The sequence below is a fragment of the Pseudomonas sp. BIGb0164 genome, assembly GCF_024810135.1.
GTDB lineage: Bacteria > Pseudomonadota > Gammaproteobacteria > Pseudomonadales > Pseudomonadaceae > Aquipseudomonas.
Genome location: NZ_JANUEA010000003.1, coordinates 568,773 through 684,115 on the forward strand (window position 1 = coordinate 568,773; position 115,343 = coordinate 684,115).

The 115,343-nt window shown below is 61.0% G+C and carries 100 protein-coding genes (2 of these 100 cut by a window edge); 39 read left to right on the forward strand and 61 right to left on the reverse strand.

Annotation, left to right across the window (positions count from 1 at the left end; genetic code table 11):
• Together M2394_RS10450 and M2394_RS10455 are read left to right on the forward strand one after the other, a co-directional pair.
• Positions 1 to 857 carry the 3' portion of a histone deacetylase family protein gene (locus M2394_RS10450; protein ID WP_259172411.1) on the forward strand. The gene continues 184 nt to the left of window position 1, outside the view, so the window shows 857 of its 1,041 coding nt (coding positions 185-1,041); its start codon lies beyond the left edge, outside the window; its stop codon occupies positions 855 to 857.
• Complete coding sequence (locus M2394_RS10455; protein ID WP_259172412.1) at positions 854 to 1,945, forward strand: polyamine ABC transporter substrate-binding protein; 1,092 nt, start codon at positions 854 to 856, stop codon at positions 1,943 to 1,945. Before M2394_RS10450 ends, M2394_RS10455 begins: the two co-directional genes overlap by 4 nt.
• A 60-nt stretch (positions 1,946 to 2,005) precedes the next feature.
• On the opposite strand, the gene M2394_RS10460 is transcribed toward M2394_RS10455, so the two are convergent.
• Both M2394_RS10460 and M2394_RS10465 read right to left on the reverse strand, forming a co-directional pair.
• Positions 2,006 to 4,276, reverse strand: coding sequence for a hypothetical protein (locus M2394_RS10460; RefSeq protein WP_178920444.1), 2,271 nt, complete (start codon positions 4,274 to 4,276; stop codon positions 2,006 to 2,008).
• A 73-nt stretch (positions 4,277 to 4,349) separates the two neighbouring features.
• Positions 4,350 to 5,891 carry a PLP-dependent aminotransferase family protein gene (locus tag M2394_RS10465; protein WP_259172413.1) on the reverse strand — a complete coding sequence of 514 codons (1,542 nt, stop codon included), beginning with the start codon at positions 5,889 to 5,891 and terminating at the stop codon, positions 4,350 to 4,352.
• A gap of 87 nt (positions 5,892 to 5,978) precedes the next feature.
• On the opposite strand from M2394_RS10465, the gene M2394_RS10470 reads away from it, so the two are divergent.
• The 3 genes from M2394_RS10470 to M2394_RS10480 are packed head-to-tail and all read left to right on the forward strand — an operon-like array spanning position 5,979 to position 7,742.
• A complete protein-coding gene (locus M2394_RS10470; protein WP_259172414.1) occupies positions 5,979 to 6,617 on the forward strand; it encodes an FMN-binding negative transcriptional regulator in 639 nt (212 codons plus the stop codon).
• The gene (locus M2394_RS10475) at positions 6,614 to 7,060 is read left to right on the forward strand and encodes a GNAT family N-acetyltransferase (protein WP_178920450.1); all 447 of its coding nucleotides are present in this window, start codon (positions 6,614 to 6,616) and stop codon (positions 7,058 to 7,060) included. Before M2394_RS10470 ends, M2394_RS10475 begins: the two co-directional genes overlap by 4 nt.
• 10 nt (positions 7,061 to 7,070) lie before the next feature.
• Positions 7,071 to 7,742, forward strand: a complete 672-nt coding sequence (locus tag M2394_RS10480) for a GNAT family N-acetyltransferase (protein ID WP_259172415.1) — start codon at positions 7,071 to 7,073, stop codon at positions 7,740 to 7,742.
• A gap of 38 nt (positions 7,743 to 7,780) precedes the next feature.
• Here the strand turns inward: M2394_RS10480 and M2394_RS10485 are convergent, their stop codons facing one another.
• On the reverse strand, positions 7,781 to 8,056 hold the full coding sequence (locus M2394_RS10485; RefSeq protein WP_176994518.1) for a helix-turn-helix domain-containing protein: 276 nt from the start codon (positions 8,054 to 8,056) through the stop codon (positions 7,781 to 7,783).
• Positions 8,053 to 9,327, reverse strand: a complete 1,275-nt coding sequence (locus tag M2394_RS10490; protein WP_178920501.1) for a HipA domain-containing protein — start codon at positions 9,325 to 9,327, stop codon at positions 8,053 to 8,055. Before M2394_RS10490 ends, M2394_RS10485 begins: the two co-directional genes overlap by 4 nt.
• 289 nt (positions 9,328 to 9,616) lie before the next feature.
• Between M2394_RS10490 and M2394_RS10495 the strand changes: the two genes are divergently transcribed.
• Positions 9,617 to 12,502 (forward strand): autotransporter domain-containing protein, encoded by a 2,886-nt coding sequence (locus tag M2394_RS10495; RefSeq protein ID WP_259172416.1) that lies wholly within the window; start codon positions 9,617 to 9,619, stop codon positions 12,500 to 12,502.
• A gap of 109 nt (positions 12,503 to 12,611) precedes the next feature.
• Positions 12,612 to 13,898, forward strand: a complete 1,287-nt coding sequence (locus M2394_RS10500) for an autotransporter domain-containing protein (RefSeq protein ID WP_259172417.1) — start codon at positions 12,612 to 12,614, stop codon at positions 13,896 to 13,898.
• Positions 13,899 to 13,971: 73 nt separating this feature from the next.
• Here M2394_RS10500 and oadA read toward each other — a convergent pair whose 3' ends face one another.
• Together oadA and M2394_RS10510 are read right to left on the reverse strand one after the other, a co-directional pair.
• Complete coding sequence (oadA, locus tag M2394_RS10505) at positions 13,972 to 15,780, reverse strand: sodium-extruding oxaloacetate decarboxylase subunit alpha (protein WP_016971699.1); 1,809 nt, start codon at positions 15,778 to 15,780, stop codon at positions 13,972 to 13,974.
• Positions 15,781 to 15,791: 11 nt separating this feature from the next.
• Positions 15,792 to 17,207 (reverse strand): acetyl-CoA carboxylase biotin carboxylase subunit, encoded by a 1,416-nt coding sequence (locus M2394_RS10510; RefSeq protein WP_016971700.1) that lies wholly within the window; start codon positions 17,205 to 17,207, stop codon positions 15,792 to 15,794.
• Between the two features lie 196 nt (positions 17,208 to 17,403).
• Here M2394_RS10510 and M2394_RS10515 point away from each other — a divergent pair, with 196 nt between their 5' ends.
• Positions 17,404 to 18,378, forward strand: coding sequence for a LysR family transcriptional regulator (locus M2394_RS10515; RefSeq protein WP_178920458.1), 975 nt, complete (start codon positions 17,404 to 17,406; stop codon positions 18,376 to 18,378).
• Here M2394_RS10515 and M2394_RS10520 read toward each other — a convergent pair.
• From M2394_RS10520 to M2394_RS10530, 3 genes are all read right to left on the reverse strand, one after another.
• Positions 18,308 to 18,505: a PA3496 family putative envelope integrity protein gene (locus tag M2394_RS10520; protein ID WP_178920460.1), complete on the reverse strand. Its 198-nt coding sequence runs from the start codon at positions 18,503 to 18,505 to the stop codon at positions 18,308 to 18,310. The genes M2394_RS10515 and M2394_RS10520 overlap by 71 nt on opposite strands.
• A gap of 236 nt (positions 18,506 to 18,741) precedes the next feature.
• Complete coding sequence (hexR, locus tag M2394_RS10525; RefSeq protein WP_003177007.1) at positions 18,742 to 19,608, reverse strand: transcriptional regulator HexR; 867 nt, start codon at positions 19,606 to 19,608, stop codon at positions 18,742 to 18,744.
• 162 nt (positions 19,609 to 19,770) lie between these two features.
• Positions 19,771 to 22,644: an EAL domain-containing protein gene (locus M2394_RS10530; RefSeq protein WP_259172420.1), complete on the reverse strand. Its 2,874-nt coding sequence runs from the start codon at positions 22,642 to 22,644 to the stop codon at positions 19,771 to 19,773.
• 279 nt (positions 22,645 to 22,923) lie between these two features.
• On the opposite strand from M2394_RS10530, the gene uvrD reads away from it, so the two are divergent.
• The 3 genes from uvrD (at position 22,924) to M2394_RS10545 (ending at position 26,749) form a co-directional block, all read left to right on the forward strand.
• Positions 22,924 to 25,107, forward strand: a complete 2,184-nt coding sequence (gene uvrD / locus M2394_RS10535) for a DNA helicase II (protein ID WP_259172421.1) — start codon at positions 22,924 to 22,926, stop codon at positions 25,105 to 25,107.
• A 225-nt stretch (positions 25,108 to 25,332) separates the two neighbouring features.
• Positions 25,333 to 26,205 carry a Tim44 domain-containing protein gene (locus M2394_RS10540; protein WP_178920466.1) on the forward strand — a complete coding sequence of 291 codons (873 nt, stop codon included), beginning with the start codon at positions 25,333 to 25,335 and terminating at the stop codon, positions 26,203 to 26,205.
• Between the two features lie 136 nt (positions 26,206 to 26,341).
• The gene (locus M2394_RS10545; protein WP_010207624.1) at positions 26,342 to 26,749 is read left to right on the forward strand and encodes an SMI1/KNR4 family protein; all 408 of its coding nucleotides are present in this window, start codon (positions 26,342 to 26,344) and stop codon (positions 26,747 to 26,749) included.
• A 183-nt stretch (positions 26,750 to 26,932) separates the two neighbouring features.
• Here M2394_RS10545 and M2394_RS10550 read toward each other — a convergent pair whose 3' ends face one another.
• Entirely contained in the window at positions 26,933 to 28,696 is a 1,764-nt protein-coding gene (locus tag M2394_RS10550) for a cation:proton antiporter (protein WP_178920468.1), read from the reverse strand.
• Between the two features lie 291 nt (positions 28,697 to 28,987).
• Between M2394_RS10550 and M2394_RS10555 the strand changes: the two genes are divergently transcribed.
• Complete coding sequence (locus M2394_RS10555; RefSeq protein WP_176994526.1) at positions 28,988 to 29,473, forward strand: acyl-CoA thioesterase; 486 nt, start codon at positions 28,988 to 28,990, stop codon at positions 29,471 to 29,473.
• Positions 29,474 to 29,507: 34 nt separating this feature from the next.
• Here M2394_RS10555 and M2394_RS10560 read toward each other — a convergent pair whose 3' ends face one another.
• On the reverse strand, positions 29,508 to 30,548 hold the full coding sequence (locus M2394_RS10560) for a hypothetical protein (protein ID WP_259172422.1): 1,041 nt from the start codon (positions 30,546 to 30,548) through the stop codon (positions 29,508 to 29,510).
• A gap of 82 nt (positions 30,549 to 30,630) precedes the next feature.
• Positions 30,631 to 31,503 (reverse strand): pyridoxal kinase PdxY, encoded by an 873-nt coding sequence (gene pdxY, locus M2394_RS10565; protein WP_178920472.1) that lies wholly within the window; start codon positions 31,501 to 31,503, stop codon positions 30,631 to 30,633.
• Positions 31,504 to 31,620: 117 nt separating this feature from the next.
• On the opposite strand from pdxY, the gene M2394_RS10570 reads away from it, so the two are divergent.
• Entirely contained in the window at positions 31,621 to 32,016 is a 396-nt protein-coding gene (locus M2394_RS10570; RefSeq protein ID WP_071485283.1) for a DUF3301 domain-containing protein, read from the forward strand.
• Here the strand turns inward: M2394_RS10570 and M2394_RS10575 are convergent.
• From M2394_RS10575 to dksA, 4 genes are read right to left on the reverse strand one after another with little or no spacing between them, the layout of a single operon-like run.
• A complete protein-coding gene (locus M2394_RS10575) occupies positions 32,010 to 32,972 on the reverse strand; it encodes a GTP-binding protein (protein ID WP_259172423.1) in 963 nt (320 codons plus the stop codon). The two genes, M2394_RS10570 and M2394_RS10575, sit on opposite strands and share 7 nt — an antisense overlap.
• Positions 32,973 to 33,016: 44 nt before the next feature.
• Positions 33,017 to 33,661, reverse strand: coding sequence for a DUF1826 domain-containing protein (locus tag M2394_RS10580; protein WP_176994531.1), 645 nt, complete (start codon positions 33,659 to 33,661; stop codon positions 33,017 to 33,019).
• The gene (gene zigA / locus M2394_RS10585) at positions 33,661 to 34,869 is read right to left on the reverse strand and encodes a zinc metallochaperone GTPase ZigA (RefSeq protein WP_178920477.1); all 1,209 of its coding nucleotides are present in this window, start codon (positions 34,867 to 34,869) and stop codon (positions 33,661 to 33,663) included. Before zigA ends, M2394_RS10580 begins: the two co-directional genes overlap by 1 nt.
• A 27-nt stretch (positions 34,870 to 34,896) precedes the next feature.
• Complete coding sequence (dksA, locus tag M2394_RS10590) at positions 34,897 to 35,301, reverse strand: RNA polymerase-binding protein DksA (protein WP_178920479.1); 405 nt, start codon at positions 35,299 to 35,301, stop codon at positions 34,897 to 34,899.
• 126 nt (positions 35,302 to 35,427) lie between these two features.
• Here dksA and M2394_RS10595 point away from each other — a divergent pair, with 126 nt between their 5' ends.
• The gene (locus M2394_RS10595) at positions 35,428 to 35,796 is read left to right on the forward strand and encodes a glutamine synthetase (RefSeq protein ID WP_259172425.1); all 369 of its coding nucleotides are present in this window, start codon (positions 35,428 to 35,430) and stop codon (positions 35,794 to 35,796) included.
• Here M2394_RS10595 and M2394_RS10600 read toward each other — a convergent pair.
• Positions 35,793 to 37,004, reverse strand: coding sequence for an N-acetylmuramoyl-L-alanine amidase (locus tag M2394_RS10600; protein WP_259172426.1), 1,212 nt, complete (start codon positions 37,002 to 37,004; stop codon positions 35,793 to 35,795). The two genes, M2394_RS10595 and M2394_RS10600, sit on opposite strands and share 4 nt — an antisense overlap.
• A 128-nt stretch (positions 37,005 to 37,132) precedes the next feature.
• On the opposite strand from M2394_RS10600, the gene folE2 reads away from it, so the two are divergent.
• The 7 genes from folE2 to M2394_RS10635 are packed head-to-tail and all read left to right on the forward strand — an operon-like array spanning position 37,133 to position 42,757.
• Entirely contained in the window at positions 37,133 to 38,029 is an 897-nt protein-coding gene (folE2, locus tag M2394_RS10605; RefSeq protein WP_178920484.1) for a GTP cyclohydrolase FolE2, read from the forward strand.
• A complete protein-coding gene (locus M2394_RS10610) occupies positions 38,026 to 38,694 on the forward strand; it encodes a metal ABC transporter ATP-binding protein (protein ID WP_178920486.1) in 669 nt (222 codons plus the stop codon). The genes folE2 and M2394_RS10610 overlap by 4 nt, the downstream gene beginning before the upstream one ends.
• Positions 38,694 to 39,560 carry a metal ABC transporter permease gene (locus tag M2394_RS10615; protein ID WP_178920488.1) on the forward strand — a complete coding sequence of 289 codons (867 nt, stop codon included), beginning with the start codon at positions 38,694 to 38,696 and terminating at the stop codon, positions 39,558 to 39,560. Before M2394_RS10610 ends, M2394_RS10615 begins: the two co-directional genes overlap by 1 nt.
• Positions 39,561 to 39,571: 11 nt before the next feature.
• Positions 39,572 to 40,450, forward strand: coding sequence for a metal ABC transporter substrate-binding protein (locus M2394_RS10620; protein ID WP_178920489.1), 879 nt, complete (start codon positions 39,572 to 39,574; stop codon positions 40,448 to 40,450).
• Positions 40,447 to 40,860, forward strand: coding sequence for a phosphoribosyl-AMP cyclohydrolase (gene hisI, locus M2394_RS10625; protein ID WP_259172427.1), 414 nt, complete (start codon positions 40,447 to 40,449; stop codon positions 40,858 to 40,860). The genes M2394_RS10620 and hisI overlap by 4 nt, the downstream gene beginning before the upstream one ends.
• Entirely contained in the window at positions 40,857 to 41,417 is a 561-nt protein-coding gene (locus tag M2394_RS10630) for a DapH/DapD/GlmU-related protein (RefSeq protein ID WP_005792581.1), read from the forward strand. The genes hisI and M2394_RS10630 overlap by 4 nt, the downstream gene beginning before the upstream one ends.
• A gap of 2 nt (positions 41,418 to 41,419) precedes the next feature.
• Positions 41,420 to 42,757, forward strand: coding sequence for a dihydroorotase (locus M2394_RS10635; protein ID WP_259172428.1), 1,338 nt, complete (start codon positions 41,420 to 41,422; stop codon positions 42,755 to 42,757).
• Here M2394_RS10635 and M2394_RS10640 read toward each other — a convergent pair.
• Positions 42,754 to 43,275 carry a DUF3617 domain-containing protein gene (locus M2394_RS10640; RefSeq protein WP_178920492.1) on the reverse strand — a complete coding sequence of 174 codons (522 nt, stop codon included), beginning with the start codon at positions 43,273 to 43,275 and terminating at the stop codon, positions 42,754 to 42,756. The two genes, M2394_RS10635 and M2394_RS10640, sit on opposite strands and share 4 nt — an antisense overlap.
• A 130-nt stretch (positions 43,276 to 43,405) precedes the next feature.
• Between M2394_RS10640 and cls the strand changes: the two genes are divergently transcribed.
• Positions 43,406 to 44,845: a cardiolipin synthase gene (gene cls / locus M2394_RS10645; protein ID WP_259172429.1), complete on the forward strand. Its 1,440-nt coding sequence runs from the start codon at positions 43,406 to 43,408 to the stop codon at positions 44,843 to 44,845.
• 135 nt (positions 44,846 to 44,980) lie between these two features.
• Here cls and cfaB read toward each other — a convergent pair whose 3' ends face one another.
• The 8 genes from cfaB to hflK (M2394_RS10685) form a co-directional block, all read right to left on the reverse strand.
• Complete coding sequence (cfaB, locus tag M2394_RS10650) at positions 44,981 to 46,165, reverse strand: C17 cyclopropane fatty acid synthase CfaB (RefSeq protein ID WP_178920494.1); 1,185 nt, start codon at positions 46,163 to 46,165, stop codon at positions 44,981 to 44,983.
• Positions 46,166 to 46,252: 87 nt separating this feature from the next.
• On the reverse strand, positions 46,253 to 47,041 hold the full coding sequence (locus tag M2394_RS10655) for a DNA-binding domain-containing protein (protein ID WP_178920495.1): 789 nt from the start codon (positions 47,039 to 47,041) through the stop codon (positions 46,253 to 46,255).
• Positions 47,032 to 47,877, reverse strand: coding sequence for a DUF692 domain-containing protein (locus M2394_RS10660; protein ID WP_259172431.1), 846 nt, complete (start codon positions 47,875 to 47,877; stop codon positions 47,032 to 47,034). The genes M2394_RS10655 and M2394_RS10660 overlap by 10 nt, the downstream gene beginning before the upstream one ends.
• 67 nt (positions 47,878 to 47,944) lie before the next feature.
• Positions 47,945 to 48,199 carry a hypothetical protein gene (locus M2394_RS10665; RefSeq protein WP_176994547.1) on the reverse strand — a complete coding sequence of 85 codons (255 nt, stop codon included), beginning with the start codon at positions 48,197 to 48,199 and terminating at the stop codon, positions 47,945 to 47,947.
• A gap of 116 nt (positions 48,200 to 48,315) precedes the next feature.
• Entirely contained in the window at positions 48,316 to 50,202 is a 1,887-nt protein-coding gene (locus tag M2394_RS10670) for a cation-translocating P-type ATPase (RefSeq protein WP_259172432.1), read from the reverse strand.
• A complete protein-coding gene (hflK, locus tag M2394_RS10675; RefSeq protein ID WP_259172433.1) occupies positions 50,199 to 51,233 on the reverse strand; it encodes a protease modulator HflK in 1,035 nt (344 codons plus the stop codon). The genes M2394_RS10670 and hflK (M2394_RS10675) overlap by 4 nt, the downstream gene beginning before the upstream one ends.
• Positions 51,230 to 52,228: a protease modulator HflC gene (gene hflC / locus M2394_RS10680; protein WP_259172552.1), complete on the reverse strand. Its 999-nt coding sequence runs from the start codon at positions 52,226 to 52,228 to the stop codon at positions 51,230 to 51,232. Before hflC ends, hflK (M2394_RS10675) begins: the two co-directional genes overlap by 4 nt.
• Positions 52,229 to 52,237: 9 nt before the next feature.
• On the reverse strand, positions 52,238 to 54,163 hold the full coding sequence (hflK, locus tag M2394_RS10685; RefSeq protein WP_259172434.1) for a protease modulator HflK: 1,926 nt from the start codon (positions 54,161 to 54,163) through the stop codon (positions 52,238 to 52,240).
• Between the two features lie 320 nt (positions 54,164 to 54,483).
• Between hflK (M2394_RS10685) and M2394_RS10690 the strand changes: the two genes are divergently transcribed.
• Genes M2394_RS10690 through M2394_RS10715 form a run of 6 tightly spaced genes read left to right on the forward strand, consistent with a single transcriptional unit; the run spans position 54,484 to position 60,162 of the window.
• A complete protein-coding gene (locus tag M2394_RS10690; RefSeq protein ID WP_178924211.1) occupies positions 54,484 to 55,104 on the forward strand; it encodes a CDP-alcohol phosphatidyltransferase family protein in 621 nt (206 codons plus the stop codon).
• Between the two features lie 11 nt (positions 55,105 to 55,115).
• Entirely contained in the window at positions 55,116 to 56,864 is a 1,749-nt protein-coding gene (locus M2394_RS10695; RefSeq protein WP_259172435.1) for a bifunctional alpha/beta hydrolase/class I SAM-dependent methyltransferase, read from the forward strand.
• A 2-nt stretch (positions 56,865 to 56,866) separates the two neighbouring features.
• The gene (locus tag M2394_RS10700; protein WP_259172436.1) at positions 56,867 to 58,165 is read left to right on the forward strand and encodes a phosphatase PAP2/dual specificity phosphatase family protein; all 1,299 of its coding nucleotides are present in this window, start codon (positions 56,867 to 56,869) and stop codon (positions 58,163 to 58,165) included.
• On the forward strand, positions 58,155 to 58,598 hold the full coding sequence (locus M2394_RS10705; protein ID WP_176994554.1) for a hypothetical protein: 444 nt from the start codon (positions 58,155 to 58,157) through the stop codon (positions 58,596 to 58,598). The genes M2394_RS10700 and M2394_RS10705 overlap by 11 nt, the downstream gene beginning before the upstream one ends.
• A 9-nt stretch (positions 58,599 to 58,607) precedes the next feature.
• Entirely contained in the window at positions 58,608 to 59,228 is a 621-nt protein-coding gene (locus M2394_RS10710; protein WP_259172437.1) for a 1-acyl-sn-glycerol-3-phosphate acyltransferase, read from the forward strand.
• A gap of 1 nt (position 59,229) precedes the next feature.
• Positions 59,230 to 60,162: a phosphatidate cytidylyltransferase gene (locus M2394_RS10715; RefSeq protein ID WP_178924220.1), complete on the forward strand. Its 933-nt coding sequence runs from the start codon at positions 59,230 to 59,232 to the stop codon at positions 60,160 to 60,162.
• A 139-nt stretch (positions 60,163 to 60,301) separates the two neighbouring features.
• Here the strand turns inward: M2394_RS10715 and M2394_RS10720 are convergent, their stop codons facing one another.
• On the reverse strand, positions 60,302 to 60,775 hold the full coding sequence (locus tag M2394_RS10720) for an Lrp/AsnC family transcriptional regulator (protein WP_176994674.1): 474 nt from the start codon (positions 60,773 to 60,775) through the stop codon (positions 60,302 to 60,304).
• Between the two features lie 135 nt (positions 60,776 to 60,910).
• On the opposite strand from M2394_RS10720, the gene M2394_RS10725 reads away from it, so the two are divergent.
• From M2394_RS10725 to pbpC, 3 genes are all read left to right on the forward strand, one after another.
• Entirely contained in the window at positions 60,911 to 61,540 is a 630-nt protein-coding gene (locus M2394_RS10725) for a LysE family translocator (protein WP_259172438.1), read from the forward strand.
• 78 nt (positions 61,541 to 61,618) lie between these two features.
• Positions 61,619 to 67,429 carry an alpha-2-macroglobulin gene (locus M2394_RS10730; protein WP_259172439.1) on the forward strand — a complete coding sequence of 1,937 codons (5,811 nt, stop codon included), beginning with the start codon at positions 61,619 to 61,621 and terminating at the stop codon, positions 67,427 to 67,429.
• Complete coding sequence (gene pbpC / locus M2394_RS10735; RefSeq protein WP_259172440.1) at positions 67,410 to 69,707, forward strand: penicillin-binding protein 1C; 2,298 nt, start codon at positions 67,410 to 67,412, stop codon at positions 69,705 to 69,707. The genes M2394_RS10730 and pbpC overlap by 20 nt, the downstream gene beginning before the upstream one ends.
• Here pbpC and M2394_RS10740 read toward each other — a convergent pair whose 3' ends face one another.
• The 27 genes from M2394_RS10740 to rpmH all read right to left on the reverse strand — a co-directional run bounded on the left by M2394_RS10740 (position 69,708) and on the right by rpmH (position 96,504).
• Complete coding sequence (locus M2394_RS10740; RefSeq protein WP_259172441.1) at positions 69,708 to 70,874, reverse strand: hypothetical protein; 1,167 nt, start codon at positions 70,872 to 70,874, stop codon at positions 69,708 to 69,710.
• The gene (locus tag M2394_RS10745) at positions 70,871 to 71,452 is read right to left on the reverse strand and encodes a LemA family protein (protein WP_259172442.1); all 582 of its coding nucleotides are present in this window, start codon (positions 71,450 to 71,452) and stop codon (positions 70,871 to 70,873) included. Before M2394_RS10745 ends, M2394_RS10740 begins: the two co-directional genes overlap by 4 nt.
• A 98-nt stretch (positions 71,453 to 71,550) precedes the next feature.
• Positions 71,551 to 73,062, reverse strand: a complete 1,512-nt coding sequence (locus M2394_RS10750; RefSeq protein ID WP_259172443.1) for a class I adenylate-forming enzyme family protein — start codon at positions 73,060 to 73,062, stop codon at positions 71,551 to 71,553.
• A 211-nt stretch (positions 73,063 to 73,273) separates the two neighbouring features.
• Positions 73,274 to 74,383, reverse strand: a complete 1,110-nt coding sequence (locus tag M2394_RS10755; RefSeq protein WP_259172444.1) for an alkene reductase — start codon at positions 74,381 to 74,383, stop codon at positions 73,274 to 73,276.
• Positions 74,384 to 74,416: 33 nt separating this feature from the next.
• Positions 74,417 to 75,166 (reverse strand): SDR family NAD(P)-dependent oxidoreductase, encoded by a 750-nt coding sequence (locus tag M2394_RS10760; protein WP_259172445.1) that lies wholly within the window; start codon positions 75,164 to 75,166, stop codon positions 74,417 to 74,419.
• 137 nt (positions 75,167 to 75,303) lie between these two features.
• Complete coding sequence (locus M2394_RS10765) at positions 75,304 to 76,203, reverse strand: LysR family transcriptional regulator (RefSeq protein ID WP_178920935.1); 900 nt, start codon at positions 76,201 to 76,203, stop codon at positions 75,304 to 75,306.
• Positions 76,204 to 76,209: 6 nt separating this feature from the next.
• On the reverse strand, positions 76,210 to 78,042 hold the full coding sequence (glmS, locus tag M2394_RS10770; protein ID WP_178920934.1) for a glutamine--fructose-6-phosphate transaminase (isomerizing): 1,833 nt from the start codon (positions 78,040 to 78,042) through the stop codon (positions 76,210 to 76,212).
• A gap of 10 nt (positions 78,043 to 78,052) precedes the next feature.
• A complete protein-coding gene (locus M2394_RS10775) occupies positions 78,053 to 78,820 on the reverse strand; it encodes a DeoR/GlpR family DNA-binding transcription regulator (RefSeq protein ID WP_122716288.1) in 768 nt (255 codons plus the stop codon).
• A gap of 230 nt (positions 78,821 to 79,050) precedes the next feature.
• Positions 79,051 to 80,418, reverse strand: coding sequence for a bifunctional UDP-N-acetylglucosamine diphosphorylase/glucosamine-1-phosphate N-acetyltransferase GlmU (gene glmU, locus M2394_RS10780; RefSeq protein WP_259172446.1), 1,368 nt, complete (start codon positions 80,416 to 80,418; stop codon positions 79,051 to 79,053).
• Between the two features lie 123 nt (positions 80,419 to 80,541).
• Entirely contained in the window at positions 80,542 to 80,958 is a 417-nt protein-coding gene (locus M2394_RS10785) for a F0F1 ATP synthase subunit epsilon (RefSeq protein ID WP_178920930.1), read from the reverse strand.
• Between the two features lie 44 nt (positions 80,959 to 81,002).
• Entirely contained in the window at positions 81,003 to 82,379 is a 1,377-nt protein-coding gene (gene atpD / locus M2394_RS10790) for a F0F1 ATP synthase subunit beta (protein WP_178920928.1), read from the reverse strand.
• 27 nt (positions 82,380 to 82,406) lie between these two features.
• Entirely contained in the window at positions 82,407 to 83,267 is an 861-nt protein-coding gene (atpG, locus tag M2394_RS10795; protein WP_010207685.1) for a F0F1 ATP synthase subunit gamma, read from the reverse strand.
• A 50-nt stretch (positions 83,268 to 83,317) separates the two neighbouring features.
• Positions 83,318 to 84,862, reverse strand: a complete 1,545-nt coding sequence (gene atpA / locus M2394_RS10800; RefSeq protein WP_016970694.1) for a F0F1 ATP synthase subunit alpha — start codon at positions 84,860 to 84,862, stop codon at positions 83,318 to 83,320.
• Between the two features lie 21 nt (positions 84,863 to 84,883).
• Entirely contained in the window at positions 84,884 to 85,420 is a 537-nt protein-coding gene (locus M2394_RS10805) for a F0F1 ATP synthase subunit delta (RefSeq protein ID WP_016970693.1), read from the reverse strand.
• 12 nt (positions 85,421 to 85,432) lie between these two features.
• On the reverse strand, positions 85,433 to 85,903 hold the full coding sequence (locus M2394_RS10810) for a F0F1 ATP synthase subunit B (RefSeq protein WP_060756576.1): 471 nt from the start codon (positions 85,901 to 85,903) through the stop codon (positions 85,433 to 85,435).
• Positions 85,904 to 85,959: 56 nt separating this feature from the next.
• Positions 85,960 to 86,217 carry a F0F1 ATP synthase subunit C gene (gene atpE / locus M2394_RS10815; RefSeq protein ID WP_002555987.1) on the reverse strand — a complete coding sequence of 86 codons (258 nt, stop codon included), beginning with the start codon at positions 86,215 to 86,217 and terminating at the stop codon, positions 85,960 to 85,962.
• 133 nt (positions 86,218 to 86,350) lie between these two features.
• Positions 86,351 to 87,220: a F0F1 ATP synthase subunit A gene (atpB, locus tag M2394_RS10820; RefSeq protein WP_058424360.1), complete on the reverse strand. Its 870-nt coding sequence runs from the start codon at positions 87,218 to 87,220 to the stop codon at positions 86,351 to 86,353.
• Positions 87,221 to 87,236: 16 nt separating this feature from the next.
• Positions 87,237 to 87,644 carry a F0F1 ATP synthase subunit I gene (locus M2394_RS10825; protein WP_071485335.1) on the reverse strand — a complete coding sequence of 136 codons (408 nt, stop codon included), beginning with the start codon at positions 87,642 to 87,644 and terminating at the stop codon, positions 87,237 to 87,239.
• A gap of 148 nt (positions 87,645 to 87,792) precedes the next feature.
• Positions 87,793 to 88,665: a ParB/RepB/Spo0J family partition protein gene (locus M2394_RS10830; protein ID WP_016970690.1), complete on the reverse strand. Its 873-nt coding sequence runs from the start codon at positions 88,663 to 88,665 to the stop codon at positions 87,793 to 87,795.
• A gap of 9 nt (positions 88,666 to 88,674) precedes the next feature.
• Positions 88,675 to 89,472, reverse strand: coding sequence for a ParA family protein (locus M2394_RS10835; protein ID WP_176994571.1), 798 nt, complete (start codon positions 89,470 to 89,472; stop codon positions 88,675 to 88,677).
• Between the two features lie 18 nt (positions 89,473 to 89,490).
• Positions 89,491 to 90,135, reverse strand: coding sequence for a 16S rRNA (guanine(527)-N(7))-methyltransferase RsmG (gene rsmG / locus M2394_RS10840; RefSeq protein ID WP_090401325.1), 645 nt, complete (start codon positions 90,133 to 90,135; stop codon positions 89,491 to 89,493).
• Entirely contained in the window at positions 90,132 to 92,024 is a 1,893-nt protein-coding gene (gene mnmG / locus M2394_RS10845) for a tRNA uridine-5-carboxymethylaminomethyl(34) synthesis enzyme MnmG (RefSeq protein WP_259172449.1), read from the reverse strand. Before mnmG ends, rsmG begins: the two co-directional genes overlap by 4 nt.
• 551 nt (positions 92,025 to 92,575) lie before the next feature.
• On the reverse strand, positions 92,576 to 93,946 hold the full coding sequence (gene mnmE, locus M2394_RS10850; protein ID WP_259172450.1) for a tRNA uridine-5-carboxymethylaminomethyl(34) synthesis GTPase MnmE: 1,371 nt from the start codon (positions 93,944 to 93,946) through the stop codon (positions 92,576 to 92,578).
• 79 nt (positions 93,947 to 94,025) lie between these two features.
• Positions 94,026 to 95,708: a membrane protein insertase YidC gene (gene yidC / locus M2394_RS10855; protein WP_176994575.1), complete on the reverse strand. Its 1,683-nt coding sequence runs from the start codon at positions 95,706 to 95,708 to the stop codon at positions 94,026 to 94,028.
• Positions 95,709 to 95,710: 2 nt separating this feature from the next.
• Positions 95,711 to 95,956, reverse strand: coding sequence for a membrane protein insertion efficiency factor YidD (gene yidD / locus M2394_RS10860; RefSeq protein WP_003213574.1), 246 nt, complete (start codon positions 95,954 to 95,956; stop codon positions 95,711 to 95,713).
• Entirely contained in the window at positions 95,949 to 96,356 is a 408-nt protein-coding gene (gene rnpA / locus M2394_RS10865) for a ribonuclease P protein component (protein ID WP_020302575.1), read from the reverse strand. Before rnpA ends, yidD begins: the two co-directional genes overlap by 8 nt.
• A gap of 13 nt (positions 96,357 to 96,369) precedes the next feature.
• Complete coding sequence (rpmH, locus tag M2394_RS10870) at positions 96,370 to 96,504, reverse strand: 50S ribosomal protein L34 (RefSeq protein ID WP_003213577.1); 135 nt, start codon at positions 96,502 to 96,504, stop codon at positions 96,370 to 96,372.
• Between the two features lie 586 nt (positions 96,505 to 97,090).
• Here rpmH and dnaA point away from each other — a divergent pair.
• The 4 genes from dnaA to gyrB are packed head-to-tail and all read left to right on the forward strand — an operon-like array spanning position 97,091 to position 103,296.
• Positions 97,091 to 98,608 carry a chromosomal replication initiator protein DnaA gene (gene dnaA, locus M2394_RS10875; protein ID WP_178920920.1) on the forward strand — a complete coding sequence of 506 codons (1,518 nt, stop codon included), beginning with the start codon at positions 97,091 to 97,093 and terminating at the stop codon, positions 98,606 to 98,608.
• Positions 98,609 to 98,646: 38 nt separating this feature from the next.
• On the forward strand, positions 98,647 to 99,750 hold the full coding sequence (gene dnaN / locus M2394_RS10880) for a DNA polymerase III subunit beta (RefSeq protein WP_176994578.1): 1,104 nt from the start codon (positions 98,647 to 98,649) through the stop codon (positions 99,748 to 99,750).
• A gap of 20 nt (positions 99,751 to 99,770) precedes the next feature.
• A complete protein-coding gene (recF, locus tag M2394_RS10885) occupies positions 99,771 to 100,874 on the forward strand; it encodes a DNA replication/repair protein RecF (RefSeq protein WP_101265038.1) in 1,104 nt (367 codons plus the stop codon).
• A 4-nt stretch (positions 100,875 to 100,878) separates the two neighbouring features.
• A complete protein-coding gene (gene gyrB / locus M2394_RS10890) occupies positions 100,879 to 103,296 on the forward strand; it encodes a DNA topoisomerase (ATP-hydrolyzing) subunit B (RefSeq protein WP_176994579.1) in 2,418 nt (805 codons plus the stop codon).
• A 103-nt stretch (positions 103,297 to 103,399) separates the two neighbouring features.
• On the opposite strand, the gene M2394_RS10895 is transcribed toward gyrB, so the two are convergent.
• The gene (locus M2394_RS10895; protein WP_178920918.1) at positions 103,400 to 104,122 is read right to left on the reverse strand and encodes a response regulator transcription factor; all 723 of its coding nucleotides are present in this window, start codon (positions 104,120 to 104,122) and stop codon (positions 103,400 to 103,402) included.
• Positions 104,123 to 104,406: 284 nt separating this feature from the next.
• Between M2394_RS10895 and M2394_RS10900 the strand changes: the two genes are divergently transcribed.
• Positions 104,407 to 105,342, forward strand: a complete 936-nt coding sequence (locus M2394_RS10900) for a FecR domain-containing protein (protein WP_259172456.1) — start codon at positions 104,407 to 104,409, stop codon at positions 105,340 to 105,342.
• A gap of 3 nt (positions 105,343 to 105,345) precedes the next feature.
• Positions 105,346 to 107,625 carry a CHASE2 domain-containing protein gene (locus tag M2394_RS10905; protein ID WP_178920916.1) on the forward strand — a complete coding sequence of 760 codons (2,280 nt, stop codon included), beginning with the start codon at positions 105,346 to 105,348 and terminating at the stop codon, positions 107,623 to 107,625.
• Positions 107,626 to 107,806: 181 nt separating this feature from the next.
• On the opposite strand, the gene M2394_RS10910 is transcribed toward M2394_RS10905, so the two are convergent.
• The 4 genes from M2394_RS10910 to glyQ form a co-directional block, all read right to left on the reverse strand.
• Positions 107,807 to 108,577, reverse strand: a complete 771-nt coding sequence (locus M2394_RS10910; protein WP_176994582.1) for a 1-acyl-sn-glycerol-3-phosphate acyltransferase — start codon at positions 108,575 to 108,577, stop codon at positions 107,807 to 107,809.
• 82 nt (positions 108,578 to 108,659) lie between these two features.
• A complete protein-coding gene (gene gmhB / locus M2394_RS10915; protein WP_012721458.1) occupies positions 108,660 to 109,196 on the reverse strand; it encodes a D-glycero-beta-D-manno-heptose 1,7-bisphosphate 7-phosphatase in 537 nt (178 codons plus the stop codon).
• Positions 109,197 to 109,198: 2 nt separating this feature from the next.
• Entirely contained in the window at positions 109,199 to 111,253 is a 2,055-nt protein-coding gene (glyS, locus tag M2394_RS10920; RefSeq protein ID WP_178920912.1) for a glycine--tRNA ligase subunit beta, read from the reverse strand.
• Positions 111,250 to 112,203: a glycine--tRNA ligase subunit alpha gene (gene glyQ / locus M2394_RS10925; protein ID WP_003187265.1), complete on the reverse strand. Its 954-nt coding sequence runs from the start codon at positions 112,201 to 112,203 to the stop codon at positions 111,250 to 111,252. The genes glyS and glyQ overlap by 4 nt, the downstream gene beginning before the upstream one ends.
• 81 nt (positions 112,204 to 112,284) lie before the next feature.
• Here glyQ and M2394_RS10930 point away from each other — a divergent pair, with 81 nt between their 5' ends.
• Together M2394_RS10930 and M2394_RS10935 are read left to right on the forward strand one after the other, a co-directional pair.
• Positions 112,285 to 112,842 (forward strand): DNA-3-methyladenine glycosylase I, encoded by a 558-nt coding sequence (locus M2394_RS10930; RefSeq protein ID WP_176994585.1) that lies wholly within the window; start codon positions 112,285 to 112,287, stop codon positions 112,840 to 112,842.
• A 40-nt stretch (positions 112,843 to 112,882) separates the two neighbouring features.
• A complete protein-coding gene (locus M2394_RS10935; RefSeq protein ID WP_178920910.1) occupies positions 112,883 to 113,770 on the forward strand; it encodes a lysophospholipid acyltransferase in 888 nt (295 codons plus the stop codon).
• A 71-nt stretch (positions 113,771 to 113,841) separates the two neighbouring features.
• Here the strand turns inward: M2394_RS10935 and M2394_RS10940 are convergent, their stop codons facing one another.
• Positions 113,842 to 114,150, reverse strand: coding sequence for a tetratricopeptide repeat protein (locus M2394_RS10940; RefSeq protein WP_178920908.1), 309 nt, complete (start codon positions 114,148 to 114,150; stop codon positions 113,842 to 113,844).
• Positions 114,151 to 114,192: 42 nt separating this feature from the next.
• Positions 114,193 to 115,343, reverse strand: partial view of a Trk system potassium transporter TrkA gene (trkA, locus tag M2394_RS10945; RefSeq protein WP_259172457.1) — the 3' portion only. Its footprint extends 223 nt past the window's final position; 1,151 of the gene's 1,374 nt are visible here — the last part of the coding sequence; its start codon lies off the right edge, out of view; it ends in the stop codon at positions 114,193 to 114,195.

Genomic DNA, 115,343 nt, shown 5'->3' on the forward strand with positions numbered 1-115,343 from the left:
TCCACAGCCGCGACTACCTCGACTTCTTCAAGGGAGCCTGGGCACGCTGGACCGAGTTCGGCCAGGACGGCGACCTGCTGCCCTACACCTGGCCCGCACGCACGCTGCGCCGGGTATTGCCCACCAGCCTGCATGGCCAGTTGGGTTACTACAGCTTCGACGGCGGCGCACCGATCACGGCCGGCACCTGGCAAGCGGCCTATAGCGCGGCGCAGGTGGCGCTCACCGCACAGCGGGCGATCCAGCAAGGCGCCCACAGTGCGTTCGCCTTGTGCCGCCCGCCCGGGCACCATGCCGCCAGCGACTTGATGGGCGGTTATTGCTACCTCAACAACGCGGCGATTGCCGCCCAGGCGTTCCTCGACCAAGGCCACAAAAAGGTCGCGATCATCGACGTGGACTACCACCACGGTAATGGCACCCAGTCGATTTTCTATGACCGCAGCGATGTGCTGTTCACTTCGATCCACGGCCATCCCGAGGCGGAGTTTCCGTTTTTCCTGGGGTATGCCGATGAGTTGGGAGAAGGCGCGGGCGAGGGCTTCAATTTCAATTACCCCCTGCCGGCCGGTTCCGGTTGGGGGGCTTGGAGCGCCGCACTCGACGCCGCCTGCCAGGAGACCGAACGCTACGACGCCGACATCATCGTGGTGTCCCTGGGTGTCGACACCTTCAAGGACGACCCCATCTCCCAATTCAAGCTCGACAGCCCGGACTACCTGGCCATGGGCCAACGCATCGCGCGCCTGGGCAAGCCCACGCTGTTCGTGATGGAAGGCGGTTACGCGGTCGAAGAAATCGGCATCAACGCCGTCAATGTGCTCGAAGGTTTCGAACAACAAGGAGCCACCCGATGAAGATGCTCGCCTCCCTGGCCCTGTGCGCCGCCGTGTTGAGTGGTGCGGTGCAGGCCGAAGAAAAAACCCTCAAGGTCTACAACTGGTTCGACTACATCACCCCCAAGGCGCTGGAAGATTTCAAGGCGCAGAACCCCACGATCAAGCTGGTTTACGACATCTTCGACACCAACGAAGCCCTGGAAGCCAAGCTGCTCACCGGCAATTCCGGGTATGACGTGGTGGTGCCGTCCAACGTGTTCCTGGCCAAGCAGATCGAAGCCGGCGTGTTCCAGCCGCTCGACCGCAGCCAGTTACCCAACTGGAACCACCTCGACCCCAAGCTGATGAAACTGATCGAGGCCAATGACCCGGGCAACAAATTCGCCGTGCCCTACATGTACGGCACCATCCTCATCGGCTTCAACCCGGACAAGGTCAAGGCGGTGCTGGGACCGAACGCGCCGGTTGACAGCTGGGACCTGATTTTCAAGGAAGAGAACATCAGCAAGCTCAAGCAATGCGGCGTGGCTTTCCTCGACTCGCCGTCGGAGATCCTGCCCCTGGCCCTGCAGCACCTGGGCCTGGACCCCAACAGCAGCAACCCCAAGGACTACGTCAAGGCTGAAGCGCTGCTGATGAAGATCCGCCCCTACATCACCTACTTCCACTCCTCCAAGTACATGGCTGACATCGCCAATGGCGACATCTGCGTGGCCGTGGGCTATTCGGGCAGTTTTTCCCAAGCCGCCAACCGCGCCAAGGAAGCCAAGAACGGTGTGACCGTGGACATGCGCCTGCCCAAGGAAGGCGCGCCGATCTGGTTCGACATGCTCGCCATTCCCAAAGGCGCGCAGAACCCGCAGGACGCCTACACCTTTATCAACTACCTGTTGCAACCCCAGGTGATCGCGCCGATCAGTGACTTTGTCGGTTACCCGAACCCGAACAAGGACGCGACCGAGCAGGTTGACCCGGCCATCCGCAACAACGCCAACCTGTACCCGACCGAGGCGGCCATGGCCACCTTGTATACGTTGAAGCCCTTGGGGCGAGATGCGGAACGGGCACGGACGCGCGCGTGGACCAAGATAAAATCAGGCACTTGATCGAGCCTGTTTTCTTCTAGGCATAACCTGTGCGGGAGCGAAACACACGCTCCCGTATGGCTACACAACGTCCAGAAAAATCCGCCGACCCGACGGTGTACTGATCGGCCCGCGATAGACCTGCGTGTTGCGCCCGGCATCCCTTTGCGCCTGTTCGAAGACGCGGCCCATTCTGCGCTGGGCGGCCAGCTTCAAGTGGGCCTTGGAGGGCTGGTCGGGTGGTGTCTGAAGCAAGGGGTAATGAAAGTGGGCGTACCACAGGGGACGGTAGCCGGCCAACACGTCCACCACTTCGAACTCCTGCAGATAGTCCACCGTGCCATCGATGGTTTCTTGTACGCGGCCGTTGACCCGGCGGATACAGACGGCCTGCTGCTCAAGCAGGTACTGCACATCCCCTACGGTAGGGGTCTGGCTGAACCGGGTCAGATCGATTCGCAGGCGATGCCCCTTGATCCGTAGCTGAAGGGCCTTTGCTCGCAATTGGCTGAGCAGCGCGGCAGAGTCGGCGGTACTGAGGCGTTGGGTGAATTGCGCTAGCACGGTGGCTGCGCCGTCCAACCTGCGAGCCTCATGCTCGAACTGCTCCTCGACTTCAACAGGCGGCGTACCGGGGCGTATAGCCTCGGCTTCCAACGTGCTGGCGCGAGCCAGTGAGGCCCTCGCCGCATCAAATGCTTTACGCCCGCGAACACTCAACCCCTCCACCTCGCGCTTGAGCCGGGGCGCACGGCGAATGCCCCAGACACCTTCGGCATTGGCGACGATATCCGGCCCCACTGTTTCCGGACTATCGGGGCTGTCGACCAAGCGATGAACCGGGACGTTGATGTTGATAACGGGGCTGATACGGTTGTGCGACAACACGTTAAAGTGGTTTTCGTCCTTGTTGTAGACGAGCACGGTATTGAACAGGTGCAGGCCTTTATGGACGCCCTCACGAATCAGCTCTCCCACCCGAGACGGGCGGCGAATATCAGCCAAGCGAGACTGCTGGGCCACCGAGAGCGTCTGGCGGGCACCGGCCCAATAGGTATCCAGCCGCTTGAAGCGTGGGTGCGCCGGCACGGGCTCTGCGCCCGGTAACGCGGCGGGATAAACCAGCAGCAGGGCGACAGAACGCATGCGGCCAATCCCGTCGCGCCAGGGCGCATCAGCGTTCACGGCCAGCAACGCGTTGAGCGGGCCGTCGACCTGCGCCTGGCTGGCCTGGAACAGTTCAACAAACGGTTGCTGCAGCACGGGCCCCGACGCGGGTGGGGTCGCCACCTGCTGGAAAACCTGCGCCGAACGCGGCCGAAAAACCAACCAGGGCCCTGCCTCATCGTTCTGTGCCCCGATCAGGTAGCCCGACTCATCCATCAAGCGCCTGAAAACCATCTGCTCGCCCTGCACAAAGCGATGGGTCGCGTAGGTTCTCACCGCCGCACGCAGGCGCTGATACCCCTCAAGCGTAACGCCGGCCCTCGCCTGAAGGCTGTATTCCAACGCGACCCGACGCAGTTGCAGCGCCATGTCCTGGGTAAAGCAGGCTTCGTGCGCGCTGTCATCGGCCGGCAGCGCTGTGAGCAGGTGTGGCGCGCAGTATTTCTGGTGGGCACCGGCCATCGCCATCAGCCACTTGCTGTAGGCCAACCGGCCTTCAGGCGAGGCATCTTTGAGCCACAACGGCAATGTCTGGTGCAGCGCCTCTTCTTCAGGGTCCTGCTGGAAGAAATCACGGAACCGAGTCACCCAAGCCAGTTGCCGATCCAACGGCCCTAGGCGCGGTGGGTCATTGAGGTCAATCGCGTCGATACGTTGCAGCATCACTTCCAGTGCACACAACGCCCAACCTTCAAAAACGTCATGGTCTAGCCGGTCCGCGTTTTCCAGCACCTCGGGCGGCAGGGTGGGTGCAAACACCTCAAGGCCATTTGCCACGGAGTAGATCAGGGCGGTGTCGACACCCACGATCGCCAAGGCGAGATCGTTGTGGCGCCGCACGCCATAGGCCTCAATCGTCGGCGCTCGCTCACCGCTATCAGGCAAGGTGAGCACCGCCTGGAGCAGGCGGCGGATAGTCGGGTCTGTCTGTTTACGCAAAATTTTGCGCAACCGCTGCGCAAGTATTTGCGCCAACTGCTCCCAGCGATTGCTCGACGCGGTGTCGGGTCCGCAGAAAAAATCGATCAACTGCTCGGCGTAATACTCCAGCACGGACTCGGGGTCCTCATCGAGCTGGGTTTGTGTCACGCCGAGTGTGCCGAGGGTCGGGCGCAAGGCGAACAGTTGGCTGATGCGCAGTTGCAGCGAATCGACCGAGGGTGATGGGGAAAGTGGGTCGGGCATGATCGTCTACCTTGGGCAATACATAGGAAACCCTCACGGTATGGGTCTCGTCACCCGACAGGACGGTAGTTAATTACCCAGCCTGCCAACCCTCACGCAGACGCTTCAACGCATGCGCAATGTCCACCTCCGGTACGGCAGCAAACCCCATCACCAGGCCCGCGCGCTGGTCAGGGGGGGTGCAGGACTGTGGCAACCAGTAACTGCTCAAGCCGTTGACCTCGACACCCACCTCGCAGGCCTGGGCAAGCAGTTGCTGTTCACGCGCCAGGCTGTCCACCCGCACGGTCAAGTGCAGCCCCGCCGCCACGCTGGGCAGTTCGCCGACACCCGCCAACCCACTTGGCCAGCCTGCCAGCAACGTGTTGCGCCGGCTCAGGGCCGCACGGCGCATGCGCCGGATATGCCGCTGGAAGTGCCCGGCCGCCATGAACTCGGCCATCACAGCCTGGGTGCTGACCTCGGAGTGACGCATGTCCACGGCACGGCGCCGGGAGAACGCATCGACCAACCCCTGGGGCAACACCAGGTAGCCCAGGCGCAAGGCCGGAAACGCCACCTTGCCGAAAGTGCCGACGTAGAGCACACGCCCGCTACGGTCCAGGGCTGCCAGGGGCGATAACGGCGCACCGCTGTAGCGGTACTCGCCATCGTAGTCATCCTCGATGACCCATCCCCCCGTACGCTCGGCCCAAGCCAGTAGCTCCAGGCGCCGCGCCAGGCTCATCACCACACCCAGCGGGTACTGATGGGACGGCGTGACATACGCCACCCGGCAGTCCGCCAGGGTATTGAGCACCTGGCAGTCGATCCCTTCACTGTCCACCGGTACGCCGTGCAGGCGCCCGCCAGCCAGGGCGAACGCATGGCCCGCGGCTCGGTAGCCGGGGTTTTCCACAGCCACGCCATCGCCAGGCTCTACCAGCAACTGTGCACAAAGGCTGATGGCCTGCTGCGCGCCGCTGGTGATCACAATTTGTTCAGCGGTGCACTGCATGCCTCGTGAGCTGCGCAGGTAGGCCGCAATCAAGCCACGCAAACGGCTGTCACCTGCCGGGTCGCCATAGCAGAGCTGTTCCAAGTCAGGCTTGCGCCAGAATGCCCCGTTGAGCTTGGCCCAGACGTCGAATGGAAACAGATCGAACGCCGGGACACCGACCCGAAATGCCCGTGGCGGCCCTGCGGGAGGCAGCGACAGGTGGTTGGTTTTTATACGCGCCAAGCCCGGACTGTGGATAACTTCGCTGTCCAGATCTTCGGGCAAATCGGCCCAATTTGTGGATAAGGCTGGGGATAAGCCTGTTGAAAACCCTGTGGACAGTTTTGTGGATAATTTTTTTGTCGTCGGTAATTGAGCTACATAAGTGCCATCACCCACCCGACTTTCGATAAATCCCTCTGCATACAGCTGGTCATACGCGCGTACCACGCTGTTGCGCGAGATCGACAACGCCGCCGCCAAGTCACGGGTCGCCGGCAAACGCGTGCCGCTGACCAACCGCCCGTCCAGCACGCGCTGGCGCAGGGCTTCATATAACTGGCGAGTCAGGCCCTGGCGGCGATCCAGCTCGATACCGGCAGGGTTGAAGGACAGTGGCGGTGTGATCGGCGGCATATTGGACCTATGAAATTGGCCTTAGATGGCTCTTACAACGAACCATTAGCCTGCCTAGGATGCAGGCATTCGCCAAGGAATATTTCCATGTACACACCCCGCGCCTTTGCCCTCGACGACTTGCCCGAACTGCAGCAACTGATCCAGCACGCCCGCCTGGCGCAGTTGGTGACCTTTGGTGAGCAAGGCTTGCAAGCCAGTCATCTGCCGCTGCTGCTCAACCCCGATGAGGGCCCGAACGGCACACTGTACGGCCACCTGGCCAAGGCCAATCCGCAGTGGAAAGACTTGCAGAACGGCAGCGAAGCCCTGGTGATCTTCGCGGGCGCCGAAGCCTACGTCAGCCCAGCGTTCTACCCGGCCAAGGCCGAGCACGGCAAAGTCGTGCCCACCTGGAACTACATTGCCGTGCACGCCTACGGCAAGGCCGAGGTGTTTACCGATGCCGAACGGTTGCTCGCAGTGGTCAGTGCGTTGACCGATCGCCACGAAAATGACCGTGCCCAGCCGTGGAAAGTCAGCGACGCCCCGGCCGACTACATCGACGGCATGCTCAAGGCCATCGTCGGCTTTGCCTTGTCGGTCGAGCGCCTGATCGGCAAGCGCAAACTCAGCCAGAACCGCAGCCCGGCCGACGTTGCCGGCGTACGCGAAGGCCTGGCCGCCAGCAGCGATGTGCGTGACCAGACCCTCGCCCGCTTTATTCCCCAAGGAGTTTCAGAATGAGCCAGATCGACATCCGCCAGGTCACCGCCGCCGACTACGCCGCCTGGCTGCCGCTGTGGCAGGCGTATTTGAAGTTCTACGCGACCGAACTGCCAGACGCTGTCACCCAAAGCACCTGGCAGCGCCTGATCGACGCCCATGAGCCGACCCATTCCGCATTGGCCTGGCAGGACGGCAAGGCCGTGGGCATGGTCAATTTCATCTACCATCGCTCCAATTGGAGCATCGAGAATTCCTGCTACCTGCAGGACCTGTTGGTGGACCCGGCTCAGCGCGGCACCGGTGTGGGCCGCAAGCTGATCGAGTTCGTCTACGCCACCGCCAAGGCCGACGGCTGCTGCAAGGTGCATTGGCTGACCCACGAAACCAATGCCACGGCAATCCAGCTGTACGAACGCATCGCCGAACGCCCGGGCTTCATTCAATTTCGCAAAGGCCTCTAAGGAGCGCAGCATGTCCAATTCCCTCACCGACTGGAAAGGCGTCCCCGCCCCTACCGTGCAACGGCTCGAAGGGCGCTTTATCCGCCTGGAAAAACTCGACCCCGCGCGCCATGGCGATGACTTGTTCCAAGCCCTGCAAGGCCCCGGTGCCGACCCCAAGCTGTGGGATTACCTGCCTTACGGGCCGTTCCCCGAGCGCGCCGCGTTTGATGCCTGGCTCGACAACCATGCCCAGCACGCCGACCCGTATTTCTTCAGCGTGATCGACCGCGCCACCGGCCAGGTGCAGGGCATCCTCAGCCTGATGTCCATCGTGCCGGCCCAGGGCCGCATCGAAATCGGCCACGTCACCTTCGGTGCGCCCATGCAGCGCTCGCCAAAAAGCACCGAAGCGGTGTACCTGCTGGCCAAACATGCGTTCGAGCAGGGCTACCGTCGCCTGGAGTGGAAGTGCAACAACGGCAATGCCCGCTCCAAATATGCGGCCGAACGCCTGGGCTTCAGTTTTGAAGGCGTGTTCCGCCAGCACATGGTGGTCAAGGGCCAGAACCGCGACACCGCGTGGTATTCGATTATCGACTCGGAATGGCCCAAGGTGGGGGCGGGCTTTGAGGAATGGTTGTCGGAGGGGAATCAGAGGGGTGAAGGCCAGCTGAAAACCTTGGCCGAGTGCCGGGCCTAGCGCCTTGTACGGTTCCCACAAAAGTGGGAACCGTTCTGTCACACCTCCCGTCGTACCTTCACCACCCCCATTTTCAGCCCGAACGGCCTGAACACGGCATTCAGCGACTTCAGTGTCTGATTGCCTTCACCATGCTCAATATGCACCAAGGTGCGCACGGAGATTTTGCACATCCTGGCGAACTGGCTTTGGTGTAGCCCGGTGACTTCGGTGCGAAGACGGCGTACGGCCTCACCCAACTCAAGTGTGCCCTGCGCCAAGCCCAGCTCAACGTCTTCAATGACCTGTGCACGCTGGTCAATGGAAATACTCATCTCAACCCCCACTCAGCCAAACGCCGGTCCAGCTCACGCAGCGCGATACGAGGATGATTCAGGGTGACCTCCGGCAGGCCGCTGGCGACGAGGATGTCGGGCAAGGCTCGCAGACGCTGCGCCTCTTCACGAAGGCGTTCATAAACCAAGCCAGGGTCAACCACCGGCGAAAGCACGTTGCAAACGCCTCGCCAATCAATGTCCCCCGCAACTTCCAGTGCCCCCGGCCACTTCGTGGTACGGGTGATGCCTTCATCATCCATGACCATTGGGGCCAGGTCGTAGATAGGCGCAAGGCGCAAGCTGTCGGCCCCCCTGATAATGGAGGTATTGCGCCCATGGTTATCGGAGTTACCGAGGATTTTATTCAGCAAATCACGACGCAGGTAATCGACGACAAGATCAGTGATTTGCTCGCTCTGACCGGCGGTTTTCCAAAGACTGGCCAGCAGTTGCACAACCTTTACATGATCCATGGAACTGCCGGGCGCTGTATTGCCCGCCGCCGAATAAATCGACTCCACCGCAAAACGCTCTACGCCCTGGTCACTGACAGCGCGATCAAAGCGGTGCATCCACAAACTGGGCTTGCTGGCCTCTTCCAACGCGAGCCCTTCTGCTGCAACCGTTTCAATGCCCAGCACCTGCAATGCCTTGTAGAAGTGGTACTCGCTCCTGAGGATGTCCTGATCGCGCTGCAAGCCTTGGTTGCGGGCGAACTTGATAAACCAGTGCTGGGTAACGTGTGCATCCTCCAGGACCGCATCGGGGTACAGCAGCCCGTCATGGCTCTGAGCAAGCAGCAATTTTGGGGCTTCGCCACCCGCCCCCGTGGCGCCACCAATGGCAGCGCCCTGCTCATAAGCGTACTCAAGAAAGCGGTTATCGCGTTCAACGACCTCTTTGCGCGCAAAGCCGACGACAGGGCGATGCGCCTCTGCACGCCCAGACTCCTTGATGCGCATATGGCCGATAGGCGCGGGCGTACTGCGCGCCAGCAGGAACAGGTCCGCACTGAGGTTGTCGGGTTTTTCTGCGCCAATACGGTTCAGGAGAAAGCGTTTTGCAGCACCTGCCGGAGCAATGTCGTACAGAAACGCGGGCGCCTGATTGAGCGACTCCCGCCCCCAGGTAGGCGGTACTCGTACGCTGACCGCCGTGGAAAACAACGTCTCAATGTGGTCCAGGTGATTCTCTAGGTAGACGCTCTCGTAGGCGTAGCGACAAGGGCCGGCGAAACCGGCTTGTGGCTCGGTAAACTCCAGAATCATCGCGTCCTGCCAGACATCGGCATCGAACACCTGAAGCGTCAATTTGAATGCGGCGTCGATCTGCAATTTAATGCACCTTAAATCATCTTGAGGGCGGTCAATCTGCAATATAGTGCATAAATTCGAAAACTGCCGAGCAATTAGCGCAATATAATGCATGCGTATACCCTATATGCCCCGGACGTAAGCAATAAACTGCAGATTTACAAGCCGTCACCTCTCCGACACATTCCTGTAAACACCCTCCGCTATACAGGTCGACTCGTTTCTTATAACAAGGTCGTCCGTCATGCCCCCGTCGCCCCACCGTCTTGCGTTGGCCATCACTTTATTGGCTGGCAGCGGTTTCGCTGAAGCAGACCCCGCGCCGCCGAAGAACCTGCAAATCACTGCACCCACTACCACCGGGCAAACCCTGGGTGGCAGTGATGCGTTGACCACCTCAGCCACCGGCAGCATCACCACGTCCGGCGTGGCGGTGACCTTGAAGGACGGCACCAGCGGTGCGGGCGTGGTGATCACCAACGCAGGCAAGCTGGTGTCCAGCGGCGGTCGGGGTATCGACAGCTCGGGGACGATCACCGGCGCGCGCAACTACAGCATCTACAACCTTGCGGGCGGCGTGATCCAGGGCGCCAACGATGCGTTGCGCATCAACAGCAATTTCGCCAGCGGCACGTTGTTGATCGACAACAGTGGCACCATTCGCTCGGCCACCGGCCAAGGGCTGGACCTGGATGCGATCCGCAGCAACAACGTCGCCACCACCATTATCAACCGCGCAGGCGGGCTGATTCGCGGCGACGCCAGCGACGGCATGAAGACCGGCGCCAACGCCAGCATTACCAACTACGGTGAGATTTCCACCGGCAACACTTTCTCCCGCGACGACAAGTTCGACGGCGTCGATATCGACTCCGCCACCGGTGTGACGGTGACCAACTACGGCCTGATTTCCGGTGGCCGTCACGGCATTACCACCGACCTGGGCGCCACGCTGACCAACTACGGCACGGTGATCGGCCGTAACGGTTCGGGCTTTGGCTCCGACGGCGACGGCACGGTGATCAACCATGGCACCATCACTGGCGCATTTTCCGGGCTGCAGCCGGACGGCGACGGCGATGGCGTGGACATCGACAAGATCGCCCACATCGAAAACTACGGCATCATCCAGGGCGTCGGCGCAGGTGGCGTCGACAAGAACGGCTTTGCCAACGGCAGCGAAGGCATCGCCCTGGGGGGCGGCACGGTGTACAACGCCAAGGGCGCGCTGGTCAGCGGCGCCAACAACGCGATCCTGGTGGACGACGGCAGCGACGGCCCGGGCCTTGCCGCCACCACCCTGGAAAACCATGGCGTCATCCAGGGGCTGAATGGCTTTGGCGTGAAGTTCGTCGGCAACTTTGCCGACACCGTGATCAACGACGGCATCATCCGTGGCAGCAACGGCCTGGCCCTGGACCTGGGCGGTGGCGACGACAAACTGGTGTTGCTGGCGGGCAGCCGGTTTGTCGGCACGGTCGATGGCGGCGCGGGGTATGACCGCGTCACGATGGACGACGCCGCAGGCGGCAGCTTGGGTGACAGCCGCAACTTCGAGTGGCTGGACGTCAAGCAAGGCACCTGGACACTCACCGGCAGCGGTGATTTCAGTGACGGCGGCGAGATTTTCAGCGGCGCCACACTGATCAACCAGGGCGGTATCGCGGGCAACGTGACGGTCGACGCTGGCGGTGTGTATGCCGGCAACGGCTCGGTAGGCGGCCTGACCGTCAACGGTACGCTGCAGGCCAATACCACCCAGGGCCCTATCACCATTACCCGCGACCTGACCCTGGGCAGCCATTCGGTGTTGGCACTCAGTGGTAATTCACCGTGGCAAGGCCATTACACCTTGCTGCAAGCCGGCAACATCAACGGGCAGTTTGCGAAGGTCACCAGCGACTATGCGTTCCTGACCCCAACCCTGGATTACAGCACCACCCAAATCGGCCTGACCTACACCCGCAACGACGTCAGCTTCAACAGTTTCGCCAGCAGCGCCAACGGCAGCAGCGCCGCCAACGGCTTGGCCGGCCTGGGCAAGGATAACGCGCTGTATAACGCCTTGATCACCAGCACGAGCGCTACCGCGGGCGCGGCCATCGAGCAACTGGCCGGCAGCAGCACCGCCAACCTCACCAGCGCTACCCTCGGCGCCAGCGCCCAGGTGGGCGGCAGCATGCTCGCGGCGATGCATCAACTGGGCGGTGGCGCGGGTTTGCTGGTGGGGCTCGATAGCCGTGACACTCCTGTACTCGCGGCCACCGGTGTGCCCGCCGAGGCGCGCAACCTCAACGACCCGAACGCTCGCGGCCGCCTGTGGCTGCAAGGCATCGGCAGCTACGGCAAGCTGGACGGCGAGCACGGCAACAGCGGGCTGACCCAACGTACCAAAGGCAGTGTGCTGGGCGCCGACTGGGCAGTGGACAGCGACTGGCGCCTGGGTGTGCTGGGTGGCTATTCCAAGACCGACCTGGACACCGCCGGCGTCGACGGCAGCGTCGACAGCTGGCACGCCGGCGTCTACGCCCTGCGCCAGAGTGGCCCCTTGGCCTTGCGCCTGGGCGCGGCCTACAGCGGGCACCAGGGTGATAGCAAACGCACGGTGGCCTTCAACGGGTTCAGCGACAAACCCAAAGGCGATTACGACGCCAACAGCCAACAAGCCTTCGCCGAACTGGGTTACGCCATGGGCAGCGGCCGTCTGAGCGCCGAACCGTTCGCCAACCTCGGCTACCAGCGTTACCACCGTGACAGCTACAACGAAAAAGGCGGCGCCGCCGCGCTGCATGTCGACGGCCAGACCCAGGACAACGTCAACAGCACCCTGGGCCTGCGCCTGGCGCATCTGAGCCAGTTGGAAAACGGCATCAGCTTCACTCCGAGGGTCAGCGCAGGCTGGAAGCACACCTACGGCGATGTCGACAGCAACACGCGCCAAGCCTTCCTCGCGGGCGGCACCGCGTTCAATGTCGAAGGCAGCGCCCTGGACCGCGACAGCCTGCTGCTGGAAGCGGGCCTGGACGTCGGTTTGTCAGCCCGCCACACCCTGGGCCTGGGCTACAACGGCGAGATTGGCAGCAACAGCCGCAACCACGCGGTGATCGGGCAATGGCAGATGAGTTTTTAATCGCTGCGCACGAAAGACGACTCCTGCAAAACAGGGGTCGATGACCTGACAGTTATCCCCCCGTCACCTCGCTAGATTCCCGACCTCATTCAACAGAGGTCGGGAATTCATGCCCCATATACCCCGTAGATCAGCGTTCATCATCAGCCTTGTGGCTGCTGGCGGTTTTCAACTCGCGCATGCCCGTGGTGATATCGAATACAGACCGTACTCGATTCAACCGTATGACGCGCTTGATGAGTGGTTCTACACGCCTGAAGAACCAGCGGCCCTACTAGACAATTACCTCGCCCGGCAGGCGACTACCCCCAATGGCTTGCAAGTCGCCAAGGTGCTCGACCCTGCGCTGATTCGCCTGCTGGAGTCAGGCCAACTGACCTCCGAACAGCTCAAAGCCCTGCAAAAGTTGGACGATGCGCTCAAAAGACAACCGGGTGGCTATGGCGCGGCCCTGGAGCAACTGGCGGGCAGTCAACATGCCAACCTGGCTGCAGCCACCCAGAACACCACACAACAACTCAGCCACCGCTTGCTCACCACTTTGCGCGAATTGCCGACTGACGAAGACGGCCACTTCTGGGTAAAAAACCTCGGCAATGAGGGCAGCCTCGACGGCCAACGCGGCAGCGCCGGTCTTAACCTGGACACCCAAGGCCTGCTGTTGGGTACGGATTGGGCGCTGGACCACGCCTGGCGGGTCGGCGTGCTGGGCGCAAAATCCACTCATCGCCTGGACGCCAGGCGCTTTGCCGCCGAGCTGGACAGCTGGCACCTGGGCGCCTATGCCGTACGCCAGGACGGCCCCCTGGCCCTGCGCCTGGGAGCGATCTACAGCAACCATGGCGGGAAGAATAAACGCACGATCGATATCCAGGGTTACAAGAACTCGCTCAACGGCAACTACGACGCCACAAGCCAGACGGCTTTCGCCGAATTCGGCTATCAGCTGGGCCGTGGGGACTCCAGCCTTGAACCGTTTGCCGGCCTTGGCTACCAGCGCTATCAACGTGACGGCTTCCAGGAGCATGGCGGGCTGACGGCGCTGAATGTCCGCGCGCAAACCCAGCAGGACGTCAACAGCACCCTCGGCCTGCGCCTGGCGAAGTCGTACAGGTTCGATAACCAGATGATCCTCACGCCGCACCTGAGCAGCGGTTGGAAACACCTGTATGGCGATGTGGACAGTCGGGTGCGCCAGTCCTTCCGATATGGCGGCGGCGCCATTGACGACTTCACCATCCAAGGCACATCCCTGGACCGCAACAGCCTCAACCTGCAGGCGGGGTTGGACCTGGCCTTGACGAACAACCATAGCGTCGGCCTGGCCTACGCCAGCGAGTCCGGCACCCACAGCAGCAGCCAAAGCCTGACCGGACAGTGGCGGATTCGGTTCTGACCCTCAAATCCCAGGCAAAAAAAAGGGGGGCACCTGCCCCCCCGAGGATTAAGCGGTAGTGTCGAAGGCTGGATCAGCCTTCGATTTCAATCAGGATTTCACCCGGGTTGACCCGGTCGCCCTTGGCCACATGAACGGCGGTGACCTTGCCGGCGATGGCCGCCTGCACTTCAGTCTCCATCTTCATGGCTTCGGTGATCAGCACGGCCTGGCCGGCCTTGACTACGTCGCCTTCCTTGACCAGCACGTCGACGATGTTGCCCGGCATCGCCGTGCTGACGTGACCCGGCGCAGTGGCGTGCTTGCGCTTGCTGCCGCCGCTGCTGACGAACTCGTTGAGCGGCTCGAACACCACTTCTTCGGGCATGCCGTCGATGGACAGGTAGAAGTGACGCTTGCCTTCGGCCTTCACGCCAACACCGGTGATGTCCACGCGGTAGCTTTCACCGTGCACGTCGATGACGAACTCGGTCGGCACGCCTTCGCCACCCGGGCGAGCCACGCCACCGGCTTCAGGGATCGGCAACAGCACTTCTGGCGCGAGGGTGCCCGCGTCGCGTTCTTCGAGGAACTTACGGCCGATGTCCGGGAACATGGCGTAGGTCAGCACGTCTTCTTCGGACTTGGCCAACGCGCCGATTTCGCCGCGCAGCTTGGTCATTTCCGGCTTGAGCAAATCAGCCGGGCGCACGTCGATCACTTCTTCGCTGCCGATGGCCTGGCGCCGCAGTTTCTCGTTCACGGTGCCCGGCGCCTTGCCGTAGCCGCCTTGCAGGTACAGCTTCACTTCGTTAGTGATGGTCTTGTAGCGCTCGCCGGCCAGCACGTTGAAGAACGCCTGGGTGCCGACGATCTGCGAGGTCGGGGTCACCAGCGGCGGGAAGCCGAGGTCTTCACGCACACGCGGGATCTCGGCCAGCACTTCGCTCATGCGGTTCAGTGCGCCCTGCTCTTTGAGCTGGTTGGCCAGGTTGGAGATCATGCCGCCCGGCACCTGGTTGACTTGCACACGGGTGTCGACGGCGGTGAATTCGCTTTCGAACTGGTGGTACTTCTTGCGCACGGCGTAGAAGTACAAACCGATTTCCTGCAGCAGCTCCAGGTCGAGGCCGGTGTCGAATTCGCTGCCTTTGAGGGCGGCGACCATCGACTCGGTGCCCGGGTGGCTGGTGCCCCAGGCGAAGCTGGAGATGGCGGTGTCGATGTGGTCGGCACCGTTTTCAATAGCCTTGAGCTGGCACATCGCGGCCAGGCCGGCGGTGTCGTGGGAGTGGATGAAGATCGGCAGGGTCTGCTCGGCTTTCAGCGCCTTGACCAGCTCACCTGTGGCATACGGGGTCAGCAGGCCGGCCATGTCCTTGATCGCGATGGAGTCGCAGCCCATGGATTCCAGCTGCTTGGCCTGGGCCACGAAGGCTTCGACGGTGTGCACCGGGCTGGTGGTGTAGGCGATGGTGCCCTGGGCATGTTTGCCGGCCGCTTTCACGGCTTCGATGGCCACGCGCAGGTTACGCACATCGTTCATGGCGTCGAAGATGCGGAACACGTCGATGCCATTCACGGCAGCCTTGGCGACGAAAGCTTTGACCACGTCGTCGCTGTAGTGGCGGTAGCCCAGCAGGTTCTGCCCACGCAGCAGCATTTGCAGGCGGGTATTGGGCAACGCCGCGCGCAGTTTGCGCAGGCGTTCCCACGGGTCTTCTTTCAAGAAGCGCACACAGGCGTCGAAGGTCGCGCCGCCCCAGACTTCCAGGGACCAGTAGCCGACTTTGTCGAGCTTGTCGCAGATCGGCAGCATGTCGTCGGTGCGCATGCGGGTCGCGAGCAACGATTGGTGGGCGTCGCGCAGGATGGTGTCGGTTACGAAGATTTTCTTGCTCATTATTCTTTTCCTCACAGGCCTGCGTGGGCGGCGATGGCGGCGGCGATGGCCAGGGCCAGCTCTTCGGGTTTGCGCTTGATCGAGTAGTTGGTCAGCTCAGGATGGCTTTCCACAAAGCTTGTATTGAACTGGCCGCTGCGGAATTCCGGGTTGCGCAGGATTTCCTGGTAGTAGGCGGCGGTGGTCTTCACACCTTGCAGGCGCATGTCGTCCAGGGCACGCAGGCCACGGTCCATGGCTTCTTCCCAGGTCAACGCCCACACCACCAGTTTCAGGCACATGGAGTCGTAGAACGGCGGGATGGTGTAGCCGGTGTAAATCGCTGTGTCGGTCCGCACGCCAGGACCGCCGGGGGCGTAATAGCGGGTGATCTTGCCGAAGCTCGGCAGGAAGTTGTTCTTCGGGTCTTCAGCGTTGATACGGAACTGCAACGCGAACCCCCGGTGCTGGATGTCTTCCTGCTTGACCGACAGCGGCAGCCCCGACGCAATGCGAATCTGCTCACGCACGATGTCGATGCCGGTGATTTCCTCGGTGATGGTGTGTTCCACCTGCACCCGGGTGTTCATCTCCATGAAGTACACCTCGCCCTCGGCGAGCAGGAACTCCACGGTGCCGGCATTCTCGTAGCCCACGGCCTTCGCCGCGCGCACCGACAGGTCGCCGATGTAGGCGCGCTGTTCGGGGGTCAGCTGAGGGCTAGGGGCGATTTCGATAAGCTTCTGGTTACGACGCTGGATCGAGCAATCGCGCTCGAACAGGTGCACCACGTTGCCAAAGCTGTCACCAAGGATCTGCGCCTCGATGTGCTTGGGGTTGACGATGCATTTTTCCAGGAACACTTCCGCCGAACCGAAGGCCTTGGTGGCTTCGGAAATCACGCGGGGGAAGGCTTGTTCGAGTTCTTCGCGGCTGTTGCAACGACGGATACCGCGCCCGCCGCCACCGGAGGTGGCCTTGAGCATTACCGGGTAACCAATGCGGTCGCCTTCGGTCAGGGCTTCATGGATATCGGCGACGTTGCCTTCGGTGCCGGGGGTGACCGGTACGCCGGCCTTGATCATGCTGCGGCGCGCTTCAGTCTTGTCGCCCATGCGGCGGATGACTTCGGCGGACGGACCAATGAACTTGATCCCACGTTCGGCACAGATGTCTGCCAGTTCGGCGTTTTCCGACAGAAAACCATAGCCCGGGTGCAACGCGTCACAGCCGGTTTCCACGGCCAGGTTCACCAGCTTGCGCGGGTTCAGGTAGCCGGCCAGGGGCTCGGCACCAATGCTGTGGGCTTCGTCGGCACGTTTGACGTGCAACGCATGGCGGTCGGCGTCGGAAAAGACCGCGACCGAGCGAATGCCCATCTCGGCGCAGGCACGCACGATTCGTACGGCAATTTCACCACGGTTGGCGATCAGGATCTTTTTTATCACTTGGAAATTCCCTTGAGCCGATTGCTGCGTTCTTCAACCCGCTAGACCCGGGTCGGCGCGTGACTAAATGTTTCATGACAGTCGCGAGACACACACTAAGCCGCGCAAGGGATTAACAAAAATCAATAATTATTGGGTCGTGCATAAGTAAAGACTTATAGTTGTCCGGACGGCTCAGGGCAAGAGGACAAAAATAATGCGTAAGTCATTGATGCGTATGACATTGCGTCAATTGCAGATCTTTAACGAAGTGTGCGATTTGCGCTCCTACAGCCGTGCCGCCGAGGAAATGTCCCTCACACAACCGGCCGTCAGCCTACAAATTCGCCAGCTGGAAGAGCTGATCGGCCAGCCGTTGTTCGACTACGTTGGCAAAAAGCTCTACATGACCGAAGCCGCCGAAGCGCTGCAGCGGGCCAGCCGCGATATCTTCGGGCGCCTGGAAAACCTCGATATGCAGCTCTCGGACATGCAGGGTTCGCTGCAAGGCCAGTTGAAGCTGGCGATTGAGTCCAGTGCCAAGTACTTCGTGCCGCACTTGTTCGCCGCCTTCAAGCGCCAGCACCCGGAGGTGCAATTGCACCTGACCGTGGTCAACCGCGCACAGGTGATTCGCAGGCTGTCGGACAACCGTGACGACCTGGTGATCATGTCGATGGTGCCCCAGGACATGGGCCTGGAATTCCTGCCCTTCCTCAACAACCCGATTGTCGCCGTGGCGCCACCGGACCATCCCTTGAGCCTGCAAGGTCCGTTGCGCCTGCAGGACCTGGAACCCTACACGCTGCTGCTGCGCGAGCCGGGCTCCGGTACGCGACTGGCGTGCGAGGAGTACTTCAAGGAGAAACGCGTGCACTTCACCCAGACGGTGGAAGTGGCCTCGGCAGAGGCGCAGCGCGAATGTGTCTGTGCGGGCTTGGGTGTAGCCCTGCTGACGCGTCATGCGGTCAACATGGAGCTGGCCACCGGCGGGCTCAAGGAGCTGCCGGTGGAAGAACTGCCGCTGTACCGCAGTTGGTGCCTGGTGCAAGCCAAGGCCAAGCGTTTGTCACCGGTGGCCCATGCGTTCCTGGGCTTTATCCGCAGCGAACGGGCGCAGATCAGCGTGCTGGCTGAGCGTTTCGCTGGGCAGCCACGGGTGCCTGCCAATGGAGTTCCGGGTAGTCAGTGATGCTCTGGAGCAGTTGGCGCTCTTCACAACGGTCTTCGATTGCGCGACGGAACGCCATGCGGCGCTGGTCTTCCTGCTGACGACGGGTCTTTACGGCGCTGTTGCTGTCTTCGTAGGGACGTGCCATTTGGAATCTCCCAATGCGAGTACGGGGAGTTCAGGATGGGCTTGGGGAGTTACGGTTTAGCGGCGCGGGGATGACAGGACGATGAATCTTCTGGAAATACAGGCGATCAAAATGTGGGAGCGGGCTTGCTCGCGAATGCGGTGGTTCAGTTACAACATCTTTGACTGGCACGCCGCCTTCGCGAGCAAGCCCGCTCCCACACAAGCCCTACCCCACATTGCTGTGCGTGCGACCTATCAGTCGTCGAGGGCTTTGACGGACTTGGGCGACAACCGCAGGCTGCGCAAGCTGCGTTTCACGCTCTTGAGGTGGTTGACCAGGCTCGGCCCGCGCGCCATGGCCACGCCCATGGCCAGCACGTCGATCACCACCAGGTGGGCGATGCGCGAGGTCAGCGGCGTGTAGATTTCGGTGTCTTCGTGCACGTCGATCGCCAGGTTGACCGTGGACAGCTCCGCCAACGGCGTCTGGCTCGGGCACAGGGTGATCAGCGAAGCGCCGCTCTCACGCACCAGGTTGGCGGTGATCAGCAAATCCTTGGAACGACCGGACTGCGAAATGCAGATCGCCACGTCGGTGGGCTTCAAGGTCACCGCCGACATCGCCTGCATGTGCGGGTCGCTGTAGGCCGCTGCGGTGAGCAGCAAGCGGAAGAACTTGTGCTGGGCGTCGGCCGCCACGGCGCCGGAAGCGCCGAAGCCATAGAACTCGACCCGCTGGGCCTGGGACATGGCGGTCACGGCCTTTTGCAGCTCCACCGGGTCGAGCTTCTCGCGCACTTCCATGAGGGTGTGCAACGTGGTGTCGAAGATCTTCAGGCTGTAGTCGGCGACGGAGTCGTCTTCATGGATCGCAAACTGCCCGAAGCTCGCGCCGGCAGCCAGGCTCTGGGCCAGCTTGAGTTTCAGGTCTTGGAACCCGGAGCAGCCGATGGCGCGACAGAAGCGCACGATGGTCGGCTCACTGATGCCCACGCTATGGGCCAGGTCGGCCATGGAACTGTGCATCACGGCCGCAGGGTCAAGCAGCACGTGATCGGCAACCTTGAGTTCCGATTTGCGTAACAGGTGGCGCGACTGGGCGATATGTTGCAACAGGTTCAAAGGGCAGGACTCTTGTTATTGGCAGACGCCAGGGATGTAGCAAGCTTGTAGTTATACTACAAGAATTGCCGTTTTGCCCGCCCGATGCATCACTAAATCGCCCTGCTGCCCTCTGATTCAAAGGGCACAGGCTTTGTAGCCACAGGGGCGCGCCCCGCGCCCCTAAGGACAATCTGCATTTTTACGTAACAAATCTGCCAACCCTTGCGCCTGCATCGGCCGGCTGATCAGGTAGCCCTGCACTTCATCGCAGCGCTCTGCGCGAAGGAAATCCAGTTGCTGCTGATCTTCCACACCTTCGGCCACCACCTTGAGCGCCAGCCCATGGGCCATGGCGATGATTGCCCGGGTGATCGCGGCGTCTTCGCGGCCCTGGCCGAGCCCACGTATAAAGGTCTGGTCGATCTTCACGTAGTCCACCGGGATGCGCTTGAGGTAACTGAGGGACGAATAGCCCGTGCCGAAGTCATCGATCGCCAGCTTCACGCCCAGGTCGCGCAGTTGCTGGAAGGTGGCGATGATGTGCTCAACGCTGTCGAGCAACTGGCTTTCGGTCAGTTCCAGCTCCAGGTATTGCGGATCGAGGCCGGTTTCTTCGAGCACCTGGCGTACCAGGCTCACCAGCTTGCCCTGGCGCAATTGATGCACCGACAGGTTCACCGACACCCGGATCGGCGCCAGCCCCTGGCGTTGCCACTCGCACGCCTGCCAGCAGGCCTGGCGCAACACGAACTCGCCCAGCGGCACGATCAGGCCGGTCTCTTCGGCCAGGCCGATGAAATCGCCCGGCGGCACCATGCCCCACTGCGGGTGCTCCCAGCGAATCAGCGCTTCGGCGGCATTCAGCTTGCCGGTGGCCAGGCACAGCTTGGGTTGGTAGAACACCGTGAGCTGGCGTTCGTCAATGGCCTTGCGCAGGTGGTTCTCCAGCTGCAGGCGCTCCAGGGTGCTGGCTTGCAGGCTGTCGGTGTAGAACTGGAAGTTATTGCCGCCCAAGTGCTTGGCATGCTGCATGGCCATGTTCGATTGGCTGACCAACGCAGAAATTTCCCGCGCGTTATCCGGCAGCAAGCTAACGCCCATGGACGCACTGACCACCAGCTCATGCCCTTCCACCGTCACCGGCACCCGCAGCTTGGCCAGCAGCCGTGTGGCCACCCGCGCCAGGCTCGACAGGTTGCCATAGGCGTCAAACAACACCGCGAATTCATCACCGGAAAGGCGCGCAATGGTGTCGGCTTCCGGCAAGGAATTGATCAGGCGACGGGACATCTTCTGCAGTAATTGGTCGGCCACTTCATGGCCAAGGCTGTCGTTGAGCAGCTTGAAGCGGTCCAGGTTGATGTGCAGCAACGCCAGGCTGCGCCCGCCCTGACGCACCCGCGCATGGGCTTCGCGCAAGCGCTCGCGAAACAGCGAGCGGTTGGCCAGGCCGGTCAGTTCGTCATAGTGGGTGAGGTAGCGCATGCGCTCTTCAGATTCACGACGGGCCGACAGATCGGCGAAGAAGCCCACGATATGACTGACTTTTCCGCGAACATCGCGCACGACATTCAACTGCAGCCACTGCGGGTACAACTCGCCGTTCTTGCGCGTTTCCACCAACTCCCCTTGCCAGGTGCCATGGCTGAGCAATGCCTGGCGGATCACCGGGAAATGGCGGCGCGCATCACGACTGCTGGGCAGTTCCACCACGTTGCGACCGATCATGTCGTCGGTATCAAAGCCGGTGACGCGGCTGAAGGCCTGGTTCACGGCGATCAGCACGTAATTCGGGTCGAGGATCACGATGCCTTCGCTGGCGGCCTCGAACACCGTCGAGGCCAGGCGCTGCTGTTCTTCCAGGGCCTTGTCGGCGCTGATATCGCGGCGCGTGCCCAGCATGCGCGTGACTCGTCCGCTGGGCGCACGCTCCACGGCGCGGCCACGGTCTTCGATCCATACCCAATGGCCATCGCCATGGCGCACGCGGTATTCGACCTGGTAGTCCTCGCTGCGCCCCTTGAGGTGCTCCACCAGCGCACGCTTGAGCAGTGGCAAGTCTTCGGGGTGCAGGCGCGGCTTGAGGTGACTGAGCATCGCCGTGACGTACTCGGGCTCCAGGCCAAACAGCTCCTTGAGCTGGGTGTGATGGACTTCGTCGGTTTGCAGGTTCCAGTCCCACAGGCCCAGCTCGCTGGCTTGCAGCGCCATGGCCAGGCGCGCCTCACTCTTGTTCAGGGCCAGGCTGGCGGCGTCCAGTTCCTGGCTGCGTTGCGCCACGCGGTCTTGCAGGCCGATTTGTGCTTCACGCAGTTCCTGCTCGACCTGGCGACGCTGCTCGACTTCGCGTACCAGTTCCTGGTTCAACTGCTCGCTGCGTTGCTGCGCCTGCTGCAGGTGCTCGATCAGCGCCTGGTTCTGGAAGCGGCGCAACAACCCGCGCTGGATCAGGCGATTGACCTGCCACGCCACCACACTCAAGGAGGCCAGCAGGATCAGGCCGAGCACGCCCCAACCTTGCTGCTGCGGGGCGCCGTTCCAGAACAGGTAAAGGATGGCCGGCACCAGGCACGGCACGGCAAAGGACAGGAATGCGGGCAGGCTCACGGCGTAGGCCACGCTGGCCGAGAGCGTCGCGGCACCGATCAGGCCGAACACCCAGGCCTGTTGCATGAAGCTGTCCACCGGCACCAACGCGATGGCTGCCGTGGCCAGGGTCAGGCCGCTGACCGCCGAACCGAGCATGAACATGCGCCGCCATATGGGCTGGGCCTGGCGGCTGGGCATGGCCGAGTCAAAGGCCGCCACCTGGATCACGCGCATGGCCACCAGGGCGAGCAGCCACACCAGCCAGATGCTGTCGAGCAGGTATTGCTTGGGGTTCCACAATAACCAGGCGCAGACCAGGCCGTTGACCAGCATCAACAAGGTCGGCAGCAGCGAACCCTGATACAGCAGGCGCGTGCGTTCGACCGCCATCTCTGTGGCGTAGTGTTTGCGGATGACCTGCGCGGGCGCCGCCGAGGGGCCGAACAGGTCGGTGCTGAGGGTCATAGGCAGTGTTCTTATAATGGTGAGCCCGAAACGTCGACGGAGCATACACAAGCACGCGCTTGGGCCAAACTGCTCCAAGTCATAAAAACCGCACGATAAACCGTCGCAAACCTTGGGGCCAGACAGCTTGAGCGAGACACTGCGCGGGCTGTGGCCCATGACCGACCGGTCATCACCCCCGATAGAATGTTTCAGCCGCCCCGTTCGCCCTTGAAGTTTTCCATCGACCACCCGGCATTGGGATTTGCCCCACTCCCCCCGGGGCCATAGAATGCGCCGATGCGCGATGATCTCTCCCTTTTGCTGAACTCCCTCAACGATGCCCAACGCCAGGCCGTAGCAGCCCCCGTTGGCCGTCAGTTGGTCCTGGCCGGTGCTGGCTCCGGTAAAACCCGCGTGCTGGTGCACCGTATCGCCTGGTTGATCCAGGTCGAAAACGCGTCCCCGCACTCCATCCTGTCGGTGACCTTCACCAACAAGGCCGCTGCCGAGATGCGCCACCGCATCGAGCAGTTGATGGGCATCAGCCCGGCCGGCATGTGGGTGGGCACCTTCCACGGCCTGGCGCATCGCCTGCTGCGAGCGCACTGGCAGGAAGCGGGCCTGGCCCAGACCTTCCAGATTCTCGACAGCGACGACCAGCAACGCCTGGTCAAGCGCGTGATCCGTGAGCTGGGCCTGGACGAACAGCGCTGGCCAGCGCGCCAGGCGCAATGGTTCATCAACGGCCAGAAAGACGAAGGCCTGCGCCCGCAACATATCCAGGCCAGCGGCGATCTGTTCCTGGCGACCATGCGCAGCATTTATGAGGCGTACGAAGCTGCCTGCGTGCGCGCCGGTGTGATCGACTTCTCCGAGCTGCTGCTGCGCGCCCTCGACCTGTGGCGCGACAACCCGGGTTTGCTGGCGCACTACCAGAAACGCTTCCGCCACATTCTGGTGGACGAGTTCCAGGACACCAACGCCGTGCAGTACGCCTGGTTGCGCCTGCTGGCCAAGGGCGGCGACAGCCTGATGGTGGTGGGCGACGACGACCAGTCGATCTACGGCTGGCGTGGCGCGAAAATCGAGAACATCTACCAATATTCCGAAGATTTCCCGGACGCCGAGACCATTCGCCTGGAGCAGAACTACCGCTCCACCGCCGGCATCCTCAAGGCTGCCAACGCCTTGATCGCCAACAACACCGGGCGCCTGGGCAAGGAGCTGTGGACCGACGGCGGCGAAGGCGAGGCGATCAACCTGTACGCTGCCTTCAACGAGCACGATGAAGCGCGCTATGTGGTGGAAACCATCGAGAGCGCCCTGAAAACCGGCCTGGCACGCAGCGACATCGCAATCCTGTACCGCTCCAACGCCCAGTCGCGGGTGCTGGAAGAAGCCCTGCTGCGTGAGCGCATTCCGTACCGCATCTATGGCGGCCAGCGCTTCTTCGAACGCGCTGAAATCAAGAACGCCATGGCCTACCTGCGGTTGCTGGAAGGCCGTGGCAACGATGCGGCGCTGGAACGGGTGATCAACATCCCGGCGCGCGGCATCGGTGAAAAGACCGTTGAAGCGATCCGCGACCACGCACGCCATGCCAATGTATCGATGTGGGAATCCATGCGTTTGCTCATCGCCAATAAAGGCCTGACCGGCCGTGCAGCGGGTGCGTTGGGTGTATTTGTCGAGTTGATCGAGAACCTGGCGGCCAAGTGCGCGGAAATGCCCCTGCACCTGATGACCCAGACGGTGATCGAACAGTCCGGCCTGATCGCCTATCACGAAGCGGAAAAAGGCGAGAAAGGCCAGGCTCGGGTAGAAAACCTTGAGGAACTGGTCAGCGCCGCCCGCGCGTTCGAGAACACCGAGGAAGACGAAGAGCTGACGCCGCTCGCCGCGTTCCTCGGCCATGCATCGCTGGAGGCCGGTGATACCCAGGCCGACGAGCATGAAGACAGCATCCAGCTGATGACCTTGCACAGTGCCAAGGGCCTGGAGTTTCCGTATGTGTTCCTGGTGGGCATGGAAGAAGGCCTGTTCCCCCACAAGATGAGCCTGGAAGAGCCCGGCCGCCTTGAGGAAGAACGCCGCCTGGCCTATGTGGGCATTACCCGCGCCATGCAGAACCTGGTGATGACCTACGCCGAGACCCGACGCCTGTACGGCAGCGAGACCTACAACAAGGTGTCGCGCTTCGTACGTGAAGTGCCGAAGGGGCTGATCCAGGAAGTGCGTTTGTCCAACAGCGTCAGCCGTCCGTTCGGCGGTGGCCAGCAGCAGAGCGCCAGTACTCTGTTCGCCGGTTCCGAGATTCCGGAGACCCAGTTCAGCCTCGGCCAGCAGGTCAAGCATGCGATCTTCGGCGAAGGGGTCATCCTCAACTTCGAAGGCGCCGGCGCCCAGGCGCGGGTGCAGGTGAATTTCGCCGAAGGCAGCAAGTGGCTGATGATGGGTTACGCGAAGCTCGAAGCCATTTGACCCCCCCGTTTTAGGAGCCCGGCGATTCGACAAGCCGGGCTCCTACAATGTGAAGAATTGTGAGCCTCCCTTGTTTTCCGGCGTTGCGGGCCAATATCTGTAACTAGTCCTACAGACCCTTCGGAATCGGTCTTACGCAAAAGCCCGAAACACTATGCCGCTAGCCACTGTCACTGCACCTGTGCAACATGGCGCGCGTGCAATCCACAAATGGGAATTCCCTTTATGAAACGTTTTCTTAGCATCGCCATGGCGTTGTGCATCGGCCTGACGATGAGCCTCGACGCCAACGCCAAACGCTTCGGTGGCGGCAAAAGCATGGGCTCGGCGCCGACTCACCAGACCAGCCAAATGGCTCCATCCGCCGGTGGCATGGGCGGTGCAGCCGCAACCGCAGGCGCAGCCGGTGCTGCTGGCGCCGCTGCCAAGGCCGGCGGTGCTTCGCGCTGGTTGGGCCCTCTGGCCGGTATCGCGGCCGGTGGCCTGCTCGCTTCCATGTTCATGGGCGGCGGCTTCCAGGGCATGCAGATCTTCGACATCCTGATCATGGCGGTCATCGCCTTTGTGATCTTCCGCTTTATCGCCGCCCGTCGCCGCAAGCAGCAGGAGCATCTGGCTCCAGCCGGCGCGCCGATGCAGCGTGAAGTGTTCGAGCAAAAGCCTGCCATGGGCTCGATCTTCGGTGGTTCTGCAGCGCCTGCTGCAGCCCGCCCGGTGATCAACGCTCCGGCCTGGTTCAACGAAGAACGTTTCGTCGAAGCGGCCCGCAACCACTTCCAGTCCCTGCAACAGCACTGGGACGCCAACGAAATGGACAAGATCGCCGAGTTCGTGACCCCGCAACTGCTGGAGTTCCTCAAGCGCGAACGCGCCGACCTGGGCGACGGCTTCCAGTCGACCTACATCGACGACCTGCGCGTACAGCTCGAAGGTGTGGATGATCGCGCCGACAAGACCATCGCCACCCTGACCTTCAGCGGTGTGTCGAAGACCTCGCGTTTCGACCAAGGCGAAGTGTTCAGCGAAAGCTGGAACATGGAGCGCGCCCAAGGCGACAACCAGCCTTGGCTGGTCGCCGGTATCCGCCAGAACGGCTGATACCCGCACGCTTGAGCAAGCGGTAATAAAAACCCCGGACATGTTCCGGGGTTTTCTATTTCACGGTTGCACTTATAGCGAGCTACTGTATAAAACGCCCCTATGAACCGCGCCATCTAGCAAGAGGATCCCGGCCGTGGAAGAAATCATCGAACAATTGCGTGAAGCCAACGAACCGGTCCCGGTTCCTCTGGAACTGCCTGACGAAGACCTGCTGGTGGAAATCGAGGAACAACTGTTCATCGACATCCCCTTTGTCTTCCGTGAATTCCTGCTGACCGTCAGCGACGTGGTGTACGGCAGCCTGGAGCCGGTGACCGTCACCGACCCGCAATCCCACACCTACCTGCCGGACGTTGCCGCCAACGCCTGGGACGCCGGTGTCGACCGCAGCCTGATCCCGATCTGCCAGGATGGCGATGACTACTACTGCGTCGAAGAAGACGGCACCGTGGTGCTGTGGTCTGGCGAAGAAGAAATCGTCACCGAGGAAACCTGGGAATCGGTGTGGCACTGGGCGCGGGACGTCTGGCTGGAAAGCTGAGCCAAACACTAGCGCCAACCCCTGTGGCGAGGGAGCTTGCTCCCGCTGGGCTGCGAAGCAGCCCCAATCCAAACGACGCGTTCTTTCAGATGCAGTGATGCGAAGGTTTTGGGGCTGCTGTGCAGCCCAACGCGAGCAAGCTCGCTCGCCACAAAAAGCTCACTTGCCACCCCGTAAAAGCGATCAATGTTCTGGGGTGTCCTTATGGTTATCCAGCGTCTCCAGCAAGGCGACCTGCATCCGCGTATGCACACGGATGAACCAGCGCCAGAGCACCGCCGCCACCGCCGCCGTGACCACGGCAATCAGCACCAGCAGCTTGTTGGTCGGCAGGATACTGGCTGACAACGCAGCCAATAGCAGGAAGATCACCAGCAGCGACAGGAGGGGGATCAGTTCCGCGATCACCCGCCGCACACGCTGGGTATGCCGCCCGGCCATTTCCGGCTTCACGCTCATCTCCGCCAGCAGCATCGATAGCGCCTTGAGCTTGCGGTACGCGGCAATCAGGAACGGCAGCGACAACAGCAACGCACCGCCCCAGATCAGCGCCTTCTGCCAGCTCGGATCGCTGATCCAGCCCTCCAGATACCCACCAATACGCGTCGCGAAAAAGCTGCCGGCGAAGAAGATCGCCACCACCAACGCCAGGTTCACCCCCACTTGCAGGATGATCTTGCGGATCATCGAGGCCAGCATCGCGCCCTCGCCTTGGGGCTGAATACTGCGTAGCCATTCGCCATACAGGCCGAATACCCGGCTCATGCGCTTGGGCATCACCGCCGCGATCTTCAATGACAAGGGGTCTGCACCGCGAATCAGGTACGGCGTCAGCAGTGTGGTAATCGCCGAAACCGCCACGGCGACCGGGTAAAGAAAATCACTGGTCACCTGAAGCGTCATGCCAAGCGCGGCGATGATGAAGGAAAACTCGCCAATCTGTGACAGCCCCATACCCACTCGCAGTGAGGTACGGCCGTCGTTGCCAGCGATAAACGCCCCCAACCCGCAGGACAACATCTTGCCGAGCACCACCGCCACCGTGATCACCGCAATCGGCCAGGCGTATTGCAGCAGGATCTGTGGGTCGATCATCAAGCCAATGGCGACAAAGAAGATGGCACTGAACATGTCGCGAACCGGCTCGATCAAGCGCTCGATCTTAATCAACTGACGGGATTCGGCCATGATCGCACCGATCAGGAACGCGCCCAGCACCATGCTGTATTCCAGCTTCACCACCAACAGGCAGAAACCGAAACACAGGCCCAGCACGGTGATCAGTAACATCTCATTGCTTTCGAACTTGGCCACGTAAGCCAAGAGGCGCGGCACCAGCAGAATGCCGATGACCAGGGCGACGATCATGAACAGCGAGAGCTTGCCGACCGTGGAGAACACCTCGCCGGAGCTGACCGTGCCACTGACGGCAATGCTCGACAGCAAGGCGATGATGCCGATGCCGAGGATATCTTCCACAATCAGCACGCCGAAAATCAGCTGGGCGAAGCGCTGGTTCTTCATCTTCAGGTCGTTGAGCGCCTTGACGATGATGGTGGTGGAGGAGATCGCCAGGATCGCGCCGAGGAACAGTGAATCCATGGTGTTCCAGTCGAACCAGCGGCCAATCTCGTAGCCGATCCAGATCATCAGGATGATTTCCAGGAACGCCGCGATAAACGCCGTGGCGCCCACCTTGAACAGCTTGCGCAGACTGAACTCCAGGCCCAGGCAGAACATCAGGAAAATTACGCCCAGTTCGGCCAGGGTCTTGATGGTGTCTTCGTCATGGATCAGGCCGAACGGCGGGGTGTGGGGACCGATGATGAAGCCGGCGACGATGTAGCCCAGCACCACCGGCTGCTTGAGGCGGTGGAACAGGATGGTGACCACCCCTGCCACCAGCATGATCACGGCCAAGTCCTGGATAAAGCTGATGGCGTGCATGGCGAGGGGCTCCTTGAGGGTACTGGCGCTTTTCCCACTTCCGCGCGCGCCTCTGAACGGTCGCAGTGCGCGGAAGGAAAAGTCGGCCTAAATCGTAAGAAATGCCCTGAGACGGGCTTTTGAAGGTTAACACCGCGACTTCCGACAGAAAGCCGGTGCAATATATGGAAACAGAACGGTGCAGGCGTGACGGCGAGCCGCCCGCCGGCGTCCGGTTATGGATAGCTCTGCAAAGATTCCAGCACCCGCAGAGGTGCCCCCCAACCAATGCCTACAACCCGTGAGTGTGCTATGGAACCCGGAAACGCCCAGCTGTCGATGACGGTACTGATGACCCCTGATATGGCCAACTTCTCAGGCAATGTCCACGGCGGCACCTTGCTTAAGTACCTCGACGAAGTGGCCTACGCCTGCGCCAGCCGTTATGCCGGTCGCTATGTGGTGACGCTGTCGGTAGATCAGGTGATTTTTCGCGAGCCGATCCATGTCGGCGAACTGGTGACCTTCCTGGCGTCGGTCAACTACACCGGCAACACCTCGATGGAGGTGGGCATCAAGGTGGTGACCGAGAACATCCGCGAACGCTCGGTGCGCCACACCAACAGCTGCTTCTTCACCATGGTGGCCGTGGACGACCAGCGCAAACCTGCCGCCGTCCCGCCCCTGCAACCGCAGAACAGTGAAGACAAGCGCCGTTTCGTACAGGCCCAGCAGCGTCGGCAGATTCGCCAGGAATTGGAGAAGCGTTACCAGGAAATAAAGGACGACGCGCCGTAAGCCTGTGCGCAGGGGCCCGCCCCTGCGCCCGCCCTCAATAGCGCCAGCACTTGTCGTAGTGTGCGCACACGTCGAAGCGCTGGTCCAATTGGGCCATGCGCTCCATGTGAAGGTTGAGGGTCTCGACCATCATCGACTTGTCGGTGTCCTGGTAGTAGCGCTCCATGAATTTGTCGTTCGCTTTGACGCGCTCGCTGACAGCGCGGTCCGTGGGGCTCATCCACTGTTCCAGCACAGCGTCTTCGGTGCCACTCAGGCGAAGCCGGTACACCTGCTCGTAAAGCGCCAGCGTGCGCGCCTTGCGGCCGGCCATTTCCTGACTGAACAGGACATAGTTCTGACGGTATTGCGTCCAATAGGCTTCAGGCGGGGTAAAGGTGCCCAGCTGCGCCTTGCGCTTGGCGATCACACCGTCGATCTCATCCAGGGATGATTGCAGGCGCCCCTGAGTGTCGGGCTCCATCAGGGTGATCAGTTGCAGGTTGGTGGACGTGATCGTGTTGATCAGTGCCGCGCGCTTGGGGGTTTCTGGGATCGACTTGCCGAATATCGGGCTTTGGCCCGTGCATGCGTTCATCCCTTTATCAAAAATAGGCAGCGGAATGCGCTGGTCCTTGCCGTCAAAACGGGTCAGGCGCTGCAGCAGCGTGGTGCAACTGCCGCCTAGCATATCGAAGGTCACTTCATACTCTTGCCCCGCCTTGGGCGTAAAGCTCACGGCCTTGCCGCAGACGTAACTGCCGCCGTTGGTGTTGATCATCAACATGACGTCCTTGCCCGGCTCCAGCTTGACCTCCAACAGGCCCCTGGCCTTGGCGGGCGGCGGGACGATCATGTCGACACGCCGCTTGGTATCGACCAGCAGGAAGTTGTTGAGCATGCCAGTGTTGCGGCCCTGGCAGTGCTGGGCGTCGTAAATATCGAGAGTGCTGTTCGAGGTGTTGGAGACAAAGCGCAACTTGGCGGCATCGGGTGCCGTCGAGTCGGTGTAGGCACCGTTGACGCTGCAACCGGTGAGCAATGACGTCAGGGCCAGGGCGGTGAGAGCCCGTGGCGATGGGAATACGGCTGGCATCGGTCTTCCTTGATTAGCACTGGGGACAAAGAGGCGGCCGATACTACCGGACGCCCTTTGCCTGGCTCAATCAGGAATACTCCTACAGCTCGATGGGCGTTGCTTCAAAGCGTACGCGGGGGTGGGCAATACGGTCCTGGGCGCGTACCAGCTCCAGTTCGTAACTGGCGCACGCCTGGGTTTCCAGTAGCACTTCATGCACGGCGGCTGCGGTGAACTCGAAGGCGGCCAACAGGCTGTCGCCCAGCAGCACCCGCGCCAGGAACAGCCCCGAGGTCAGGTCGCCCACGCCCACCGGTTGGCGCGGGAACGCCAACAGCGGCCGACGCAAATGCCAACTGCCTTCGGCGGTCACCAGCAACATCTCAAAACCTTCGGGCAACTTGCCTGGGTAATCCAGGTGCTTGACCAGCACCGCTTTGGGCCCGCGTGCCAGCAACGCCTTGGCCATGGCCAGGCAATCGAACAGCGATTGCGGCTTGCGACCGGCAAAGCTGTCGAGTTCCAGCTGGTTGGGGCACAGGAAATCGGCCATGGCCGCCGCTTCGTCCAGCAGGAAATCGCTGACCTCCTGGGGCACGATGCAGCCTTTTTCCGGATGGCCCATCACCGGGTCGCACAGGTACAGCGCCTTGGGGTTGATCGCCTTGATGCGCGCCACGCCACTGAGGATCGCCCGCCCCTGGTCCGCACTGCCCAGGTAGCCGGACAGTACGGCGTCGCAGTTGCCCAGCTCGCCGATGGCTGCAATGCCTTCGACCAGCGCCGGAATTTGCTGCGGCGCCAGCACTTCGCCCGCCCACTGGCCATACTGGGTGTGGTTGGAGAATTGCACCGTATTCAGTGGCCAGACGTTCACCCCGACCCGTTGCATAGGGAATACGGCAGCGCTGTTTCCGGCGTGGCCAAAGACCACATGAGACTGGATCGCAAGCAGATGAGGTGTGCGTTTCATGCGGGAGATTTCCGTAAAGCCATTGAAATTCTGGCCGCGCAGTATGCGACTAAACGCAGCCTGTACGACAGACCGGCGACACAGTTAAGCTGCTCTCACTTTGTTGGAGTTTTTCGCATGCTGACCCTGGGAAACATCTTCGTGTTGATGCTGCTGGCGACCGGCGCCGCCTGGGTATGGCACAACCACGGCCTGCGTGAGCGGGCGTTGGAGCGGGTCAAGCAGCATTGCGCCAAGCTCGACATCGAGCTGCTGGACGGTGCCGTGGCGCTCAAGCGCATCGGTTTTGTAAAGGATGCCAACGGTCGGCGGCGCCTGGCACGCATTTACAATTTCGAGTTCACCGTGACCGGCGAAACCCGCCATCCCGGGACCATCACACAATTCGGCGCCCACAGTGCGCAAATCGAACTGGCGCCCTACCCGTTTGAAATCAAGACACCGTTGCCCAGCGCCGAAGTCATCGAGCTGAGCCAGTGGCGCCAGGACCACGCCACCAAGAACCGTCACTGACGGCAGGCGGCCAGCGCGGCCTGTAGCGCCGCCACGTCCTGTGGTGCGCTGAAGATCAATTCGATACGTGAATCACGCCGCCACTCGCTGGGCTGCCAGGCGATCGGGCTGTTATCCACAGCGTTGGCGCTGAGCCAGCCCTCCACGCTGTGGATAACCAGTTTGGCGCGGCGCCACTCAAGGCTGACAAGCCAGTCGTTCACCTGCTGGCTATCGAACTGCTGGCTCGGGTGCCAACGCCAGCCGATGCTCCAGCCGCCTTCTTGGGCCTGGCTCAGGCAGATGGGCTGGGCAGGGTCGCTCCAGATGGCCGGCAATTGGGCCAAGCCCTGAGGTGCATCGAAGTTATCCACAGCCGCGCTGGCCTTGGTATGCAGGCCGGGCAAGTGCTCCAGCGGCAATTGCGCCTGGCGGGTCCAATACAGTGGTTTGTCGGGTAGTTGCCGTTCAATGGCCAGGCGTTGGTCGCCATCCAGCGATTCATCCTTGTTCAACACCAGCAGGCCAGCACTGGCCAGCGCTTCACGCTGCGACGCCAGCAAGGGCTTGCCCGCCGCCAGCGCCTGGGCATCCAGCACCAGCACGCAGGGCTGAACCGCCAGCACGTTTTGCCACGGTGCTTCGCGCAGTTGCTTGAGCAGCTGTGCCGGATGGCCCAGGCCCGAGGGCTCGATAAACAGTCGGTCCGGCTTGGCCTTACGTAAGAGGCGTCCCAGGCCTACCTGGAACGGCGCACCATTCACACAGCACAGGCAGCCACCTGCCACTTCGCCCAAGGCGATGCCGTCGTCATCCTGGGTAAGCAAGGCCGCATCCAGGCCGATCTGCCCGAACTCGTTGATCAACACCGCCCAGCGCTCGTTGGCCGGGCGTTGGGCGAGCAGGTGCTTGATCAGGCTGGTCTTGCCGGCGCCCAAAGGCCCGGCAATCACGTGGGTGGGAATGTTCTGCAACATGGAAGGTGTCATTCAGGCCGTGTAGAGCGTTTGATCCTACGCGGTTATGCCAGCCAATCCAGTGTCAGGATCAAGCGACGCTCATCGGCCTTCAGCGCCGGCGAGCGATGGATCAAGCCATGGCCTTCGTTGCCATGCCATTTGGTGCCCTTGAGCAAGGCCACTTCGCCGCAGTGGATCTGTTCGATACGGTCAGTGGGCTCAGCGTCGGGCTGGCTGAGCTGGCGACGGTCCATCACCCCTTCGCGCAACCACTGGCTGCCGATGCCGGCATAGGTGGTGATCAGCCGCACCGGCACATGGTCAACGTGAAAACGCGGGCACATGGCCTTGTCCAGCAACCGCAGGCGCACGCCAATGCGCTTGGCGCCGAGCAAACAGGCGAAGGCACTGACCAACCAGGAGACATCGGCGATGAAGCCTTCGTAGCCTTCAAGATCGCGGCAACTGGACGCCAGACCTTGCAGGTTCGGCACCGCGTCCTCGTTGTTGAGCTCAATCACCAGGGACTCGGCCAAAGGCTCGTTCAACGCCACCAGCAACGCCCCGAATTCGGCGATATGCAGGGGCAACTGGCGCTGCCACACGGCCAGGTTGACGCCGTCTTCCAGAATATCGGAAAGGGCCAGCGGCGTTTCGCCGTGGCTCTGGCGGATCACGGGGCGCAGGGGAATAACCGGGGCAAGCATCAGGCGGCTGCCTCTTCATACCAAGGGCCAAAAGGGTCCGCCAGCAAGCGCCAGCCTTCGACGCCCAGCGCCATTTCTTCATCGTTGAGCAGGCAGGCATCCAGCTCTGCGCGCATCTGGTCGAAGTCGATGTTCTGCCCGATGAATACCAGTTCCTGGCGGCAGTCACCGGTGCTCAGCTGCCAGTTGCCCATGATGGCCGCGATGCTTTCTTCGTCCTGGGGCCACTGGCTTTTCGGCACAAAACGCCACCAACGCCCGGCAAAACCATGGCGCATCAAGCCCCCGGCCTGGGACCAACTGCCCGCGTCCTGATGCTTGCTGGCCAACCAGAAAAAGCCCTTGGAGCGCAGCAATTTGCCGTTCACCCACGGGCGGTCGATAAAGTCGAAGAAGCGCTGCGGATGGAACGGGCGGCGCGCGCGGTAGGCGGTGGACGCGATGCCATACTCTTCGGTTTCCGGCACGTGCTCACCGCGCAATTCCTGAAGCCAGCCTGGGGCCTGGGCGGCGCGCTCGAAGTCGAACCGGCCGGTGTTGAGGATCTTGTTCAGCGGCACTTCGCCCATGACCATCGGGATGATTTCCGCTTGGGCATTCAGGCGTTCAAGGATCGCCATCAGCTCTTCACGTTCGCGGCTGCTGATGAGGTCGATCTTGCTGATCAGGATGACGTCAGCAAATTCGATCTGCTCGATCAGCAGGTCGGTGATGGAGCGCTCGTCGTCTTCACCGAGGGTTTCACCCCGTGAGGCCAGGCTTTCGGCAGCCTGGTAGTCGAGCAGGAAGTTCATGCCGTCGACCACGGTGACCATGGTGTCCAAGCGCGCGATGTCGGCCAGGCTCTGCTCGTTCTCGTCGCGAAAGGTGAATGTCTCGGCCACGGGCAAAGGCTCGGAGATGCCGGTGGATTCGATCAGCAGGTAATCGAACCGACCTTCCTTGGCGAGTTTTCCGACTTCTTCCAGCAAGTCTTCGCGCAAGGTGCAGCAGATGCAGCCGTTGCTCATCTCCACCAGCTTTTCTTCGGCGCGGTTGAGGGTGACGTCGCGCTGTACTTCGCTGCCGTCGATGTTGATTTCGCTCATGTCGTTGACGATCACCGCCACCCGCAGGCTCTCGCGGTTGCGCAGGACATAGTTGAGCAGCGTGCTTTTGCCGGCGCCGAGAAAGCCGGATAACACGGTAACGGGAAGGCGGTTGGTCATCAGGTGGTCCTCATCAGGGGTGGCCGGTCAAATCGCCCGTTTGTGGCGTTCGCGCAGCTCTTCACGTTCTTTGGCTTCGATACACAGGGTGGCGGTAGGACGCAGCAGCAAGCGTTGCAGGCCGATGGGCTCGCCGGTTTCACGGCACCAGCCATATTCGCCGCGGGCCAGCAGTTCGAGGGCGTCGTCGATCTTGTCCAGCAGCTTCTTTTCCCGCTCAAGCAGGCGCAGTTGCCACTGGCGCTGTTCTTCGGCGCTGCCTACGTCAGCCGGGTCGCTGTTGGTTTCTTGCTCACGCAGGACGAGGAACTCGGCGTCGATACGCACTTGCAGCTCATTGCGCTGGGCCAACAGCAGCTCTCGGAAGAAGCCTTGCTGGGCTTCATTCATGTAGTCGGCGGCGGGTTGGGCCAGGAGGTCTTGTTCAGTCATGGGGAGCGGTTCACGGGTCAGGCTGTCTTTTGATGTTATAGTATAACAATACAAATAAGCCAATCCCCCTTGCTCGTCTCGACGAAGGGCGCAATGCTTGACCACCCTCTGTCCCTGAGAACCCCTATGAAATACCTGGTGTGCGCCCTGTTACTGGCAGCGGCAGGATCGGCCTGCGCCCAGCCACCGAGCCTGTTGGCCAACTGCACGCGCAGCGCCAACCTGCTGGCGTGTGTGGACCCATTGGGGAATGCCTACAGCGTGGCGACGGCGGGCAGCACCACGTACTTGCGGGGGTTTGAGGTGATCGGCAAACGCTATTGGGCACAGACCAACAGCCGCTATGGGCAGTTGACGTTCTTTACCGGGCTGGCCTCCGATGGTGAGGCGTGGGTGGGCTACACGCGCCGCGTGGGATGGACCACCCTCAACCGGTTCTCCAGTTCAGGGGGCGCCAGCGCCAAGTTCACGTGCAGCCGTATCACCGGCTGTTAGACCTCGCCGTTCTTCTGCTCCTGAACCCAGGCCATGTAGCTGTTCATCGGCGGGTTCTTCTGGAAGTAACTTTTCAGACCTTCGAACAGGCCATCGGCTACAGCTTGCTGATGACGCGCCGTCACCAGGCGCTGGGCGTCCTGGGTATTGGAGATAAACCCGGTTTCCACCAGGATCGACGGCACATCCGGTGACTTGAGCACCGCAAAACCAGCCTGTTCCACGCGCTTCTGGTGCAGCGTGGTGATGTTTTGCAGGCTACCCAGTACCGAACTGCCCAATTGCAGGCTGGAGGCGATGGTAGCGTTCATCGACATGTCGAGAATCACGCCGGCCAACATCGGGTCCTTGTCTTTCAAGTTGAGCAAGGTGGTGGCGCCCAGCAAGTCCGCGCCGTTTTCGCGCTGCGCCATGAACCGCGCGGTAGCAGACGTCGCGCCGCCTTCTGACAGCGCATACACCGAGGCGCCCGACGCCGTGAGCCGTGGTGCGGCATCGGCGTGTACCGAAATGAACATATCCGCCTTGTGCTGACGCGCGATGTCCACGCGCTTGCGCAGCGGCACGAAGAAGTCGTCGTTGCGCACCAGCTTCACGTCAAAGCCCTTCTCGCGCTTCAAACGCTTGGCCAGCAACTGGGCGATCGACAACACCACATCTTTTTCGCGCTGGCCTTTGGAGCCGATGGCGCCGGGGTCTTTGCCGCCGTGGCCAGGGTCAACCACCACGATGATGTCGCGCTTGGGATGGGCTTTATCGACGGGAGCGGCCAACGGCGCCGGTTCAGCAGCGATCTGGCGCGGGGCGTGGGTGGCACTGGTCAGGTCCAGCACCAGGCGGTGACCTTGGCCGTCCTGAGGCGGCAACAAGAAGCTATTGAGCTGCATCGGCGTGGCCAGGTCCAGCACGATCCGCGTGTCACCCTTGCCAAAATGACCTGAGCGGATCGAGGTGATCCCACTGTTCTTCAACGTCAGCTGAGAAAAATCACCGGTGAGCCCGGCGCCGCTCAAATCGATGATCAAGCGTTCAGGCGATGTCAGGGAAAAAGTCTTGTATTGCACCGGGCCGCTGAGGTCGAACACCAGCCGAAGCTTGTCGTCCGAACGCCACAGGCGTGCATTACGGATCTGCGTGGCGTAGGCCCCCAACGGCAACGTGAACAGGGGACTGACCAGCAGCAGGTTAAGAAGCTGACGTCTGTGCATGACATATACCGCAAATAAAGGAGCGTCCCTGCTCGATATGACTGAAGAAAGGCTGGAGCAGAAAAATCATCGTCGACTCAATAGTTATAATATAACATGTCTTTTTATTTCCAACGATGGACCTGCTCATGAACGCGCTGACTCTGCCGGATATCGCCGCGCAGGCTTCACGCCAAGCCTTGCCACTCGATTGGGTGGGCATGTGCGGCATTGCCCTGCCGATCCTCATCGACGGCCAACGTCTGACGGCCACTGCCGATGCCGGCGTAAGCCTGGACGACGGCGAGGCCCGTGGCATTCATATGTCACGCCTGTACCTGGCCCTGGAAATGCTCGACCAACAGCCCCTTACGCCTGCGCTTCTGCATACTCTACTTGAGCGCTTTCTTGAGAGTCATGAAGGTTTATCTAAGAACGCCTACCTGCGTATCCACACCGATTTGCTGCTCAAACGGCCTGCGCTGGTCAGCCCGCTGGCCGGCTGGAAAGGCTACCCGGTGAGCATCGAGGCGCGCCTGGAAAACCAGATGTTCCACGTGGAACTAAAAATTGACGTTACTTACTCGTCAACCTGCCCTTGCTCCGCTGCGCTGGCCAGGCAGTTGATTCAGCAGCAATTTCTCGAAGACTTCGCCAACACGCCGCTGCAACACGAGGACGTACTGACCTGGCTCGGCAGCGCCAACGGCATCGTCGCCACCCCTCACAGCCAGCGCAGCAGCGCGCAGCTTTCCATCCAGTTGGACGAAACCCTGCCGGGCCTGCCCCTGACCGACCTGATCGACAACGTCGAGGCCGCCCTCGGCACCGCCGTGCAAACCGCAGTAAAACGTGCGGACGAACAAGCCTTCGCCCTGGCCAACGGGCAGAACTTGATGTTCTGCGAAGACGCCGCCCGCCGCCTGAACCTCGCCTTGAAACGCTCGGATGCCGTCAAAGCCTTCCACCTGAAAGTGATCCACGCCGAAAGCCTGCACGCGCACGATGCCGTGGCTGAAAGCCGCTGGACGAGACACTCTGCATGATCACCTGCACCGCTTTGCGCTGGGGCGCTCCTGGCCAACCGCTGACACCCGCCATTGATCTCACCCTGGAAAAAGGCAGCCTCACCGGCGTGATCGGCGCCAACGGCACTGGCAAAAGCAGCCTGCTCAAAGTCATCGCTGGCTTGCAAAAGCCACTGGCGGGGAAAGTCACCGTGGATGTTCCACGCCGTGGTGGCTTGTCGTTCCTGCCCCAGCAACAACACCTTGATCGCCAGTTCCCTATCAGCCTGCAAGAGCTGGTGGCCGCTGGCTTCTGGGGTACCAGGCTGACCCCGGAGCAGCGCAGCCAACGCCTGCACGCGGTGCTGGAAGACTGGTGCCTCAGCGGCCTTGAGCACCGCCCATTAATGGCGTTATCGGGTGGCGAACTGCAACGCGCCCTGCTCGCCCGCATGAGCCTGGCCGACGCGCCGGTGTTGCTGCTGGATGAGCCCCACGCCGCTCTCGATGAAGAAGGCCAGGCCCTGTGCTGGAAACACGTGCACGCCTGGCACGACCAAGGCCGCACTGTGGTGATCGTGTGCCACGACCTGGCGTCCGTACGCCATCACACCCAGCAAGTGGTGCAAATCAAAAGCACCGGCTGCGTGTTCGGGCCGAGTAAAGAACTGATCCGCCCGCAACCACACATGCAGGTGGCCTGATGCACTTCGCCGCCCACCTGTGGATGCCATTCTTCGATTTCGTCTTTATGCGCCGCGCCCTGATCGGCGGCCTGGTGCTGGCCTGCAGTACCGCGCCGCTGGGTGTGTTCCTGATCCTGCGCCGCATGAGCCTGATCGGTGACGCCGTGGCCCACGGCATCCTGCCCGGTGCCGCGCTGGGCTTCTGGTTCGCCGGGCTCAGCTTGCCTGCCCTGACCATCGGCGGCCTCGGTGCCGGCCTGGGCATGGCCGGGCTCTCGGCGTGGATCACCCGCCGCACCGGCCTGCGTGAAGACGCCAGCCTCGCCGCCATCTACCCCATTTCCCTGGCGGCCGGCGTGCTCATCCTTGGCATCGCCGGCAAACGCCTGGACCTGCTTCACCTGCTGTTCGGCTCCGCCCTGGCCGTGGACGAAACCACCCTCACCGGCATGTTGTGGGTCTCCGGGTTCAGCCTGATCGCCATGGCGGTGATCTACAAACCGCTGCTGCTGGACACCCTCGACCCGCTGTTCCTGCAGACCGTCAGCCGCCTGGGCCCGCTGGCCCACGGGTTGTTCCTCACCCTGGTGGTGCTGAATCTGGTGATCGGTTTTCAAGCCATCGGCGCCTTGATGGTGGTGGGTTTGATGATGTTGCCGGCCATTGCTTCACGCTTCTGGAGCCGGCGCCTGCCGGTGTTGATCGCGGTATCGGCGGTGCTGGGATGCCTGTCGGTGTGCTTCGGTTTGTTGCTGTCGTTCTACTACTCACTGCCCAGCGGCCCGGCCATCGTGCTGGTGGCTGGCATTGGGTACCTGCTGTCTGTGGTTTTCGGTCCGGTGCACGGCTTGCTGCGCCGCCCGCCCTCTCTTACATCCCAATGAGGTGTTTCCCGATGCGCGCTTTACTCGTGCTGTTCAGTCTGCTGCTGCCACTGTCGATGGCCCAGGCCGCCGACAAACTCCAGGTGGTTACCAGCTTCAGTATTCTCGATGACATCACTCACCAGATCGGTGGCGATCACATCCAGATCAGCAATATGGTCGGCCCGGACTCCGACGCCCACACCTACGAACCGACCCCGGACGATGCCAAGGCGCTGCTCAAGGCCAAGGTCATCATCAAGAATGGCCTGGGCTTCGAGCCCTGGCTGGATCGTCTGGTGACCAGCACCGAGACCAAGGCCACAGTCGTCACCGCCAGCAAGGGCGTGATCTCCCACACCATGGAAGAAGACGGCGAGACCATTCCGGACCCGCACGCCTGGCACAACCTGGCCAACGCCGAAATTTACGTAAACAACATCACCAAGGCCTTGGTGGCCGCCGACCCGGCCAACAAAGCTGACTACCTGCGCAACAGCCAAGCCTACCTGAAAGAAATCTACCGCCTGCTGGCCGAAGCCAAAACCAAGTTCGGCGCACTGCCACCGGGCAACCGTCGCATCGTCACTTCCCATGACGCGTTCGGCTACCTAGGCCAGGCCTACGGCATTCAGTTCCTCGCGCCACAGGGCTTGTCCACCGAGCGTGAACCGTCGGCCGCCGAAGTCGCTGCGCTGATCACCCAGATCCGCAAAGACAAGGTCAAGGCCGTGTTCATGGAAAACATCAAGGACGCGCGCCTGCTCAAGCAGATTGCTGACGAAAGCGGCGCGCAGATCGGCGGCACGCTGTACTCCGACGCCCTCGCCGCCGAAGGCCCGGCCAGCACCTTCACCGGGTTGTTCGAATACAACCTCAACACCCTGTGCGCGGCCCTGAGCAAGCCATGACCTTGAGCATGCTCGACCTGGAAGAGGCTGCCCTGGGCAGCCGCTTTCCGCTCGAACCGGTGCTCGACGCCCTGCCGTGGAACAGCGATGGCCTGATTGCCGCCATCGCCCAGCAACACGGCAGCGGTGAGGTGTTGATGCTGGCCTGGATGAACCGCCAGGCCCTCACCGAAACCCTGGCCACCGGACAGGTCTGTTACTGGTCCCGTTCACGCCAGCATTTGTGGCGCAAAGGCGAGAGCTCCGGCCATTGGCAACAGTTGGTCGAAGCGCGGCTCGATTGCGACGGCGACGCGGTGTTGCTGATCGTCAACCAACTCGGCCCGGCCTGTCACACGGGCCGCCCGACCTGCTTCTACAACGCCATCGACGGCGACCACGTTCACATCATCACGGAGCCTGTTGCATGATCCGCAAGAACCCTTCCGGCGACCTGCCGGTGATTGCCGAGTCGGCCTACGTCGACAAGACCGCGATCATCTGCGGCAAGGTCATCATCGGCGAGAATGTCTTCGTCGGCCCCTACGCCGTCATCCGCGCCGACGAAGTCGACGCCAGCGGCGCGATGGACCCGATCACCATCGGCGCCAACTCCAACATCCAGGACGGCGTGGTCATCCACTCCAAATCCGGCGCGGCGGTGACCATCGGCGAATTCACCTCTATCGCGCACCGCTCCATCGTCCATGGCCCCTGCACGGTCGGTGATCGTGTCTTCATCGGGTTCAACAGCGTGCTGTTCAATTGCGCCGTGGGCGATGGCTGCGTGGTGCGCCACAACTCGGTGGTCGACGGCCGCGACTTGCCTGCCGCCTTCTACGTACCGTCCACCACCCGCATTGGGCCCAACACGGACCTGTCGCAATTCCCGCCGGTGAGTGTCAGCGCCTCGGAGTTTTCCGAAGACGTGGCACGCACCAACGTCGATTTGGTACGCGGCTACAAAGCCCTGCAAAACGAGTTCTGACCATGAGCCGCCTGCTGATCCGCAACGCCCGCCTGGTGAACGAAGGCCTGGAATTCGACGCCGATGTGCTGGTTGCCAATGGCCGAATCGAGAAGATTGCCAGCAGCCTCGAAGGCTACAACGAGCCGGTGGAAATCGACGCCCGGGGCCAGTGGCTGTTGCCGGGCATGATCGATGACCAGGTGCACTTTCGTGAACCCGGCGCGCCGGACAAAGGCAGCTTCTACAGCGAATCCCGCGCGGCCGTGGCCGGTGGCATCACCAGCTTCATGGACATGCCCAACACCAGCCCGGCCACCCTGAACCTGGAAGCGCTGGCCGATAAGAAGCGCCGCGCCGCCCTGCATTCGGTGGCCAACTATGGCTTCCACTTCGGGGTGAGCAACGACAACCTCGACACCGTCGCCGCCCTCGACCCACGGGAAGTGGCCGGCGTCAAAGTGTTCATGGGCGCGTCCACCGGCAACATGCTGGTGGACGATCCACGAATCCTGGAGCGCCTGTTTGCCGAAGTGCCGACCATTTTGTTGGCCCACTGCGAACACACGCCGAGCATCCTGGCCAACGAGCAGCGCCTGCGCGAACGCTTTGGCGATCACATCCCCGCCGTCGCCCACCCGCTGATCCGCGATGCCCAAGCCTGTTATCGCTCGTCGTCCTTTGCCGTGGAATTGGCCCAGCGCCACGGCACGCGCCTGCACGTGTTGCACCTGACCACTGCCCGTGAACTGGCGCTGTTCGAGGACAAACCGCTGGCCGAGAAGCGCATCACCGCCGAGGTGTGCCTGCACCATCTGCTGTTCGACGACCACGACTATCACCGCCTCGGCCACCAGATCAAATGCAACCCGGCGATCAAGACCCGTGCCGACCGCGACGCCCTGCGCCAGGCCTTATTGACAGATCGTCTGGACGTGATCGGCAGTGACCACGCGCCGCATACCTGGGCGCAGAAACAGTTGGGTTATCGCGAAGCGCCGTCCGGGCTGCCACTGGTGCAGCACGCGTTGCCGGCGTTGTTGGAACTGGTGGCCGACGGGCACCTGCCACTGACCACGCTGGTGGCGAAGACCAGCCATCGCGTGGCTGATCTGTTCGCCATTCCTGACCGTGGTTATTTGCGTGAAGGGTATTGGGCCGACCTGGTGCTGATCCAGCCCGAGCCCCAAGGCAAACCCGTCAGCAGCCAGCCGATCCTGGCGCGCTGCGGCTGGACGCCTTTTGCCGAGCGCAGCTTCCGGCACAGCGTCAGCACCACGCTGGTGTCAGGCCACCTGGCGTGGCACAACGGCCAGGTGGTCGACAGTTGCCAGGGCTTGCCCCTGCATTTTCTGCGTTAAGCGCGGGGCTTGACCGTACCGCAATCGTTGCCCAGCCATTGGGCATGGCTGTCGAGGCTGCCCTTCTGCTGGATGCCGGTGGCATTGAAGGTGCCGTTGACGGTGGTGGTGAATTCTTTCTGGCTCTGGAAAGTCGCGACGCCAGTACCCTGTGCTTTCGGGCAACTGAAGCGGAATTTCCACTGGTTGCCGGTCTTGTCGGTCACTTCCTGCTTGCAGCCCGATTGCGGGTCGGTCAGGGGGATCGAGTCCGAGGCGACCTGAGCTGGCGTGAGGCACACCTGCACGCCTTTACCGGCCATGGTGATGCCCTGTTTTTCCAGCATGGCGCGCTGTTCAGGGGTCATCTGTTGCTTGAGCTGGCCGAGGATCAGAGAAAGATCCGGCAGGTCCTGGTTGTCCACTTTCATGTTGCTGGTAGTCAATTCCCACAAGCCCGGCGCCAGCATCTGCGCCTGCGCCGCCACAGGCAGCGACAAACAGGTAACCATGGCTAAACAGAGCAAACGAGCATTCATCGGGTAACTCCTGGGTAATGTTGGGCGTTAGACGCCGCAAAGCGGCCAGTGTTGCACGGCAAATAAAATAGCGACATTCACAGCCGTTCATGGTCTGTTAGGCACTGGACTGTCAGGAGTCATGTCGTTCATGGATTTTTTTGGCCCGCACCTGCTCGCCTACTTCATCGCCACGCTGCACTTTCTCGGGACCCTTGCCGCGATCCACGCGGTGTTGACCGTCAGGACTGCCCAAGGCTCGATCGCCTGGGCCTTGTCGCTGATGTTCATGCCCTACCTGACGCTGATCCCCTACCTGATCTTCGGCCGCAGCACCTTCGACGCCTACATCCAGGCCCGCCGCCAGGCCAACCAGGAAATGCACACCGCCATCACCGAATTGAACTGGCGCCCCTGGGTCGAAGAAGCCCTCGCTGCTCGCAACTCCAGCGCCTACGCGTCCCTGCGCGCCATGCCCAAGCTGGGGCGCATGCCGTGCCTGGCTAACAATGAAGTGCGCTTACTGATCAATGGCGAGGCCACCTTCAGCGCAATCTTCGAGGCGATCCGCAACGCCAAGACCGCCGTGCTGTTTCAGTTCTTCATCATTCACGACGACGAGCTCGGCCGCCAACTGCACGCGCTGCTCAAGGCAAAAGCCGCCGAAGGCGTCGCCATTTACGTGCTCTACGACCGTATCGGCAGCCATGCCCTGCCCCACCGTTATGTGCAGTCACTGCGCGATGCCGGCGTGCAGGTCAAGGCATTCGCCACACGCAGCGGCTGGCTCAATCGGTTTCAGGTCAATTTCCGCAACCACCGCAAGATCGTGGTGGTGGACGGCATCACCGGATTTGTCGGCGGGCATAACGTGGGTGACGAGTACCTGGGTAAAAAACCGCCACTGGCGCCCTGGCGCGATACCCACGTGCAGGTGACCGGCCCGGTGGTCGCGTGTTTGCAGGAGTCGTTTGCCGAAGACTGGTTCTGGGCCGCGCGGGAGCTGCCGCCGCTTATCCTGCCGGACGCTTACCCCGAAGACGGCGTGCTCTGCCAACTGCTCGCCAGCGGCCCGGCCGACCCGTATGAAACCTGCTCGCTGTTTTTTGTCGAGGCCATTCATGCGGCAACTGAACGGGTGTGGATCACCAGCCCGTATTTCATTCCCGATGAAGCGGTCTTCTCCGCCCTGCGCCTGGCGGTATTGCGCGGCGTTGACGTGCGCCTGCTGCTGCCGTCGCGGCCCGACCACCGCATCGTCTACGCCGCCTCCAGCCTCTACGCGATCGAAGCCGTGCGCGCCGGGGTGCGGGTGTTCCGCTACACGCCAGGGTTTCTGCATCAGAAGGTGGTACTGGTCGACAGCGAAATCAGCGCCATCGGCAGTGCGAACATGGACAACCGTTCATTCCGGCTGAATTTCGAAGTGATGTTGCTGACGGTGGACGAAGCCTTCGCCAGCCAAGTGGAACAGATGCTGTTGGATGACTTCGCCCTGGCCCATGAAGTCAGCCAGGAAGAAAGCCGTCAGACACGTCGCCTGCAACAGCTGGGCATGCGGGTGGCCCGCTTGATCTCACCCATTCTCTAGCTGGCAACACCAAATCAATGTGGGAGCTGGCTTGCCTGCGATGGCGGTGTATCAGTCGACTTATCCGGTCCTGATACACCGCCATCGCAGGCAAGCCAGCTCCCACAGTTTTTGGATCTCCGGTGTTGCAGTCAATCAGCGATAGATATCTTCCCGCGTCCACGGCAAATCATGGCTGCCATCGGCGTGAGGCTTCACCGCCAATATCTGGTGCAGGTTGATCCAGCCCCGGGCAAACGCATAGGCGCAACCGGCCAGGTACAGCCGCCAGATGCGCAACGCCTGCTCCGGCACCATCTTGGCTGCCGCTTCCAGGTTATCTTCCAGGCGCTCGCTCCAATGGTCCAGCGTGCGCGCGTAGTGCAGGCGCAGGCTTTCAACGTCCACCACTTCCAGCCCGACTTCGCTGATTTCCGCGGTCATCATCGCCAGGTGCGGCAGCTCGCCATTGGGGAACACGTAACGCTCAATAAACTCACCGGCGCCCCGCCCTACCGGGCGGCCATCGGTGTGCTTGGCGGTAATGCCATGGTTCATCACCAGGCCACCTTCACGTACCGCGCCGAACAGCACCTTGCAGTACTCCGCCAGATTGGCGTGGCCCACGTGTTCGAACATGCCCACGCTGACCACTTTGTCGAAACGTCCGTCTTGCGGCAGGTCGCGATAGTCGAGCAGTTGCAGGTCGACCTGGTCTTCCAGGCCTTCGGCTTTCACCCGCTCACGGGCCAACGCCAACTGCTCTTTGCTCAAGGTGATACCAAACACTTTGACCCCGAACTCCCGCGCCGCAAACCGCGCCAGCCCGCCCCAACCACAGCCGACGTCGAGCAGATACTCGCCCGGCTGCAAGCGCAACTTGCGGCACAGGTGGCGGAATTTGTCTTGTTGGGCCTGGTCGATGGATTCGCTGCCGGTTTCGAAATAACCGCAGGAGTACGCCATGTCCTGATCCAGCCAAAGCTGGTAGAACTCGTTGGACAGGTCGTAATGGTAGGAAATAGCCGCTGCGTCAGTGGCCTTGTCGTGGATCGAGCGCACCGGACGACTCCCCTCGTCGTCTTCGATCAGGGCGTGACTCAATTCGTCACACACCCGGATGACCTCGGCGATGGAGCCTTCCAGCTCCAGTTTGCCCTCGACGAAGGCTTCGCCCAATGAATCGAGCGTGGGATGGGTCAGCTTGGTCACGACCGTGGGGTCCTTCACCACGATAGTCACACTGGGCTCGGGGCCCAAGTTGAATTCATGGCCGTCCCAGAGTCGAAGACGCAGCGGTAGCTGAAGATTCTGTAAGGCCGGTGGAAGTTGCGCGAGCATGAGTAGTCCCCCCTTGTTTCAGACGTCTGGAGTGAGGGTAGACCATCCGAAGACAAAGTAGGAGGCTATCGATTTGATAGCGTTCCTCTATGGGGCTCGGCGCTCGAGCAAACCGTCTTGGATCCACTGTTTCAGCCACGTCACCGCTTGCAGTGGCGCACCCTCTGCATAAGTGACTAGCAACTGCTCGCACAGTTCTGAAAAATTCCAGCCAGTGGTCACCATCCCGGCCAGCGCACAGGCCTCGGCGGGTTCCAGGCTGCGGTAATGGCACACATTCTGGTGGCGCCACACCAGGCAAATCTGCGCCAGTTCCAGGGCCTGACTGTTGGGGAAGTCCGACTCATCCTTGCTGGCACGCCAGATCGCCACACTGTTGAAATGACACAGCATCTGCTGCACCGATGGCGCCAAGGTCACTTGCAGGCCTGGCCACTCTTCAGGCGCCAGTTGCGCCATGTCATTGAGGGTCAGCGGCTCGCCCTGCGGCGCATCGAACGCCAGGGTGAAGGCCCATTCCAATCGCGCCAGCTCAGCCAATGGCGCGCTTTGTTCGGCCACCAGGTGCTCCACGATAAACGCCGGGAAACGCTCGCCCAGCCAGCGCAGGCTGTAATGGGCAGACGGATAACGACGCACATAAGCGTGGGTCAACAGCGCAAACTCGTCATCCCCCAGCCAATACCAGATGGCGCCGAAGTCATGCCGCAACACTTCCTGCAACCGCGACACGTAGGCGTTGTGATAAATCGCCAGGCCCGTGTCCACATCCAGTGTCGGCCCACCCAACAACGTGGCGGCAAACCCGCTGTTGGCGACGCAAGTCTCGGATAACAGATGCTGTTCGAAAGCCAGCTGCCAATCGGTCAGGCGCATAAAGACCTCCTGGCCAACGCCGAAGCGCCCAGCTCACGGGCCTTGCCCAGCTCGGTGAGCAGCTCTTCGAACGGTGGGAAATGGTCGTCGCGCTCCAACAAGGTCGAGACCGGCCCCAGGTGCTCCAACGTCTGCTGGTACAACGCCCACACCGGATCGCACACCGGGTGGTCATGGGTATCGACGACATAGTCGCCATAGTCCATATGCCCAGCCAGGTGCAGTTGGCGGATGCTTTCAGGCGGCAAGTTGCGGATGAACGTCCAGGCATCGAACCCATGGTTGCGCGAGCTGACGTACACGTTGTTGACGTCCAGCAGCAGCTGGCAGCCCGTCAGGTGAGCCAGGGCGTTGAGGAATTCCCACTCGGTGAATTCATCGGCCTTGGAGCGCACGTAGCTGGAGACATTTTCCAGTACCAACGGGCGCTGCAACACGTCTTGCACTTGGCGCACGCGGCCAGCCACGTGGTACAGGCTTTCTTCGGTATAAGGCAGGGGCAGCAGGTCATGCAATTGATGGGCGCTACCGCGGCTCCAGCACAGGTGATCGGACACCCACGCCGGTTGGATGCGCTCGGCGAGCTGTTTGAGCTGTTTCAGGTAATCAGTATCAAGGGCATGGGGTCCGCCGATAGACAGGGACACGCCATGCATCACCAGGGGATAGCGCTCGGCTATCGCGTCCAGGTAGTACAAGGCCTTGCCGCCCTGCACCAGATAATTCTCGGAGATCACTTCGAACCAATCCACGGCCGGCGACTGTTCAAGGATCTGCTGGTAGTACTCACTGCGTAGACCCAGGCCATAACCCAGGCTCGGAAGAGAAGCGGACATCATTCACTCCTGGGCAAAGTGTCCGCAGCGGTGGGGGGCATCCGCTGCGGGAGCACTCGGTTGCCGGTTATTCGCCGACGGTACCGCCAGCCTTGGTGCAAGCATCAGCGCTGGCTTGAACTTTGAAGCCTTGGCCTTTGCAAGAACCCTGGCCTTTGCAAGCGTGGTCCTTGGTTTTGCAGTCGTTCTGGCCTTTGCAGGCGTTGATGCCGTAGCAGTGCACAGACATGTCAGCGGCTTGAGCCTGGGTGACAACACCAGCAAACATGGTAGCGGCGGCCATTGCGAGGGCGGCACCAGCAGCAGCGGATTTGAAGTTCATTTTTGTATCCTCATGATCGGTAGGGGTGTCGGTCTGAACGGATTGTTCAGTCTCGACATACCACTAGAGTGAGGTCCCTCATCGGCGTTACAGCCGTGTGCAAATATTTCTGAAAATTATTCGTCGAGCTTCAAAAGCGGTTCCTGGAAGCGTAGCAAACGCCCGGCGTTGCCCAATACCAGCAGGGTACTGAGGTTGTGCAGCACCGCTGCGATCATGGCGCCCGCCGCCCCCAACCAGCCAAATGCAGCAAATACCACGATGGCCAGCGTCCAGCCCAGGCCGATGATCACGTTGACCTGCAGCGTCTGCCGGCACTGACGACTCAAGCGCACGCAGGTGCCCAGGCGACGCAAGTCACTGCCGATCAGCACCACGTCTGCCGACGCCAGGGCGATATCCGCCCCGCCCGCCCCCATCGCCACACCCACCACCCCGGCTTTGAGCGCCAGGGAATCGTTGATCCCATCGCCCACCACCATCGGGCGGAAGCCGTTGCCGATCTCACCCAGCACCCGGTTGAGCTTGTCTTCCGGCAACGCCTGCGCCTCGACGTCGCTGATGCCCACGTCCAGCGCCAGATTGTCGGCCACGCTCTGGCGGTCGCCCGTCAGCAGCAATTGCCGGCCCAGGCCCAACTCCCGCAATTCTTGCAGGGCTTGGCGGGCTTCCGGCTTGACGCTGTCCGCGAGCAGCAACCAGGCGAGGAACTGCCCGTCCAGCGCCAGCCCGGCAATCGGGCCATCGTGATTCGGCACCGCAGTGGTGACGATGCCCAACTGCTCAAACAACTCCGGGCGCCCCAACGCCGCTTCGCCTTGCTCGGTCTGCGCCACCACGCCGAGGCCCTGGCGTTCGCGAATATCCGTGAGCACCAACAACTGCTCCTGGGTCGCCAGCCCTGCCAACGCCCGGCTGACCGGGTGACTGCTGGCCGAACCCAGGCTCGCAGCCAGATTCAGCAGCACCTGGCGATCCGGCGCGCGCGTCTCGATCGATTGCAGGCGCAGGGTGCCGTAAGTCAGGGTGCCAGTCTTGTCGACCACCAGGGAGGTCAGGTCGGCCAGTTCTTCGAGGAACGCCGAGCTGCGGATCAGAATCCCATGACGCGCCGCCACCGCAATCCCGGCAATCGCCGTGGCCGGCGCGGACAGCACCAACGCACACGGGCACGCAGCGACCAACACCGCCAACATTGCCTGCGCGTCGTTGGTCACAAACCAGGTCACCGCCGCCAGCAGCAACACCAGCACCATGTAGCTGCCGGCATAACGCTCCAGCAGCCGCGTGATCGGCGGCTTGGAACGTTCGGCGTTCTGCATCAGTGCGATGACTTTGCCCAGGGTCGACTCATTGCCGGTGCGGGTCACCTGCAGGCGCAGCAAGCCATCCAGGTTGATCGCCCCGCCAAACACCTGCACGCCGACGCTGGCTTCCAGCGGCACCGACTCGCCGGTGATCGGCGCCGTGTCCAGGCTCGCCTGGCCGGACAGCACCACACCGTCGGCGGGCACGCGGTCGCCGGCACGCACTTCGACGATATCCCCAGTGTTCAGTGTGCCGTTGTCCACCTCGACAATGCTGCCGTCGGCCTGCACCAAGCGCGCATGGCTGCGGGTCAGCTTGCCCAATGCGTGGATCGCTTCCTGGGACCCGATCACACTGCGCTCTTCCAGCACATGGCCGAAGATCATGATGATGGGCAGCAATGCGGCGGTGAGCAGGTCGCCAGTGGCCCACGCGCCCATCATCGCCAAGGCGATCAACTGGTCGGTGATGCCATGCAGGCTCGGGTAACGCAGGCTGTACCAGGCCGAACGCATCACCGGCACGGCCACCAGCAACGAGGCCACGCCCAGCAACAATTGGCTGACGCCCGTCTGGTCCGGTGCCAGCCAGCGCCACACCAGCCCCAGCACCAGCAAACCCAGGGCCAGCATGGCCAAGGTCAATTGCCGGGCAGCACTGCGCTGCTCGGCGGAAGTCAGCATGGGTGCGCTCATTGTTCGGCTCCCTGAATGATCAAGCGGGAGTCGTCTTTAGGATCGACCGTGGTCACCGAGCCGGCCTGGCCGAGAATCTTCGGCAAGCGCTCGCGGTACAGGCGCAACAGCAAGCCCGGGTCTTTGACCTGGGCAAGGCTGGCGACTGTGGCAGTTTGCGCCTGAGCATTGGCCAGGCGCTCGCTGGCCTGGGCATGGGCCACCTGCACCAGGCGGTCGGCTTGCTGGTTGGCGGTCTGGGTGAGTTTTTCGGCGTCGGTGCGTGCATTGGCCACGGCTTTGTCAGCTTGTTGGCTGGCGGTCAGCACCGCGTTGAAGGCATTCACCGCCGGGCCCGGCAGGCTCGATTGCACGTCGACGCGGGTCACCTCGATGCCGAGCCCAAGCCCCGTCGAGGCCAATTCAGCCAAGCGCTTATTGATGCCTTGTACCAAGTCACCGCGCAGCCGCTCACGGCGCTCGGCGGCGCCATTGTCGGTGCCGATCAGTTCGGGGCGCGCCACCAGAATAGTGTCCAGGTCACGGGCCGCCGTCAGGGCCACGGCGCTGCGGGTCACCAGGCGATCCAGCGCTGGCAACACATGCTCGCCCTGCAGCACAAACGCGTAGGGCTCGGTGACTTTGTAGAACACCCGCACATCCAGCTGCACCACACCGGCGTCACCGGTCAGCAGGTAACCGGAGCCGGCCAGGGCGTCGCTCAACGGCGTGGCAAAACTCGCCACGCGGTCGGCCTGGATCGCCGTGTCGGAACGCAGCAGGTTTTCGACCCGGCGCTCAATCACTCGGTCGGCGGCCGGCAGCAACACAACCTGCTCGAACGGTTGCGGCCAGGCCAGTAACAGGCCGGCATTCTGAATCCGGTCCAGGGCGCCGAAGTGCAGCACCACGGCGCGGTTCTGCGGGTCGATCTGGCGCACATTGGAAAATGCCCAGGCCAACGCCGCCAACACGGTCACCGCGTACAGCGCCAGGAAGGTCAGGCGCCCGGCCTGGATCCACGGGCTGTCCGGGCTGTCACGCTCGGTCATGGCTGGACGTCCTTCGGCCCGTCCACCAAGGCGCGGAACGGCGCGGCATCGGTGCGCAGGATGATCTTGGTGCCCGGCGTCACCACCGTGCCCAACGTATCCAGGGAGCGCAGCAGGTTGTACAGCTGCGGGTTACCGGCGTAGGCACGCCCATAAATTTGCGCCGCTTCGACCCGCGATTGCGCCTCGATATCGGCGGCTTTCACCGTGGCATCGGCTTGCACAATGCGCGCATCACGCTCGGCAGCCGAACGGATCTGCGCCGCTTCACGCTTGCCCACGGCGGTGCGCTCGGTGGCGATGGTTTCACGCTCGGCGCGCATGCGGTCGACGGTGGCGGTGAGCGTCACCGACGGCAAGGTCAGCCGCTCGATGCCCACTTGCGCCACACGCACGCCATAGGTGGTGAGCAATTGTTGATCAATCTGCTGGCGCAATTGCGCTTCGAAATCAGCGATGCGCACCTGGCTGGCGTCGGTGTTGATCAGGCTGGACAGGTCAAAGCTGGCGGCGGTGGTTTCCAGCGCCGAGCCGACGAAGGTGCGAATCTGCCGCGCCGCTTCATCCGGCTGGTTCTGCACCGCGCGCATGAAGCGCTGCACGTTGTCGGCGTCGCCCTGCACCTGCCACGCCACGTAAGCCTGCACGATGATGCGCAGGCCATCGCGGGTGCCCACGTCCTGCAAACCGCTGGAGGTGGTGCGCAGGCGCAGGTCCACCGGGATCGCCGCCTCGAACGGCGCCGGCCAGCGCCAGCCCAGGCCCGGTTCCAGCAACACACGGGATGGGTTGCCGAAGCGGGTGATCACTGTGGCCTCGCCGGAACGCACTTGCACCAGGCTGGCCGCTGCCAGGGCAAACAACACCAGCAGCACCGCCCACGCCATGCGTCGCCAAGGGAACGGGCCGCCCGCCGGTTCGTCACCATGATGATGGTGGTGGTGATGGCCATGATGGTGATGATGACCGTGATCGTGAGAATGAGCGCTCAACAGACAGACTCCTTATTGAACGGCTTTATGCGGCACCGAAGGGTCGGCCGGCAAAGTAAAAGAACGCAGATCGATCGTCGGCGCGCCGTCGGCACCCAGGCGATGATCCAGGATAAGCAGCTTGGCGTGGGCCAGGCCTTGGCTGAGCTGGCCGAGGTATTGCTCCAGCACGAACGCCTGGCCCGCCGTCGCGTAGGCCTTTTGTTCGGCGGCAAAACGCAGGTCCGCCGCTCTGGCGCCGGCGCTCACTTCGCGCGCGGTGGCCTGGGCCTCATCGCGTACGGTGCTGGCTTGCAGCAGGGCCTGGTTGGTCTGCTCGCTGGCCGCGCCACGTTCGCGGGAAATCAGCGCCTGGGCGCCAATCTGCGCCGCTTGCACCCCGTGATAGGCATTGGCGGCACCCGCCGGCGGGTGAATCGCTTCCACCACCGTGGCGAGAATTTCGACACCACTGTCGAGTTTCTGCAGGTCGGCCTGCACGGCGCGGCCTATTTCATCAGCAAGGCTGGTGCGCTGTTCACCGAGCAATTCATCGAGGGTGCGTGAGGCAAAATCGTGGACGAGGATGCGGCTGGCGGTGCTGCGGATCAGGGTCGGCACATCCGCGCTGTTGTAGGTGGCGGCGAGTGCAGCCCGGTCAGTCAGGCCGATGCGGTAGACGAACCGCACGTCCATGTTGACGATCTGGAAGCCTTGTTTGTCGCCGCTGCTGCTGGCGATGACCTGGGATTTGTCATTCACATGACTGGCGTCCCACAAACGGTTGGCGATCAGCGGAGCCGGGCCTTCGGCGGGTGCCAGTTCCGGGGTGGAGGCTTCGCTGACGCTGGTCGCCAGCTCATGCACCACGCCGTTTTCCACAGCCAATACGCGGCCCAACGGCCACGGCAACCCGGCGTGCAGGCCGGGGCCGAACACTTCCACAGGTTTGCCGAAGCGCTCATAGATCCCACGGCCTTGCAGTGGCACTTCATGCACGCCGGTCAACGCCCAGCCCACCGCCAGCACCACCAGCAGCACCGGCAGAAACGCCCGGCGCATGTAGGTAAACGCCCAAATCTGGCGCAGATCGATACCAAAGCGGTTGTGCAGTTCGTGCTGCAAGGCCAGCAAGGGCTGCGGCGGCCAGCGCAGCAGCCCGGCGATAAAACTCTGCGCCATCAGGCGCGGTTCAAGGCGTGGCTGGTGTGGGCTGAACAGCGACAGCACGGCCCGCAGCAAAAACTCCACGGCCACCAGCCCCGGCAGCAGGCCGACCAGCACGGCCAGGCGCAGCGGCCACACAGACGCCGCACCGGCAAACAGCAAACACAGCGCACTGACCACCAGGCAAACAATCGCTACCCGGCTCAATTGCGCCAGTGGCGAAGCTTCCGGCCATTGGGCCACGGATTCCTGAGCCAGGCGGCGCTCGAACACCAGCAGGCCAAACGCCAAGGCCAACGCCAGCGCGGCACCGATGCTCGCCGATTGGCCGACGGGCGCAGCGGGCAAGGTCAGGTTCCAGAATTCGATAAGGCTGACGAGCGCCAGCAACGACCAACCCGCCAGCCACAGCACCGGCGCACCAATCTGGGCCAGCAGGCCATTGCGCAAACGCCCGACAAGGCGCGAATACCCCGCCACGTCATCGACGGGCGGCTCAATCAGTGATTCGGCGGGTTCCTCCAGCACCTGGGCACGCCAATCGGCCACCCACCACGCCGATTGCAACCCGGCCACCAGCACCAGCAGCGCCGACGAACAGGTGATCAGCACCACCGGCCAGATCGACAGCGGGGCAAACAGGGCGACAAACAGCGCCAGTATCCAACCGGCCACGGCCAGGGTTGTCAGGCTGATGCCGGCTTGGCGCAATCGACGGGCGTGAAACACCCCCTGTTGAAAACGCGGAAGGCCTTCCACCGAAGCGCCGTCAGCTTCCAGATCCACTTGCATCCACTCAACGCCCGTTAACACACAATTAGTTACGATATAACACGGAGCGTGAAATTTTTGTCCTATGAATGCAGGTTTTGAACCCACCGCAGTTCCCCTGTGAGAGCGGGCTTGCTCGCGAATGCGGTGGGTCAGCCACCCCTGTTGTGACTGTCCCACCGCATTCGCGAGCAAGCCCGCTCCCACATTTGTTCCCCAGCGTCTGCAAGACCGTGACTAAACCCCCATAAACACGAGCCATCACTGGTGCAGGCCGTGATTAATCGGCACACTCCGAAACAGTTTTTCGCGGGTCCACGGACAAGGAAGCGTCACCCCCCATGATTTCGATCTATCAACTCAAGCCGCGTTTTCAAAACCTGCTGCGCCCGCTTGTGCAGCGTCTCTACGACAATGGCACCACGGCCAACCAGATCACCGTGCTGGCTGGCGTCGTGTCCTTGTTGGTCGGCGCATTGATCGCCGCGTTTGCCCAACACCTCTGGCTGTTTGCGCTGATTCCGCTGTGGATGATCCTGCGCATGGCCCTCAATGCCATCGACGGCATGCTCGCCCGGGAATTCGGCCAGCAGTCGCGACTGGGTGCCTACCTCAATGAGCTGTGTGACGTGATCGCCGACAGCGCGCTGATCCTGCCATTTGCGCTGATCCCCGGTGTCAGCCTCATTCCCGTGCTGCTGGTGGCGCTGCTGGCGGTGTTCAGCGAATACGCCGGTGTACTCGGGCCGATGGTCGGCGCGTCACGCCGTTACGACGGGCCCATGGGCAAGAGCGACCGGGCGTTCGTACTCGGCGTGCTGGCCACCGGCGTCGCCCTGGGCTGGCTGGGTGCCGGCTGGGTCAACACGGTGATGTGGCTGGTCGCCGCCCTGCTCGCCTACACCTTGGTCAACCGTGTGCGCCAAGGCCTCAAAGAAGAACACACCTCTCCGATTGCATAAGGATTTTTGCGATGCGCGAACAGCAAGAGCACACCTTCAGTACCCATGATGGCGTCGAGCTTTTCTACCGCCACTGGCCGGCCACGGACGTCACCGGGCCACGCCAGGCGATCCTGCTGTTCCATCGCGGCCACGAGCATTCGGGGCGCATTGCGCACCTGGTGGATGAACTGAACCTGCCGCAATTCGACTTCTTTGCCTGGGATGCCCGTGGTCACGGCCAGTCGCCCGGGGAGCGCGGCGACAGCCCAAGCTTCGCCACCAGTGCCCGCGACGTGCAGACCTTCTGTGACCACATCGGCACCACCTACGGCATCGCGGCAGAAAACCTCGCGGTCATCGCCCAGAGCGTCGGCGCCGTGATCGCAGCCACCTGGGTGCACGATTACGCACCGAAGATCCGCGCGCTGGTGCTCGCCTCCCCGGCCTTCAAGGTCAAGCTGTACGTGCCCTTCGCCCGCCCGGGCCTGGCGCTGATGCGCAAGTTTCGCGGCAATTTCTTCGTCAATAGCTACGTCAAGGCCAAGTTCCTCAGCCATGACCCGGAGCGTGTAGCCTCCTACGACAGCGACCCGCTGATCACCAAGGCCATCTCGGTGAGTGTGCTGCTGGGCCTGTATGAAGCGGCAGACCGTGTTGTAGCCGATGCCCAGGCGATCCAGGTGCCGACCCAAGTGCTGGTGTCTGGCTCCGACTTCGTGGTGCACCGCAAACCCCAGCAGCAGTTTTTCGACCGCCTCGGCAGCCTGAAAAAAGAGCTGCACATTCTCCCGGGCTTCTTCCACGACACCCTCGGCGAACGCGACCGGGCCACCGCCGTGAGCAGCGCCAGGCGCTTTATCCTGCAGAACTTCAGCTACCCGCTGGACCGCGCGTCCTTGCTGGATGCCGACAAGCTAGGCGCCACCTGCGCCGAATCCGAAGCCCTCGCCGCGCCACTGCCGCGCAATTCCCTGCGCGACCTGTACTGGCGCCTCACCCGCGCCAGCATGGGCCTGGGCAAAAGCCTGTCGGACGGCGTGAAGCTGGGCTTCGATACCGGTTTCGACTCGGGCAGCACCCTGGATTACGTGTACCGCAACACCCCCACCGGCAAGGGCGGGCTGGGGCGGATGATCGACACCAACTACCTCAACTCCATCGGCTGGCGTGGCATTCGCCAGCGCAAGTTGAACGTCGAGGAGCTGCTGCGCCTGGCCATGGCCAAGTTGCGCGATGAACGCCGTGAAGTACGCATCGTCGATATCGCCGCCGGCCATGGGCGTTACATCCTCGAAGCCTTGCAGGGCGTTTCGCCGCTGCCGGAATCGATCCTGCTGCGCGACTACAGCGACATCAACGTGCGTGACGGTAGCGCGCTGATCCGCGAAAAAGGCCTGGGGGATATCGCGCAGTTCGTCAAAGGTGACGCGTTTGATCGCGCCGACCTCGCGGCACTGGACCCCAAGCCGACGCTGGCGGTGGTGTCCGGGCTGTATGAATTGTTCGCCGATAACGCCATGGTCGGCGGCTCCCTGGCTGGCCTGGCTGAGGCCGTAGAACCGGGTGGCTATCTGGTCTACACCGGCCAGCCCTGGCACCCGCAACTGGAACTGATCGCCCGCGCCTTGACCAGCCACCGCCAGGGCCAGGCCTGGGTGATGCGCCGTCGCAGCCAGGCGGAAATGGACCAGCTGGTAGAAGCTGCCGGCTTCCGCAAGATCACCCAACGCGTGGATGAGTGGGGCATTTTCACCGTGTCCCTGGCGCAGAAGATCTGAGCATGCGCGAACCCGGCCTGTTGAAGCCCGCCGTCCTGTGGCTGCTGGTGTTGGCACCGCTGTTTTTCAGCACCTACGGCTTTGCCACGTGGGTCACCAGCCAGCGCAGCGACGTCGGCACCCTGGTGTTCGACTGGGAAACCCACATGCCCTTCTGGGCATGGACCATCGTGCCCTACTGGTCCATCGACCTGCTCTACGGCTTTTCCCTGCTGCTGCCCAACACCCGCCATGAACTCAAGCAACATGCGCTGCGCCTGCTGACTGCCCAGGTGATCGCCGTCAGTTGCTTCCTGATCTGGCCGCTGCGTTTCACCTTCGAGCGGCCAGAGCTGGACGGTGTGTTCGGCTGGCTGTTTGCGGTGCTGGCAGGGTTCGATAAGCCGTTCAACCAGGCGCCGTCGCTGCATATCGCACTGCTGGTGATCCTGTGGGTGATGTACCAGCGCCATACCCAAGGGCTCTGGCGCTGGCTGGTGCATGGCTGGTTCGCCTTGATCGGGATTTCGGTGCTGACCACTTATCAACATCACTTTATCGACTTACCCACAGGCGCTCTCGCTGGCTGGATTTGCGTGTGGTTATGGCCGGTGGAGCATCCCAGCCCATTGTTGAATGTGCGACTGACACGGGACGTACAACGCTGGAAAATCGGTGCGCGCTACGGCCTGGGGGCGGTGCTCCTGGTGATGTTGGCCTGGGTGCTGCGCGGCGCCTGGCTGTGGATACTGTGGCCGGTGGTTTCCCTGGCGTTGATCAAGGCCAACTACTTCGTGCTCGGTGCTTCAGGCTTCCAGAAGCGCGCCGATGGCCGACTCACGCCCGCCGCACGTTGGCTGTACGCGCCCTACTTGGCGGCGGCGTGGGTCAATTCACGTGTGTGGACGCGCAAGCATCCACAACCGGACCTGATTGTGGATAACGTCTGGCTCGGGCGCATTCCGACAACGAATGAGCAAGAGCCTTTCAAGGCGATCGTCGACCTGTGCGCCGAATTACCGATTAATCCACAGGGCCGCGCCTACCAATCGATTCCCGTACTGGACCTGGTGGCGCCTACGCCCGCCGAATGCCTGCAGGCCGCGCAAGCCATCGAACGCCTGCGATCGCACGGCCCGCTGCTGGTGTGCTGCGCCCTCGGCTATTCGCGCAGTGCCACTGCCGTGGCCGCCTGGCTGATGCTCACCGGTCGCACCAGCACGGTGGACGAGGCACTGGCTATTATTCGTACAGCGCGGACCCACGTAGTCCTGCACCCCGCTCACCGCGAAGCTTTGGAGGGTTTGCCCCATGCCCGCTGATATGGAACTCCAGGTGGTCGCCAGCCTGTTGCGCCGTGGCCGCTCCCTGGATCAGTTATCCACAGGCCTGACGCTGCTCGGCTTTCTGTTTGGTCTTGCGCAACTGTTATTGGCAAGTATCTCGACCCTCTGCCTGCTGCTCGCCCTGTGGATGATCATCCTGGGACTGCTGCAAAAGTATTGGGCGCTGCGCGTGGCCTTCGACGCCGACCTGTTCGCCCTGCTGGCCCGCGACACCGCACGCACCCCGGACCTCGACCAGGCGCTGGTGGACCTTGGCCTGCAATCGGCCAAGCGCGTCGGCCGGCCCTGGAGCGAACGCCGTCGCGGCGCCCTCAAACTGTTGCGCAAACAAGCCTGGCTGCTCGGTGCGCAAGCGCTGCTGACCCTGGGCGTGGTCCTCGCCAGCCCTTGGCTGCCTTTCGCCGGATAAGGAATCCCCATGTTCGAACCCGTGGTCGCCACGCTGATTACTTCCATGGCCCGCACCGTCACGGGCGCCCGCAGCCTGTGGCTTGGTTGCGCGCCGGTGCCGGTGCAACGCATCTACTTCGCCAACCACAGCAGCCATGGCGACTTTGTGCTGTTGTGGGCCTCGCTGCCGCAAAACCTGCGCAAATTCACGCGCCCGGTGGCCGGCAGCGATTACTGGAACAAAAGTGCCCTGCGCCGCTACATCATCAACCGCGTGTTCAATGGCGTGCTGATCGACCGTGAACGCAAGGACACTGTGGATAACCCGCTGCAGCCCATGCTCAACGCCCTTGAGGCTGGCGATTCGCTGATCATCTTTCCCGAGGGCACACGCAACCTGGAAGACGGTTTGCTGCCGTTCAAGAGCGGGCTTTATCACCTGGCAAAAAGTTACCCACAGGCCGAATTGATCCCGGTGTGGATTGCCAACCTCAACCGCGTCATGCCCAAGGGTCGCGTGTTGCCGCTGCCCCTGCTGTGCACCACCAGTTTCGGCAAGCCGCTGCAATTGGAAGAAGACGAAGACAAAGCCGCCTTTCTCGCCCGCACCCGCGACGCGCTGCTCGCCCTTGCCCCGGAGCACGTCTGACATGCCTAGCCAAACCCTGATGTTGTTCGGCGGTATCGGCGCGATCCTGGTGCTCGCCTCGCTGATCGGCCTGATCCTCAAGCTGCGTACCCGTGGCACACCGAATGCGGTGATCGACAACCTCAACGCCCGCATCAATGCCTGGTGGGTGATGGTGGTGGTGATCGGCATCGCCTTCTGGCTCGGCACCGGCGCAGTGATCCTGCTGTTCTACGCCGTGTCGTTCTACGCCCTGCGTGAATTCCTCACGCTCACCCCCACGCGCCGCAGCGATTACCCGGCGCTGGTGGCCGCGTTCTACCTGGCCCTGCCGCTGCAATACCTGCTGATCTATTCGGATTGGTACGGGCTGTTCTCGATCTTCATCCCGGTGTACGTGTTCCTGCTGCTGCCGATCCTCGCGTCACTGGGTGGCGACAGCACGCACTTCCTGGAGCGCGCCTCGAAAGTGCAGTGGGGCCTGATGATCGCGGTGTTCTGCGTGTCGTTCGTACCGGCTCTGCTGACCCTCGACATCCCGGGCTACGAAGGCCGCAACCTGTTGCTGATCGCTTACCTGGTGATCGTGGTACAGCTCTCGGACGTGCTGCAGTACGTGTGCGGCAAGCTGTTCGGCAAGCACAAGATCGCGCCCAACCTGTCGCCGTCCAAGACCGTGGAAGGTTTTGTCGGCGGCATCCTGCTCTCCTCGCTGATCGGTGCGGCGCTGTGGTGGACCACACCCTTCAACCCGTGGCAGTCGTTTTTGATCGCGCTGTTGATCAACTTGTTGGGGTTTGCGGGCGGCATCGTGATGTCGGCGATCAAGCGCGATCGCGGCGTGAAAGATTGGGGGCATATGATCGAAGGGCACGGCGGCATGCTGGATCGGTTGGACTCCGTGTGCTTCGCGGCGCCCATCTTCTTCCACCTCGTGCGCTATTGGTGGACGTGACCCCAACCTCAAGAACAGTGAAGATCAAACTGTGGGAGCGGGCTTGCTCGCGAAGGCGGTGGGTCAGCTGGCAAATTCAGCGGCTGACACGCCGCCTTCGCGAGCAAGCCCGCTCCCACAATGGGTTTGTGGTGGGCCGTTAGGTTGGTAGATGGCCCAACGGCAACGCTCCCGGAGTCTTTACGGTCTGGATCGCGAAGTTGCTGCGGATATCCCTCACCCCCGGCAGCTTCAACAGGCTGCCGGTGACAAACCGTTCATACCCGCGCAAATCCGGCACCACCACCTGCAACAGAAAGTCCGACTCCCCCGACACCAGGAACGCCGAGATCACCTCGGGCAGTGCCGTCACCGCCTCACGAAAGGCATTGGCCTCGGTGTCGTTATGCCGCTCTACCTTCACGCCCACAAACACCATCATGCCCAGGCCCACTTCATCGCGATCCAGCGTGGCCTGGTAGCCGCGAATGACCCCGGCTTCTTCGAGCAGGCGCACGCGGCGCAGGCAAGGTGATGCAGACAGGCCAATCTCGTCGGCCAGTTGCACGTTGCTCAGGCGACCATCCCGTTGCAGGGCTTCGAGTATCTTGCGGTCAAAAGCATCGAGTTTCAGATTTGGCATAAGTGAATGGTCTTTGTAGTTGTTAGTGGTGGATAGTGCCAAGACTAGCCGATTTATCAGCTGACTACGCAACCACCTGCCCCGCCCTTCGGCCCTAGAATTTGCCAACATTCAAGGGGGTGAAACATGACGGAGCTCTGGTTGTTTTTGGTGGCCCTTTCGGTGGCGTATCTGCTGCCGGGGCCGGACATGATCCTGCTGCTGCAAACCGGCGCCCGCCAGGGCAAGACCTTGGCGCTGACCACGGCGATTGGCCTGGGGGTTGCCCGGGCGTGCCACGTGGCGTTGGCCGGCATGGGCTTGGCGACCCTGTTCAAGGTGGCACCGTGGACGTTTGACGTGGTGCGCCTGGGCGGCGCGGCCTACCTGTTGTGGTTGGGTGTGCAATGCCTGCGCGCGAATATGTTACCCAGCCTCGACCCGACACATGCCATCACACAGGGCCACGCCTGGCGCGAAGCCTTCCATCGCGGCCTGCTGACCAACCTGCTCAACCCCAAGGCGCTGCTGTTCTGTTCGGTGCTGCTGCCGCAGTTCATCAACCCGCAGGCCGGCCCGGTGGCGGCGCAGTTCGCGTTGCTGGGTGTGATCCTGGTGGCGGTCGGTTTCGCCTTCGACTGCTGCTACGCCCTGGCCGGTGCGCGCATCGGCCGATGGCTGGCGCGCAATCGTTCGGCGCAGCGGGTGCAGCAATGGTTGTTCGGCAGTCTTTTGATCGGTTTTGCGGTACGCCTCACCTTTGTGCAACACGCCTGAGCGGTCCGGCGTATCCACGTCATCTTTTGTATCAAAGACGCGTGTAAGATACGCCGCACTTAGCCAGGGATGCTCACCATGTTCGATTCGTTGAAAGCGATCAGCCGCCGTATAACCAGTGCGTTACTGACTGTGGTGGGGGCCGTCTTTGGCGAATGGCATCCGCCGTTCTGGCTGCGCGCTATCGGCCGGGGCCTGGCGAACCTGGGCCACAAGGCCCGCGCCTATCCGCGCCAAGCCGGTGCTGGTGTGCTGGGCCTGGCGTTGCTGGCCGGCGCCGGGTTCTATGGCTGGCAGTGGTATTCCCACCTGCCGCAGCCCCACACCGTGGGTTACTCGCTGCACAAGCCGAACCTGACCGACTACACCCAGCAGCCACCGGTTGTGGATAACTTGCAGGTGCGCTTTGCCGAATCCGTGGCCCCGCTGGCCGCCATTGGCAAGCCGGTCACAGAAGGCATCACCCTCAAACCACCCGTGGCGGGCGCCTGGCGCTGGTCCGATGACCGCACCCTGCAATTCGTGCCGGAAAAAGACTGGCCGGTAGACGCCCATTACACCTTGGACCTGGCCAAGAAAAAGCTGCTGGCCGACGGTGTATTGCTCAGCCAGTACAGCAGCCAGTTTTCCACCCAACCGTTCCGCGCCACCCTGGCGCAAAACGAGCTGTACCAAGACCCGTCCAACCCGACGCTGAAACAACTGGTGGCGACCTTCCATTTTTCCCACCCGGTGGATGAAGACAACCTGCGCAAACGCGTGTCGGTGACCCTCGGCAAAGGCCTGGCCTACCGCGACGCCCAGTTGCCCAACCGCCCGGAAGTCACCTTCGACGACACCAGGCTCAACGCCTACGTCCGCTCCGCCGCCCTGGCGACGCCGTTGGAAAGCACGCCGGTGAGCGCCAAGCTCGATGAAGGCATCAAGGCCCGTGACGGCGGCAACGCCAGCACCGCGCCGCTGGTCTCGGAAGTCACCGTGCCCGGCCGCTATCGCCTGACCTTCACCGGCGCCGAAGTGAGTTTTGTCGACAACGAACGTGGTGAGCCGGAACCGGTGCTGATGTTCAGCAGCTCCAGCGCCGTCGCCGACGAAACCATTGCCGGTAAGGTGCAGGCCTGGCTGCTGCCGGAAAAAGCCCAGGACGACACGCGCCCCTATAACAGCACCGACATCGACGACGCCCTGCTGGCCCGCAGCACCAAGGTCACCCTGACCCACGTGCCCAGCGTCGAACCGCTGAACACCCTGCACGCCTTCAAGTTCAAGGCCCCGGCCGGTCGCGCCATTTACGTGCGCGTGCCTGCCAACCTGGAAGCCATCGGCGGCTACCTGGCGAAAAACCCTACGGCGTCGCTGATCAGCATGCCGGCGTACCCACGCACCCTGCAGTTCCTGTCTGACGGCGCACTGCTCAGCCTAAACGGCGAAAAACGCCTGGGCTTCATGGCCCGTGGCGTGCCCGGCGCCCACGTGGAAATCGCCCGCCTGCTGCCCAACCAGTTGCAGCACCTGGTGGACCAGAGCAGCGGCAGCTTTGCCCGGCCGAACTTTGGCAACGAATACTTCGACCGCATGGTTGAGCGTCAGTCGCTGGACATTCCCCTGTCGTCCAACGACCCGGCAAAAACCGTCTACGACAATGTGGACCTCAGCCATTACCTCACCGCCAACGGCGGGCGGCGCGGCATTTTTGTGCTCAAGCTCAGCCCGCAGGATGACCCGGCAACCCGCACCTTCGAGTACGACCGCAGCAGCACCAGCGACCTGCGCTTCATCGTGGTGACGGACCTCGGCATCATCGCCAAGCGCTCCAGTGACGGCAGCCATGACGTGTATGTGCAATCCATTGGCAACGGTTCGCCGGTGTCTGACGCCCAAGTCGACATCATTGGCCGCAACGGCTTGCCCGTGAGCAGCGGCCGCACCGACGCCGAAGGCCACGCGCATTTCGCCAAGCTGGATGAACTGCGCCGTGAGAAAACGCCGCTGATGTATGTGGTCACACGGGGCAATGACCAGTCGTTCCTGCCGATTGCCCGCCAGTCCCAACAGTTGGATTTGTCGCGCTTCGACGTAGGTGGTCTGGAAGAGGACGGTGCGATTGATCGCCTCAGCGCCTACCTGTTCACCGACCGTGGCCTGTATCGGCCGGGCGAGACCGCGCACCTGGGCATGATCGTGCGCAGCGGCAACTGGAAAGGCGCCCTGCAAGGCCTGCCAGTCGAGCTGCAAATCACCGACCCACGGGGCCTGGAAGTGATTCGCCAGCCCCTGAAACTGTCGGCCAGCGGCTTTGAAACCTTTGATTTCCCCAGCAATGAAGTCGCCCCGGCCGGTGAATACACCGCGACCTTGCAGTTGATCGGCCAGAAGCAGACCCGCACCGACCTGGGCAGTGTCAGCTTCAAGGTGCGTGACTTCGAGCCGGACCGCATGAAGGTCAGCCTGAGCCTGCACGACACGCCGGTACTGGGCTGGATTCCACCGGACCAGGTGGTGGCCAAGGTCACCGCCATGCACCTGTTCGGCGCCCCGGCATCCGGCCGGCGTGTCACCGCCAAGATGTCCCTGAGCCCAACGCTCGCGGCGTTCGACCGCTACCCGGAATACCGCTTCCGCCTGAACAACGCCCTGGAGGACGCCAGCACCGAAGACCTGGCCGAAACCACCGTGGATGACAACGGCCAGGCCACGCTCGATCTCAACCTGCAACGCTTCGCCAACAGCACCTATCGCCTGCAGGTGATGACCCAGGTGTTCGAAGCCGAAGGCGGTCGTAACGTGGCGGCGCAAAACGCCTTGCTGGTGTCGTCCGCGCCTTACCTGGTCGGTGTGAAAAGCCAGGATTCGCTGTCGTACGTCGCCAAGGATGCGCCGCGCCAGGTGCAATGGCTGGCGGTCGCGCCAGACCTTACACCGGTAGCGGTAGACGGCCTGACCACTGAAGTGGTGGAGCACCGTTACGTGTCGGTGCTGGTGAAGCAGTCCAACGGCACCTACAAATACGAGTCGCGCATCAAGAACATCAGCCAACCGGCCTCACCGCTGGTGATGACCAAAGACGGCGCCAAGCAGGCCCTGAACACCGGTACGCCGGGGGATTTCACCCTGCAACTCAAGGACGCCAACGGCAACCTGCTTAACCAGATCGACTACAGCGTGGCCGGGCGCGGCAACACTTCGCGCTCCCTGGAGCGCAACGCTGAACTGCAACTGCGCCTGGATAAACGCAGCTATGCCACCGGTGATGAGATCGCCATCAGCATCCGCGCGCCGTACACCGGCGCGGGCTTGATCACCATCGAGCGCGACAAGGTCTACACCCAGCAGTGGTTCAAGGCTGACAGCACCAACAGCGTGCAGCACATCCGCGTGCCTGCGGGGCTTGAGGGCAATGCCTACGTCAACGTGCAGTTTGTGCGGGACATGGGCTCGGCCGAGGTGTACATGAGCCCGCTGTCCTATGGCGTGGTGCCGTTCAGCATCAACCTGGATGCGCGGCGCATGGCGCTGAAGGTCGAAGGCCCGGCGAAGATCGAGCCGGGGCAGGCCCTGGACATCAAGGTCACCGCCGACCGCCCGGGCCGCGCCGTGGTGTACGCGGTGGACGAAGGCATCCTGCAAGTGGCGCGCTACCAGACGCCGGACCCGCTGGGTTTCTTCTTCCAGAAACGCGCGCTGGAGGTGGGCACCAGTCAGATCCTTGACCTGATCCTGCCGGAATTCAGCCGCCTGCTCAGTGGGGCGGCACCTGGTGGTGATACAGAAGGCGCCCTGGCCAACCACCTCAACCCGTTCAAGCGTAAACACCAGCCGCCTGTGGCGTGGTGGTCCGGTTTGGTGGACCTGCCGGCCGGTGAAACCGTGCTGCACTACCAGGTGCCGGACAGCTTCAACGGCAAGCTGCACCTGTTTGCAGTGGCGGTGGATAACGACAGCGTCGGCGTCAGCGACGCCAACACCGAGGTACGCGGACCGATCGTGATCACCCCGAACGTGCCAGCGTTCGTGGCGCCGGGCGATGTGTTCAACGTAAGCGCCGGGGTGTTCAGCAACCTCGACGCCGCGGCGGATGTGAAGTTTGAACTGCAGACCAGCGACGGCCTGAACGTGCAAGGCGACAAGGGCAGCACGCTGTCGCTGCAACCGCGCAAGGAAGGCACGGCCGAGTTCAAGATCAAGGTCGGCGAAACCCTGGGTTCGGCGGACCTGCGCTTTGTCGCCGTGCTGCCGGATGGCAAGCGAATCCAGGTGGCGGAAACCACCTCGATCCGCCCACTGAGCGAGCATCGCGTGGCCTTGAGCCTGGGCCGTTTCGACAGCGCCAGCAAAGAGCTCAAGCCCACCCGCGAGCTGTTCAGCCAACTGCGCGACGTGCAAGTGGGCGTGGCCGCGTCGCCGCTGGTATGGGCCAACGGCCTCAAGCATTACCTGGACGACTACGGCTATGCCTGCACCGAGCAATTGGTGTCCAAGGCCATGCCGGCGCTGATCTGGGGCGGCAACGCGCCGGAAGCCGAACAGGCGTTCACAGGCGCGGTGCGCATGTTGCGCCAGCGTCAGAACGGCGCCGGTGGTTTCGGTCTGTGGGCCGCCAACCCGGATGTAGCGCCTTACGCCAGCCTGTACGCGACTGACTTCCTGATCGAAGCCAAGGAACGTGGGCTGCCGGTGCCAGAAGATCTGCTGGTGCGTTCCAATGCGTACCTGACCGACCTGGCCAATGGCCCGAGCGAAGGCCTGTCGGAATTGCGCAACCGCGCTTACGCCAGTTATCTGCTGAGTCGTCAGGGGATTCTGGTGAGCGGTGCGTTGAGTGATATCCGCGAGCGTTACGAGAGCTACTTCAAGGACACCTGGCAGAACGACTTGGGCGCCGCGTACCTGGCCGCCAGCTACAAGCTGCTCAAGCAGGATCGCCAGGCCGATACGCTGTTCCGCAAAATCCCGTGGCGCTCCCTTGTGGATAAGTGGGACAGCGACGGTCTGTACTACGACCCGTTGGTGCACGACGCAGAACACCTGCACCTGCTGGCACGTCACTTCCCGGAGATGATCGACGACGTGCCGACGGCGCTGCTGGACAAGCTCGGCAAACGCCTCAACGAACAGCGTTACAACTCGCTGTCGGCTGCGCTGTTGCTGCGTGCCCTGGACAACTACGGCCAACGTGCGCAAAGCGACATGACCCTCAAGGCCACCGCGTGGCTGAGTGACAAACAACAGCAATTGCTGGAAATGGCTGGCCAGCCACCCCGCGCTGCCGTGCCGAGCGCCACGCAGAAACTGGTGATGGAGAAAACCGACGGCCCGGCCGCGTTCTACATGCTCAGCGAAGCCGGCTTCGACAAGGGTGCCAAGCTCAAGTCGATCACCAATGGCCTGGAAATCATCCACGAATACCTCGACCTCAAGGGCGACCCGGTGAGTAAAGTCGCCGTCGGCGATGAGTTCCTGGTGCGCCTGCGCCTGCGGGCCACCGACCGCGACCAAGTGCAGCAAGTGGCTGTGGTCGACCTGCTGCCGGGCGGGGTCGAGCCTGTGTATAACCTGCCACCGGAGCCGGAAGCCGCGAGCACCGAGGAAAGTGAAGGCGACGATGCCGAGTACGTGGAAACCGGCGAAGACAGCCAAGAGGCGGATGCCTGGCAAGCGCCGATCGGCGAAACCGAGCTGAGCAACTGGCAACCGGACTACGTCGACGTACGTGATGACCGCGTGGTGTTGTACGGCACCGCGCTGCGTGATGTAGGTACTTTCGTGTATCGCGTGCGCGCCACCAACGCCGGGACCTTCAATACGCCACCGGCTTATGCCGAAGGCATGTACGAAACCACCCTGCAAGGGCGCGGCAAAGTAGGCCAGCTTGAAATTACCAAGCCTTAAACGCCTGGCGCCGCTGTGTACGGCGGTGGTGGTGCTGGCGGGGTTGCGGCTTTGGCCGCACGCCCCGCTGGAGCAGGCCGTGACCTCATCACGGGTGGTGCTGGCCGACGACGGTTCACTGCTGCGCATGACACTGGCGGACGACGGGCAATACCGCTTGTGGCTACCTCTGGAGCGGATGTCACCTTCATTGGTCGAAGCCTTGTTGCTCAAGGAAGACCGTAATTTCTACTGGCACCCGGGGGTCAACCCTCCGGCATTGCTGCGGGCGGCCATGGCCACTTACAGCGGTGGCCAGCGCCAGGGCGGCTCGACCTTGAGCATGCAATTGGCACGACGCCTGTGGGACCTCAACACCCGCCAGGTACCGGGCAAGCTGCAGCAGATGGCCCTGGCGCTGTGGCTGGAAGCGCGCTACAGCAAGCACGACATCCTTGAGGCCTACCTGAACCTGGCGCCCATGGGCGGCAATATCGAAGGCGCCGAGGCCGCCAGCCGCATCTATTTTGGCAAGTCGGCGGCGCAGCTTTCGTTGTCCGAGGCGCTCGCGCTGGCGGTGATTCCCCAACAACCCGGACGGCGTGCGCGCTTCGGGCCATCGCTGCAAAACGCCAGGCTGCGCTTGATGGCCGACTGGCGCGCCACTTATCCACAGGACCCGCGCAACGACAGCTTGCTGGACTTGCCCCTGGAAGCGCGCAACCGCCAGCAGATCCCGTTCCTGGCGCCGCACCTGAGTGAACAACTGCTGGCGTCCCAGCCGGGCAACGAACTCAACAGCACGCTCAACTTGCCACTGCAGCAATTGCTGGAACGCCTGATTACAGGCTTTATCGCCGAGCGGCGCAGCACCGGTGTGGAAAACGCCACAGCCATCCTGATCGACAGCCGCGACCAAAGCGTCAAGGCACTGGTGGGTTCGGCGGACTACTTATCCACAGGCATCCACGGCCAGGTCAACGGTGTACTGTCGCGGCGCTCGCCCGGGTCGACGCTCAAGCCGTTCCTGTACGGGCTGGCGCTGGATCAGGGGGTGATTCACCCCATGAGCATCCTCAAGGACCTGCCGAGTAACTTCGGCTACTTCCAACCGGAAAATTTCGACGGCAGTTTTGTCGGCCCATTGACGGCGCGGGATGCGTTGATCCGCAGCCGCAATATCCCGGCCGTGTGGCTGGCCAGCCAGGTGAAATCACCTTCGCTGTACGGGCTGTTGCAACGCGCCGGCATCAAGGGCCTGCGCGACGAAAGCCATTACGGCCTGGCCCTGGCGCTCGGCGGCGGCGAGATGACCCCGGAAGAGCTGGCCCGTCTGTACGTGATGCTGGCCGGCGACGGGCATTTACGCCCGTTGCGCTATTTGCAGGAACAACCTCAATCCACCGGCCCGCAACTGCTCACGCCCCAAGCGGCATTCATGGTGCGTGACATGTTGCGCCGCAACCCACGCCCCGACGGGTTGCCGAGCCACCATTGGCGCACCGCCTGGAAAACCGGCACCTCCTGGGGTTTTCACGATGCGTGGAGTGCCGGCCTGGTCGGCCCTTACGTGCTGGTGGTGTGGGTGGGCAACTTCGATGGCCGGCCGAACCCGGCATTTATCGGGGCCAAGACCGCCGCGCCGTTGTTCTTCCGCATCGCCGACGCGTTGCCCCTGGCGTTGCCCAACGTGGTGATCAAACCCGACAAGCCGCCCGTGGGGCTGGTGCGCATCGACGTCTGCGCCGCATCCGGCGAGCTGCCCAACCGCTGGTGCCCGCAAACCCGCAAGACCTGGTACATCCCCGGTGTGTCGCCGATTCGTGTATCCAACCTGCATCGCCCGGTGCTGATCGACACCCGCACCGGCAAGGCGGCGTGCCCGCCCTTTGATGCGCAATACACCCGAGAAGAAGTCTTCGAATTCTGGCCCAGCGACGTGCAACGCCTGTACCGCGCAGCCGGCCTGCCTCGGCGCACACCACCCACCGTGATGAAAAACTGCCAGCCCAATCGCATCAGTGACACGAGCGAAGCGCCGCAGATCCGCTCGCCACTGACGCAGGTGAGCTACCAGTTACGCCTGTCCCAACCCCAGGAAAGCATCCCGCTGAACGCCAACGCCGCCAGCGATGCGGTGACGCTGTACTGGTTCGCCGACCAGACCCTGATCGCCCAGGGCCCGCCGCAAGCCCTGCTGAACTGGCGGCCGGGCAAGTCGGGGGAGTATCGGTTGCGGGTCACCGATGATCAGGGGCGCAGCACCAGCCGGGGGCTGAAAGTGGAGTTCGTGCCCTGATCAGGCGTCTTCGTCGCTGAAACTGCCTTTGCTCACGCGTTTGGCAAAATGTTGATACGCCACGCCCATCTTACGTTGCTCAAACAGCGAGAACGCCAGGGTGCCGAGCAAGATCAGCATCCAGATCAAAAATTGCTTCAACGCATCCACATGGGCGACAAACAGCAGCAAGGCCACCACTCCGCCGATGACCGCTCCCAACCCTGCCCACGCGCCGAGTACACGTCCCACGGCCAGGCGTATCCCTTTGGGCAGCAACAACCGGGTCCAGATCAACACCATGAAAATCGTCAGCATGAAGCCGAACGCCGCCATGAACGGAATCGGAAAACCACCTTCGCGGTACAGCCAGGCGAGCAACTGATACACCGGACCCTGTCCGGCCATCTGTGGATAAGTGTCGGGCCCCGGTAAATGCAGTTGCGCAAAATGGGCCGGGGTCAGGGCCATCACGCCGACGCCGAGCAACCCGACTATCGCACCATAGAAGCCACCGGCGCGCCATAACGGCGCCAGCACGCGGCGGTTTTCCACATCGACGGTCAACGCCACACCAAACACGGCTTTCGGGTCTTTGCCCCGTGCGATCACTGTATGGCCATCGCGCTCACAGGCGTCGCCGATCAGCATCACGTCCAGATCCTGCACCAGCAGAAGTTCGCCCTGGCGACGGGAACTGCCCAGCAACGCGTATTCGTCAGGCGATTTATTGCCAAACAGGTCAATGCCCTCGGCAATCACCGCCACCTCACCGCTGGCGTCCTTCAGGCGGAAATCATTGCAGCGCGCCTCGCCAGACACTCGGCTCCAGCTCCAATCGCCGTCTTTGTCTTGGGTGCCTTCTTCGACAATCCATACATACCCCACGCACGGTTTGCCATTGACCGGCGACAGCTGGGTCTTGTCCGCAATGACCTTGCCGCGCACCTCCACCAGGCCCATGGCCAGCGAGCGTATCTGGCTGGTGGCCAGGCGCTGTTCGGTTTTGTAGAAGTTGGGGCCAAAGCTGACCAGCAGGCCGATCAGGATGAGCATCGGAAAAAACAGCGCGATCAGGATATTCGGCGCGAACACCATCAAGGCGATAAAACCGGCGAGGAACACCAGGCCCAGCGCGGTTTTCCACTTCGGCTTTTTCACCACAACGCCCGCCTGAGTGGTTTTCATGCCCCCGGCACCTCAAGCTTCACGCCTTCGTAACGGGTTTCTTCAGCGCTGATGGCCAGCAGCGGGATGCGCTGATAGCTGAGCATCTGCGCAAAGAACAGGTCGGGGAACACCGCAATGGCGATGTTGTAGAGGTTGACCGACTCATTGAAAAACTCGCGGCGGTCGGCAATGCGCTCCTCCACGGCCGAGATGGCTTGCTGCAACTCGACCATGTTGGGACCGGAGATCAACGTCGGGTAACCCTCCGCCACCGCAATCACCGACTTGAGCGCCGCATTCAACTGGTTGGACGCATCGACCTTGTCGTTGAGGCTGCTGGCATTCAGGTACTGCTGGCGCGCATCGCTGAGCCGGGTGAACAGCGCGTGCTCGTGATTCATGGCGGTCTGCACCACACGCATCAGGTCCGGGATCTGATCGGCTCGCTGCTTGAGCAGCACATCGATGTTGGCAAAGGCTTTATCCACATCGTTACGCCGCATCACCAGGCCGTTGTAGACCCCCACCATCCAGCCCACCAGGCCGACGACAATGATCAGCACAACGATGCCGGCAATTAGCAGTTCAATATTCATGGTGAGCGCGTCCCTGGGTGAGTTATCCACAGGGGGCATTCTAGGGTTAAAGCCGGACCGTGCGCTCGGCAGTAGCCCACAGATTCGACAAGAGGTCGTTAATTGGATTGGGCCATTCGCACCACCTCATTTCGGTCCACCTTGCCCAGCGCATTACGCGGGATGGTTTGGCTCAACACGATGCGCTGGGGCAATTTGAACGGCGCCAGACGCGTGCGCAACCAGGCGAGAATCTCATCCGCCGTGGTGTCGGCAGCGTCCTGTTCCAGCTTGACCAGCACCACCACGCGCTGCCCGGCGTTGCAATCCGGCGCGCCGGCAACGGCGGCGTCGGCGATTGCCGGGTGCAGGATCAGTTGGTTTTCCACTTCCACCGGGGAGATCTTGTCGGTGAAGCAGACGATCTGGTCTTTGCAGCGCCCCACAAAACGAAACTCGCCGTTGGGTTCTTGCTGCATCAAATCGCCGGATGAAAACCAGCCATCACGGCTGTGGCTGATGATGTCGCCGGGGCCGGTCCAGTAGCCGAGGCTCAGGTTGGGGCCGCACATCTGCAATTCGCCCACCTCGCCCGGTGCCACGGCCACGCCGTTGGCGTCAACCAGGCGGGCGCGCCCGGGCACGGCGGTGAGGGTGTCCCAGGCCGAACCGAAGGCCATGCTGCCCAGGCATTCCGTCAGGCCATAGGTGTTGTTCAGTTGCAGGTCAAAGGTGTCCTGGAAGGTCTCGGCCACCCTCGGCCGGCAGGCGTCGCCGCCAATCCCGCAGACCTTCAACGCGCTGAGATTCCGTGGGCGCCTGCGCTGGGCGTCCACCAGCGGCGGGCAGATAAACGGCGCGACAAACAGCATCGAGCCGCCCTCTTGCTCGATGGCGTCGAGCAGTTTGTCGGCATCGAAGCGGCTGAACATGACTTCCTGGCAGCCCTTGATGATCGTCGCCAGCAACACGAACGAGCCAGACACATGGGCCACCGGGGTGCTGCCGAGGGTGCACGAATCCAGATCCAACTGCCACGCGCCCAAGGCGCCGACCACGTGGGCAATCGCGCGCTGGTTGTAGGCCACCAACTTGGGCATGCCGGTGGTGCCGGAGGTTGCCAACAGCAAGCAGGTTGAGTCGATATCAACGGGCACTGCCGCCGTTTGCGGACTGCCTTCGCCCAGCAGCGCGTGCCAGTTCGTGCTGCTGAAGGTGCGCGTGCGTTCGATAGCCGCGTCGTCTATCTGGGCGATGACGGGTTGCAAATCCGCTTCGTGGATAAACAGCCGAGGCCGCAGCCAGCCCAGAAACTCCTCCAGCTCCCGCGCGGTGAATTCGGTCTTGAGCGGCACCATGATTGCGCCGCTCATCATCGCGGCAAACAGGAACACCGCATACAGCGGCGAAGTGCGCACCAGCATGACGATCCGATCGCCCGGCTCGACACCCTCACGCTTGAACCCATTGCTCAGACGCACCACCTCACCGGCCAGGCGGTGATAGGACCACACGTCACCGTCGGCAATCAGGGCAATGGCATTGGGCCGTTCGGCCGCGTGCTGGAACAGGGCCTGCAGCGGGGCTTGCGAGGCGGACAGGGCTTCAAGGGGTTCGAAACAGGTCAGCATGATGGTCTTCCAGGGGTGGCTTGGCGCGTTCTCCCCAAGGGAACACCTGGAAGGGCCGGTTTATTTCGTGAAGGTTCGTTTACGCATAATCGAACACTCACATCCTTGTGGCGAGGGAGCTTGCTCCCGCTGGGGCGCGAAGCGGCCCCCGCTCTTTTGGGGACTGTTACGCAGTCCAGCGGGAGCAAGCGCCTTCGCCACAAAGACAGCGTCAGGCGACGACTTCGCCGAGGAAGCTGTAATCGACGTAACCCTCACCACGGCCGCCGTAGAAGGTGTTGCGGTCGTAATCATTAAGAGGCGCACCGCTGCGCAGGCGCTCCGGCAGGTCGGGGTTGGAGATGAAGAGCCGGCCGAACGCGACCAGGTCGGCATCGCCCGCCGCGAGGATTTCCTCGGCGGTGTCCCGGGAAAATCCGCCAGCCGCCAGGATCGGCCCCTTGAAGATACCGCGCAGGCTTTTGGAGGCCACGGCAGGGACGTTCAACTCGACGTCTTCGTAACCGCGAATGCGCGGTTCAATGACGTGCAGATAGGCCAGGCCGAAGCGGTTGAGTGCCTCGGCCAGGTAGCCGAAGGTCGCGGCCGGGTTGCTGTCGGACATGGTGCCGAACTGGCCGCTCGGAGAAATGCGCACCGCCACGCGGTTACCACCCCACACCGAGACCAGTGCCTCGACGACTTCGAGCATGAACCGCGCGCGGTTCTCGATCGGGCCGCCGTAAGCGTCGTCGCGGTGGTTGGAGCCGTCCTGCAGGAACTGGTCCGGCAGGTAACCGTTGGCGCCATGCAGTTCTACACCGTCAAAGCCTGCAGCCTTGGCGCGTTCTGCCCCACGGCGGAATTCTTCGATGACGCCTGGGATCTCTTCGAGACGGAGCGCACGGGGCACCACCTGATCCACCTCGGCGATGCTGTCACCGTCGCGGATCACCGATTTTTCTTCACCGCGAATCGCCGAAGGGGCGACGGGCTGCGCACCGTCCAGGTTGCCTGGGTGCGCCTGGCGGCCGCCGTGCCAGATTTGCAGGTAGATGCTGGCGCCCTTGGCGTGCACGGCGTCGGTCACACGCTTCCAGCCGGCCACTTGCGCATCGGTGTAGATGCCGGGCGCGAGCGCATAGGCGATGCCCATGGGCGACACACTGGTGGCTTCGGCGATCAGCAACCCGCCTTGGGTGGCGCGCTGGGTGTAGTACTCGACCATCAAGTCGCCGGGTACATCGCCGGTTTCGGTGCGCAGGCGGGTAAGCGGTGCAAGCACGACGCGGTGTGCCAGGTTGAGGGTGCCGACTTGGGTAGCGCTGAATAGCTTGGTCATGATGAGTTCCGTGTTTTTGAGTGGATGCGGTGACTAGACCTGGGCGATGCCGCCATCGACAAACAGGTCGATACCGGCCACGAAGCTGCTGTCTTCAGAGGCGAGAAAGAGGGCAACCGACGCCACCTCTTCAGGCCGGCCAAGGCGACCGAGCGGAGTGGCTTGCGCGAATTGAACGCGCAGGGCGTCAGCCTCTTCGGGCGTGGACACCTGGCTGTCCATGATCGGTGTATCGATGGCGCCCGGGCTGAGGGTGTTGACCCGGATGCCGCGGTCTTTCAGCTCCATCGTCCAGGTGCGTGCGAACGAACGGACCGCCGCCTTGCTGGCGCTGTAGGTGCCGTAGGTGGGGTAGCCTTTGACCCCGGCAATCGAGCCGGTGAGGATGACGCTGGCGCCATCGCGCAGCAGCGGCAACGCTTTCTGCACGGTGAGCGCGAGGCCGCGCACGTTGACGTCGAAGGTCTTGTCGTAGTGTTCGGTGGAAAACGCTTCCAGGGGGCGAAGCTCCACCACACCCGCGTTGGCAAACAGTACATCCAGCTTGCCCTTCGCCTGCTCGACCGTCGCGTAGAGCCGGTCGAGGTCGCGGGGTTCGGACGCGTCGCCCTGCACCGCCGTGATGTCGCCACCAATCAGGGTGACGGCGTTGTCCAGTTCGGCTTGCCGGCGGCCGAAGATGAAAACGCTGGCGCCTTCATCGACGAAACGCTTGGCTGTTGCCAGCCCGATACCGCTGTTACCGCCCGTGATGACGGCGACCTTGCCTTGTAGCCTGGCCATGCAGTGCTCCACCTGTTGAGTGCCCGTGGGTTACGGACCAAGGACTCAACGGTACTGACGGAGGTGCATGCCTTGTAGAGGGTGACCAAGCATGAAGGTTATTCCAGATCAGAATAGCTTGGCCTTGAGCAAGAGGATCAGGTCGGCGGGGATGCCGTTGCCATCCGCGATTCCACGAACGCAACAAAAGCCCGCGCCTTGGCGCTGGCCTGACGACCCGTGGGAAACACGGCCCACAGGTCGATCGAGGGCAGTGTCCAGTCTTGCAGCACGGGTTTCACGGTTCCGGCCTGTAGCTCGGGTGCGAACATCCATTCGGAGGAGATAGTGAGGCCCAGCCCCGCCAGCACCGCTTCACGAATACCTTCAGCCGCACTGATGCGCAGCCGCCCGCGAACGGTCACAGTGGTTTTTTCCGAACCTTGCTGAAACGCCCACACCGCGCCACCGCCCCGTTGGTCGTAGACGACGGCTTGATGGGACGCCACATCCGCAGGTACCTGCGGCTCGCCAGCGCTTTCGAAATAGGCCGGTGTGCCGAGCACCAGGCGGCGAGACTGGGCGATTTTCCTGGCGGTCAAACCGGAGTCGACCAGGTCGCCCATTCTCAGCGCCACGTCGATGCCGGCTTCGATGAGATCGACGTTGCGATCATCCAGCACCACCTCGACCTCCAGCGACGGGTGCTCCGCGAGGAACAGCCCCAGGTGCGGCACGATGTGCAGCCGTGCAAAGGTCACGGCGGCGCAAATCCGCAAACGGCCGGTGAGCGCCATCGCGGCTCCCCGCGCGGCCATGTCCGCCTCGTCAGCCTCTTCGATCGAACGCTTGGCGTGTTCGTAGAAGTTTTGTCCGGCTTCGGTGGGCGTCAGGCCGTGGGTAGAACGCAGCAGCAGGCGCACGCCCAGCCGCTCTTCCAGCTGGGCGATGGCTTTTGAAATCGCTGGCTGCCCCACGTGAAGCTGGCGTGCCGCACCGGAAAACGAACCGGTTTCGATGACGCGTACCAGGGCTTCCATGGCAGCCAGTCGATTCATGACGGTTTACTCCACGGTCACCGACTTCGCCAGGTTGCGCGGCTGGTCGACGTCGGTGCCCTTGAGCACGGCAACGTAGTACGACAGCAACTGCAGCGGGATGGTGTAGAGGATCGGCGACAGGGTGTCGTGGATGTGCGGCATGTTGATGACGTGGGTGCCTTCACCGTTGGTCATGCCGGCTTTTTCGTCAGCGAAGACGATCAATTGGCCGCCACGGGCGCGCACTTCCTGCAGGTTCGACTTGAGCTTCTCCAGCAGTTCGTTGTTGGGCGCAACAGTCACCACCGGCATGTCGTCATCCACCAGGGCCAGCGGGCCGTGTTTCAGCTCGCCGGCCGGGTAGGCTTCGGCGTGGATGTACGAAATTTCCTTGAGCTTGAGCGACCCCTCCATCGCCACCGGGTATTGCGCGCCACGGCCGAGGAACAGGGTGTGGTTCTTGTCGGCGAACAGCTCGGCGACTTTTTCCACGGTGCTGTCCATGGCCAAGGCTTCGCCCAGGCGGGTGGGCAGGCGGCGCAGTTCTTCCACCAGCGTGGCTTCGACGCCCTCGGCGAGGGTGCCGCGCACTTGGCCCAGGGACAAGGTCAGCAACAGCAGGCCGACCAACTGGGTGGTGAAGGCCTTGGTGGACGCTACGCCGATTTCGCGACCGGCCTGGGTGAGCAGGGTCAGGTCGGATTCACGCACCAGGGAGCTGATGCTGACGTTGCAGATCGCCAGGCTACCGAGGAAACCCAACTCCTTGGCGTTACGCAGTGCAGCCAAGGTGTCGGCGGTTTCGCCGGACTGGGAGATGGTCACGAACAGGGTATCGGGCTGCACCACCACCTTGCGATAGCGGAACTCACTGGCGACTTCGACCTGGCACGGGATACCGGCCAGTTCTTCCAGCCAGTAACGGGCAACCATACCGGCGTGGTAGCTGGTGCCGCAGGCGACGATCTGCACATTGCGCACTTTGGCGAACAGCTCGGCGGCTTGCGGGCCGAAGGCGTTGACCAGTACTTGATTCTGGCTCAGGCGACCTTCAAGGGTGCGTTGCACCACGGACGGTTGCTCGTGGATTTCCTTGAGCATGAAGTGGCGGAACTCGCCTTTATCGGCAGCCTCGGCACCGTCGCGGTATTGCACCGCTTCGCGCTCGACGGAATTGCCGTTGACGTCCCAGATCTGCACGCTTTCACGGCGGATGTCGGCAATATCGCCTTCTTCCAGGTACATGAAGCGGTCAGTGACCTGGCGCAGGGCCAGTTGGTCGGAGGCGAGGAAGTTTTCCCCCAGGCCCAGGCCGATCACCAGCGGGCTGCCACTGCGGGCGGCAACCACACGGTCGGGTTGGCTGGCGGACACAACGGCCAAGCCGTAGGCACCGTGCAGTTCCTTCACGGTGGCTTTCAGGGCCACGGTCAGGTCGCCCAGGGTCTTGAGCTTGTGGTTCAGCAGGTGCGCGATGACTTCGGTGTCGGTGTCCGAGGTGAACGCGTAGCCCAGGCCCTTGAGTTGTTCACGCAGCACTTCGTGGTTTTCGATGATGCCGTTGTGCACCACGGCCAGGTCGCCGGAGAAATGCGGGTGGGCGTTACGCTCGCAGGGCGCACCGTGGGTGGCCCAACGGGTGTGGGCGATGCCCAAACGACCTACCAGCGGCTCGCCGGCCAGGGCCTGCTCCAACTCGCTGACCTTGCCCGGGCGACGCATGCGCTCAAGCTTGCCGGCATTGGTGAAGACCGCCACGCCGGCGCTGTCGTAGCCGCGGTATTCCAGGCGCTTGAGGCCTTCGAGCAAGATGGCGGTGACGTTGCGTTCAGCGACTGCGCCTACAATTCCACACATGGTGTTTCTCCTAGATGATTGCCGCGCATATCAGCGTAATGCCGCGGGCTTGGATCTGGTCGCGGGCCTCAAGCGGCAGGCGATCATCGGTGATAAGGGTATGGACGCTGCTCCAGGGCAGTTCCAGGTTGGGAATCTTGCGGCCGATCTTGTCGGATTCGACCATCACCACCACTTCACGGGCGACCTCGGCCATCACACGGCTCAGGCCCAACAGTTCGTTGAAGGTGGTGGTACCGCGCTGCAGATCGATGCCGTCGGCGCCGATGAACAGTTGATCAAAGTCGTAGGAACGCAGTACCTGCTCGGCAACCTGACCCTGGAACGAGTCCGAATGCGGGTCCCAGGTGCCACCGGTCATCAACAGCACCGGTTCGTGCTCCAGCTCACTCAAGGCGCTGGCCACATGCAGGGAGTTGGTCATCACCACCAGGCCGGGCTGGTGGCCCAGCTCCGGGATCATGGCGGCGGTGGTGCTGCCGCTGTCGATGATGATGCGGGCGTGCTCGCGCAGGCGCATCACGGCGGCACGCGCGATGGCGCGCTTGTACACCGAGATGGGCTGGGCGGCGTCACCCACCAGTTCCTGGGGCATGGTGATGGCACCGCCGTAGCGGCGCAGCAATAGGCCATTGCTTTCGAGGGCGGCCAGGTCCTTGCGGATGGTGACTTCCGAGGTTTCGAAACGCTTGGCCAATTCGTCCACGCTGACTTCGCCCTGTTCATTGAGCAAAGTCAGAATGTTGTGGCGCCGTTGGGGTGTATTTCGTTTCGACATGGTGATGATAAGTTTCGTTTCGAAAGATAACGAAGGCAATAAAAACCTATTGGCGAAAGATCGTCAAGCGGGGGCGTTGAAAATTTTTGGGAAATCACAAACCAAATGTGGGAGCTGGCTTGCCTGCGATAGCGGAGTGTCAGGCGACACCCATTTTGGATGTCAGACCGCTATCGCAGGCAAGCTAGCTCCCACAGGGAACCTCACTAGGCCATAGAGCTGTGGATAACTCAGCTCTTCTTGATTTTGACCGGGCGTTTCCACCCGTCGATGTTGCGCTGGCGGGCACGGGCGACAGCCAGCTGAGACTTATCCACATCCTGATTGATCGTCGAACCCGCTGCGGTATTCGAGCCATCACCAATGGTGACAGGTGCAATCAGGGAGTTGTTGGAACCGATGAATACGTCTTCACCGATAGTTGTCTGGTATTTGTTGGCGCCATCGTAGTTGCAGGTAATTGCACCCGCACCAATGTTGCTGCGAGCGCCGATGACTGCGTCACCGAGGTAGGCTAGGTGGCCAGCCTTTGCGTCGTCGCCCATACGCGCGTTTTTCAATTCAACGAAGTTACCCACATGTGCCCTGGCCCCCATCACTGTGCCAGGACGTAGACGCGCAAACGGGCCGGCATCGCTGCCCTCGCCCATGATCGCGCCGTCAAGGTGGCTGTTGGCCTTGACCACCACGCCTTTGCGCAGAGTACTGTCCTTGATCACGCAGTTCGGGCCGATCACTACGTCGTCTTCGATGATCACGCGGCCTTCTAGGATCACGTTGATATCGATCAGCACGTCACGGCCGACGGTGACTTCGCCGCGTACATCAAAGCGAGCCGGGTCGCGCAGGGTTACGCCCTGGGCCATCAGGCGGCGGCCTTCACGGAGCTGGTAGTGACGCTCAAGCTCTGCCAGCTGCTTGCGGTCGTTGGCGCCCTGCACTTCCATCGGGTCGTGGGGCTGTTCCGTGGCAACCAGCAGGCCATCACTCACGGCCATCTCGATGACGTCAGTGAGGTAGTACTCGCCCTGGGCGTTGTTGTTGGACAGGCGGCTCATCCAGTCGGCGAGCTTGTTGGCAGGCACCGCCATAATGCCGGTGTTGCCTTCGGTGATGGCGCGCTGGGCTTCGCTGGCATCTTTGTGCTCGACGATTGCAGCAACCTTTCCGCTTGCGTCACGCACAATGCGACCGTAGCCGGTGGGGTCATCCAGCTCTACGGTGAGCAGGCCCATTTGGCCAGGCACCACGTGCTTGAGCAGGCGCTGCAGGGTGTCGACTTCGATCAGCGGCACGTCGCCGTAGAGGATCAGCACGGTGTCGGCGGTGATAAATGGCACGGCTTGCGCGGTGGCGTGGCCGGTGCCGAGTTGCTGGTCTTGCAATACGAAATTCAGGTCATCGGCCGCCAGGCGTTCACGCACCACATCGGCACCGTGGCCGATCACCACGTGGATGCGTTGTGGATCAAGTTGCCGGGCGCTGTGGATAACGTGGCCCAGCATGGAATTGCCGGCAACCGGGTGCAGCACCTTGGGCAGGGCCGAACGCATGCGGGTGCCCTGGCCTGCGGCGAGAATGACGATTTCAAGAGACATGAATGGCTACCAATCCTGGGCGGTCCGGCTTCAGACCAGAGAAGTGTTTTGCTGAAAAAGAAAAAGGGTAGCCGAGGCTACCCTTTTTAATCAATCGCGCTTGAAGCATGACGGCGTGGCCGCTTACTTCTTGCGGATCTGCTGGAGCGTGCGCAGCTGGGCTGCAGCCTCGGCCAGACGTACAGCAGCAGCGCTGTAGTCGAAGTCCGCACCCTTTTCGTTCAGGGCCTTCTCAGCAGCCTTGACGGCTTCCTGAGCGGAGGCTTCATCCAGGTCGCCAGCACGTTGCACGGTGTCGGCAAGTACCTTGACCATGTTCGGCTGAACCTCGAGGAAACCACCGGAGATGTAAAACACCTCCTTGTCCCCGCCTTGCTTGGTCAGAGTGATCGGACCTGGCTTCAAGCTGGTGATCAGCGGTGCGTGGCCCATGGCAATACCAAGGTCACCCAATTCGCCGTGTGCAATCACCATCTCTACCAGACCGGAGAAAATTTCCCCTTCCGCGCTGACGATATCGCAATGGACTGTCATAGCCATCTGATTGCCTCAACCTGATGAGCGCCCGTTTCCGGGCGCTTGGATTACAGTTTCTTGGCTTTCTCGATCGCTTCTTCGATGCCGCCGACCATGTAGAACGCTTGTTCTGGCAGGTGGTCGTAGTCACCGTTGAGGATGCCTTTGAAGCCAGCAATGGTGTCTTTCAGGGAAACGTATTTACCCGAGGCACCGGTGAAGACTTCAGCCACGAAGAACGGCTGCGACAAGAAACGCTGGATCTTACGAGCACGGTTTACCAACTGCTTGTCGGCTTCCGACAGCTCGTCCATACCCAGGATCGCAATGATGTCCTTCAGTTCTTTGTAACGCTGCAGCACGTACTGAACGCCGCGAGCGGTGTCGTAGTGCTCCTGGCCGATCACGTTCGGATCCAGCTGGCGCGAAGTCGAGTCGAGTGGATCGACCGCTGGGTAGATACCCAGGGAAGCGATGTCACGGGACAGTACGACGGTGGCGTCCAAGTGGGCGAAGGTGGTCGCAGGCGACGGGTCAGTCAAGTCATCCGCAGGTACGTATACCGCTTGGATCGAGGTGATCGAACCTTCTTTGGTCGAAGTGATACGTTCTTGCAGAACGCCCATCTCTTCGGCCAGGGTCGGCTGGTAACCTACTGCCGAAGGCATACGGCCCAGCAGTGCGGATACTTCAGTACCGGCCAAGGTGTAACGGTAGATGTTGTCGACGAACAGCAGAACGTCGTTACCTTCGTCACGGAACTTCTCGGCCATGGTCAGGCCAGTCAGTGCTACGCGCAGACGGTTTCCCGGCGGTTCGTTCATCTGACCGTAAACCAGTGCCACTTTGTCCAGAACGTTGGAGTCCTTCATCTCGTGGTAGAAGTCGTTACCCTCACGAGTACGCTCACCCACACCGGCGAACACGGAATAACCGCTGTGCTCGATGGCGATGTTACGGATCAGTTCCATCATGTTTACGGTCTTGCCTACACCGGCACCACCGAACAGACCCACTTTACCGCCTTTGGCGAACGGGCAAACCAGGTCGATAACCTTGATGCCGGTTTCCAGCAGGTCGTTGCCGCCAGCTTGCTCGGCGAACGACGGTGCAGCGCGGTGGATGCCCCAACGCTCGTCGGTGGCAATCGGGCCAGCTTCGTCGATCGGGTTGCCCAGTACGTCCATGATCCGGCCCAGGGTCGCTTTACCGACCGGTACGGAGATGGCTGCGCCAGAGTCGACAACGTCCAGACCGCGCTTCAAGCCTTCGGTGGAACCCATCGCAATGGTACGAACTACGCCGTCGCCCAGCTGCTGCTGAACTTCCAGGGTAGTTTCCGCGCCTTGTACTTTCAGCGCGTTGTAGATGCTCGGTACGCTGTCGCGTGGAAATTCCACGTCGATAACGGCGCCGATGATTTGAACGATACGTCCGCTACTCATAGCTGGATCCTCTGAATATTTGAACCGTTAAACCGCGGCAGCGCCGCCGACGATTTCCGAGATCTCTTGGGTGATCGCAGCCTGACGCGCCTTGTTGTAGATCAGCTGCAAATCGCTGATCAGATCACCGGCGTTATCGGTAGCGTTTTTCATCGCGATCATCCGCGCCGCTTGTTCAGCTGCGTTGTTCTCGACCACCGCCTGGTACACCTGCGACTCCACGTAGCGCACCATCAAGCCGTCAAGCAGCTCTTTGGCGTCTGGTTCGTAGAGGTAGTCCCAGTGGTGCTTGAGTTCCTGATCCGGAGTCGCCACCAGTGGAATCAATTGCTCCACGGTTGGCTGCTGGGTCATGGTGTTGATGAACTTGTTGGATACCACGGACAGGCGGTCAATCCGGCCTTCCAGGTACGCATCCAGCATCACCTTCACACTGCCGATCAAATCATTGATCGACGGCTCTTCACCCAGGTGGCTGATAGCTGCAACGACGTTACCGCCGAAGTTGCGGAAAAAGGCCGCACCCTTGCTACCAACAACACACAGATCGATCTCGACGCCCTTTTCGCGGTTTACCGCCATGTCCTTGACCAGGGCCTTGAACAGGTTGGTATTCAAACCACCGCACAAACCACGGTCACTGCTCACTACCACATAACCCACACGCTTAACTTCGCGGTCGATCATGAACGGGTGGCGGTATTCCGGGTTGGCGTTGGCCAAATGCCCAATTACCTGGCGGATACGCTCCGCATAAGGACGGCTAGCAGCCATGCGCATTTGTGCCTTGCGCATTTTGCTGACCGCCACTTTTTCCATGGCGCTGGTAATTTTTTGCGTGCTTTTGATGCTCGCAATCTTACTGCGAATCTCTTTTGCGCCTGCCATGTAACACCTATCAGGTTAGCAAGCGGGAGCCTTGCGGCTCCCGCTGCGGCTTACCAGGTTTGGGTGGCCTTGAACTTCTCGATACCGGCTTTCATGCCAGCGTCGATTTCGTCATTGAAGTCACCCTTCACGTTGATCTTGGCCAACAAGTCGGCGTGATCGCGGTTGAAGTAAGCAATCAGCGCTTGTTCGAAGCTGCCGACCTTGGTGATTTCGACGTCAGTCAGGAACCCACGCTCAGCGGCATACAGCGACAACGCCATGTCAGCGATCGACATTGGGGCGTATTGCTTCTGCTTCATCAGCTCGGTAACGCGCTGACCATGCTCAAGTTGCTTACGGGTCGCTTCGTCCAGATCAGAAGCGAACTGGGCAAATGCCGCCAGTTCACGGTACTGAGCCAGAGCGGTACGGATACCACCGGAGAGCTTCTTGATGATCTTGGTCTGAGCGGCACCGCCCACACGGGATACCGAAACACCGGCGTTCACTGCAGGGCGGATGCCCGAGTTGAACATGGCCGATTCCAGGAAGATCTGACCGTCGGTGATGGAAATCACGTTGGTCGGAACGAACGCGGAAACGTCGCCAGCCTGGGTTTCGATGATCGGCAGTGCGGTCAGGGAACCGGTTTTGCCGGTCACTGCGCCGTTGGTGAACTTCTCTACGTACTCTTCCGAAACGCGGGATGCGCGCTCCAGCAGACGGGAGTGGAGATAGAACACGTCGCCTGGGTAAGCTTCACGGCCTGGTGGACGGCGCAGCAGCAGGGAAATCTGGCGGTAAGCCACTGCTTGCTTGGACAGATCGTCATAAACGATCAGCGCGTCTTCACCGCGGTCGCGGAAGTATTCGCCCATGGTGCAACCGGAGTACGGTGCCAGGAATTGCAGCGCAGGAGATTCCGAAGCACTGGCAGCCACGATGATCGTGTTGGCCAGGGCGCCGTTTTCTTCCAGCTTGCGAACCACGTTGGCGATGGTCGATTGTTTCTGACCGATGGCTACGTAGACGCAGAAAATGCCGCTGTCTTTCTGGTTGATGATCGCGTCGATCGCCAGAGCGGTCTTACCGATCTGACGGTCACCGATGATCAGCTCACGCTGGCCACGGCCGACTGGGATCATGGCATCGACAGCCTTGTAGCCAGTCTGTACAGGCTGGTCTACCGACTTACGCCAGATCACGCCTGGAGCAACTTTCTCGACCGCGTCGGTCTCGGTGTTGCCCAGTGGACCTTTACCGTCAACAGGGTTACCCAGTGCGTCGACAACGCGACCCAGCAGTTCCTTACCAACAGGAACTTCCAGGATGCGGCCAGTGCACTTGGCGCTCATGCCTTCAGCCAGACTGGTGTACGCGCCCAATACAACGGCACCTACGGAGTCTTGCTCCAGGTTGAGGGCCATACCGTAGACGCCGCCCGGAAACTCGATCATCTCGCCGTACATGACGTCGGCCAGACCGTGAATCCGCACGATGCCGTCAGATACGCTGACGACAGTGCCTTCGTTACGGGCTTGGGAGGTCACATCGAGCTTGTCGATGCGGCCCTTGATAATTTCACTTATTTCGGAAGGATTGAGTTGCTGCATTGCTCTGCTGCCCCTTCAAACTCAAGATTTCAATGCTTCGGCAAGTTTCGCGATTTTGCCGCGAATCGAGCCATCGATAACCAGGTCGCCGGCACGGATAACAACACCACCGATCAGTGATGCGTCCTCCGAAGCTTGCAGGCGCACTTCCCGATTGAGTCGTGCACTGAGAACCTTGGCGAGTTTGTCTTGCTGTTCTTGGTTCAATGCAAAAGCACTGGTCACTTCAACGTCTACCGACTTCTCTTCTTCGGCCTTGTACAGGTCGAACAGAGCGGCGATCTCCGGCAACAGCGGGAGACGGTCGTTTTCGGCAACGACATTGATGAAGTTCTGTGCCTTCACATCAAACTTGTCGCCGCACACTTCAATAAAAGTGGCGGCCTTGTCTGCGCTCGTCAGGCGCGGGGCCTTGAGCACGCGCTGCATGGTGTCGTCTTGCGACACCGCTGCTGCCAGGCCGAGCATGGCTGACCAAGAGGCCAGCTGCTGGTGGGCCTGGGCGTGCTCGAAGGCTGCCTTGGCGTAAGGTCGGGCCAACGTGGTCAGTTCTGCCATGATCGCCCTCGCTTAAATTTCAGCAGCCAGTTTGTTAACCAGCTCCGCGTGCGCGTTTTGATCGATTGTGGCACCGAGGATCTTCTCAGCACCGCCGACCGCCAGAGCACCCAGTTGGGCACGCAGCGCGTCTTTGACGCCGTTCAGTTCCTGTTCGATCTCGGCATGAGCCGAAGCCTTCACACGGTCAGCTTCGACGCGGGCTTTTTCAACAGCCTCTTCGACGATCTGGTTACCGCGTTTCTTGGCTTGCTCAATGATTTCAGCTGCCTGTGCCTTAGCTTCGCGCAGTTGATGACCCGCTTTCTCTTGGGCCAACTCCAGGTCGCGAGCTGCACGGGTGGCAGCGTCCAAACCGTCCGCGATCTTCTTCTGACGTTCGTGCAAAGCCGCGATGACCGGAGGCCACACGAACTTCATGCAAAACACTACAAAAATGAAGAACGCAACGGATTGGCCAATCAGGGTTGCATTAATGTTCACGCCAACACCTCGCTCATTCGTTGTCCATCACCCCAATCACTCGAAAAGTCGAGTGATTAGCCAGCGAGTTGACCAACGAAGGGGTTCGCGAAGGTGAAGAACAGAGCGATACCAACGCCGATCATGGTCACGGCGTCGAGCAGGCCGGCGACGATGAACATTTTAACTTGCAGCATTGGGACCATTTCTGGCTGACGCGCTGCGCCTTCCAGGAATTTGCCGCCCAGCAGGCCGAAACCAATGGCAGTACCCAGGGCGCCCAGGCCGATCAACAGTGCAACAGCGATAGCGGTTAGACCAACTACAGTTTCCATCTTTCCTCCCGACTTTTACGTCGTATGGTTTAGGTTTTTTAGATTTTAAAGCGGTAAAACAAATCGTTTCATAGCCCTGTTGGGCCACCTTCCCGTTTCACCGGGAAGGACATCAGACTAGTCGAGACTGGTCTTAATGGTTCTCTTCGTGCGCCATCGACAGGTAGACGATGGTCAGCATCATGAAGATGAAGGCCTGCAGGGTGATGATCAGGATGTGGAACACAGCCCACGCCCACTGCAGAACTACGCCCAGGCCGCTAAGCCAGAGCAGGCCGCTGCCGAACATCACAGCGATCAGGATGAACACCAGCTCGCCGGCATACATGTTGCCGAACAGTCGCAGGGCCAGGGAGATCGGCTTGGCGACCAGGGTCACGAACTCCAGCAGGAAGTTCACCGGAATCAGCAGGGCTTGAACGAAGATGTTCTTGCTGCCGAACGGGTGCAGGGTCAGTTCGCCGATGAAGCCGCCGATGCCCTTGACCTTGATGCTGTAGAAAATGATCAACGCGAACACCGACAGGGCCATGCCCAGGGTGGCGTTAGGGTCCGTGGTGGAAACCGCACGGAATGGAATGTGGTGATCGCCGGAGATCAGGATGGCCAGCTGAGGAATCCAGTCGACCGGTACCAGGTCGACGGCGTTCATCAGGAACACCCAGACGAAGATGGTCAGTGCCAGCGGTGCAATCACCGGGCTACGGCCATGGAAGCTGTCTTTCACGCTGCCATCGACGAATTCGACCAATACTTCAACGAAGTTCTGCAAAGCACCTGGCTGACCGGAAGTCGCCTTCTTTGCCGCCATGCGGAAAATCAGGACGAAGATCAGACCCAATGCGACCGACCAGCCCAGAGTATCCAGGTGGAAAGCCCAGAAACCCATTTCTTTGGCTTCTGCTGCGGAGTGGGCAAAGCCCCAGCCGCCATTGGGTAGCTGACCGAAGGTCAGGTTCTGCAAGTGGTGCTGGATATAGCCCGAAGCGGTTGTTTCTGCCATGGTTGCCTCAAACGCCCTAAGGTCTCGAAAGTCTTGTTTTCATTAGCAGGGGAGCGAACCAGCTGACCAGTTGGGTCAACACGAAGACGCCGAATACAGCCAGCGGCGCCAATGGCTTCACACCTGCAAAGGTCAGTGCAAACAGCACTGCCGTCAAAATCAGTTTCCCCGCCTCGCCGGCATAAAAGGACCGGACGATAGCCTGGGCTGCTCGGGCGCCGGAAAACCGAAAGGCCCTGTGAGCAAAATACATATTGGGCAGCAAGGCTATCAGGCCTCCGCAGAGTCCTGAATATCCGGCAACGACTCCATGCCAATACCAAAGCGCCAATGCGGCGATCAGCAAAATGACAAATTGAGCCAATAAAACCGGAAAAACGGCCAAGCGATGGAACGGCAACGTGTTTGGCGTGCGGGTTTCCATCACTCTTGCTCCTCAATGGTCGGCTGCCGGAAATCAATAACTTGGCATAATTTGTGCCGACAAAATGCGCGCAGAGTATAGGGGCGGTTCAGCCCCTATTCAACTGTCGGGTAGTGTTTTCCGATCGCGCGCTACATAAGCAAATGTTTCAGCGGATGTGGGCAAGGACGCCCTGAAGCTCATCGAGTGAGTTATATCCGATCACCAATTGCCCTTTGCCTTTCTTGCCATGGCGAATTTGCACCGCAGAGCCCAGGCGCTCGGCCAGGCGCTGCTCGAGGCGCGCGATATCCGGATCAGGTTTGGCTGTTTCGACCGGTGCAGGTTTGCCGCTGAGCCACTGGCGAACCAGGGCTTCGGTCTGACGAACGGTGAGCCCCCGTGCGACAACGTGTCGCGCCCCTTCAACCTGTTGATTTTCGGGCAAACCGAGCAAAGCACGGGCGTGGCCCATTTCCAGGTCGCCGTGGGACAACATGGTCTTGATGACTTCCGGCAGAGCGATCAGGCGCAGCAGGTTGGACACCGTCACGCGGGATTTACCCACCGCCTCGGCCACTTGCTGCTGAGTCAGCTGGAATTCCTGCTGCAGACGCTGCAACGCAATCGCTTCTTCGATCGGGTTGAGGTCTTCGCGCTGGATGTTCTCGATCAATGCCATAGCGATGGCGGTTTCATCCGGCACGTCGCGCACCATGGCCGGGATGGTTTCCTTGCCGGCCTGCTGGCTGGCGCGCCAGCGGCGTTCACCGGCGATGATCTCGAAGCGCCCACCACCGATTGGGCGTACCACGATTGGCTGCATCACGCCCTGGGCCTTGATCGAATTGGCCAGTTCCTCCAGCGCCTGGGGGTCCATGTCTCGGCGTGGCTGATATTTGCCACGCTGGATCAGGTCCAGGGGCAGGTGCTGCAACTCGCGCTCGTCGGCCTGTACCGCTTGTTCTTCAAGCGACGTGACGGTCGGACCACTCAGCAGTGCATCCAGTCCACGTCCGAGACCTCGTTTCTTGACGGCCATGGGGATTCCTTAAGTTGGCTGGGCAGCAGCGGTGCGTGAGTTGCGGCGTTGACGACGAACCATCTCGCCGGCAAGGGCCAGGTAGGCCAGTGCGCCACGGGATTGTTTGTCATACGCCAGCGCCGGCATGCCGTAACTGGGCGCTTCGGCCAAACGGATGTTGCGTGGGATCACCGTGTCGTACAACTGGTCGCCAAAGTGTTCCTTGAGCTGCGCCGACACATCGTTCATCAGGCTCAGGCGCGGATCGAACATGGTGCGCAAAAGACCTTCGATCTGCAGGTTCGGGTTGAGCAACTCGGCGATACGCTTGATGTTATCCACAAGGTCGCTCAGACCTTCCAGTGCGTAGTACTCGCACTGCATGGGGATAATCACCCCATCGGCGGCCACCAATGCATTAAGCGTGAGCATCGACAGCGACGGCGGGCAGTCGATCAAAATGTAATCGTAATTCTCGCGGATCGGCGCCAAAGCGCTGCGCAGACGGCTTTCTTTCATCTGCATTTCCAGCAGCACCACTTCCGCCGCGGTCAAGTCGCGGTTGGCCGGCAGCAGTTGATAACCACCGTGTTCGGAGAAGTGCATGGCCTGGGCCAGGTCGCACTCGCCAATCAGCAAGTCGTAGACCGAGTTTTCCAGGCCGTGTTTATCCACACCGCTACCCATGGTGGCGTTGCCCTGTGGATCAAGATCGATCAACAGCACCCGGCGCTTGGTAGCGACCAGGGATGCTGCGAGGTTGATACAGGTGGTGGTTTTGCCCACGCCACCTTTCTGGTTCGCTATCGCGAATACCTTAGCCATTCTTGCTTGTGTTCCCAATCATGCCGTGCGGCGCAGTATCAGCAGATGGCGTTGGCCTTGGCAACCGGGTACGGCCAAGGCGTGTTCGCTATCGAGGTGGAAGTCTGCCGGCAATGCTAACAGCTCATCGCTTGGATGGACGCCCTTCATTGCCAGCCAGCGGGTGTCGCGGTCGCCCAGGTGGCGAGTCCAGTTGCTGAAGTTCTCCATGCTGCTGAACGCCCGGGAAACAATTCCGTTGAAAGGCTGTTCAGGCGTGAAGGCTTCGACGCGACTGTGGATAACTTGCAGGTTATCCAGCTTGAGTTCGAGTTTGACCTGGGTCAGGAAGCGGGTTTTCTTGCCGTTGCTGTCCAGGCAAGTCACTTGGGACTCGGGAAACAGGATCGCCAGTGGAATACCCGGCATGCCGCCGCCACTGCCCACGTCGAGCCAGCGGCCGTTTTCGATGAATGGCATCACGCTCAAACTGTCGAGCAAGTGGCGGGACACCATTTCGTCCGGATCACGCACGGCAGTCAGGTTGTAAGCCTTGTTCCACTTGATCAACAGGGCCAGGTAACCCAGCAGCAGTTCGTGCTGGGCTGCAGTCAGGTCAACGCCCAACTGGCGCGCACCTGTGGATAACTCTTCGGCGTGTTGCGAGGTGACCAACGAACTCAAGCGCTTTGCTCCAACTGACGGCCCGCGCCGCGTTTTTTCAAATGAATCATCAATAGCGAAATGGCTGCCGGGGTGACGCCGGGAATACGTGAAGCCTGGCCCAGTGTCTCTGGACGAGTTATCCCCAGCTTGCTTTGAATCTCTTTCGACAACCCGGAAATCCCGGTGTAGTCGATATCCGCAGGCAGCTTGGTGTCTTCACTGGCGCGCAGACGAGCAATCTCATCCTGTTGGCGATCAATGTAACCGGCGTATTTGGTCTTGATTTCGACCTGTTCCGCGACCTGTGGATCTTGCGCGCCATTGCCTGTCACTTCGACCAGACCAGCGTAGTCGATTTCCGGACGAGACAGCAGGTTCAGCAAGTTGTATTCGTGAGTCAGCGGCGTGCCGAATTTTTCGGCGATCGCATCGCCCTGCTCCGTACCGGGGCGAACCCAGGTGCTTTTCAAGCGTTGCTCTTCCAGCTCGATGCTTTCGCGCTTTTTGCAGAAGGCAGCCCAACGCACGTCGTCGACCAAGCCCAACTCGCGACCTTTTTCGGTCAAACGCAGGTCGGCGTTGTCTTCGCGCAGGATCAGACGGTATTCCGCCCGCGAAGTGAACATCCGATACGGTTCCTGGGTACCCAGAGTAATCAGGTCGTCGACCAACACGCCGATGTACGCTTCATCGCGACGCGGGCACCAGCTGTCTTTGCCCTGGGCGCGCAATGCTGCGTTGGTCCCGGCCAGCAAACCTTGGGCGCCGGCTTCTTCGTAACCGGTGGTGCCGTTGATTTGCCCAGCGAAGAACAGGCCGCCGATCACTTTGGTTTCCAGGCTGTACTTCAGGTCACGCGGGTCGAAGTAGTCGTATTCGATGGCATAGCCCGGGCGCACGATGTGGGCATTTTCCATACCGCGAATCGACTGCACGATCTGGATTTGCACGTCAAACGGCAAGGAAGTGGAAATCCCGTTCGGGTACAGCTCGTGGGTGGTCAAGCCTTCGGGCTCGATGAAGACCTGGTGGCTTTGCTTGTCGGCAAAGCGGTGGATCTTGTCTTCAATCGACGGACAATAGCGTGGACCAATACCTTCGATCACCCCGGAATACATCGGCGAACGGTCGAGGTTCGCAGCAATGATTTCGTGGGTGCGGGCGTTGGTGTGGGTAATCCAGCAGCTGACTTGTTTCGGATGCTGCTCTTTGGACCCCATGAACGACATCACGGGGATAGGCGTATCACCGGCTTGCTCGGTCATTACCGAGAAATCCACAGAACGCCCGTCAATACGCGGCGGGGTCCCGGTTTTCAGGCGGCCGACACGCAGCGGCAATTCACGCAGGCGTTTTGCCAGGGCAATCGAGGGCGGATCACCAGCGCGGCCGCCGGAATAGTTCTGCATGCCGATGTGGATAAGTCCGCCGAGGAACGTACCGGTGGTCAATACCACGGATTCCGCGAAGAAACGCAGGCCCATCTGGGTCACAACACCGCGCACCTGATCCTGTTCGACGATCAGGTCATCGGCGGCCTGTTGAAATATCCACAGGTTCGGCTGGTTTTCCAGGGTTTCGCGGACCGCGGCCTTGTACAGGATACGGTCGGCTTGAGCCCGAGTCGCGCGCACGGCCGGGCCTTTGCGGCTGTTCAGCACGCGAAATTGAATACCACCCTTGTCGGTAGCCATGGCCATCACGCCGCCGAGGGCGTCGATTTCTTTGACCAAATGGCTTTTGCCGATCCCACCAATGGCGGGGTTGCAACTCATCGCACCGAGGGTTTCCACGTTATGCGTCAGCAACAGGGTTTTTACGCCCATGCGTGCTGACGCCAGTGCTGCCTCGGTACCGGCATGACCGCCGCCGATGACGATCACTTCAAAACGGGAAGGGAAATCCACCACGCACCTCGTGCCTGCTTATGTAGGTAATCAGGAATTGTTTGTTGAAAGGGTTTTAGAGCTTTGGCGGCAAGTATAGGGACTTAGCCCTTCCTAAAGAACCCTTTGCACAAAATTTAACCAGCTGTGGATGAATCACAGACAATAGAAATTAAAAGAGAGAAATTTATTAAATCTTTGTTTTTATGTTTATTTCTACTGACCTACATTTCTGTGGATAGATTTACACAGCCCTTTATTTACGTGGTGTACAGCGATTCAAAAGTCTGTGGTCATGTGCCAATGAGGCCCTTGGATAAGTGCTCTAAGCCTGTGGATGAAAGAGGTGGTTATCCACAGTCGGGTTTTTACTCAGGTTTCAGGCCCTGTTATCAACTGGGCACAGAGGCGGTTATTCACAGGGCTTAATCCACAGAAATTCACTTCCTGGGCCAAATGGCGTCCACGCGAATGCCTCCAAAGTCTTGGTGACGGAAGGAAAATTCGGGAGGTGTCGGGCGAAAGGGGGAGAACAGACAGGCACGAATGGCCTGTCTGTGGATAACGAAAGGTTATTTACCGATGCAAAAGCTGGAAAAGATTCGTCCGAGCAAGTCATCAGAGCTGAATGCCCCGGTGATTTCCCCCAACAGTTGCTGTGCTTGACGCAGATCCTCGGCCAACAGCTCTCCAGCACCTGCCAGGGTCAGCTGCGCCCGACCGTGCTCCAACGCCGCGCTGGCGTGTCGCAGGGCTTCCAGGTGCCTACGGCGTGCACTGAAGCTGCTCTCCGAGGTCTGCTCGTATCCCATGCAGGCCTTGAGGTGCTCACGGAGCAATTCCAGGCCTTCGCCGGCCGCCTTGGCACTCAAGCTGATGGTGACATGCCCGTCCGCACTGGTTTCCATCGCGATGGCTTCACCGGTCAGGTCCGCCTTGTTGCGGATCAAGGTGACTTTGGCCGGGTCCGGCCTTTGCTCAAGAAATTCCGGCCACAATGCAAAGGGATCTACAGCCTCAGGCGCCGTGGCATCCACCACCAACAGCACGCGATCCGCTTCACCGATTGCCTTGAGCGCACGCTCCACACCAATTTTTTCCACCTGGTCATCGGTATCGCGCAAGCCGGCCGTGTCGACCACGTGCAGTGGCATGCCATCAATGTGGATATGTTCACGCAGGACGTCCCGTGTGGTGCCGGCAATCTCGGTAACGATCGCCGCTTCACGGCCCGCCAACGCGTTCAGCAGGCTGGATTTGCCCGCATTCGGCCTGCCGGCAATTACTACCGTCATGCCGTCACGCAACAGCGCTCCTTGGCCCGCTTCACGCAGGACGGTGGATAACTCGTCGCGAACCTTGTCCAGCATCGCCAGAACGTGACCATCGGCAAGAAAGTCGATTTCTTCTTCAGGGAAATCAATGGCCGCTTCCACATAGATGCGCAGGCTGATCAGTTGCTCGGTCAGGTTATGCACACGCAGGGAAAACGCGCCCTGCAGCGAGCGCAACGCATTGCGCGCTGCCTGTGAAGAACTGGCCTCGATCAAGTCGGCAATTGCTTCGGCCTGGGCCAGATCAAGCTTGTCATTCAGGAACGCCCGCTCGCTGAATTCCCCGGGCCGTGCCAGGCGGCAACCCAATTGCAGGCAGCGCTGCAGCAGCATATCCAGCACCACCGGGCCGCCATGGCCCTGCAGTTCCAGGACATCTTCACCGGTAAACGAGTTCGGCCCCGGGAAATACAGGGCCAGGCCCTCGTCTAATACGCTTTTGTCAGCATCCAGGAAAGGGCCGTAATGGGCATAGCGCGGCTTCAGCTCGCGGCCACTGATGGCCTGGGCCGCCACGCCTGCAAGCGGCCCGGAAATTCGAACGATACCGACACCGCCGCGACCTTGAGCGGTAGCGACAGCAGCGATGGTTTCACGAGGAGCGCTCATCAGCAGGTTCCAGAACAAAAGTGACGGAAAGCAAAACGCCCCACTAGGGGGCGTCTTGAGTGGTTATCCACAGAGTAATTTACGCCGCAGCTTTTTTGGTAGCCGCTTCGATTTTACGTGTGATGTACCACTGTTGAGAGATCGACAACACGTTGTTGACCACCCAGTACAGCACCAGACCAGCAGGGAACCACAGGAAGAAGAAGGTGAAGATGATTGGCATCATTTTCATGACCTTGGCCTGCATCGGATCCGGTGGAGTCGGGTTCAGTCGCTGCTGGATGAACATGGTCGCGCCCATGATGATCGGCAGGATAAAGAACGGGTCTTTGATCGACAGGTCAGTTATCCACAGCATGAACGGAGCCTGGCGCATTTCTACGCTTTCCAGGAGTACCCAGTACAGCGAGAGGAACACCGGCATCTGTACGAGAATCGGCAAGCAACCGCCCAACGGGTTGATCTTCTCTTTCTTGTACAGCTCCATCATGGCCTGGGACATTTTCTGCCGGTCATCACCATGTTGTTCTTTCAGAGCCGCCAGTTTCGGAGCCACGGCACGCATGCGCGCCATCGACTTGTAGCTGGCTGCCGACAGCGGGAAGAAGATCCCTTTGATCAGCATGGTCAGGAAGATGATCGAGAAGCCCCAGTTACCCACAATGCTGTGGATATGTTGCAGCAACCAGAAGATCGGCTGGGCAATGAACCACAGGATGCCGTAGTCCACAGTCAGTTCCAGGCCTGGGGACAACTCCTTGAGTACTGCCTGGCTTTTCGGGCCGGCGTACAGGGTAGCGCTGGTTTCAGCCTTGGCGCCTGGTGCCACGGTCAACGCCGGGCCAGTAAAACCAATGATGTAGTTGCCTTGGCTGTCTTTGCGGGTTTGCACCAGATTGGCTTCACCCTTGTTCGGGATCCAAGCGGTCACGAAGTAGTGTTGCAACCAGGCAACCCAGCCACCTTGCACGGTTTCTTTCAGCGCGCCCTTGTCGATATCTTTCATCGACACTTTTTTGTACGGCTCGCTACTTGTCCACAGGGCGGCGCCCAAGTAAGTCGCGGTGCCGGTGGCAGTGCTGGAAGAAGGATCGGCGCTGTTGTCACGCTTCAATTGGGCAAACAGGTTGCCGGTCCATGCCTTGTCGCTTTCGTTGTCGATCAGGTAAGTGACCTTCAAGTCGTACAAACCACGGGTGAAGCTGAAACGCTTGATGTAATTGACGCCGTCGAGGCTGAATTTCAGGTCGACGTTCAACTGGTTCTGGCCATCAGCCAGTTGGTAAGTCTTCTGTTCGGTCGAATAAACCGGACGACCGGTCGCACGTGCATCCGGACCGTTGGTGCCGGTCAGGCCACTTTGTGCCAGATAAATACGTTCGCCACCGTTATCGAACAGTTGGAACGGAACATCCGGGTGATCCTGACGACGTGGATACAGCGGCAGCTTCAGCTGGGCGATATCACCACCTTGTGGGTCGATTGCCAGGTCGAGCACATCCGTTTTTACGTGGATGAGGTCTTTATTGGTGATAACCGGCGTTTCAACTGGGGTGCTGGTATCGGCATTCGCGCTGGGTACATCGGCACTGGCGGAAGCATTGTTACCCAACGGGGTGTCCGGAATAGCCGGCGCAGCCTGATTGGTAGCAACATTCTGAGTCGGCAGGGCAGCCTGGCCATAGTCCTGGTTCCAATTAAGAACCATGACGTAGGACACGATTGCCAGGGCGACGATCAGGATCGTGCGTTTAATATCCATGATTACTCGGCCATCGAAGAAGAACGGGAGGTAGGGATAGGTGGAACCGGGTCATAACCACCGGGATTCCACGGATGACAGCGACCTAAACGACGAAAGGTCAGCCAGCCACCGCGCAGAAGACCATGATTTTCTATGGCCTCTAACGCGTAGCAAGAACAACTGGGGTAGAAACGACAGTGGTTGGCCATCAGAGGACTAATGGCGTAGCGATAAAACTGGATCGGAACGAGGGCCAGTTTACGCATCAAGGCTGTCTACCCCTACAGTTTCGGTGCTGACTGCTGGTGCTGGCTTGTGGGTACGCGCCAAACGTTTCCAGAGCTTGCCGAAATGCTGAATCAATTCGGGGTTTTCTACATCCCCCAAGCCTTTGCGCGCGACGATAACAATATCCCAACCAACCAGAGTGTCCTGGTGGAGGCGAAACGATTCGCGCATCAGACGCTTGAGGCGATTGCGCTCAACGGAGAGCTTTACGCTCTTCTTGCCAATCACCAACCCGAGACGGGGGTGATCAAGATCGTTGTTACGCGCAAGGAGCAGGAGATTTTTCCCCGGAACCTTGCCGGTGGGGGAGTCAAAGACTGCCTTGAAGTGCCGGGGGGTTAGCAGACGCTTTTCCCGACTGAAGTCCTGACTCACCACCAGTACCGGATTATCAAACTGCCAGACGCGCACGACCTTTGGCGCGGCGACGCGACAGGACTGCACGGCCGTTCTTGGTAGCCATGCGAGCACGGAAACCGTGGGTACGGGCGCGTTTGATGGTGCTTGGTTGGAAAGTACGTTTCATGGCGTTGTTACCTGGTTCGTCCACAACGGGCCGGAATGGCCCCCGTTTTAAGAGACCGGCGATTCTAGAGAAAGCAAGCCTCTAGGTCAATTTCCAACCAGCTTTTCCTTTAATTAGATCTCTAACGGTCAGGAAGCTCTTTTCTGTGTGCCTGCCTTTCATGTGCTTGGGCATAGATATAAAAATAAAGAAGGAAGTTATTTAAAGCTTTTCTGTAAAGCTTATAAAAGCTAGAGAACAGATCGTCTGTGGATAACTGCATTGAGGCTAGATTCTACGTGCTGTACAGAGAATGACAACTACGGGGGAAAACGGTGCTCTCCCTGTGCTGCGCTGTCGGATAAGCTGTGGGTGAAACAGGTTGTTATCCACAGGCCAGTTACCCACAGACTTTCGACCCCACTTGTACAACGAGCTCAGGCGCGCTTATCCACAGAGCTTATGCACAGACCATTGGTCGTATTTTTTGTGGTTAAGGCATTGATTTTGGGTGTGCTGTGAGCAACCTACATGTGGATAAGTGGGCGTCTCGCCGCTACAATGGCGGCTGTTTTTGCCTCACCGGCTTTCAACTTAGGGGATATCCGTGTCAGTGGAACTTTGGCAGCAGTGCGTGGAGCTTTTGCGCGATGAGCTGCCTGCCCAGCAATTCAACACCTGGATCCGTCCGCTACAGGTCGAAGCCGAAGGCGACGAGTTGCGTGTCTACGCGCCGAATCGTTTTGTTCTCGACTGGGTCAACGAGAAGTACCTGAGCCGCGTTCTCGAATTGCTCGACGAACATGGCAACGGACTCGCGCCTGCGCTTTCCTTATTAATAGGCAGCAAACGTAGTTCCGCACCTCGCGCCGCACCCAATGCACCGCTGGCTGCTGCTGCATCGCAAGCCCAGGTAGCGACCGCTCCGGTTGCCACCCCGCCTGCCCCGGCACCTGCGGCGTCAAAATCTGCTGCGCAGAAGAATGCTCCAGAGCACGAAGAGCCGTCCCGCGACAGCTTTGACCCGATGGCCGGCGCCAGCTCACAACAGGCCCCGGTGCGTGCCGAACAACGCACTGTCCAAGTCGAAGGCGCGCTCAAGCACACCAGCTATCTGAATCGCACCTTTACCTTTGAGAATTTCGTCGAAGGTAAATCCAACCAGTTGGCCCGCGCGGCTGCCTGGCAAGTCGCCGACAACCCCAAGCACGGTTACAACCCGCTCTTCCTTTATGGCGGCGTAGGCTTGGGTAAGACGCACTTGATGCACGCTGTGGGTAACCACCTATTAAAGAAGAACCCGAATGCCAAGGTCGTGTACCTGCACTCGGAGCGCTTCGTGGCTGACATGGTCAAGGCCTTGCAGCTCAACGCAATCAACGAGTTCAAGCGGTTCTACCGCTCCGTTGATGCCTTGCTGATCGATGACATTCAATTCTTTGCGCGCAAGGAACGTTCCCAGGAAGAGTTCTTCCATACCTTCAACGCCCTGCTCGAAGGTGGCCAGCAGGTCATCTTGACCAGTGACCGGTACCCGAAGGAAATCGAAGGCCTGGAAGAACGCTTGAAATCCCGTTTCGGTTGGGGCCTGACCGTTGCGGTCGAGCCGCCAGAATTGGAAACCCGCGTTGCGATCCTGATGAAGAAGGCCGACCAGGCCAAAGTCGATCTGCCACACGATGCGGCATTCTTCATTGCCCAACGCATTCGCTCCAACGTGCGTGAACTGGAAGGCGCGCTCAAGCGCGTCATCGCTCACTCGCACTTCATGGGCCGCGACATCACCATCGAGCTGATTCGCGAATCCCTGAAAGACTTGTTGGCGCTGCAAGACAAGCTGGTGAGTGTGGATAACATCCAGCGCACCGTGGCCGAATACTACAAGATCAAGATTTCCGACCTGCTGTCCAAGCGCCGCTCGCGCTCGGTCGCACGTCCTCGTCAGGTGGCCATGGCACTCTCCAAAGAGCTGACCAACCACAGCCTGCCGGAAATCGGTGATGTGTTTGGCGGTCGCGATCACACCACGGTCTTGCACGCGTGCCGCAAGATCAACGAACTTAAGGAATCCGACGCGGATATTCGCGAGGACTACAAGAACCTGCTGCGTACACTGACTACTTGATGACACCAGCGCAGCTTATTAAGGCAAGGGACTAGACCATGCATTTCACCATTCAACGCGAAGCCCTGTTGAAACCCCTGCAACTGGTCGCAGGCGTCGTCGAGCGCCGACAGACCTTGCCGGTGCTCTCCAACGTATTGCTGGTGGTCGAAGGCCAGCAACTGTCCCTGACCGGTACCGACTTGGAAGTCGAGCTGGTCGGTCGTGTACAGCTGGAAGAACCCGCCGAACCTGGCGAGATCACCGTACCGGCGCGCAAGCTGATGGATATCTGCAAGAGCTTGCCGAACGATGCGCTGATCGACATCAAGGTCGATGAAGCCAAATTGGTCGTCAAGGCCGGTCGCAGCCGCTTCACCTTGTCCACGCTGCCAGCCAACGATTTCCCGACGGTGGAAGAAGGCCCAGGCTCGCTGACGTGCAGCCTGGAGCAAAGCAAGCTGCGTCGTTTGATCGAACGCACCAGCTTCGCGATGGCCCAGCAGGACGTGCGTTACTACCTCAATGGCATGCTGCTGGAAGTGTCCGAAGGCATTATCCGCGCTGTGGCTACAGACGGCCACCGCCTGGCGATGTGCTCGATGCGCGCTGACATTGGTCAGCCTGACCGCCACCAGGTCATCGTGCCGCGTAAAGGTATCCTGGAGCTGGCTCGCTTGCTCACTGAACCAGAAGGCATTGTCAGCATCGTGCTGGGCCAGCACCACATCCGCGCAACCACCGGCGAGTTCACCTTCACTTCCAAGCTGGTCGACGGCAAGTTCCCGGACTACGAGCGCGTTCTGCCTAAAGGCGGTGACAAGCTGGTACTCGGTGATCGCCAAGCCCTGCGTGAAGCGTTCAGCCGTACTGCGATCCTGTCGAACGAGAAGTACCGAGGTATCCGCCTGCAACTGGCCAATGGTCAGTTGAAAATCCAGGCCAACAACCCGGAGCAGGAAGAAGCGGAAGAAGAAGTGGGCGTCGACTACAACGGCGGTTCACTGGAAATCGGCTTCAACGTGAGCTACTTGCTCGACGTGCTGGGTGTGATGACCACCGAACAGGTTCGCCTCATTTTGTCCGACTCCAACAGCAGTGCCCTGGTGCAAGAATCTGATAACGACGACTCGGCTTACGTTGTCATGCCGATGCGCCTGTAATCATGCCCAGCAGAAGCTAGATGTCCCTCAGTCGCGTCTCGGTCACCGCGGTGCGCAATTTGCACCCGGTGACCTTCTCCCCCTCCCCCCGCATCAACATCCTCCACGGTGCCAACGGCAGTGGCAAAACCAGCGTGCTGGAAGCCATTCACCTGCTGGGGCTTGCTCGTTCCTTTCGCAGTGCTCGCCTGTTACCGGTGATTCAGTACGAACAATTGGCGTGCACAGTGTTTGGCCAGGTTGAACTGGCTGAAGGTGGGCACAGCGCCCTGGGGATATCCCGTGATCGTGGCGGGGAGTTTCAGATTCGTATCGATGGTCAAAACGCGCGCAGTGCGGCGCAGTTGGCAGAAATCCTGCCTTTGCAATTGATCAACCCCGACAGCTTCCGGTTGTTGGAAGGCGCCCCAAAAATCCGCAGACAATTCCTCGATTGGGGAGTGTTCCACGTGGAACCGCGTTTCATGGCCACTTGGCAGCGCCTGCAGAAGGCCCTGCGGCAGCGGAACTCATGGCTGCGGCATGGTACACTTGACGCCGCTTCGCAAGCGGCCTGGGACCGGGAACTGTGCCTGGCCAGCGATGAAATAGATGAATACCGACGCGCCTATATCAAAGCCTTGAAACCAGTCTTTGAGCAGACCTTGAGTGAGCTATTGGATCTCGAGGGGCTGACGCTGAGCTACTACCGTGGTTGGGACAAAGAGCGTGAACTGAGTGCGGTGCTCGCCACGTCCCTGCAACGGGATCAGCAAATTGGCCACACCCAGGCCGGACCCCAACGGGCTGACTTGCGCCTTAGACTAGGCGCACACAATGCCGCGGATATCTTGTCCCGTGGCCAGCAGAAGTTGGTGGTGTGTGCACTGCGTATTGCCCAGGGCCACCTGGTTAGCCAGGCTCGGCGCGGTCAATGTATTTATCTGGTGGATGACTTGCCGTCAGAACTCGACGAGCAACACCGCCGTGCGTTATGCCGCTTGTTGGAAGACTTACGCTGCCAGGTGTTTATCACCTGTGTAGACCACGAATTATTGAGGGAAGGCTGGCAGACGGAAACGCCAGTCGCTTTGTTCCACGTGGAACAGGGCCGTATCACCCAGACCCACGACCATCGGGAGTGAAGGCATGAGCGAAGAAAACACGTACGACTCGACCAGCATTAAAGTGCTGAAAGGTTTGGATGCCGTACGCAAACGTCCCGGTATGTACATCGGCGACACCGATGATGGTAGCGGTCTGCACCACATGGTGTTCGAGGTGGTCGATAACTCGATCGACGAAGCTCTGGCCGGTTACTGCGACGATATCAGCATCATCATCCACCCGGACGAGTCCATCACCGTGCGTGACAACGGTCGTGGCATTCCGGTAGACGTGCACAAAGAAGAAGGCGTTTCGGCGGCAGAGGTCATCATGACCGTGCTCCACGCCGGCGGTAAGTTCGACGATAACTCCTATAAAGTTTCCGGTGGTTTGCACGGTGTAGGTGTTTCGGTAGTAAACGCCCTCTCCGAAGAACTGGTGTTGACTGTTCGCCGCAGCGGCAAGATCTGGGAACAGACCTACGTGCACGGTGTGCCCCAAGCACCGATGGCCATCGTGGGCGACAGTGAAACCACCGGTACCCAGATTCACTTCAAGGCCTCCAGCGAGACCTTTAAGAATATCCATTTCAGCTGGGACATCCTGGCCAAGCGTATTCGTGAGCTGTCCTTCCTGAACTCCGGTGTGGGTATCGTCCTTAAAGACGAGCGCAGCGGTAAGGAAGAGCTGTTCAAGTACGAAGGTGGCCTGCGTGCGTTCGTTGAATACCTGAACACCAACAAGACTGCGGTCAACCAGGTATTCCACTTCAACATCCAGCGTGAAGACGGCATCGGCGTTGAAATCGCTCTGCAGTGGAACGACAGCTTCAACGAGAACCTGTTGTGCTTCACCAACAACATTCCGCAGCGCGATGGCGGTACTCACCTGGTGGGTTTCCGTTCCGCTCTGACGCGTAACCTGAACACTTACATCGAAGCCGAAGGCCTGGCCAAGAAGCATAAAGTTGCCACCACCGGTGACGATGCCCGCGAAGGCCTGACCGCGATTATCTCGGTTAAAGTACCGGACCCCAAGTTCAGCTCCCAGACCAAAGACAAGCTGGTGTCTTCCGAAGTGAAGACCGCAGTGGAACAAGAGATGGGCAAGTACTTCTCTGACTTCCTGCTGGAGAACCCGAACGAAGCCAAGCTGGTTGTCGGCAAGATGATCGATGCGGCACGTGCTCGTGAGGCGGCGCGTAAAGCCCGTGAGATGACCCGCCGTAAAGGTGCGCTGGATATCGCTGGCCTGCCGGGCAAATTGGCCGACTGCCAGGAGAAGGACCCTGCCCTCTCCGAACTGTACCTGGTGGAAGGTGACTCTGCTGGCGGTTCCGCCAAGCAGGGTCGTAACCGTCGCACCCAGGCCATCCTGCCGTTGAAGGGTAAGATCCTCAACGTCGAGAAAGCGCGCTTCGACAAGATGATTTCCTCCCAGGAGGTTGGCACCTTGATCACGGCGTTGGGTTGCGGTATCGGCCGCGAAGAGTACAACATCGACAAGCTGCGCTATCACAACATCATCATCATGACCGATGCTGACGTCGACGGTTCGCACATTCGTACCCTGCTGCTGACCTTCTTCTTCCGTCAGTTGCCGGAGCTGATCGAACGCGGCTACATCTACATCGCCCAGCCGCCGCTGTACAAAGTCAAAAAGGGTAAGCAAGAGCAATACATCAAAGACGACGACGCCATGGAAGAGTACATGACGCAGTCGGCCCTGGAAGATGCCAGCTTGCACCTGAACGATGAAGCCCCGGGGATTTCCGGTGAGGCGCTGGAGCGCTTGGTTAACGACTTCCGCATGGTGATGAAGACCCTCAAGCGTCTGTCGCGCCTGTATCCGCAGGAGCTGACCGAGCACTTCATCTACCTGCCGGCCGTCAGCCTCGAACAGTTGGGCGATCATGCAGCAATGCAGGATTGGCTGGCCCAGTACGAAGTACGCCTGCGCACCGTAGAGAAGTCTGGCCTGGTGTACAAAGCCAGCCTGCGTGAAGACCGTGAACGTAACGTATGGCTGCCAGAGGTCGAACTGATCTCCCACGGCCTGTCGAACTACGTCACCTTCAACCGCGACTTCTTTGGTAGCAACGACTACAAAACCGTGGTGACCCTGGGCGCGCAACTGAGCACCCTGCTGGACGACGGCGCTTACATCCAACGTGGCGAACGCAAGAAGCAGGTCAAAGAATTCAAGGAAGCTCTTGACTGGCTGATGGCCGAAAGCACCAAGCGCCACACCATCCAGCGATACAAAGGTCTGGGTGAAATGAACCCGGATCAACTGTGGGAAACCACCATGGACCCAAGTCAGCGTCGCATGCTGCGCGTGACCATCGAAGACGCCATTGGCGCAGACCAGATCTTCAACACCCTGATGGGTGATGCGGTCGAACCTCGCCGTGACTTCATCGAAAGCAACGCATTGGCGGTTTCCAACCTGGACTTCTGATCAGACGAACCGGCAAAACAAAAAGGCCAACGCTTAGCGTTGGCCTTTTTTATTGGTCGTTTGAATGAGCATTTTTGAAATGCTCCACGTGGAACATCCCCGTTTACCCAGGAGTCGTCGCAGAAACGCTTTCCAATCGATACCCGTAGCCGTAGATGGTCAGCAGTTGCCATCCGCGATCTGCGGTGAGCCCCAGCTTGTTCCGCAGGCGGTAAATATGAGTGTCCAGCGGCCGTGAAGAGACCATTTCTTCATGGGTCCAAAACCGTTCATACAAGTATTCCCGAGACAGCGGCCGAGCCAAGTTGGCAAACAAGCAGCTAGCGAGTCGATACTCTCGCTCGGTCAGGTTGATCGGTTTGCCCGCACGGGTAACGGTCAACTCGGCATCATCAAAGGTCAGGTCATTGAAGCTCTGCACTTCATGAGTGTTGGTTTTTTGCAGGCCGTGGCGGCGCAAAACGGCCGAGACCCGGGCCTTCAATTCATTGGGACGGAAGGGCTTGCTGACGTAGTCATCGGCGCCGCTGTTCAATGCGGTGACGATATCGCTCTCGGCATCACGGCTCGTCAGCATGATCACCGCAGGGGGCGATTCCATGTGTTCGCGAGTCCAGCGCAAGAGAGCAATCCCGGTGATATCGGGCAACTGCCAATCGAGTATCAGCAGGTCAAATGTTTCCCGGCGCAGTTGGCGGAGCAGGTCTTCACCGCGTTCAAAAAAATGCAGGGACCAAGGCTGTTCCGTGGTGCTGGGGATTTGTCGCAGTGTCTGTTCAACCCGACGCAATTCAGCGGGCTCGTCATCCAGTATTGCGACACGCATGGGTGGGTCCTTTCTACGAAAAAATACGGCGGCCAACTTCGGGCTAGGCTGCTCAATTACCGGCCTTTGAATCTGAAGAATTGTGGTCAGACTCAACGGTCCTATGAATCCCTCGGTAGGCTGATATCAAAGAGCCCTTAACCTACTGAAAGATTTCAAAACCGATGTAGGAAAGATACCGGCTCCCGCCCCTGAGGAAAAGGATCAGCCGACACATGCGCTGCCGTCATCCTGTGCGCGTTGGTGTCAGATGCCTTCTGGAACCCATAACCTTGATGAGCACCATGACTTCTTCCCTTAACCGAGTGCGCTATGTCCTCCCCTCATTGCTGGGTTTGGTGGTGGGGGCGGCCAGTGCTTCTGCTTTGGTGCGCCCCCCCTATGTTGATGACCAATGGTTGTGTCGAGCTCAGCCGTTACCGGCCGTTGTGCAGCACCTGACAGGAGAAGCCTGGAAGCTGGACACCAAGGGACAGTTACGCCTATTGCAGGAGGGCATGACGATTGATGAGAAAGAAGGTGTGAAAACCTCGGCGTCGGCGTTCGTTAGCCTGTTGCTGGGCGATGGATCCCGGGTGGTGCTCCCGTCCAGTTCGCAGGTGCGTTTGCATATGGTCGAGAAGCAATCGATTCCCCAGGTCATCCTGGAACAAGGCCAGGCCGAGGCCTATGTGATCAAGCGGCCCAGTGACCATGACCGGTTTCAGATCGTGACGCCCGTTGGTGTGCTGGGTGTGCGCGGTACGCACTTTCGGGTGCGGGACGATGGCGAGCAATCGGTGCTTGAGGTGCTGGATGGGCAGGTAGCGGCCAACCGAGACATCCGGAAAAAACCTAATGAAGACGAAGTAAAAGTCGGCGCACGCCAAGGCCTGCTGTTTAAGAAACAGGGTGATTTGAACGCCGTGACGCTCCTGCCCGCGCCCAAGTTAGTGGGTCAGGACGGTCAAAAAGGCGATGCACCAGTGTGGACGCTGTACGTGCGGCCCTTACCCGGCGCCCAGCGCTATCGCGCCCAAGTCGCCACCGACCAAGCCTTTATGAACATCAAGCAGGAAAACTTTTCCAGCGAGCCAAAAATGAGCTTCACTGGGCTCAAAGCATCGTTCTATCACGTGCGATTGTCGGCTTACGACGAACACGGCCTGGAGGGAATAACCGGGGTTTATGACATCTTCTACTATCCGCCCGCAACGCAGGCCAAGGCCTCTGGTGGCTAATCCATGATGCTCTGGCGCAAGGCCGAGAAACGCCAACCCACCCACGCCCAACGCCTGTTCCACGGTCTGGTCCGTGAGTGGCTGTGGATAGGTTTGCTGCTCTTGCCTATCACTGCTTACTTGTCGCTCAGCCCAGGACTGGCGCTGAACAACCCGCTGTATGACAGCCTGCGCCGCCTCACCCCGCTGCCGGTAGACCCGCGCATTCTGCTGGTCACCATTGATGACAAGAGCTTGAAAGACCTCGGCCGATGGCCTTGGCCGCGCAGCCTGCACGCAGACCTGATTGACCGCCTGAGTGCTGCACAGCCGGCAGCCATCCTGTTCGATGTGATCTTCAGCGAACCCGGTGAGCCGGCCAACGATCGGCGCCTTGCCCAATCAGTGTGCGAGGCCGGTAACGTGTTGCTGCCCCTATTGCGCGAAGACGCCACCCGCTACAGCCAACCCAGCGCACAAATACTGCCGCTGCTCAAATGTGCCAAGGGCGTAGGGCATATCAATGTCGAGGCCGACAGTGACGGCGTGGTTCGCAACCTGTACATGCGTGAAGGCCCGCCTGATGACACCACGCCGCAACTGGCGTGGATGGCGTACACACTGAGTGGCCAGGCGGACGAGATGCCAGGTGAGGCGCTGGAGCCGGTCAGTGCGCACTGGCACCGTGAACACGCCATACGTATTCCGTTCATTGGTGCCCACACGCACTTTCCGAGTGTGTCCTACGCCAGCGTCTTACGGGGTGAGGTGCCTGCTGAGCAACTGCGTGACCGGCTGATTCTGGTGGGTGCCACGGCGTCTGGCATGGGCGATCGTTTTGTCACCCCGCTATCCTCTACCGTCGGTACCACGGCTGGGGTAGAGATCCAGGCCAACGTCCTTAACGGACTGCTTCAAGGCCGAAGCATCGTCGATCTTCCTGGTTGGCTGGCTGCGTTGATGGCGACTTCGGTGGTGGCGTTGCTGCTGGGCTTGTTGCTCTACCGGCCCCGCTACGCCCTGTGGATGACCTTGGGCTGCATGGCTGCCGCATTGCTGGGCTCTTTGGCCTTGCTGCGCCTGGGCCATTGGTGGTCGCCTGCGGCGTGCCTGATTGGCCTGCTACTCAGTTACCTGATCTGGAACTGGCGCCGTCTCAGCGTGATCCTTGCCTACTTCGGGTGGGAACTGGCCCGGCTCGACAATGAGCCCAAAGTGCTTCCAGAACGCCGCCGAGCGCCCGCCAGCAAGGGCGATGTACTGCAGGCGCGTATCTTTGCCCTGGAGCAAGCCGTGAGTCGTACGCGGGACACCCGGCGCTTCATGGCCGATGGCCTCGAATGCTTGCCGGTAGCCACGCTGATTACCGACCCTCAGGGCAACATCCTGCTGGCCAACCGCATTGCCCGCGACGTATTTGGCCATGACCTGATCACCGCAAACCTGCTCGAAGAACTGGCCGACCTGGGCTACCCGCCGCTGCACAATGGCGTGCGCCCTGCCCTGTCCGCGCTGGAGTTGGTCGAGTTCCGGGACATCCACCAACGCAGCCTGCGCATGGAACTGGCCCCCATGTTGCCGGCCGACGGTGACGTCGCCCTGGGCTGGCTGCTGAGCCTCACAGACCTGAGCAAAGAACGTAACGCCCAGCAGCATCGGGAAACCATGCTGCGTTTCCTGTCCCACGACCTGCGTGCGCCCCACTCCGCGATTCTTGCGCTGCTGGATGTGCACAACGGCGAGTCCCCGGTGTTCGCCCAGATCGAGCAACAAGTGCGACGTGCCTTGAGCCTCACCGAATCTTTCGTACAGTTGGCGAAGGCCGAGGCTGACGGTTACCAGTTCCAGCCAACCCTGTTCGCCATGTTGGTGATGGATGCCTTCGACCAGGTGGCGGTCATCGCGCAGCTCAAGGGTATTCATTTGGTCCACGACCTGGATGAGGCCGACGAGGGCATGATCCTGGCCGACCAATCGCTGCTGACCCGGGCGTTGTTCAACGTGCTGGAGAATGCGATCAAGTATTCAGCATCCGGCACCACTGTCCGCTTGAGCCACGCCAGCGAGCAGGGCTGGTTGGAGTGCCGCATCAGCGACCAGGGGCCGGGGATTGCGCCAGCGGATCTACCGGAGCTGTTCAGCCAATACCGACGCTTCGATTCGGCCCAGGGCAGCGAGGGGCTTGGGTTGGGCCTGACCATGGTCAAGGCCGTGCTGGAACGTCATGGCGGACGCATTCAGTGCAAAAGTGAGCTGGGCAAAGGCACGACATTCAGCCTGCAACTGCCCTTGCTGGATGACTGAAAAACGTACTTTTCTGCTGTGCATAAAAAACCGGTCACAAGGACCGGTTTTTTAATGCTGAAAAAACTTATGCACGTTTTTCGCGATTTTATGAGGTTGAGAAATATGTAAGTAAATCAGCCTGTTATGAATCAAAAAAGCCAATTCGCCAACAAACCGTACACAGGTTATCCACAGATCCTCAAACCGCCGGCGTCTCGACCACAACCGGCTCCGGCGGCAACGATCCCATGGCCCGTTGCTGGGCTTCATTCCACGCCTGGGCACGGTCATTCAGTGCCGCAATGGCGCGCGGGCCTTCACCTTCGGCGTACATCGGCTCGCCGATTACCACCGTGATGGTGCCCTCGCGTTTGGCCCAACCGGTCTTTGGCCAGAACTTGCCAGCGTTGTGCGCAATCGGCAGCACCGGCAGGTTGGCGTTGACTGCCAGAGCAGTACCGCCGCGTGAGAACTTGCCTACGGTGCCGTAGGGAACGCGCGTACCTTCCGGGAAGATCAGTACCCAAACGTTGTCCTTGAGCAGCTCATCGCCCTTCTTGGCCACGTGCTTGAGAGCAGCCTTGGGGTTGTCACGGTCAATGGCGATCGGCCGCAGCATGGCCATGGCCCAGCCGAAGAACGGCACATACAGCAGCTCACGCTTGAGCACCTGGCTCAGGGGTGAGAAATAGGCCGAGAGAAAGAACGTCTCCCAGGTGCTCTGGTGGTTCGACAGAATCACGCAGGGCTGGTCCGGCACGTTTTCGGCCCCCTTGACCTCGAAACGGATGTTCAGGAACACCTTGGTCAGCCACAACGCGCAGCGGCACCAATAGACGTTGATAAAGCGATAGCGCGCCTTGAACGGCAGGAAGGGCGCAATAAAAAAGCTCAGGGTGCACCAGAGGAACGAACTGGTGCCCAGCAGCAGGTAAAAGAAAAAGGTTCTGATGGCCTGCAAGATCGACATGGCGGCATTTACCGTTGCGGGACACGGCCCGCCTGTTAAAAGCGCACTCCCGAACAGTCCTTGGTCAGGAAGTCGAGGGCGGCTAGTTGTTGATAAGTTCTGCGGCAACCGCCGCCAGATCGTCAAAAATCAAGGTGCCTACCGGCAGGTTTTTCGCCTGGGTCTTTTCGCCTTTCCCGGTCTTAACCAAAACTGGCTGAGAGTCGACGGCTTTGGCCGCCTCCAGGTCACCGAGGCTGTCCCCGACGAACCATATCCCAGCCAGTGGCACCTTGTAATGTTCTGCAATGGTTTTCAACATGCCAGGCTTGGGTTTGCGGCAATCGCAGCCCTCGTCCGGCCCGTGGGGGCAGTACACGACCAGCCCCACCTCACCGCCCTGCTCGGCCACTAACGTGCGCAAGCGCGCATGCATGGCGTCCAGGGTGGCGATGTCGTAGTAACCACGGGCGATGCCGGACTGGTTGGTGGCGATGGCCACCGTCCAGCCGGCTTTGCTCAACTGCGCGATGGCCTCGATCGAGCCGGGCAGTGGGATCCACTCCGCCACCGACTTGATGTAAGCGTCGGAGTCGTAATTGATCACCCCGTCCCGATCGAGAATCAGCAGTTTCAACATGGTCAGCTCAGCGTCGAAATGTCAGCGATGTTGACGAACAAGCCGCGCAAGCGCGCCAGCATGGCGTAGCGGTTTTTCCGCACACCGGCATCGTCGGCGTTGATCATCACGGCTTCGAAGAACGCATCCACCGGCTCACGCAAGGTGGCCAGGCGTGCCAAGGCTTCGGCGTAGTTGCGTTCGGCGATCAGCGGTTTCACCGCGTTTTCTGCCTTGGCGATGGCCGAGTTCAGCGAGAACTCCTTGGCATCGGCAAACAGGCCAGGGTCGACTTCGGCGTTGCCCAGGCCTTCGGCCTTGCTCAGCAGGTTCGACACGCGCTTGTTCACAGCGGCCAGGGCATCGGCTTCCGGCAGTTTGCGGAAGGCCTGTACGGCTTGTACGCGTTGGTCGAAGTCCAGCGCCGAACCCGGCTGCAGGGCACGTACCGACAGGTACACCGACACGTCCACGCCTTCGTCTTCATAACGCGCACGCAGGCGGTCGAACACGAATTCCAGCACCTGCTCGGCCAGGCCGGCTTGCTTGACCTTGTTGCCGAACTGGCCAACAGCGAACACCACGGCCTGGGTCAGGTCGAGGTCCAGCTTCTTGTCGATCAGGATGCGCAGCACACCCAGGGCGGCACGGCGCAGGGCATACGGGTCTTTGCTGCCGGTTGGCAACATACCGATACCGAAGATACCCACCAGCGTATCCAGCTTGTCAGCGATCGCCACCGCTGCACCGGTCAAGGTGCTTGGCAGTTCAGCGCCAGCACCACGCGGCATGTACTGCTCGTTCAGCGCCAGGGCCACATCGTCGGGCTCGCCGTCGTTGAGGGCGTAGTAGTAGCCGGCAACGCCTTGCATCTCCGGGAACTCGCCGACCATCTCGGTGGCCAGGTCGCACTTGGACAGCAGGCCTGCACGCGCAGCCCATGCAGCGTCACCGCCAATGCGTGGCGCAATATAGGCGGCCAGCTTGGAAACACGTACGGCCTTGTCGTAGACGCTGCCGAGTTTTTCCTGGAATACCACGTTCTGCAGGCGCAGGTTGAAGTCTTCCAGCTTCTGCTTCTTGTCTTGCTTGAAGAAGAACTCGGCATCAGTCAGGCGCGGGCGCACGACTTTCTCGTTACCGGCGATGATCTGCTGCGGGTCCTTGCTCTCGATGTTGGCCACGGTGATGAAGCGCGGCAGCAACTTGCCATCCACGTCCAGCAGGCAGAAATACTTCTGGTTGTCCTGCATGGTGGTGATCAGGGCTTCTTGCGGCACGTCGAGGAAACGTTCTTCGAACGAGCACACCAGCGGCACCGGCCATTCAACCAGCGCGGTCACTTCATCCAGCAGGTTTGGCGGCACGATGGCGGTGCCTTCCTGCAGGCGGGCCAGCTCTTCGGTCCGCTTGCTGATCAGCTCGCGACGCTCGTTGGCGTCGGCCAGCACGTAGGCAGCACGCAGGTCGGCGGCGTAGTTGGCCGGCGAAGTGATGCGTACAGCTTGCGGGTGGTGGAAGCGGTGACCACGAGAATCACGACCGGCTTTCTGGGCGAGAATGGTGCAGTCGATGACCTGGTCACCGAGCAACATCACCAGCCACTGGGTCGGACGCACGAATTCTTCTTTGCGCGCACCCCAGCGCATGCGCTTGGGGATAGGCAGGTCGTTCAACGAGTCTTCAACGATGGTCGGCAGCAGGCTCGCGGTCGGCTTGCCGGTGATGACCTGGCTGAACCGCAGTTTCGGGCCGCTCTGGTCGATCTCGCTCAGCTCGACGCCACACTTCTTGGCGAAACCCAGTGCCGCTTGAGTCGGGTTGCCTTCGGCGTCGAAAGCGGCCTGGCGTGGTGGGCCGTCGAGGTTGATGCTGCGGTCCGGTTGCTGGGTTTCCAGCGCGGTCAGCAACACCGCCAGGCGACGTGGCGCGGCGTAGACTTTTTTCGCTTCGAATTTGAGGCCAGCGGTTTGCAGGCCTTTTTCGATACCGGCCAGGAACGCGTCGGCCAGGGTGTTCAGTGCCTTGGGTGGCAGCTCTTCGGTGCCCAGTTCAACCAGGAAATCTTGAGCACTCATTGTGCAGCCTCCAGCTTAGCCAACACTTCATCACGCAGGTCCGGGGTAGCCATCGGGAAGCCCAGCTTGGCGCGAGCCAGCAGGTAGGCTTGGGCGACGGAACGCGCCAGGGTGCGCACACGCAGGATGTATTGCTGGCGCGCGGTTACCGAGATGGCACGGCGGGCGTCCAGCAGGTTGAAGGTATGGGAGGCCTTCAACACCATTTCATAGCTTGGCAACGGCAGCGGCTGGTCCAGTTCGATCAGGCGCTTGGCTTCGCTTTCATAGAAGTCGAACAGTTCGAACAGCTTGTCGACGTTGGCGTGTTCGAAGTTGTAGGTGGACTGCTCCACTTCGTTCTGGTGGAACACGTCGCCGTAGGTGACCTTGCCGAACGGGCCATCTGCCCACACCAGGTCGTAGACCGAGTCCACGCCCTGCAGGTACATGGCCAGGCGTTCCAGGCCGTAGGTGATTTCGCCGGTCACCGGGTAGCACTCGATGCCGCCCGCTTGCTGGAAGTAGGTGAACTGAGTCACTTCCATGCCGTTGAGCCAGACTTCCCAGCCCAGGCCCCAGGCGCCCAGGGTCGGCGATTCCCAGTTGTCTTCAACAAAACGGATATCGTGGACCAGAGGGTCCAGGCCCACATGCTTGAGCGAGCCCAGGTACAGTTCCTGGAAGTTGTCCGGGTTCGGCTTCAACACCACCTGGAACTGGTAGTAGTGCTGCAGACGGTTCGGGTTTTCACCGTAGCGGCCGTCAGTCGGGCGACGACTGGGCTGCACATAAGCGGCGTTCCAGGTTTCCGGGCCGATGGCCCGCAGGAATGTTGCGGTGTGGAAAGTGCCGGCGCCTACTTCCATATCGTAGGGCTGAAGTACCACACAACCTTGCTCGGCCCAGTATTGCTGGAGGGCGAGGATCAAGTCTTGGAAGGTACGCACGGCTGGCGTAGGCTGGCTCACGAAATTCACCTGTTACTTGGGCTGCGATTTAAAGAGCGGGAGTATACCCGATTCGGCCGCGCCACCATCCCCTGGAGCCTTATGCCACGCTGCTTTTGGTGTTCTGAAGATCCGCTGTATATGGCTTATCACGATCAGGAGTGGGGAACGCCGCTGCGCGACGCACAGGGCTTGTTCGAGTTGCTTTTGCTCGAAGGGTTCCAGGCGGGCCTTTCCTGGATCACCGTTTTACGCAAACGCGAGCATTATCGAAAGGTCTTGTTTGGTTTTGATGCGCAGCGCCTGGCGCGCTTGACCGATGACGAGATCGAAGCGCTGATGCAGGACCCGGGTATCGTGCGCAATCGCCTGAAGCTCAACGCCACCCGTCGCAATGCCGCGGCCTGGCTGGCGCTGGAGGACCCGGTAGGGTTGCTCTGGTCCTTCGTTGGCGGCAAGCCCAAGGTCAATCATTTCAAGGATCGCAGCGAAGTCCCGGCGATCACCCCCGAGGCCGAAGCCATGAGCCGCGCCTTGAAAAAAGCCGGCTTCACCTTCGTCGGCCCGACCATTTGCTATGCCTTCATGCAGGCCTCCGGCATGGTCATGGACCACACCCTGGACTGTGACCGTTACGCGGACCTGGCCAACGCCGGTTAGAATGCTGGCTTTGCGCACCACACACGATCAGGAGTGACCTGTGGAAAAGTTTAAAGGCGCCTTGCTGGTAGGCGCTCTCCGGTTGTTTGCCCTGCTGCCCTGGCGCGCTGTCCAGGCGGTCGGCACGGCGATTGGCTGGATCATGTGGAAAACCCCCAACCGTTCCCGCGACACGGTACGGATCAACCTCTCCAAGTGCTTCCCGGACATGGACCCGGCCGCCCGCGAACGCCTCGTCGGCCAAAGCCTGATGGACATCGGCAAGTCCCTGACCGAAAGCGCCTGTGCCTGGATCTGGCCGGCCCAGCGCTCCATCGACCTGGTGCGTGAAGTCGAAGGCCTGGACGTGCTGCACGAAGCCCTGGCCTCTGGCAAAGGCGTGGTTGGCATCACCAGCCACCTGGGCAACTGGGAAGTGCTGAACCACTTTTATTGCAGCCAGTGCAAACCGATCATTTTCTACCGTCCGCCCAAGCTCAAGGCGGTGGACGAATTGCTGCGCAAGCAGCGCGTGCAGTTGGGCAACCGCGTGGCGGCCTCCACCAAGGAGGGCATCCTCAGCGTGATCAAGGAAGTGCGCAAAGGTGGTCAGGTGGGCATTCCCGCCGACCCGGAACCGGCTGAATCGGCCGGGATCTTCGTACCGTTCTTCGCCACCCAGGCACTCACCAGCAAGTTCGTGCCGAACATGCTGGCGGGCCACAAGGCTGTTGGCGTGTTCCTGCACGCGCTGCGGCTGCCGGACGGTTCGGGTTACAAAGTGATTTTGGAAGCAGCGCCGGAAGACATGTACAGCACCGACACCGCCACGTCCTGTGCGGCGATGAGCAAGGTGGTGGAACGGTATGTCGGCGCCTACCCAAGCCAGTACATGTGGAGCATGAAGCGCTTCAAGAAGCGCCCACCGGGCGAGGCGCGCTGGTACTGACACCGGCCTGACATTTGTAGTGAGCGAGCTTGCCTCGCGCGGGCAAGCCCGCTCACTACAACAGCACGCGTCTAAACGCGATCCAGCTTTTTCAGGAACACCGTCATCTCTTTCTCGGCCTGTTTATCGCCATGGGCCTGGGCCGCCACAATCCCCTGCTCCCACGCCAGCCGGGCCGCCGCGCGGTCTTCCAACCCCAATTGCGCCTTGCCCAACAGCTTCCACGCCGCCGAATATTTCGGGTCGAACTCCACGCACTTGCGCAAATGCTCCGCCGCCTTGGCGTGGTCCTTCAAGTCCAGGTAACCCTTGCCCAGCCCAAAGCGCAGCAGCGAATTATCCACACCCTTGGCCAGCATTTTCTCGAGTGACTCAAGCATACGAAGAACCCTGTAGGAGCCGGCTTGCCGGCGATAGCGTCATCAGAAAAAGCTCAGCCCCACGTGGAACAACTTCTCCACATCGCGGATATGTTTCTTATCCACCAGGAACAGGATCACATGGTCACCGGTAGCGATCACCGTGTCGTCGTGGGCGATGATCACCTCTTCGTCACGAATGATCGCGCCAATGGTGGTGCCCGGCGGCAGGCCGATATCGCGGATGGCTTTGCCGATCACCTTGCTCGACTTGGCGTCACCGTGGGCAATCGCCTCGATGGCCTCCGCCGCGCCACGGCGCAGGGAGTGCACACTCACAATGTCGCCACGGCGCACGTGGGCGAGCAACGTACCGATGGTGGCCAGCTGCGGGCTGATGGCGATGTCGATATCGCCGCCCTGGATCAGGTCCACATAGGCCGGGTTGTTGATGATGGTCATCACCTTCTTTGCCCCGAGCCGCTTGGCCAGCAGCGACGACATGATGTTGGCTTCGTCATCGTTGGTCAGCGCCAGGAAGATATCTGCGTCGGCGATGTTTTCTTCCATCAGCAGGTCGCGGTCTGAGGCGCTGCCTTGCAGTACGACAGTACTGTCCAGCGTGTCGGACAAATGCCGGCAACGTGCCGGACTCATCTCGATGATCTTGACCTGGTAGCGGCTCTCGATGGCCTCGGCCAAACGTTCGCCGATCTGCCCGCCGCCGGCGATGACGATGCGCTTGTAGGTCTCGTCGAGGCGGCGCATTTCGCTCATCACTGCGCGGATATTCGCCTTGGCAGCAATGAAGAATACTTCGTCGTCGGCCTCGATCACCGTGTCGCCCTGGGGCAGGATCGGCCGGTCACGCCGGAAAATCGCCGCGACGCGGGTTTCCACATTTGGCATGTGCTCGCGCAACTGGCGCAGTTGCTGGCCCACCAGCGGGCCACCGTAGTAAGCCTTCACGGCCACCAGTTGGGCCTTGCCTTCGGCAAAGTCGATCACCTGCAAGGCGCCGGGGATTTCGATCAGGCGCTTGATGTAGTGGGTAACCACTTGTTCCGGGCTGATCAGCACGTCGACCGGAATCGCGTCGTTGTCGAACAGGCCGGCGCGGGTCAAGTAGGCCGCTTCGCGCACGCGGGCGATCTTGGTCGGGGTGTGGAACAGGGTGTGGGCGACCTGGCACGCGACCATGTTGGTCTCGTCGC

Bases quoted from the DNA above. Each gene is read 5' to 3' on its own strand.
- M2394_RS10455 (WP_259172412.1), top strand. From the start codon at position 854: ATGAAGATGCTCGCCTCCCTGGCCCTGTGCGCCGCCGTGTTGAGTGGT.
- M2394_RS10460 (WP_178920444.1), bottom strand. From the start codon at position 4,276: ATGCCCGACCCACTTTCCCCATCACCCTCGGTCGATTCGCTGCAACTG.
- M2394_RS10465 (WP_259172413.1), bottom strand. From the start codon at position 5,891: ATGCCGCCGATCACACCGCCACTGTCCTTCAACCCTGCCGGTATCGAG.
- M2394_RS10470 (WP_259172414.1), top strand. From the start codon at position 5,979: ATGTACACACCCCGCGCCTTTGCCCTCGACGACTTGCCCGAACTGCAG.
- M2394_RS10475 (WP_178920450.1), top strand. From the start codon at position 6,614: ATGAGCCAGATCGACATCCGCCAGGTCACCGCCGCCGACTACGCCGCC.
- M2394_RS10480 (WP_259172415.1), top strand. From the start codon at position 7,071: ATGTCCAATTCCCTCACCGACTGGAAAGGCGTCCCCGCCCCTACCGTG.
- M2394_RS10485 (WP_176994518.1), bottom strand. From the start codon at position 8,056: ATGAGTATTTCCATTGACCAGCGTGCACAGGTCATTGAAGACGTTGAG.
- M2394_RS10490 (WP_178920501.1), bottom strand. From the start codon at position 9,327: ATGATTCTGGAGTTTACCGAGCCACAAGCCGGTTTCGCCGGCCCTTGT.
- M2394_RS10495 (WP_259172416.1), top strand. From the start codon at position 9,617: ATGCCCCCGTCGCCCCACCGTCTTGCGTTGGCCATCACTTTATTGGCT.
- M2394_RS10500 (WP_259172417.1), top strand. From the start codon at position 12,612: ATGCCCCATATACCCCGTAGATCAGCGTTCATCATCAGCCTTGTGGCT.
- oadA (WP_016971699.1), bottom strand. From the start codon at position 15,780: ATGAGCAAGAAAATCTTCGTAACCGACACCATCCTGCGCGACGCCCAC.
- M2394_RS10515 (WP_178920458.1), top strand. From the start codon at position 17,404: ATGCGTAAGTCATTGATGCGTATGACATTGCGTCAATTGCAGATCTTT.
- M2394_RS10520 (WP_178920460.1), bottom strand. From the start codon at position 18,505: ATGGCACGTCCCTACGAAGACAGCAACAGCGCCGTAAAGACCCGTCGT.
- M2394_RS10530 (WP_259172420.1), bottom strand. From the start codon at position 22,644: ATGACCCTCAGCACCGACCTGTTCGGCCCCTCGGCGGCGCCCGCGCAG.
- uvrD (WP_259172421.1), top strand. From the start codon at position 22,924: ATGCGCGATGATCTCTCCCTTTTGCTGAACTCCCTCAACGATGCCCAA.
- M2394_RS10540 (WP_178920466.1), top strand. From the start codon at position 25,333: ATGAAACGTTTTCTTAGCATCGCCATGGCGTTGTGCATCGGCCTGACG.
- M2394_RS10550 (WP_178920468.1), bottom strand. From the start codon at position 28,696: ATGCACGCCATCAGCTTTATCCAGGACTTGGCCGTGATCATGCTGGTG.
- M2394_RS10555 (WP_176994526.1), top strand. From the start codon at position 28,988: ATGGAACCCGGAAACGCCCAGCTGTCGATGACGGTACTGATGACCCCT.
- M2394_RS10560 (WP_259172422.1), bottom strand. From the start codon at position 30,548: ATGCCAGCCGTATTCCCATCGCCACGGGCTCTCACCGCCCTGGCCCTG.
- pdxY (WP_178920472.1), bottom strand. From the start codon at position 31,503: ATGAAACGCACACCTCATCTGCTTGCGATCCAGTCTCATGTGGTCTTT.
- M2394_RS10570 (WP_071485283.1), top strand. From the start codon at position 31,621: ATGCTGACCCTGGGAAACATCTTCGTGTTGATGCTGCTGGCGACCGGC.
- M2394_RS10575 (WP_259172423.1), bottom strand. From the start codon at position 32,972: ATGTTGCAGAACATTCCCACCCACGTGATTGCCGGGCCTTTGGGCGCC.
- M2394_RS10580 (WP_176994531.1), bottom strand. From the start codon at position 33,661: ATGCTTGCCCCGGTTATTCCCCTGCGCCCCGTGATCCGCCAGAGCCAC.
- zigA (WP_178920477.1), bottom strand. From the start codon at position 34,869: ATGACCAACCGCCTTCCCGTTACCGTGTTATCCGGCTTTCTCGGCGCC.
- dksA (WP_178920479.1), bottom strand. From the start codon at position 35,301: ATGACTGAACAAGACCTCCTGGCCCAACCCGCCGCCGACTACATGAAT.
- M2394_RS10595 (WP_259172425.1), top strand. From the start codon at position 35,428: ATGAAATACCTGGTGTGCGCCCTGTTACTGGCAGCGGCAGGATCGGCC.
- M2394_RS10600 (WP_259172426.1), bottom strand. From the start codon at position 37,004: ATGCACAGACGTCAGCTTCTTAACCTGCTGCTGGTCAGTCCCCTGTTC.
- folE2 (WP_178920484.1), top strand. From the start codon at position 37,133: ATGAACGCGCTGACTCTGCCGGATATCGCCGCGCAGGCTTCACGCCAA.
- M2394_RS10610 (WP_178920486.1), top strand. From the start codon at position 38,026: ATGATCACCTGCACCGCTTTGCGCTGGGGCGCTCCTGGCCAACCGCTG.
- M2394_RS10615 (WP_178920488.1), top strand. From the start codon at position 38,694: ATGCACTTCGCCGCCCACCTGTGGATGCCATTCTTCGATTTCGTCTTT.
- M2394_RS10620 (WP_178920489.1), top strand. From the start codon at position 39,572: ATGCGCGCTTTACTCGTGCTGTTCAGTCTGCTGCTGCCACTGTCGATG.
- hisI (WP_259172427.1), top strand. From the start codon at position 40,447: ATGACCTTGAGCATGCTCGACCTGGAAGAGGCTGCCCTGGGCAGCCGC.
- M2394_RS10630 (WP_005792581.1), top strand. From the start codon at position 40,857: ATGATCCGCAAGAACCCTTCCGGCGACCTGCCGGTGATTGCCGAGTCG.
- M2394_RS10635 (WP_259172428.1), top strand. From the start codon at position 41,420: ATGAGCCGCCTGCTGATCCGCAACGCCCGCCTGGTGAACGAAGGCCTG.
- M2394_RS10640 (WP_178920492.1), bottom strand. From the start codon at position 43,275: ATGAATGCTCGTTTGCTCTGTTTAGCCATGGTTACCTGTTTGTCGCTG.
- cls (WP_259172429.1), top strand. From the start codon at position 43,406: ATGGATTTTTTTGGCCCGCACCTGCTCGCCTACTTCATCGCCACGCTG.
- cfaB (WP_178920494.1), bottom strand. From the start codon at position 46,165: ATGCTCGCGCAACTTCCACCGGCCTTACAGAATCTTCAGCTACCGCTG.
- M2394_RS10655 (WP_178920495.1), bottom strand. From the start codon at position 47,041: ATGCGCCTGACCGATTGGCAGCTGGCTTTCGAACAGCATCTGTTATCC.
- M2394_RS10660 (WP_259172431.1), bottom strand. From the start codon at position 47,877: ATGTCCGCTTCTCTTCCGAGCCTGGGTTATGGCCTGGGTCTACGCAGT.
- M2394_RS10665 (WP_176994547.1), bottom strand. From the start codon at position 48,199: ATGAACTTCAAATCCGCTGCTGCTGGTGCCGCCCTCGCAATGGCCGCC.
- M2394_RS10670 (WP_259172432.1), bottom strand. From the start codon at position 50,202: ATGAGCGCACCCATGCTGACTTCCGCCGAGCAGCGCAGTGCTGCCCGG.
- hflK (WP_259172433.1), bottom strand. From the start codon at position 51,233: ATGACCGAGCGTGACAGCCCGGACAGCCCGTGGATCCAGGCCGGGCGC.
- hflK (WP_259172434.1), bottom strand. From the start codon at position 54,163: ATGCAAGTGGATCTGGAAGCTGACGGCGCTTCGGTGGAAGGCCTTCCG.
- M2394_RS10690 (WP_178924211.1), top strand. From the start codon at position 54,484: ATGATTTCGATCTATCAACTCAAGCCGCGTTTTCAAAACCTGCTGCGC.
- M2394_RS10695 (WP_259172435.1), top strand. From the start codon at position 55,116: ATGCGCGAACAGCAAGAGCACACCTTCAGTACCCATGATGGCGTCGAG.
- M2394_RS10700 (WP_259172436.1), top strand. From the start codon at position 56,867: ATGCGCGAACCCGGCCTGTTGAAGCCCGCCGTCCTGTGGCTGCTGGTG.
- M2394_RS10705 (WP_176994554.1), top strand. From the start codon at position 58,155: ATGCCCGCTGATATGGAACTCCAGGTGGTCGCCAGCCTGTTGCGCCGT.
- M2394_RS10710 (WP_259172437.1), top strand. From the start codon at position 58,608: ATGTTCGAACCCGTGGTCGCCACGCTGATTACTTCCATGGCCCGCACC.
- M2394_RS10715 (WP_178924220.1), top strand. From the start codon at position 59,230: ATGCCTAGCCAAACCCTGATGTTGTTCGGCGGTATCGGCGCGATCCTG.
- M2394_RS10725 (WP_259172438.1), top strand. From the start codon at position 60,911: ATGACGGAGCTCTGGTTGTTTTTGGTGGCCCTTTCGGTGGCGTATCTG.
- M2394_RS10730 (WP_259172439.1), top strand. From the start codon at position 61,619: ATGTTCGATTCGTTGAAAGCGATCAGCCGCCGTATAACCAGTGCGTTA.
- M2394_RS10740 (WP_259172441.1), bottom strand. From the start codon at position 70,874: ATGAAAACCACTCAGGCGGGCGTTGTGGTGAAAAAGCCGAAGTGGAAA.
- M2394_RS10745 (WP_259172442.1), bottom strand. From the start codon at position 71,452: ATGAATATTGAACTGCTAATTGCCGGCATCGTTGTGCTGATCATTGTC.
- M2394_RS10750 (WP_259172443.1), bottom strand. From the start codon at position 73,062: ATGCTGACCTGTTTCGAACCCCTTGAAGCCCTGTCCGCCTCGCAAGCC.
- M2394_RS10755 (WP_259172444.1), bottom strand. From the start codon at position 74,383: ATGACCAAGCTATTCAGCGCTACCCAAGTCGGCACCCTCAACCTGGCA.
- M2394_RS10760 (WP_259172445.1), bottom strand. From the start codon at position 75,166: ATGGCCAGGCTACAAGGCAAGGTCGCCGTCATCACGGGCGGTAACAGC.
- M2394_RS10765 (WP_178920935.1), bottom strand. From the start codon at position 76,203: ATGAATCGACTGGCTGCCATGGAAGCCCTGGTACGCGTCATCGAAACC.
- glmS (WP_178920934.1), bottom strand. From the start codon at position 78,042: ATGTGTGGAATTGTAGGCGCAGTCGCTGAACGCAACGTCACCGCCATC.
- M2394_RS10775 (WP_122716288.1), bottom strand. From the start codon at position 78,820: ATGTCGAAACGAAATACACCCCAACGGCGCCACAACATTCTGACTTTG.
- glmU (WP_259172446.1), bottom strand. From the start codon at position 80,418: ATGTCTCTTGAAATCGTCATTCTCGCCGCAGGCCAGGGCACCCGCATG.
- M2394_RS10785 (WP_178920930.1), bottom strand. From the start codon at position 80,958: ATGGCTATGACAGTCCATTGCGATATCGTCAGCGCGGAAGGGGAAATT.
- atpD (WP_178920928.1), bottom strand. From the start codon at position 82,379: ATGAGTAGCGGACGTATCGTTCAAATCATCGGCGCCGTTATCGACGTG.
- atpG (WP_010207685.1), bottom strand. From the start codon at position 83,267: ATGGCAGGCGCAAAAGAGATTCGCAGTAAGATTGCGAGCATCAAAAGC.
- atpA (WP_016970694.1), bottom strand. From the start codon at position 84,862: ATGCAGCAACTCAATCCTTCCGAAATAAGTGAAATTATCAAGGGCCGC.
- M2394_RS10805 (WP_016970693.1), bottom strand. From the start codon at position 85,420: ATGGCAGAACTGACCACGTTGGCCCGACCTTACGCCAAGGCAGCCTTC.
- atpE (WP_002555987.1), bottom strand. From the start codon at position 86,217: ATGGAAACTGTAGTTGGTCTAACCGCTATCGCTGTTGCACTGTTGATC.
- atpB (WP_058424360.1), bottom strand. From the start codon at position 87,220: ATGGCAGAAACAACCGCTTCGGGCTATATCCAGCACCACTTGCAGAAC.
- M2394_RS10825 (WP_071485335.1), bottom strand. From the start codon at position 87,644: ATGGAAACCCGCACGCCAAACACGTTGCCGTTCCATCGCTTGGCCGTT.
- M2394_RS10830 (WP_016970690.1), bottom strand. From the start codon at position 88,665: ATGGCCGTCAAGAAACGAGGTCTCGGACGTGGACTGGATGCACTGCTG.
- M2394_RS10835 (WP_176994571.1), bottom strand. From the start codon at position 89,472: ATGGCTAAGGTATTCGCGATAGCGAACCAGAAAGGTGGCGTGGGCAAA.
- mnmE (WP_259172450.1), bottom strand. From the start codon at position 93,946: ATGAGCGCTCCTCGTGAAACCATCGCTGCTGTCGCTACCGCTCAAGGT.
- yidC (WP_176994575.1), bottom strand. From the start codon at position 95,708: ATGGATATTAAACGCACGATCCTGATCGTCGCCCTGGCAATCGTGTCC.
- yidD (WP_003213574.1), bottom strand. From the start codon at position 95,956: ATGCGTAAACTGGCCCTCGTTCCGATCCAGTTTTATCGCTACGCCATT.
- rpmH (WP_003213577.1), bottom strand. From the start codon at position 96,504: ATGAAACGTACTTTCCAACCAAGCACCATCAAACGCGCCCGTACCCAC.
- dnaN (WP_176994578.1), top strand. From the start codon at position 98,647: ATGCATTTCACCATTCAACGCGAAGCCCTGTTGAAACCCCTGCAACTG.
- recF (WP_101265038.1), top strand. From the start codon at position 99,771: ATGTCCCTCAGTCGCGTCTCGGTCACCGCGGTGCGCAATTTGCACCCG.
- gyrB (WP_176994579.1), top strand. From the start codon at position 100,879: ATGAGCGAAGAAAACACGTACGACTCGACCAGCATTAAAGTGCTGAAA.
- M2394_RS10895 (WP_178920918.1), bottom strand. From the start codon at position 104,122: ATGCGTGTCGCAATACTGGATGACGAGCCCGCTGAATTGCGTCGGGTT.
- M2394_RS10900 (WP_259172456.1), top strand. From the start codon at position 104,407: ATGACTTCTTCCCTTAACCGAGTGCGCTATGTCCTCCCCTCATTGCTG.
- M2394_RS10905 (WP_178920916.1), top strand. From the start codon at position 105,346: ATGATGCTCTGGCGCAAGGCCGAGAAACGCCAACCCACCCACGCCCAA.
- M2394_RS10910 (WP_176994582.1), bottom strand. From the start codon at position 108,577: ATGTCGATCTTGCAGGCCATCAGAACCTTTTTCTTTTACCTGCTGCTG.
- gmhB (WP_012721458.1), bottom strand. From the start codon at position 109,196: ATGTTGAAACTGCTGATTCTCGATCGGGACGGGGTGATCAATTACGAC.
- glyS (WP_178920912.1), bottom strand. From the start codon at position 111,253: ATGAGTGCTCAAGATTTCCTGGTTGAACTGGGCACCGAAGAGCTGCCA.
- M2394_RS10930 (WP_176994585.1), top strand. From the start codon at position 112,285: ATGCCACGCTGCTTTTGGTGTTCTGAAGATCCGCTGTATATGGCTTAT.
- M2394_RS10940 (WP_178920908.1), bottom strand. From the start codon at position 114,150: ATGCTTGAGTCACTCGAGAAAATGCTGGCCAAGGGTGTGGATAATTCG.